The sequence below is a fragment of the Meiothermus taiwanensis WR-220 genome, from assembly GCF_003568585.1.
In the GTDB taxonomy this organism is placed as follows: Bacteria; Deinococcota; Deinococci; order Deinococcales; family Thermaceae; genus Meiothermus; species Meiothermus taiwanensis.
Map to the genome: position 1 here is coordinate 1,395,572 of NZ_CP021130.1, position 108,932 is coordinate 1,504,503.

Below are 108,932 nucleotides of genomic sequence, written 5' to 3' on the forward strand. Positions count from 1 at the left end.
ACCCAACACAAAGGTACCCACCACTTTGCCGGGAAGCAAGGTTTTGCGCTGCCCGGTAATGATGCCCTTTTCTAAGGCCTCCATCACGCCATCGGAGATCATCTCGGTGTGGATGCCCAGATCCTGGCGGCCAGTGAGGTTGGCCAGCACGGCGTCCGGTATCGCCCCAATGCCCATCTGTAGGGTACAGCCGTCGTCGATCAGATCGGCCACGTACTTGCCAATCCTGGCTTCGACCTCGCCGAAAGTGTCGCGTGGCAGCACTGGGAGGGGAAAGTCTGCCTCTACGAAGGCAGCAAACTTCGACACATGCACAAAGGTGTCGCCCAGCGTGCGAGGCATCCGTGGGTTGACCAGGGCGATAACCCGCCGGGCCTGCTCCACTGCGGCTTTGGCAGCGATTACCTCCACACCCAGGCTCACAAAACCGAATTCGTCCGGGGGGGAGACCTGTACCAGGGCGTAGTCCAGGGGTAGCACACCCCGCTTGAACAGCCAGGGCACTTGATGCAGCGAGATGGGCACATAATCGGCCCGGCCGGAGTTGACTGCCTCGCGGTCGGCGGGGCCTACAAACAGTGAGCGCCGGCGGAAATGCCCCTCCATCTCGGGGGCCAGAAAGGGGTCGGGGCCAAGCTGCAAGACGTGTACCAGCTCAACCTGTTCCAGCTCGTCCTTGCGCTGGGCCAAGGCTTCCAGCAGGGGCGTGGGGGTTGCTGCATTGCCCGAGACAAAGACCCTCGAGTGGCTTTTAATCATGCCAGCAGCGGTGTCTAGGCTAACCAGTTTACTCTGGTATATCTTCTCTACTTCGCTGCGTCCCAGGGCTTTTCCGGTACGTGAAATTCCTTCCATGGCCCCATACTAGCGTGTCCAAACGGGACAGATGCCCGAGGGGGCATAACGCCGGTATAACGCTCGAGGCCCTACCTTAACCCCACGGAGGGTGACCTTATGCGCCCCAAAGTGATAGCTCTTATTGTCCGCATATGGCAGGGCTCCGATGGTGTGCTCAAAGCTTCCGTGCGTCCTTCTCATGGGGGGCCGACCCAATATTTCTCCAGCTTAGAGGCGCTGAAACAATATCTCGAGCAGACCCAGGAACGGATTGAAATCAACACCGACCCCACAAAGGGTTTGCGCTAGGGGCTTGGTTCGGAGGGTGGGACGCCGCTCTCAATGAGTTGCTTGGCTCGAGAGTTGGGCAGAATAAAGCCCGCTGATACTACGTACTTGAGGGCGTCTTCGATGCTAACGTCCAGGGGAATGACGTCTGCAGTGGGCACGATGATAGCCATTCCAGAGGCTGGAACCGGGCTGGTGGGCACCAGTACCACTGTATAGCCCTCTGGCAACGGCGAGAGGCGCTTGCCAACCTGAGGGCTGGCAATAAAACATAAGGTATACAGACCTTTGCGGGGGTACTCGATCAGGGCTGCGCGCTGAAACTGCACCTCGGGCTGGCCCAGCAGGGTGTGTGCGATCTGCTGTACGGCGTTGTAGACCTCGCGCACCAGGGGAATGGTCTTGATGCTACGGTCGATGGCTCCCAGGATAAGCCGTCCCACATAGTTCCCAGCCAGTGCGCCCACCAGGGTCACCAGGCCGAGGGTAGCGAGAATGCCCAAAATAGGCAGAAACGGTAATAGCCAGCGGGAAGGCTCGGCCCCGATGGTTCGCAGAATGCCCTCGATAAGGCTGTTCGACCAGTTGTACACCCACCATAGGAAATATAGGGTTACCGCGATGGGTAGGGTAGAGAGCAAACCAGTTATGAAGTAGCGACGAAGTCGAGCGGCCATATCTATACCCAAGAGTGTAATGAACTCAACAGCTTTGAAAAAGTCTTTGTTCGCCAGGCTTTCACCATGCATTTACTCGGGATGCGGAGGGCCCTACGATGCTAGCGAAAGGCTTTTCTGCTCCTGCACAGCATGTGGCGGTGTTTTGAATCGGTATCGTAGCCACTTGCTACACTGTACAAGCGTGAACACACTGGCCGACTGGCTGTTTGTAGGCATATGGTTGGTGGCCTTGGTGGCGACTTTTATCCCGGTGATACCGGCTGGTTTCGTCATTGTTGGCGCGGCGTTGCTTCACGAATTGCTGGTGGGGTTTGGGGAGATCCCCCTTCCGATATGGATTGTTTTGGGTCTGCTGACCGTGCTTTCTTCGTTGGTGGACAACATTGCTGGGGCTATAGGGGCCCGGCGCTATGGCGGCAGTCGGCAGGGGATCTGGGGTGCTTTTATCGGGGGTCTTCTGGGTGTTTTCGTCCTGCCTCCGCTGGGCTTATTCCTGATGCCTTTTGTGGGGGCCTATGTGGGGGAGCTGGTGGCGGGGCGTTCGACACAGGAGGCGTTGCGGGGGGCCTGGGGGGCGGTTGTAGGACTGTTGGGGGGATTGGCGGGCAAGTTTCTAATTCATCTGCTGATGGGATTTTTGGTCATCCAGGCTATCTTCTAGTTGGGGTGTTGGCTTGATCGGCGGTAACGGTAGGATAGGGTGCGTAAACCACCCCAACCAGGCGCCAACGCGCTCTGGTTAGGGTTTTCCGAGGAAAGGATCATGCAGAGAAGACATCCTCCGAATCCGGGCTGCTTTACACAGCTCAGGCGCACAGCGCCCGGCGGCCAGGCCCACTGGGCGGTTCATACCTTTTCGCTGGTGGCCCGCGATCCCGATACCGGTGACCTGGGCATCGCTGTCGCCAGCAAGTTTTTGGCGGTGGGGTTTGTGGTGCCCTGGGCTAAAGCGGGTGTGGGCGCGCTGGCAACCCAGTCCTACGTCAACCCCTATTTTGGCCCTACGGGCCTGGCCCTGATGGAAGCTGGTGCCGGCCCCGAGGATATTCTGGCGGTGTTTGCTCGAAACGACCCTGACCTTGCCAAACGCCAGTTTGGTTATGTGCTGGCTTCGGGCGAGAGCCTGAGTTATACCGGACAGGAATGCCATGCCTGGGCCGGCAGCCGTTGGGGGCCGAATTATGCTGCTCAAGGCAACTTGCTGACAGGGCCGGAGGTGCTCGAGGCCCTGGAGCAAACCTTTTTAGCACGCAGCGACCTGGCCTTCCCCGAGCGTCTGCTGGAAGCCCTGCTCCAGGCCGACCGGGCTGGGGGGGATCGGCGGGGCCGGCAGTCGGCGGCTTTGCTGGTGGTGGGTGCAGGAAAGGGCTATGGGGGTATGGAGCGCTGGATTGATTTGCGGGTGGACGACCACCACGATCCGGTGGTGGAACTGCAGCGGCTGCTGGGTATCCACCGGCTGCTTTTTGGTGCAGGTGAACCTGGCCGGCCTCTACGTACCGAGGAGATCGCCTGGATTCAGGCCCTGCTTGGCCGCCAGGGGCTTTACACCGGTGAAGCCAGTGGGGTCTGGGACGAGGCCACCGAAAAAGCCTTTGCAACCCTCATCGGAATGGAGAACCTCGAGGAGCGCTACCGAGGTGGGCCGTTTTTGGATGAGACGGTTCTTAAGTACTTACGGGAGAAGTTCGCATGAGCCATAGGGTGCTGGGCGCGGGAGGCGTGCTGTTCAATCCCCAGGGGCAGGTCTTGCTCATTCGAGACCGGCTGGGTTACTGGTGTTTCCCCAAGGGGCACCTGGAACCAGGGGAAAGTTTGGAGCAGGCCGCCTTGCGTGAAGTTGAAGAGGAAACCGGCCTAAAAGGCACTGTAAAACACAAACTGCCCACCACGCGCTATCAAAACAACAGAGGTGTCGATAGGGAGATTCACTGGTTTCTGATGACAGGGGAGGGTAAGATTCGGCTCGAGCAGGGGTTGCACGGGGCGGGCTTCTTTGATCCGGTGGAAGCAAGGCGTTTGCTGGCCTTTCCCGAGGATGTCCGCTTGCTGGATGAGGCCCTGGTGCAGGCTCGAGCACAGGGTTTGGACGTAGACTTAGATTGAGCAAAGGAGCAAGTATGGCCGTCTACCGACTGGGCGAACACATACCCCAAATTCATCCCAGCGCCTTTATTGCCCCCAACGCGCTAATTGTGGGCCAGGCCGAAATCGGCGAGAATGCTTCGGTCTGGTTTGGTGCGGTGGTGCGCTCCGATACCGAGCGGGTGATAATAGGCGCTGGAAGCAATGTGCAGGACGGTGCCATTCTACATGCCGATCCGGGCGATCCCTGTATTCTGGGACAGAACGTTACGGTAGGCCACCGGGCGGTGGTGCACGGGGCGCTGGTAGAAGATAGGGCACTTATCGGGATTGGTGCGGTGGTGCTCAATAAAGCCCGGGTGGGGAAAGGGGCGATGGTGGGCGCTGGGGCGGTGGTGCCGCCAGGGATGGAAATTCCGGAAGGCATGCTGGCAATCGGCATTCCGGCCAAGGTGCGGGGCCCGGTGGAGCCAACCCAGAATGCCGAGCGCTACGTGGAGCTTTCACGGCATTACCTGGCCCACCTGGCGCCGATTGCGCCCATTGGCCGCTACCACATCACCCTGCGCGGCCAGGACGCCCTCAACCCCTTTAGTGATCTGCACCTGCAGCTCAAGCGAGGAGAGCCCGAGGCCCTGGCCGCCCTGCGGGCCATTGCTGAGGGTCGAAGCAAGGACGCAAAGCCAGAGGTGCTGCACGAGTTGGTTCGGGAAGGCCTGATCCGCCCGATATAACACCGGATTCAAAAAGATAGTCCGTCCATAGCAAAACCTTCAGAGGCAATCTTTTTGACTGCGGCCGGGCATCTGGTTCAAAAATCCATTTGTACGCGGAGATCGGTTACAATGTAGGAAGATTGATGAGGCGGGGTAAAAAGTCAGGTACCCCTCGAGCCCTGGTCGCACTTGGGCTGATGGGCCTGGTATGGCTGACCTCGCTGCTGTTTGGCCTGCGTGGGGTGGTGATGTTCTCCATAGAACCCACAGCCACCCAGCCGCATGAAAACGCCCATCACCACAGCGAAAAAACCCATCACCACCTCGAGCATTGCCCGCTTTGCGTTTTGCATATGCTGCTGCCCGATCTCACCCCGGCGCTGAACGGGGTTCTTGTGGCCTCTCTGGTCGCGCGGCTCTGGTCAGGGGCGCAGCATGCCAGGGATGAGTTTCTGAAGGCTGTGGCGGCTCGAGGGCCACCCCTAGCTACGCACAGCATCTTTTAGGTTTCTCGGCTAAAGAAACTTCGCTACAAGCCCCTCCCAGGGAGAGGGGCACAGGGGAGATGTACTATGCGTGCTTTTTCGTGCCTTGTTGTACTTCTGGCGTTTGTGATGGTTCCAGCTTTGGCGCATGAGCGGGTGGAGGTGGGCCCTTTCGTGTTTGCGGTGGGCCAGCTCAATGAGCCCTCGATGGCCGGAGAGATCAACGGCCTTGACCTGATTATCCGTCGCAAGGCCGATAACTCGCCGGTGGTTGGCGTGGAGAAGAACATCACCGTGGAGATTATCGGCCCCTCGGGTCAGCGCCGCGTTTACAAGTGGTCGGAAGATGCCAAGGATATTTACCGGCTGCGGCCCCAGTCCGGTGCGGATCGGGCCGGCCGCTACCAGACAAAATGGATCCTGGCGGTTCCAGGGCAGTACCAGGTGCGCATTTTTGGCGAGATCGAAGGGACGGCCTTTGACTTCACGGTTGGGGGTAGCACCTTTAACATTCGCGATAAGTCGCTGTTTGAGGTCAGATGAGAGCCTTTTGGATGCTGGCCGCGACCCTGGCTTTGGCCGGGGTCGCGCATGCGCACGCCTATCTGGTGAGCAGCTCACCCGCCGAGAATGCGCTGCTTCGCAGGCCGCCGGGTGAGGTGCGGCTAAGTTTTACCGAGGCGGTGGAGCTGCGTTTTTCACATTTTGCGGTGTATGCCCTCGAGGTGCCCAATGAGCGCTGGCGGGATGTGCGCTGGTTACAGGAACAGGCCAAAGCCCTGGCGGAAAAGGCATTGTCTGCTGGAGGGGTTAAACCAGCAGGGCGGGTGGATGCTGGGCTGAAGACCCAGGCCCGCACCGCTGAGAATGTGCTCATAGCCCTCAAACCGGATTTGGGCCCTGGGGCCTATGTGGTGCTGTGGCGGGTGCTTTCGGTGGATTCGCACACCACCCAGGGATTTTTCGTGTTTGTTGTAGAACCTTGAGGAGGAAACCTTGATGCGCTGGTATGTTGGTTTATTGCTGCTGCTGTCTCCGGTTTTCGCGCACGCTGAGTATAGAAGCTCCACCCCACCGGCCAACGCCACTCTCCGAACCATGCCCCGGTCGGTGACCATCAACTTTAGTGAGGCTGTGGAGGTGCGGCTCTCGAGCTTCAAGGTGTATCCCCTCGAGGCCCCCCCAGAGGCCCTGGGTAACTTTACACAGCTCAAGCGCCTGGCCCGTCCCCTGGTGCAGCGGGTGTTGCCTTTGCGCAACGATGCCGCCCGCCGGGTGGATGCGGGGGTCACCACCACCGCCCGCACCAGCAAGAGCGTAACCCTGGCACTCAAGCCCGGCCTGCGGCCGGGGGCCTATGTGGTGATGTGGAAAAATCTGGGGGTGGACGGCCATACCGAGACCGATTTCTTCGTGTTTGTTTACAGGCCCTCCTAGGGCTTGGGTAACCTAACTAGATATTGGGGATTGTTTGGCACCTGGGCTTGGCAACCCGCCATAAACTGGCCGCTTCCGGACTCTGAACTGCGATGCCTCACGAACACGACAACACCCTTTCGATTTTGCGGGCCATCCTCTACCTGGGGGTGTTCATGCTGCTGGGGGGTGGGGTGTTCAGCCGGTATGTGGGGCCGGAGGTGGCCAGGGCCCGGCGCTGGCGGCTGTGGTACCTGATCTCGGGTGGTTTTCTACTGGCTGTAGGGGCCACCCTTTATGGCACGTACCATGTGACCTGGATGCTGGGCGATACCTCGCTGCTGCTCAGCTACCTGCTCGAGACCTCTCAAGGCAACTGGTTGTTGTTGCGGCTGGGGCTGCTGGTGGGCCTGCTGTTTTTGTCCATGGGCTGGTTTCGCCTGGATCGCTGGCTCTATCCCCCCCTGGCGCTGGGGCTCCTTTTTACCCTCACCCTCACCTCGCATGCCGCCGGGGGTGGGCTTGTGCAGATGTTTGCCGGGCTTTTGCACCTGGCATTCGGGGCGGCCTGGGGCGGGAGCGTGCTGGCGCTGGCCGTGGCCTGGCCGGGCAGCCGCTACGAGGCCGTTCTGCGGGCCATCCAGCGCCTTTCGGCCCTGGGACTGGGTGCGGTTGTGCTCCTGTCGCTGATGGGCCTGTACCTGTCCTGGGTTCGCCTGGGGGAGGTGGCCAACCTGTGGAGCACCGCCTACGGCCAGCGCCTGCTCCTTAAGCTGGGGCTGGTGGGGCTGGTGGTGGGGCTGGCGGCGGTGAACCGGCTATGGCTTTTGCCTCGCCTGCAGGAGAAGCGGGTCAAGGGTTTGCAGACGGTAAGCCTCGAGGCTGCCCTGCTGCTGGGGGTGCTTCTGGCGAGTGGCTTTCTGGCTACCACCGAACCACCCCCCCCAGCCCGCCAGGCTGCAGCACCCCGCCTCATCAACATTGCCGAGGCCCAGGGCGACCGGCGCTACGTCGGCCAGTTGTTCAGTCAGGGTGGCCTGATTCACCTCTACCTCGACCTGCGCGATGCCCAGGGCAACCTGCTGGAGGGTGGCCCCAGCCTGCGGCTTCAGGCCCAGCAGGGGGCGCAAATTTTGCAGGAGGTGCGGGGGCCTTTTTACAGGTCGCAGTATCATCTGGCCCTCATCGCCGAGACGCCCGGCGAATGGCTGGTACGCCTCGAGCTGCCTGAAAAAACCCTCGAGTACACCCTCGATGTGGCCCCTTGAGGGCTGCTTCACACGAAAACCGCACGGGTTCTGCTAACCTCAAAGGAGGTGTCGGGTATGAAAAGAGGTTGGCTGGTGTTTTTGTGGTGTATAAGCGCCTATGTGCTCGCCGCACCGGTGGAACTGAAAGTGAACCTGCGGGTGGGCAGCCAGCCCCTGCAGTGGGGGCAGACCTACCAGACCCCCCAGGGCCAGCGCTACCGGCTTGACCTGCTCAAGTTTTACATCTCCGAGGTGGCCCTGGTGCGCCCGGATGGCCGCGAGGTGCGCGTAGACGGCCTGGCCCTGGCCGAGTTCAAACGCGATGGCCCCACCCAGGGGGTGTCTGTCATGAAACTGGACGTGCCCGCAGGGCAGTACCGGGGTCTGCGCTTCAATGTGGGCGTGCCGCGCGAGCTCAACCACCTCGACGCAGGCACCCAGCAGCTACCCCTGGGGGTGAACTCCGGCATGTACTGGGCCTGGAACCCCGGCTACATCTTCTACCGGCTCGAGGGCACCGCCTTACTCCCCGAAGGCAACCAAAAATGGGTGATCCACATGGGCACCGACACCTTTCGCATCCCGGTGCGCCTGCACGACCTGCAGACCCGGCGGGTGCAGATCAACATCCCGCCCGCTGGCGGGGCCATTTTGCTGAACCTGGATGTGGCCAGGGCTTTTGAGCCGGGGCCGGGTGGGGTTTTTTTGGACTGGCGCAAGCAGTCCCTGCGCCAGCTGCACGGCCTGAGCCCCGAGACCAGCCTGCTGATGTCGGTGGTCTACTTCAACATGCAGTCGGCCTTTTCGCTGGCCCAGTAGGTGCGTATGCGACGGCGGCCAATGGTCTGGGCGGGGCTCCTGCTGGGGGTGGGCCTGCTGGGCTGGTACTTCTGGCCCCGCTCCGTCCCCCCACCCCCTGTGGCCGGGCCGCCCCCGCACCCCACCAGCCCCCGCATTCTTTTTGCCGAGCGGAGCGTGCCCATTCCCGAGGACAACCCCCAGACCCCGGCCAAGGTGGCCCTCGGGCGGAAACTTTTCTACGATACCCGGCTTTCCAAGGACAACACCATCGCCTGTGCGAGCTGCCACAAGCCCGAGTTTGCCTTTAGCGATGGGGGTAAGGCGGTGAGCACCGGCATCTTTGGCCGCAAAGGCAGCCGCAACGCCCCCACCCTGACCAACGTGGGCTTCCGCCGCCACCTGTTCTGGGAAGGGCGTTCCCCCCGGCTCGAGCTCCAGGCGGTTGGCCCCCTTACCGCCCACGACGAGATGGGCCTCGAGCCCGAGGAACTCGCCCAGAGGCTCCAGGCCATCCCCGAGTACGCCCAGGCCTTCCGGGAGGTTTTTGGCGAGCCCCCCAGCCTGCGGGCCGTCACCTATGCCATTGCGGCCTTCGAGCGCACCCTGGTTTCCTACAATAGCCCCTTCGACCGCTACCAGGCCGGCGACGACCAGGCCCTGAGCCCGGCAGCCCTGCGCGGGATGGAGCTTTTCTTTAGCGAGAAGGGCGATTGCTTCCACTGCCACGTGGGCCCCGACTTCACCGACGACGAGCCCCGCAACACCGCCCTCTACACGGTCTACAAGGACATCGGGCTGGCCCGCGCCACCGGCAGGGACGAAGACGTGGGCAAGTTCAAAACCCCCACCCTGCGCAACGTTGCGCTGACCGCCCCCTACATGCACGACGGCTCCATCCGAACCTTGCGGGAGGTTGTCCAGCACTACAACCGCGGTGGTGAGCCCAACCTCAATGCCGATGTCCTTATCCGGCCCCTGGGCCTCACCGAACAGGAAGTAGACGACCTGGTGGCCTTCCTGGAGGCGCTCACCGATACGAGCTTTACCACCAACCCGGCCCTGCTGCCCCCTGGTGGGAAAGGGGGCACGCCATGAGGTACGCCCGGATTGGATGGCTTGTCCTGCTGCTGGGCCTGGGCTGGGCCTGGGGGCATCCTTTTGAGGGGAGTGGGGGTTATGTGCAGGGCCAGGTGGACTTTGAACCCAACGATGCCCCGCCCATTGCTGGCAAGGCCACGGTGGCCTGGATTGAGTACATCCAGGTGGGTGGCCTGCCCATCAACCCGCAGGACTGCTTCTGCACGCTGCTCTTTTATCAGGGGCGGGTGAGCGCCACCGCCCAGCCCGATGCCCAGGTGCGCCTGCAGCTCAACCCGCGCACCGGGCGCGTGGAAGGGGTGGTGACCTTTCCCAAACCCGGCCCCTATTTTCTGGTGCTTATGGGGCGGCCCCTGCCGGGCAAGCGGGTTCCGCCTTTCATCATGCATAGCATCATTCAGGTCTTGCCGCGCCCGGCAGGGCGGTAGCGTGGGCCTCTCGCGTTTTCCACAATTGCCTGCCCCACGGTGGCAGGCAATTTATCCAGTACAGCGAAATATGCCGTACTGGGTATTCGCGGGAAACGCTCTCGAGGCTCCAGTGCCAGTATCCGTCGGGGCCTCCCGCAGCCTCGACTTGGCAAAAGGGCTTCGTTGGGCGGATAATACCGGATTCAAAAAGATAGTCATCCATAGCAAAGACCTCCAGAGGCTATCTTTTTGAATCCTAGAGCACTCCCGTTGGTCGGGTTAGTTCGCCGCCTTCCGGCGCCGAACTAACCGAATCTGGTATAACTTTAGCCTCTGGCAACTGTAGACCTTCCTTCAGTCTGGACGCGGAATTTGCGGCGTAATGGAAACGACTCTAGTAACGCACAGGAGGACATGGTGAGAAGACTGGTCTGGTTGCTCTTGCTGGTGCTGCTGCTGCCTGGGGCTTGGGCCCAGCAGCTCCGTGAGCAGATCCGCAAATACACCCTGGACAACGGCCTGCGGGTGCTGATGGTGCCCGACAAGACCGCCCCGGTGATCCACTTCAACCTGATGTTCGACGTGGGCGGGGTGGACGAGGCGCCTGGCCTGGGGGGGATCGCCCACATGGTCGAGCACATGGCCTTCAAGGGCACGCCCAGCATCGGGAGCCTGGACTGGCCTAAGGAAAAAGCCGCCCTCGAGGCCATTGACAAAGCCCGTGCCGAGCTGGATCGGGCCATTGCCAACCGGGCCTCGCAGGAGGAGATCCAGCGCCTCACCGCAGCCTTCAACCAGGCCCGGGAAGAGGCCAAGAAACTGGCCCTGCCCAACGCCATTGACCAGCTCTTCACCAACAACGGCGAGCAGGGCCTGAACGCCTCGACCGGCTACGACCGCACCGACTACCGGGTCTCGCTGCCTTCCAACCGCCTCGAGCTCTACCTGCGGGTTTATGCCGATGTGCTCTTGAACGCGGTATTCCGCAGCTTCTACGAAGAAGTCGACGTGGTGCTGGAGGAGCGCCGCCAGCGCAGCGAGAACGACCCCAACGGGGCCTTGAGCGAGGCCTTTTTGCGCGCGGCCTTCCAGGTGCACCCCTACGGCCGCCCCCTGATCGGCAGCCGCGAGGAGATCCAGGGCTACCGGGTGGACAAGGCCCTGGAGTTCTGGAAGACCCATTACCACCCCAACCGGGCGGTGCTGGTGCTGGTGGGGGATGTGGAGCCGGAGCGGGACATCCAACTGGTGCGCCGCTACATGGGGGCCGTGCCCAGAGGCCCCGAGCGGCCCAACCTGAACATCCCCGCCGAGCCGCCCCAGACCGCCGAGCGCCGCACCAGCATCGAGTACAACGCCCAGCCCAGCCTGCTCATAGGCTTCCACAAGCCCACCTATCCCAACCGCGAGGCCTACGTGATGGATGTGATCGACTCCATCCTCACCGAAGGCCGCACCAGCCGCCTCTTCCGCCGATTGGTCATCCAGGAGCAGGCGGCCCTGAACGTGAGCTCGAGCTCGGCCTCGCCGGGTTTCCGCTACCCCAACCTCTTTACCATCTCGGCCCAGCCCCGCGCCCCCCGCACCACCCAGGATCTGGAGCGCCTGATCTACGAGGAGCTCGAGCGGCTCAAGAACGAGCCGGTAAGCCCCCAGGAGCTGCAAAAAGTGCGCAACCAGACCCGTGCGGCCTACCTGCGGGTGCTGCAAGGTGGGCCGGGGCTGGCCCAGACCCTGGCCTTCTACGAGCTGTTCTTTGGTGGCTACCAGCGTATCTTCGAGGAGGAGGCCATCTACAACACCATCACCGCCGAGGAAATCCAGCAGGCCGCCCGCAAATACTTCACCCCACAAAACCGCACCGTCGCCACCCTCATTAGCCGGGGAGGTAGCCGATGAAAGCGATATGGAGTTTGTTGCTGGCGCTTCTGACGCTGGGCCTGGCCCAGGGCGTACCGGCCGACTGGCCCGACCCCTTCAAGATGCAGTTCCAGCGCTTGCAGCCTCCCACCCTCCAGCCCACCCGCGTCCAGCTTTCCAACGGCCTCCAGGTTCTACTGATAGAAGACCGCAGCCTGCCCTTTGTAAATGGGCGCATCTACCTGCGGACCGGCTCGATTTACGAACCCGACGACAAAGTGGGCCTGAGCGGGATCTTCTCCGCGGTGATGCGCACCGGTGGGGCTGGGGATCGCACCCCCGACCAGATCGACGAGACCCTGGAGACCCTGGCCGCCTCGGTGAGCGTGAGCACCGACAACCTCTTTACCTCGGTGGCCTTCAACACCCTAACCGAGAACCTCGATCAGGTTTTGCAGATATGGGCCGATGTCCTGCTGCGCCCGCGCTTCGCCCAGGAGCGGGTTGACCTCGAGAAGGGCCGGGCCCTGGAGGCCATCCGCCGCCGCAACGACCAGCCCACCCAGATCGCCGTGCGGGAGTTCGTGCGCCGCATCAACGAGGGCCACCCCGCAGGGCGCATCAGCAGCGCTGCCTCGATTCAGTCCATCACCCGCGAGGACCTGCTGGCCTTCCACCAGCGCTTCTTCAAGCCCAACGGGGCGGTGCTGGCCATCACCGGCGACTTCAACACCCAGGAGATGGTGGCCAGGCTCGAGCGCACCTTGCAGGGCTGGGCGCGGGGCGAGGTCAGCCTGCCCAGCTTTGCGCCGCCCAGCCCCAAGCCCAGCATTTACTTTTTGCAGAAGGAGACCAACCAGAGCGTGATCTACATGGGCCTCCCCACGGTAACGGCCTTTGCCCCCGGCTACAGCGAGCTGGATCTGGCCAGCCGGGTGCTGGGGGATGGCTTTAACAGCCGGCTCTTCCTGGAAGTCCGCACCAAGCGCGGCCTGGCCTACGCCACCGGCGGGGCCCAGACCCAGGGGTTTGGCTGGCCGGGCTTCTTCTACGGGGCCTCCATTTCCCGCGTCGAGAAGACCGCCGAGGTGATCGAGCTGATGCTGGCCCAGTTCCGTGACCTGCGCGAGCGCCCGGTGAGCCAGGAGGAGCTCGAGCTCTTCCGCAACAACATCCTCAACGCCGAAGTCTTCCGCTTTACCTCCAAGCAGGCGGTGGCCGAGCGCATCGCCCGCACCCAGCTGCTGGGCCTGCCGCCCGACTACTACGAGCAGTACGTGCGCCAGATCCAGGCCCTCACCCCGGCCGATCTGCAGCGGGCCATGCAGCAGTATGTGCGCCCGGAGCAGTTTGTGATTGTGGTGGTGGGCGACCGGCGCCAGTTCGATAAGCCGCTCTCGAGCCTGGGCAACGTAATCGAAGTGCCGCTGGAATAGCCGCCCCTATCCAAAGATCTATTGATAGCGTATTATCAGTAAATATGGCCGCGCTGGCGGTGGAGATTGAGCGGTATTCAGTGCGCTTCGGTGAGTTCCAGGCGCTGCAAGAGGTGAGCCTCGAGGTGCCCGAAGGGGCCTTTGTAGCTATGGTGGGCCCCAACGGGGCCGGCAAGAGCACCCTGCTCAAGGCCCTGCTGGGCCTCGAGCGAGGCGCTATGCGCGACGGCCCCACCCGGGTCTCGGGTCGCATCCGGGTCTTGGGTCATCCCCCCCGCGAGGTGCCGCCCGGCTGGGTGGGCTATGTGCCGCAGGTCAAGGGCTTCGACCGTAGCTTTCCAGCCCTGGCCATCGAGGTGGTGGTCTCGGGGCTCAGGCGGCACTGGCCCTTTCGGATTGGCCGCGAGGAACGCAGGCAGGCCAGCGAGGTGCTGGAGAAGGTGGGGGCCCTGCACCTGGCCCACCGCCGGCTGGGCGCGCTCTCGGGGGGTGAGCTCCAGCGGGTCTACCTGGCCCGCAGCCTGATCCGCCGGCCCCGGCTGCTGCTTTTGGATGAGCCCGCTACGGGCGTGGATGTGGTAGGGGAGGCCGACCTGTACCGGCACCTCGAGGCCTACCAGGCCGAGCAGGGCGCCACCATCCTGATGATCACCCACGACTGGGAGGCCGCCCAGCACCACGCCTCGGCGGTGCTGGTGCTCAACCGGCGGGTGGTGGGCTATGGCCCGCCCGAAAAAGTGCTCTGCCACGAGTGCCTGAGCCAGGCCTTCGGGCACGTCGGCCACGCCCACCAGGTGGTCTTGGGGGGTCGCTAGGATGCTCGAGGCACTTCAGCTTCCCTTTATGCAACGGGCCCTGCTGGCCGGCCTCCTGGTAGGTGGGCTGGCCAGCTACCTGGGCGTCTTGGTGGTACAGCGCCGCCTCTCCTTTCTAGGGGATGGCCTGGCCCACGCTGCCTTTGCTGGGGTGGCCCTGGGCTTGCTGCTCCAGCAGGAGCCTCTTTGGGTGGCTATTCCCTTCGCGCTGGGAATTGCCTTGCTCATCACCTGGGTTCGCGAGCAGAGCAGCCTGGGCGACGATACCGCCATTGGGATTTTTTTTGCGGTCTCGGTGGCGCTGGGGGTGCTCTTTATGTCCCTGCGACAGGGCTTCGCCCCGGATGCCGTGGCCTATCTCTTTGGCTCCATCCTGACCGTCACCCCGACCGATCTGCAGGTGATGGGGCTGCTGGCCCTGTTGATGCTGCTCCTGGCCCCGCTCTGGCGCTGCTGGGCTTACGCCACCTTTGACCGCGAACTGGCCCTGGCCGATCGGCTGCCGGTACTCCGGCACGACTACCTGCTCTCAGCCCTGATAGCCCTGGTGGTGGTGGTCTCGGTCAAGGTGGTGGGTGTTGTCCTGATCGCTGCGTTTGTGGTGATTCCAGCCGCCACCGCCCGCCTAATCAGCCAGACCTTTGCTGCCATGACCGTGTCTGCCATCCTGATCGGTACGCTATCGGTTTTGCCGGGCCTGGTGGCGGCGTACACGTTGGATGTGCCCGCCGGCAGCGCCATTGTGCTTACGCAGGCCTTGCTGTTTGGGCTGGCCCTGGCCTTGCGCCGCTAGGCAAGAGTGAAAACCCACCTTTTTCTTACGGGTTTTGGGGATTTATACTAGGCTCATGTGGGTTTCGACCAAAGCGCAGTATGGGCTGCGGGCCCTGGTGGAGATTGGCCTGCGGCAGCCGCAGGCGGTGCCCCTCAAGGACGTGGCCGAAGCCCAGGGCATTAGCCTGCACTACCTCGAGCAGATCGCGGCCCAGCTTCGCCGAGCAGGGTTTATCCGCAGTGTTCGGGGGGCCCGCGGTGGTTACAGGCTGGGCCGTCCCAGCGAACACATCGATGCCCTGGAAGTGGTGGAGGCTTTGGAGGGGAGCCTGGCCCCGGTGATCTGCTTGGATGATCCCGGGCTGTGCTGGCAGACCGGGCACTGCTCTACCGAAACCCTCTGGAAAAGAGTAGACGAAGCCATGCGGGGGGTTTTGCGGAGCACCACCCTGAAAGACCTGATTGAAGAGCGGCGGCTGATTGAGTCGCGCAAACTGGTGCAGCTCGAGCCCACCATGCCCTCAGAGCCGGGAGGGGGTTAGCCCCAGACCATGATCTACCTCGACTACGCTGCCACCACCCCCCTGGATCCCGAGGTCAGGGCGGCCATGGAGGGGGTGCTGGAAGAGTACGGCAACCCCAGCTCAATTCACCAGCTCGGCCGGCGGGCCCGCAGCCTGCTCGAGGAAGGGCGCGAGCGGCTGGCCCGGGCCCTGGGCTGCAAACCCCGCGAGCTGGTTCTGACCAGTGGGGGCAGCGAGGCCGATGCCCTGGCCCTGTACGGGGTGGCCCTGGCCCGGGGTCGGGGGCACCTGGTGAGCACCGCGGTGGAGCATTCGGCGGTGCTGCAAACCCTGAAGAACCTCGAGCGCCTGGGCTTCGAGGTGACCCTGCTCTGGCCCGACCGGCAGGGCCTCATCTACCCCGAGCAGGTGGCCGAGGCCCTGCGGCCCGAGACCATCCTGGTTTCGGTAATGACCGTTAACAACGAGCTGGGCACCCTGTACCCGGTTCGCCAGATCGCTGAGGTCTGCCGGGCGCGGGGCGTGCTTTTGCACACCGATGCCGTGCAAGCCCTGGGCACCGTGCCCTGCCAGGTGGAGACCCTGGGGGCCGATCTCATTTCCCTGGCCGCACACAAGTTTTACGGCCCCAAGGGGGTGGGGGCCTTGTACGTGCGCAAAGGGGTCGAGCTATTTCCGATTATCCCGGGCAAGCAGGAGCAGGGTTACCGGGGCGGCACCGAGAACCTGCCAGCGGTGTACGGCCAGGGGCTGGCCGCAGAAAAGGCGGTGGCGCGGCTGGCCGAAGAATCCCGGCGGCTCTTGGCTTTGCGCGGGCGGCTCGAGGCCAGGCTTCTGGCCCTACCCGGCGTGGTGCTCAATGGACACCCCACCCTACGCAGCCCCAAGCACGTAAACGTAACGGTGCAGGAGGCCGATGGGGAGGGGTTGCTGCTCAACCTCGACCTGCTGGGGGTGGCAGTGTCTTCGGGCTCGGCCTGTAGCAGTGGGAGCCTCGAGCCCTCCCATGTGCTGCTGGCGATTGGGCGTAGCAAGGAAGAAGCCAAGGCCTCGGTGCGCTTCAGTCTGGGGCGCTATACCACCGAGGCCGAGGTAGACCAGGCGGCCCAGGTCTTTGCTGAGGCTGTGGGGCGCTCGAGGGTTTACATATAGCCCCCCTTGCCACCGGCCCGGGTGGCAAGGGGGCACCGAGATAAGCCCTAGCTGCCCACCTTCTGGCGTTCTTTGAGGGCGGCCTCGCGCAGCTCGCGGCGCAGCACCTTACCCACCGCGCTCTTGGGCAATTCGTTGCGGAACTCGTAGATGCGCGGAACCTTGTAGGCGGCCAGGTTCTCGCGGCAGTATTTGTCCAGCTCTTCCTGGGTGAGGTTGACACCGGGCTTGGGCACAACGAAAGCCGCCACGGTCTCGCCACGGTACTCATCGGGCAGCCCCACCACGGCGGCCTCAGCCACACCGGGGTGGGCAAACAGCACCTCTTCCACCTCGCGGGGGTAGATGTTATAGCCTCCCGCGATAATCATGTCCTTCTTGCGATCCACGATGTAGAAGTAGCCATCCTCGTCCATCCGAGCCATGTCGCCGGTCAGGAGCCAGTCGATCTTGATGGTTTTGCTGGTCTCATCGGGGCGCTGCCAGTAGCCCAGCATGATATTTGGCCCGCGAACGGCCAGCTCACCCACCTCGCCCGGGGGTAGTTCGTGCAGGTTCTCGTCCAAAATCTTGGCATCAATGCCCGGCATGGGAATGCCAATGCTGCCAATTTTGCGCTGACCGGACAGGGGGTTGCAGTGGGTGCAGGGGGCTGCTTCGGTGAGGCCGTAGCCTTCCACCAGCTTGCCACCGGTGAGGGCCTCAAACTTTTTAGCCACCTCCACCGGCAGCGCCGCCGAACCAGAGATGCAGACCTTAACCGTGCCCACCTTGCGCTTCTCGATGCCAGGAAAGTTGATGAAGCCGATGTAGAGCGTGGGGACGCCAGGGAAATGGGTAACCCCGTGCTTTTCAATGGCCTCAATGCAGGGCTTGACCTCGGGGCGTGGCAGCAGCACGATTTTGTACCCAGCGGCCAGGCCATAGTTCATAGCCACGGTCATGCCGTAGACGTGGAAAAAGGGAATGGCGCCCAGCATAACCCCTTTGCCCTCGAGGGCCTTCACCTCGTCGCCGCCCCAGGCCAGGCTCTGGTAGGTGTTGGCCACCAGGTTGCGATGGGTGAGCATGGCCCCTTTGGACAGCCCGGTGGTGCCCCCGGTGTACTGCAGGAGGGCTACGTCGTCGGGCTTGGCGGGGTAAGGCTCGGTGAGCGGGGTGGCGCTGCGCAGGGCTTTGCTAAAGTCCAGCCGCTTGGGGTGCTGTGGCAGGTTTACCCAGCGTTTCTCCCGCCGGGCTTTGAGCGGGAAAAGCAGGTTTTTGGGGAAGGGCAGGTAGTCCTGGATGCCGGTGGTAAAGACGCGTTTGACCGGTACATCGGCCTCGATTTCGGCGTACCGGGGCCAGAGCATATCCAGGATCACCAGGGTTTCGGCCCCGGCATCGGTGAGCTGATGGCGCAGCTCGCGCGGTGTGTAGAGGGGGTTGATGTTGACACACACGCCGCCGGCGACCAGCGTGCCGTAGAAGGCAATCACAAACTGGGGGCTGTTGGGCAGCATGATGGCGACCCGGTCACCCGGGCCCACACCCTGGGCCTTAAGCGCCCCGGCGAACTTCAGCACCGATTCCCACAGCTGCCGGTAGCCGATGACCTTGCCCATGAACTCGAGGGCCACATGGTCGGGGTATTTCTGGGCACTGTCGGCCAGCAGGCGCCAGAGAGGTACCTCGGGCACCTGCACATCCGCGGGGACGCCTTTGTCGTAGTGTTTTAGCCAAGGTTTGCTCATGGTCTTGCTCCTGAAAGGTACAGCTTGGTTTTTACCAAGTCTAGCAAATGCTGTACCGAGTTCAAGCTGCGCGCATAAAGTCTGTCGAGGACAAGATTTTGGCAGCTCAGGGTATTTTTGTATGGGGCCTATCCCACCCCCATCGGTTTCCTAAGCAGGCACCGGCCCCGCCCTCCTCTAGCTAACGTCATACCACGGTTGGTTCGGGCCAACCAACCCGACCGAAGGGAGTGCTAGGATGGCCTCCGGAGCTCTTTTTGTATCGGGTGTCAATCCATCGTACAGTTGACGGGTCGTGGCTGGAATGTTTGACTAAGGCGGTATGAACCTACAAGAAGCCATCGCAGAGATCACCCCCAGTCTGATTGAGATGCGCCGGGACTTCCACCGCCATCCGGAGCTTGGTTTTCAGGAGGTGCGCACCAGCGCCAGGCTGGCCGAGTTTCTGGAGGGACTGGGCCTCGAGGTCACCCGAGGGGTAGCCCAGACCGGGGTGGTGGCCCGGCTGCGGGGAGCGAAGCCGGGAAAAACTGTGCTGGTGCGGGCGGACATCGACGCTTTGCCGATACAGGAGAACTCTGGGGTGGCCTACAGCTCCCAGACCCCCGGTGTTATGCACGCCTGCGGCCACGATGGCCATGCCGCTATTGCCGCCCATGTGGCGGCGGTGCTGGCCCGCTTCAAAGATCAGATTGCCGGTGAGGTACGCTTTGCTTTCCAGCCCGCCGAAGAGATTGTATCGGGGGCGAAGCCCATGGTGGAGGCCGGGGTGCTCGAGGGGGTGGACTCGGTGGTGGGGCTTCACCTGTATAGCCTGATGCCAGCGGGTAAGGTAGGGGTGCGGCCGGGCCCTTCCATGGCGGCCGCCGATGCTTTTACCATTGAACTACGGGGCAAAGGGGCGCATGCCGCCATGCCGCACGAGGGTGTGGATACGGTTTTGATGGCGGCCCAGCTCATCGTGGCGCTGCAGAGCCTGGTCAGCCGCGAGACCGACCCCATTCAGACCGCTGTGATCACCATCGCCACGGTAACGGCAGGGGAGGGGGCCCACAACATCATCCCCGAGACGGCCACGCTCAAAGGCACCCTGCGCACCTTTGACGCAGGTTTGCGAGAAAAGCTCATGCGGCGCATTGCCGAGCTTTCGGAAGGAATTGCCGCGGCCATGGGTGGGCGGGCCACCGTAACCTGGCTGCCTGGATCACCCGCGGTGGTCAACGACCCCCAGATGGTCGAACGCTTCCGGAAAGTGGCCCGGGAGGTGGTAGGGGAGGCCTCGGTACTGGAAGTACCCCCTGTGATGGGGGGCGATGATATGTCGGAGTTCCTCAACCGCCGCCCTGGTGTGTACTTCTGGCTGGGGGCCGGCGACCCCGATCCCAGCAAGAACCGGCCCCATCACCACCCGGGTTTCTGGATCGACGACGAGCGCTCGCTGCCCTTGGGCGTTGAGCTGATCACCCGTACTGTGCTGGATTTTTTGTCCTAGCGACTGACTGCGGGGCGCTTTAAGCGCATCCCTGGTGTGAGATCTTCTACGTGAACCTGAGCAGCGCCCACAGGCTCAGCAACCCTCGAGCCGTCCAGGCCAGGGTGCGGATCCAGTTGGTACCCACCAGCAGGGCCTGGGCCTGGGCCTCGAAACCCACGGCCAGCCGCGCGTGCAGCGGCACCGATACCAGCAGGGTGGTGAGCCAGATAACCCCCAGCAGCGCCAGGCCCAGCCATGCCACCCAGCCGGGCAGGCTCGTGGGCCACTGGGCCAGCAAAAGAAGGGCCGTGCACAGCTCGAGCAGCATCAAGGGCCCGACCACCCAGGTGATGAGGCTCGAGTGGGCCGCATGATAGGCGGGAAACTCAGCCGGCCCCACCCGTGCAAAAAGGGGATAATGCACCACCTGCACCATCCAGATCAGGCCCACCAGAAACCAGGTTGCCGCCGCCTGCACCACCAGAAGCTCTTTGTACATGCCCTCGCTCACCCATAGGTAGTCTGGCCGAGGTCTGCTGAGAAAAAATGTCTCCAGGGCATGTTTTGCACCTCGCTTGGGCACAAGGCGGAGGCCGGGGTTGGAGGGGTGGTCATAGCCTGGCCTCTGGGTTTCAGGTAAGCTACCCCGGGTATGGAAGCCCTGCTCAACACCGTTGTCCCTGTGGCCTTCATCGTGCTTATGGGCTACCTGGTGGGCAAGCGCATCGACTTCGACCTGCAAACCCTGTCCAAACTCTCGATTTACGTGCTGGTGCCGGTGCTGATCTTCGATGCCATGCTCAGGGCCAGGCTCACCGGGGCCAGCGTGCTGGGCATTACGGCGGCCTTTTTTATAGCCTCGGCAGGGCTCTATGGGGTTGCACTGGCGTTGAGCCGGTGGTTGCGGTTGGATAAGGGTACAACCAAGACCCTGATTGCCTCGGCGACCTTTCCCAACTCGGGCAACATGGGCCTCTCGCTCACCTTTTTTGCCCTGGGGCAGCCCGGCCTGGATCGGGCCATCGTTTTTTTTATCGCCAGCAGCGTGCTGATGTTTGGGCTGGGCCCGGCTTTTTTGCGTGGGGGCGGTTTTTTACAGAGCCTCGGGTTCACCCTGAAACTGCCGCTCTTCTGGGCCCTGGCGGGGGGGTTGCTGGTACGGGGGCTGGGAATTCCCCTGCCGCTGGGGCTGGATGAGGGGGTGCACCTCTTGGGCCAGGCCTGTATTCCCGTGATGCTGCTGACGCTGGGCATCCAGATTGCCCGCTCCCGGCCCGAGTGGGGGAGTTTTGAGCTTCAGGCCAGCAGCTTGCGGCTTCTGGCAGCTCCTTTGCTGGCCGGGGTGGCGGGCTGGGCGCTGGGCCTCGAGCGGCTGGATGTTCAGGTTTTGGTGCTGCAGAGCGCCATGCCGATAGCGGTGAATGCCTTTTTGATGGCGGGGGAGTTCGGCGGCGACGGCCCTCGAGCAGCCCGGGCGGTTGTGGCCTCGTCGGTGCTGTCGTTTCTTACCATTCCATTGGTGCTTTTGCTGATTGGGGTGGGATAATACCGGTATCGTTTTGAAGAACGATGCTGCCGGAAAAGCCCTAAGGGGCAGGGGGCGGGGGCAGCAGGGGTGTGCCGACCTCGAGCTGCAGCAGGGGGCTATTCTGCACCAGCACCACCAGCCGGTAGTAGCCGTCGTCGAGGCGCTCGAACTGGGCCTGGTAGGTGCCGGGCTTTTCTACCCAGATGGAGCGCTCCTGAAAGAGCTGATCGCCCTTGTACCAGCGCAGCTCGAGGTAAGCGGGCTCGGCTATGCGCCGGACGGTGAGCCTGGCTACTGCGCCCCGCTCGATGGTTTCCAGGCTTCCGCTCAGGCTGAAGCGCTCCGGCAGGGTGGCCCGGCCGGGGTCGAGCGGCAGAAAGGTATAGCGGCAGGCCGGCAGCAGCAGCAGGCAGCCCACCAGCAACACACGCAGGACGTTCATAACCCGAAAGCCGCCGTTACCAGGCTCAAAAGGGCCACCGGCGCGGTCTCTGCCCGCAGGATACGCGGCCCCAATGTGACCGGGGTGAAACCCCGTTGCAGCAGGAGATCCACCTCGGACTCGCTCAGGCCCCCCTCCGGGCCGGTGAGGAGGGCCGTGGGTTTTTCTGGATTGTAATAGTCCCGCACCAGGGCCGAGACCCTGGGCTGGGCCACAAAACCCTGCTCGACCGGGGGAATCTGGCCGAGCGGCAGCAAGGGCCCCACCTCGGGAACGATGCTGCGCTCGCACTGCTTGGCGGCCTCGAGCACCACCCGGCGCAGGCGAAGGAGTTTATTCTCGCTCAGCTCCCGCACCACGCAGTGCTGGGTGAGGATGGGCACAATTTGGCCCACCCCCAGCTCGGTGGCCGCCCGCGCCACCTCGGCCAGATGATCGCCCTTGAGCAGGGCCACATACAGGGTGATGGGCTGGGGGGGCTCTTTGCGGGCCGGCCAGGTCTCTTCGACTTCCAGGCATACCCAGCCCGGCCCGGTCTGCAGCACCCGCGCGCGGCCTTCCAGCCCCTTGCCATCGAAGACCGTGAGCCGGTCGCCCTCCCGGGCCCGCAGCACGTCCAGCAGGTGGTGGGCCTCGCGCCCGGTAAGCTCGAGCTGGGGCTGAATGCTTTCAACAAAGGCACGATGGGGACGCATACTTTAGCGGGCGGCGTAGGTCAGGCAGACCCACTCACCTTCCTGTCGGCGGGCCAGCAATCCAAAGCCGCTGGCCTCGAGGGCGCTTCGCACCAGGGCTTCCCGCTCGGCCAGGATGCCGGTGAGAATCAGGGTTCCGCATATGCCGAAAAGCTCCCGGTATTTTTGCGCGAAGTAGGTGTGCAGCTCGGCGTAGAGGTTGGCCACCACCAGGTCGAAGGGGCCCTGCACAAGGGGCGTGGGGGCCGGCTGGGCTGGGGGGGCCTGGGGTGCGGTCTCGGCCAGGGGATCGTAGGCCTCGTCCAGGCTGCCCACCTGGAACTGCACCTTGACCTGGTTGCGCCGGGCGTTCTCGCGGGCCTGGGGGATCACCGCGGGGTCGATGTCGATTCCCAGCGCCTCGGCCCCCAGCAGGGCGGCCCCGATGGCCAGGATGCCCGAGCCGGTGCCCAGATCCAGCACCCGCATCCCGGGCTCGACCCGCTCGGCCAGGGTTTCCAGGGCCATGCGGGTGGTCTCGTGGTGGCCGGTGCCAAAGGCCATGCCCGGCTCGATGACAATGCGCTTTTCCGGGCCCTCCCAGGTGTGCCAGGGGGCCAGCACCACAAAGGGCCCGGCCCGCACCGGCTTCAGGTCGCGCTTGTAGGCCTCGAGCCAGTCGGTGTCGGGAAGCTCGAGCCACTCCCCCGGAAAGGGCAGCTCGAGGCGCTCGGGGAAGTAGGCCCAGACCTCACCGGGTTTTTCCTCCAGGCCCCGCGCGCCCAGCTCAAACAGCGCCGCCGAGTAGATATCGAGGGTTTCGAAGTTGCCGCGCAAGCGAAAAACGTGCATAGCCGTAGTTTATCGCTTTTTGCCGGCTACGCGCCGGGCCGCAAGCTCAGGCGCAGACCGCCGGAAATCTGTTCCCCCGGCTCCAGCACCCGCACCCCCGTGTCTTCCCAGCCCTGGCTCAGCAGGTTGAAGCCATCGGTGGCGTGGGTGACGGGCTCCAGGGCCACGCTGCCATCGGGCGCGGTGAAGACCACCAGGTGCGAGAAGATGGGGTCGGCCTCGAGGGTCATCTGCCAGCCCGAACCCGGCCAGTCCATTTGCAGCCGCCCTTTCCAGCCGGCAAAAACATGGTCTAGCCGGGTAGCCCCCAGCGGCCTTGCACGCGAGAAATCGAACTCCGGCGGGATGGCCTGGGCGGGCCGGGTGGGGAGGCAGCTCGCATCGGTCAGGTAGACGCCCTGGGCCTCGAAGGACAGCCGGGCTTCCTGCGAGAGGCCCAGATGGCGCATAAAGTAGGGGTGATGCCCGAAACCCGCCGGCATGGGCTCGGTTCCCACGTTCACCAGTGTGGTCGAGATTTCCACTCCATCACCCTGCAGCCGGTAGGCCACTTCCACCCTGAAGGGGAAGGGGAAGTTCAGGTTCTGGAGGCCGGAAGCGTCGAAAACACAGTGCAGGGTGTGCCCGTCGAGGCGCTGTGCGCTCCAGGGTCGCCCGTGTACCTCGCCGTGGATGGTCTGCTGTCCATCGGGCCAGTTGGGCCGAAGCTGGTAGGTTTTCCCGCCAAAGCGAAAGCGCCCGTCCCGGATGCGGTTGGAGTAGGGGGCCAGGACGTAGCTCGAGGTCTCGGGGGAGTGCCTCTGCGCCAGGGCGGCCGGTGCGGTGGGGCGCAGGATGGGCAGCCAGAAGCCCGCCTGGCAAAGCTCGAGGCCCACCACGCTGGCCCCCAGCTCAGGGGCGATGGTGAGGCGTAGAAGCTCGTTTTGCAGTATCTGCAGGTTCATCTTTTCCAGATTAGTGCGAGCGAAGCTGCTTGGCCAAGGCCTCCAGGTAATCAAAAAATAAGGGGCCATAATGGGCCAGCTCATCGCCCCCCGTCACCACCAGGGGATAGGCCCAGCCCCGCTCGGCCAGGAGGCGCTGGGCTTTTTCCAGGGGCCTCGAGCGGTGCGGCTTGGGCTCGTAGATGACCAGCTCCGGCCCCCGGCGCACCACCTCGGCCAGGTCGGGCGGGAAGTAGCTCTGCGCCCGGTCGGCGAAGATGTTCTGCAACCCCAGGTGCCGCAGCGCCTCGTCCACATAGCTGCCGCGGCCCACCGTGATGGGGCCGCCCAGGTCGAACTCGAGGTAAACCCGCCGCGGCGGCAGCGCCTTGTGCAGGGCCTGGTAGCGCTCGGCAAGCTGGGCACAGAGCCTGCTGGCCGCCTCGCTTACCCCCAACAGAGCCCCCAGCACCGCGATGTTCTCCAGAATGCCATACGGGCTCTGGGGCAGGGGGATGGGGAAGACGGGGAGCCCCCGCCGGTGCAGCTCAAAAAGCAGCTCCCGCTGCACCCCGGTGCTGACGAGCACCAGGTCGGGCCGCAGGCTTTCCAGTAGCTCCCAGCGCACCCGGGTGTAGCTCGAGACCACCGGCAAAGCGAGCGCAGCCGCCGGCCGGTAGCAGAAGGCGCTCCGCCCCACCACCCGCTCACCCAGGCCCAGGGCGAAGAGGGTCTCGGTGACGTTGGGGGCCAGCGATACGATGCGCCGGGGGTCATCGGGCAGCTCGAGGGGCCCCAGCCAGTCGTGGGTAAGCTTCACCCCGCCACCTCCCGGTACCAGGCCTCCACCCGCTTATACAGGGTCTCCAGGTCGGCGTCGTTCCAGATCACCCAGGTGGCCCGGCGCACCTTTTCTTCCTGGGGTAGCTGGCTTTTGTCGCGGGCCGCGAACTCGGCCTCGCTCAGGCCGCTGCGGGTCATCACACGGGCCTGGCGCAGATGGGTGGGGGCGGCCACCACCAGCACCCCGGCAAAATCGCGCTCGCGCCCCGCCTCGAAGAGCAAAGGGATATCCTGCACCACCAGGCGATGCCCAGCCTGCCGGGCCTTTTCGGTTTCTTCCTGCATCCGCCGGCGCACATAGGGATGCAGGATGGCCTCGAGCCGCCGGCGGGCCTCCGGGTCACTGAACACCAGCCGCCCCAGCACGGCCCGGTTGACCTCTCCACCCGCGCAGGCCTCGGGAAAGGCCCGGCAGATCTCCGGCCTGAGCACCTCTGCCCCTTCGCGGGCGTACTCGTCGGCGTCCAAAACCGGCACCCCCAGCTCCCGCAAACGCCGGGCCACCGTGCTCTTGCCGCTCCCTATGCTTCCGGTAAGGCCGATCAGGCGCATCAGGGCATAGCATACCGTTTGTAACGCCCCACTGTGATTTCTTCACCGGCCTTTAGCAAAAGCCCTGGCAGACTAAAGCCATGCGTCTGCATTGGAGCCTTGCTCTTGGCCTTCTTTTAGCGGCTTGCACTAGCAACGGTAGCCAGGGGGTTTCCTACACCCCGGACGATTATCAACTGGCCCTGAATGCTGTCAACCAGGCCCGCAGCCAGCCCCAGACCTGCGGCTCCAGTTCTTATCCGGCGGCCCCTGCCCTGCGCTGGAACGGCCTGCTGGGGGAGGTGGCCCGGCAGCGGGCCGAGTACATCCAGCAGACCAACGATTTTAGGCACGAGGAAGGCTCAAGCACGGAGATGGCCGCCGCGGTGCGCGCCCGGGCCAACGGCTACGAGTACCGGGAGATCCGGGAGAACCTCTACCGGGGTCCTGGCTCCGCAGCGGAAGCGGTTACGGAATGGCTCGGGAGCCCCAGTCACTGCCAGACCCTAATGGCCCCCCACCTGCGCGAGATGGGCATGGTGAAGAGGGGGGCGTACTGGGTGCTGGTGGTGGCCCAGCCCCGCTAGGTGAACCGGCCCTGCTTCCGGTGAGGTATTTAGCGACGGCGGCGCTTTTTCTTACCGGACTTCTCCGTTTTGTCGGGTGGGGTCTGCTCCTGGTCGCTGCCCCAAGAGCCAAAGTAGATCTTCTGCGCCTTGACCTTGACCGGTTTCTGGAAACCGGGCCGCTCCTCGGGCGGGCCTACCACCCGCCTTGAGCGGGCCCGGGCGTGCGGGGGCGGGCTTTTGGGTTCGGTGGCCACCACCTTGCGCGCCGGTTGGGCGGGGGCGGCGGCTTTTCCACGCTTGCCCCTGCGGCGTTTTTTTCTCTTTTGCGGCTCGACTTCGGGTTGGGTTTCTGTCTGGTAAAACTTTTCCGTCGGCACCAGGTCAATCTGCCGGGCCGAAGGGTTGGCTCCTTCTATCTTTACTTCCATCTCGTCTCCTATGCGAATGCGGCGCTTGGTGCGCAAGCCTTCTAAGGCCAGCAGTTCTTCGATGTACTGGTAGTGGTCGTCCTCGAGGGCCCCCAGCCGGATCATGCCCTCCACCCCGTTGTCCAGGCTCACAAACACCCCAAACCCGGTTACGCCCGAGACCGTGCCCCGGAAGGTCTCGCCCTGGTGCTTCTGCGCCCACAGGCACTGGTAGTACTTGGTCAACTCGCGCTCGGCGTTCTCGGCAGCCCGCTCCCGCTCCGAGGCGTGCTCGGCAATCTTGGGGAAGCGCTGGGCCCACTCCTCCTTGCGGGCCTGGGTCACCCGGCGCTTGAGAAGGGCGCGCAACACCCGGTGCACCACCAGGTCGGGGTAGCGCCGGATGGGGCTGGTAAAGTGCAGGTAGTGCTCGGCGGCCAGGCCGAAGTGGCCCAGGTTTTCCGCGGCATAGCGGGCTAAGCGCAAGGAGCGCAGCAGCAGGGTGGAGACCACCGCTTCTTCGGGGCGGCCTTCGGCCTGCTTCAGGATGCTTTGCAGGGCCTTGGGACTCGGCTCGCCGCCGGGCAGGCTGTACCCCAGCCGGCCCAGCGCGGCCACCAGCTTGTTGTAGGCCTCCTCGCTGGGGTCTTCGTGGACGCGGAAGAGGGTGGGGATCTGTCGCTCGGCCAGGTGTTTGGCGACCACCCGGTTGGCCAGCAGCATCAGCTCCTCGATCAGGCTGCGGGCCCTGGGCTCTTTTTGCGGGATCAGGTGCAGGTTGCCGTCCTCGTCTACCTCCACCTTGACCTCGGTGAAGCGGAAATCCAGCGCGCCCTGTTCCAGCCGGCGCTCCTTGAGGGTGCGGGTAAGCTCAAGCAGCAGTTTCAGGTCGTTTTGCAGCTCAGGGCTCCAGTCGGGGGTTGGGGCCTTTCCGGAGGCCGCAAAGGCCTCCACCTCGGTATAGGTCAGCCGGGCCACGCTGCGGATCACCCCCTCGGCGAAGCGGTAGTGCTTGACCCGGCCCTTGGGGGTCAGCTCCACCAGAACCGAGAGCACCAGCCGATCCTCGTGGGGCTTGAGCGAGCAGATGCCGTTGGAAAGCTGCTCGGGCAGCATGGGCAGCACCCGGCCTGGCAGGTAGACGCTGGTGGCGCGGGCGTAGGCTTCCTGGTCGAGGGGTGAGAACTCCCGCACGTAGTGCGAGACGTCGGCGATGTGAATGCCCACGCGGTAGTTGCCGTTGGGGAGCAGCTCTATGTGGATGGCGTCGTCGAAGTCCTTGGCGTCGGCCCCGTCGATGGTAAAAACCCGCAAGGCCCGGAAGTCCTCGCGGCGGGCAATTTCTTTGGCGTCCAGATGCGCTACTTTCTCGGCTTCGGCCAGGGCTTCGGGCGGGAAAACACTGCGGAGCTCGTACTTGGCGATGATGGCCTCGGTCTCGACCTCGGGGCTTTCCCCCTGGCCTAAGTAGCCCGCAAACTCCCCATAGGGCTCCTGGGGCTTGCGCCCGCTGGGGTAGGTGATGCGCACCACCAGCCGGGCCCCGCTTTCCAGGCCTTCCAGGCCCTCCGGCTTGAGCTTGAGGGCGGGCAGCCTTGGGTCGTCGGGCTTGAGCCAGGCATACCCTCGCTTGAAGTACAGCCGCCCCACCACCTGATGGTGGGCCCGCTCGAGCACCTCCACCACCACGCCCCAGGGCTTGCCGTCGCGCCCTGGTGGGCGCGGCTCGGCCCGAACCAGGTCGCCGTGCCAGGCCCCGCCCAGGTAACCCTTGGGAATGTAGAGGTCGGGCAGGTCGGGGTTGCTGGGAATCACAAAAGCAAAACCCGCCGCATGGGCTTGCAGGCGGCCCTCGAGGCCCTTTTTCCCCAGCCCCTCGGGGAGCTGGTAAAGCTTGCGCCGAGGTTCGACCACCTTCCCCTCGGCCACCAGCAGATCCAGGGCCTCTTTGGCCTCGTCTTTATCGAGCCGCAGGCTCCGCACCAGCTCGCGCAGGCTAAAGCGCTTTTTGGGGTGCTTTTTGAGGTGCTCGTAGATTCGCTGCTCTAGCATGATGTTTTCAGGACGAGGCGCTCCTCGCACCATCATAGAGCACCCGCGCCGAATAGCGCACCCAGGCTACAGCACCCCCTCGAAGGCCAGCTGGGTGGCCTGCAAAGCCCCCTCCAGGGCCTCGAGGCACTCGTCAATGTGCGCCTTCTCCACAATCAGGGGGGGCTCCAGGCGCACCACCTTGGGGTTGTTGAGGCCAAAGGCGGTCAGCACCCCCCGCGCCGCCAGCTCGGCCACCACCACCGCCCCGATGTCGGCGTCGGTGAACTCGAGGCCTACCAGCAGCCCCCGGCCCCGCACCTCCTGGATGAACTCGGGGTAGGCCTGCTGCAGCCTGGCCAGCTGCCCCATCAGGTACTGGCCCATCTCCAGGGCCCGGGCCGGTATGCCCTCCTCCAGGATGACCTCGATGGCCGCCAGCGCCGCCGCGGCGGCCAGGGGATTGCCCCCAAAGGTGGTGGAGTGAATCAGGGGCTCGGTTTTGTAGATGCCCAGGATCTCCGGGCGGCAGATGGTGGCCGAGATGGGCATCACCCCACCCCCCAGGGCCTTGGCGCTCACCAGGATATCGGGCTCCACCTCTTCCCAGTCCACCGCCCAGAGCCTGCCGGTGCGGCCCAGGCCGGTCTGCACCTCGTCGGCGATCATCAGCACGCCCTTCTCGCGGGTGATGCGCCGCACCGCCCGCAGGTACCCCTCGGGCGGTACCCGGATGCCCCCCTCGCCCTGGATGGGCTCCACGATCACCGCGGCGGTCTCGGGGCCTATGGCCGCCTCAATGGCCTGGGCATCGCCATAGGGCACCACCGTCACGCCCGGCACCAGGGGCCGGGCCGGAAGCTGGTAGTGCTCGCGCGGCGTAACCGACAGGGCCCCCAGGGTTTTGCCGTGGTAGCCCCCCTGGGTGGTGATAAAGCCGGGCTTGCCCGTGTAGAAGCGGGCAAACTTGAGCGCTGCCTCCACCCCTTCGGCGCCCGAGTTGCCAAAATAGACCATCGAAAGCTCACCGGGGGTAATCTCGGCCAGGCGGGCGGCCAGCTTTGTGGTGGGTTCGGAAACCATCACCCGCACCGACATGGGCATTTTGTCGAGCTGGGCCTTGACCGCCGCCACCACCCTGGGGTGCCGGTGGCCCAGGGATAGGGTTCCATACAGGCCCAAAAAGTCCAGGTAGCGCTTGCCTTCGGTGTCCCAGACGTACACCCCTTCGGCGTGGGACTCCACCTTGTCCAGTCCGGTAAAGCGCAGCAGCCCGGCCAGACCGGGGTTGATGTGACGCTCAAACTGTTCGAAAAGGGTCATGGTCGTGCTCAAGTTTAGCACGTTGGGGTTTCTGGCTCAGCTTTGCGGATTGACATGGGTCAACAGGGTTTTTGCCAGCGTAGGGGGAATCCGCACTGCCTTGCCCCTGGCGTCCTGGCAAAGGTGGCGGGTAAAGCCTTCGGCCAGCAGGGTTTGACCCTTCCAGACCCGGTAGCGGTACTGTAGCGTGCGCGAGGTGGCCTCGCTGAGCCAGGTTTCGACCTCGACCACATCGCCAAACCGGGCCGGGCTTCGGTAAACCAGGCCAATTTCCACCACGGCAAAAGCCAGGCCCTGGGCTTCAATCTGGGTGTAGGGGAGCCCAATCTGGTTGAGCCACTCCACCCGGGCGGCCTCGAGCCAGACCACGTAGCTGCTGTGGTGCACCACGCCCATGGCGTCGGTCTCGGCGTAGCGAACGGTAAGGGGTAGGCGTGCCTTCATACTAGCTGGCGCTTCCCAGGCGCTCTACCAGTGCTACCAGTTCCGAAGAAACCGGCTCAATCAGCTCGGCGGGGCCCTCCACCATCACCCGCACCAGCGGCTCGGTGCCGGAGGGACGCACGTTGACCCGCCCCTGGCCCGAGAGCTTTTGTTCGGCCTCCTGGATGGCCTGGTGCAGCTCCGGCTGCTGCATCACCTTTTGCTTGTCCGAGACCCGCACGTTCTTTAGAAGCTGCGGGTACATGGGCAAAGCCTCGTACCACTCGGAAAGGTCGCGCCCGGACTCGCGCATGGCCTTCAGAGTCAGGATGGCCGTAAGCATGCCGTCGCCGGTGGGGGCGTGGTCGAGGAAGAGCACGTGGCCGCTCTGCTCGCCGCCCAGGGTCAGGGCCGAGGCCTTGAGCTTCTCGTAGACGTAGCGGTCGCCCACCGCGGTGCGGTAGAAGCTAATGCCGGCCTCGCGCAGCTTGACCTCGAGGCCCATGTTGCTCATCAGGGTGCCCACCACCCCCGGCTCGCGCCGTACCAGGGCGTTCAGGTAGAGCACATAGTCGCCGTGGAACTCACGCCCCTGCCGGTCTACCAGGATGGCCCGGTCGCCGTCGCCATCAAAGGCCACCCCCAGGTCAAAGCCCATCTCCACCACCTGCTGGCGCAAAAACTCGGGGTGGGTTGAACCACACCCTTTGTTGATGTTGCGTCCATCGGGGGTGTTGAACATGACAAACACTTCGGCCCCCAGCCGCTGAAAAAGCCGGGGGGCCAGGCGGTAGGTCGCTCCATTGGCGGTGTCGAGCACCACTTTGAGCCCTTCCAGGCTGCCGCCTTTGGAGGAAAGGAAGTCCAGGTACATCCGCTCGGCCTCGCGGAAGTCGGAAACCGTGCCGATGCCATCGGTTTTGAACTCGCGCTCGAGGAGGCTTTCAATCTCGGCTTCAACCTCGTCGGGTAGCTTGTCGCCATGGGCGCTGAAGAACTTGATGCCGTTGTCCTGGTAGGGGTTGTGGCTGGCCGAGATCATCACCCCGGCGGTGGCCCCCAGGGTCTTGGTCAGGTAGGCCACCCCAGGGGTGGGCAGCACCCCCAGGTGCTCGACCCGCACGCCCTGGGACATCAGGCCCGCGGCCAGGGCGGCCTCGAGCATGTCGCAGGACTGCCGGGTGTCTTTGCCCAGCAACACCACCGGCTTTTTTTGGGCGCTTTTGAAGTAAGCCCCCGCCGCCTGTCCCAGCTTGAGCACGAATTGCGGCGTCAGGGGTGGCTCACCAGCCACGCCCCGCACCCCGTCGGTTCCAAAATACTTACGCTCCATCTTGCACAGTTTATACCTACTCCGAAAGGTATTCGCTTCCCTTGTTGAAGGCCGCTCCATCTGTCAGCGTGGAGCCATGAAAAAGCTTGTTTTTCTGGGGCTGTTGGGGGGCCTTTCGCTGGCTCAAGCCCAGGCGGGCACCTCGCCCTTTGTGGATGTGCCGCCCTGCCACTGGGCCCGGGCCGCCATCGAGGCCATCGCCCGCCCCGACCCCAACCTGCGCCCCCAGCCTTCGGCCCTGCTGGCCGAAAACGCCCTGCGCCAGGTCTTCGAGGGCCTGAGGTGCAACGACCCGGTCTGGAGCCAGCGCTTCCTCCTGAATCCCTCGGCGGCGTTTGGCCAGAGCGGGGTTCGCCTGGATGGGTTTAGCCTCGAGAACCTGCAAACCCAGCTCTCGGGCAACCAGGCCACCCTGCGCTTCCGCCTGCTGGCCGTGCTGGACGGCGCTCCGGTGCGGCGCAGCGGCGAGGCCCAGCTGGTCTTCGGCGAGCAGGGCTGGCAGGTGGTCTACGCCAGTCTGGCGGCCCTCAACCTGCCAGTATTTCCTCGCTGACCAGGCCCGCCGACCGGGCCAGCCAGGCCCGAAACTCGGCCAGGCCCCGGTGGAACATCCGGGCCCGTTTCTCGGACTTTTTGCCCCGTCCGGCTTCGGCAGGCACCAGCCCCCAGTTGGCGTTCATGGGCTGGAAGCCCTCGGGGTTGGCGCTGGCTAAGTACCGCACCAGGCCGCCCAGCATCGTTGCTTCGGGGGGAACCAGGGGGGGGTGCCCCTGGGCCAGCCGGGCCGCGTTGAGGCCGGCCAGAAAGCCGGTGGCGGCGGACTCGAGGTAACCCTCCACCCCGCACAACACCCCGCTTACCAGCAGGTTCGGGTAGGCCCGGAACTGCAAGGTCGGTTCAATTAGCCGGGGGGCGCACAGGTAGGTGTTGCGGTGCATCACCCCGTAGCGCACGATCTCGGCCTGTTCCAGGCCCGGTATGCTCTGCACCACCAGCTTCTGGTCGCCCCACTTCAATCCGGTCTGGAAGCCCACCAGGCTCCACATCTGGCCCCGCCGATCCTCGGCCCTGAGCTGCACCACGGCGTAGGGCTCCTGGCCGGTGCGGGGGTCGGGCAGGCCCACCGGCTTCATGGGGCCAAAGCGCGGGGTGTCGAAGCCGCGGCGGGCGATTTCCTCGATGGGCATGCAGCCCTCGAAGAACTCGAGCTTTTCCCACTCGTGGGGGGTGTGTTTACGGGCCTGGCTCAGCACCTCGTAAAACCGGCGGTACTCTTCCTCATTCATGGGGCAGTTCAGATAGTCGGCGCTCTGCCCGTAGCGCCCGGCCCGGTAGACCACCTCCATGTTGATGCTCTCGCCCAGCACCACCGGCGCGGCGGCATCGTAGAAGCCCAGGAATTCCTCGCCCAAAAGTGAGCGCAGGTGCTCCGCTAGGGCATCGGAGGTGAGCGGGCCGGTGGCCAGCACGGTAATGCCGTCCGGAGGAACCCTCGTTAGCTCTTCCCGCACCACCTCTATGTTGGGATGGGCCTCGAGCACCCGGGTAATCTCCTGCGAAAACCCTTCCCGCTCCACCGCCAGCGCCCCGCCCGCCGGAACCCGGTTCCGGTCGGCAGCCTGCATAATCAGCGAGCCGGCAGCCCGCAGCTCAGCCTGCAACAAGCCCTTGGCGTTGGTCTCGCCCTCGCCCCCCAGGCTATTGGAGCAGACCAGCTCGGCAAAATGGCCGGTCTGGTGGGCAGGGGTCATACGCCGGGGCCGCATCTCGTACAGCCGAACCTGTGCGCCCAGGCGGGCCGCTGTAAAAGCCGCCTCCGCACCCGACAGGCCAGCTCCAATCACATGCACCCTCATCATCCCTGTAGTGTAATCCAGGCTTCACCGCCCGTACACCATTCTGTGGCAACATACGCTCACATCAGCCTGTGCTCGTTGTCTTGCTACTTTGTGCGCAGCCCACCAAGGGAGGTAGCCATGCGTTTCAGGGAGGAGTTGGTGCTCAATATCCGGGCTCCACGCGAGGCGGTCTGGGCGGCTTTTCAGGACTTCTCGAGCTGGCCGAGCTGGGCCAAGGCCATTAAGGAGGTAAGCCGCGAGGGTTCGGCCTGGCGCTTCCGGGCGCGGGGGCAGCCGCCGGTGGATCTGGTCTGGGTGGCCGAGGCCACCGAGCGCCGCCCCCCTGAGTACCTCGAGTTCCGCAGTGTGCCGGGGGTGCCGCACAACCTGGAAATTTCAGGCTGGTTGCGCCTGAGCGAGAGCGAGGACGGGGGCACCCACCTCGAGCTCCTCTTCGAGGGCCACCCCCACTACGACAGCCCCTTGCTGGACAAGGCCGCCGAATGGTATGCCACACTTTTTGGCGAACCCAACAAGCTGCTTAAGGTAACCTTCGAACAGTTCAAGGCCCACCTCGAGAAAGCCCACCATTCCACAAACCTTTCAGCCTCAACAGCCTGACCGCCCCTGCCCATTCGAGGGCTTTTGCGGCGCTATAAAGCTCGGGCAATTTACAGCCCGCGCCACCTGGTTGCTTTGTGTGACGTGCCGTAAGATAGGCGTATGGACAGAAGAATACGGGTGCTCATTGCCAAGCCCGGCCTGGACGGTCACGATCGTGGGGCTAAGGTGGTGGCCAGGGCCTTGCGCGATGCCGGCATGGAGGTCATTTACACCGGCTTACGGCAAACCCCAGAGATGATCGTCTCAGCGGCCCTGCAAGAGGACGTGGACGCCATCGGGCTGTCGGTGCTATCGGGGGCCCATATGCACTACTTTGGTGAGGTGCGACGGCTGCTCAAGGAACAGGGCGCCGAGGATATTCTGCTTTTTGGTGGGGGCATCATCCCCGACGAGGACGTGCCCCATCTCAAAGCGATGGGCGTGGCTGCGGTGTTTGGGCCCGGTACCAGCACCCAGGACATTGTGGAGTTTTTACGTCAAGCCACCCCGCAACGCTGGGCTGCCCAGGGGTAGGCCGCTTGGGAGGGATACCATGGCAACCCCTCGAAAAACCCCCAGGGCCAGTGGCAAGAAGACCACCTCTAAAACCAAACCCCAAGCAATGCCTACCGCATGGGTCAGGGTGCCCGAGGAAAGCGAGCTGCCCGAGGACGTCCGGGTGTTGTTTGGCAAGTTTAGGGAAAAAACCGGCTTCATCCCCAACGTGGCCCGCAACTTTGCCCTCACCCCTGAACACTTCTTGCGCTGGTTTCGCTACTACGACTTCTTGATGCGCAACGAAGACCAGAGCCACCTGAGCCGCAAGGAGCGCGAGATGATCGCGGTGGTGGTCTCTTCGGCCAACGAGTGCGAGTACTGCTTAGCCTCGCACTCGGCCTATCTGCGCGAAATTACCGGCGACCCCGTTTTGCCGGATGTGCTCGCGGCCAACTACCGACGGGCGCACCTGACCCCTCGAGAGCACGCGCTGCTGGACTTTGCTTACCAGATCACCGTTGATTCGGCCTCGATGAGCTCCGCCGATGTGCAGATGTTGCGAGCCATCGGGCTTTCCGACGAGGCTATTTTCGAAGCGGCCCAGGTTGCGGCCATGTTCAACTTCACCAACCGCATCGCCAACGCCATGGGCTGGGTGCCCAACGAAATCTACTACTATCTTCATCGCGACAAAAAGTAGGCGGGTGTTATGGAAGGACTGAAGCCGTTTGGTCTATGGGCTCTGATTGCAATCCTGGTGGGCGCACTGGTCTACCTGGCCCAGTGGCAGGGCTGGATTTCCACCGCCTTTCCGTACTGGGCGCTGGGTATGGTGCTGGTTCTGGCGTTGGGCTTTGCCAATCTGCTGGCCAAGGGGCCTCGCTAGCTACGCAAAGACCTCCAGAGGCCATCTTTTTGAAGCCAGGAGCACGCCCCTCGGCCACCCTTATTTACTGGGCGCCGAGGGTTCGGAAGATTAGCTTGCAGTAATGGCTGGAGAGCGCCTCGAGGGTTAGCTTGCCACCAGGACGGTACCAATGGTATGTCCAGTTGAGCGCCGAAAGCACAAATAGGGTGGCGAGCCGGACATCCTCAACCTGAAACTGGCCCTGCTGCGCGCCTGTTTCTATGACCCTGCGGAAGTGCGCTTCATAGGCGTCCCGTCGGGCGGTGATTTTTCTTTGTAGGTCGGGGTTCAGGAACTTCCACTCGTGAAAGAAGACCGTGGCGTTGTCCAGCTCGCGCACGATCACCTCGAGGTGCCCCTGCACGAGGCGCTCGAGCTGTTCCTTGGGTGAAAGATCGGAAGGTACAGCCTCGGCGCTGCTCAGGAACTCGTCCGCGGCCCGGTTAACCAGCTCAAACAGCACCTCTTCCTTCGACTGAATGTGAGCATACAGGCTACCCCCCTGCAGGTTCACAGCCTTCGCCAGATCTCGCATTGAGGTAGCATGAAACCCCTGCCGGCTAAACAACTGACCGGCCGCATTGAGAATTTCGCTGCGACGGTTGGCCTTTCCTTCCCTGGCTTCCTCAAACGAACGGTTGTTCGCCACCTTGCTGCGAGTATAGGGTGTGTGGGGGTGACCGTCAATCCAGATTGTTCAGGGCAGGTTGTTTGAGCTGGGGTTTTGCCGATTTCTCTGGCTTGACGATACAGGAGGCGAAGCCTACAATACCTTTTGCTGCTGCGACGCGGTGAGCGTAGCTCAGCTGGTTAGAGCACCGGTCTGTGGAACCGGGGGTCGTGGGTTCAAGTCCCATCGCTCACCCCAAAGCACATGGGGAAGAAGTCTCTTCCCCCTTGCGCGGATGGTGGAATTGGTAGACACGCGAGACTTAGGATCTCGTGCCGCAAGGTGTGGGGGTTCAAGTCCCCCTCCGCGCACCAGCTGGCCCCGGCAACCCGGGGCTTTTCTTTTTGATGGTTATGGGTCGTCATACCAGGTGCGGTTAGTTTGGCACCAGCTTGATGATCTTTTTGAATCCGGTGTCAGGGTGTATCTCAAACCCGCTTGGGGTTGTAAACTATGACCTTGGCGACCCCCGCGGTCGAACTCGAGGTGTGTTGTGGCAGAAATTCTAGAACGTGATGGCTACAGGGTAAAAATCAAGGTGGAGGTTCCGGCCAGCCAGGTCGAACAGGCTTACCGCTCAGTTCTAAGCGATTATGCCAGCCGGATTAGGGTGCCAGGCTTCAGGCCTGGGAAGGCCCCGGCCAAGGTGGTTGAGGCCAAGATAGGAAAAGAAATCCTGCTGGGCGAGGTAAAAGAAGCCTTGCGTGACGAAACTTTCCCCGAGGCGGCCCGGGAGCTTTCGCTTTTGCCGGTGGGGGCGCGGGTTCTGGAGGAGCACCTGACTTTTGGGGAACCCTTCGTTTACACGGTGGAGGTGGAGAACTACCCGGAGGTAAAACTGCCCGACTGGCGCAGCTTCAGGCTCGAGGTCGCAACGCCCGAACTCACCGAGGAGGTGGTGAACCGGGCGCTGGAAGACCTGCGCAGCCGCTATGGCGAGATGGTCGCGGTCGATCGGGAGGTTCAGGCCAACGACCATGTCTTTATCGAGACTGAAGACGGGGGGCGCTTCCCGGTGGTGATGGAGAACGCCCAGCCCCACGTGCGCGAGGCCTTGCTGGGCAAGAAGGCCGGCGACGAGGTTCTGGTGCCGGTGAAGGACGGCGAGACCGTGGTGCGTGAGGTCAAAACCAAGATCCTGGAGGTCAAGGCCCTGCAGCTTCCTGAGTTGGACGACGAGTTTGCCAAAACCGTCGGTGAGGACAACCTCGAGGCCCTGACCACCAAGGTTCGCGAGAGCCTCCGAGCGCAGTTTGAGCGGGAGACCCGCAACGCCAAGGCTTCACAGCTCTTGGAGAAACTGGCCGAGGCCCTCGAGGTGGAGATACCTCCTTCCATGCAGCAGCGCGAAGAACGCAGCCTGCTCGAGAGCCTGGCTGAGGATCTGCAGCAGCAGAGGCTCGATATCAACGAGTACCTGCAGCAGCTCGAGCGAGACGGCAAGCTCGAGGAATTCAAGCAGAACCTGAGTCAGAACGCTACCAAGCGCCTGCGCCGCTCCCTGGCAGTAGAGGCCCTGGCCGAGGAGCTCAAAACCACACTGAGCCAGGAAGAGTTCGATGAATTCCTGGCCGAGCTGGCCCGCTCTTACCGCACAACACCTGCGCGGCTCCAGAACGAACTTGGTCAGGAAGCCCTGGCCCGTCTCAGAATACAGCGCCTGCACGATAAAGCCTTGCTCGAGGCGGTGCAGATCCTCGAGGGCACCCCGGCCTAAACCTCCGCCCAATCCAGATCCCCCTAGCCGGCTCAGGGTAGGGGGGCTTTCTGCTTTCAAGGCGGGCTTATCACGCTTGTTGACTGGTTTTTTGGGGGATCGCTATGTGCGCCAATGCCCTCTTAGCCCAGCCCGCCGGCATACAATAGAGCCGATATGATCGTTCCATATGTCATCGAACAAACCGCTCGCGGTGAACGCGTTTACGACATATACAGCCGCCTGCTCAAAGACCGCATTATCTTCTTGGGTACGCCCATAGATGCCCAGGTGGCTAACACAGTGGTGGCGCAGATTCTCTTCCTGGCAGCGCAAAACCCTAACCAGGAGATCCGTATGTACATCAACTCGCCCGGCGGCGATGTGGATGCTGGCCTGGCCATCTACGACACCATGCAGTTTGTGACGGCCCCCGTCTCGACCATCTGTGTGGGTCTCGCTGCTTCCATGGGGGCGGTGCTGCTGGCTGCGGGCGAGCCGGGTAAACGCTACGCCCTGCCCCACTCCAAGGTCATGATTCACCAACCCTGGGCCCGGGGCCTGGGGGGGCAGGCCACCGATATTGCGATCCAGGCTGAACAAATCCTCAAGACCCGCAAGGTGCTCAACACTATTCTGGCGCGGCACACCAACCAGCCCCTCGAAAAAGTGGAGCGCGATACAGAGAGGGATTATTACCTCACCGCCGAAGAGGCTGCAGCCTATGGACTGGTAGACCAGGTGGTTAGCCGTGAAACGCACTAAGCCCTCCTGTAGCTTTTGCGGCAAACAGCACCCTGAGGTGGCCCAGCTCATCGAATCACCCATGGGTGAGGTGTACATCTGCAACGAGTGTGTGGATCGGGCCAGCGACCTGCTCGCGGCTGAGCCCAGGCCGAGTTTTGTGGGGCCCCGCCATCTACCCAAGCCAGCCGAGATCAAAAGCTTCCTGGATCAGTATGTGATTGGTCAGGAGCTACCCAAGAAGACCCTTTCAGTTGCGGTCTATAACCACTACAAGCGCTTGCTGCATCCGGAGGCCGAGGTTCAGAAGTCCAACGTGCTGCTGATTGGCCCTACCGGAACGGGAAAAACCCTGCTGGCCGAGACCCTGGCCCGGATGCTGGATGTGCCTTTTGCTATCGCCGATGCAACCACCCTGACCGAGGCTGGCTATGTGGGCGAGGACGTAGAAAACGTGCTCCTGCGCTTGCTGCAAGCGGCGGATTTCGATGTCCAGGCGGCCGAGAAGGGCATCATCTACATTGACGAGATCGACAAAATTGCCCGTAAGTCGGAGAACCCCAGCCTAACCCGTGATGTTTCGGGTGAGGGGGTGCAGCAGGCCTTACTTAAAATCATCGAAGGCACCGTAGCCAACGTACCGCCGCAGGGGGGCCGTAAGCACCCCCACCAGGAATTTATAGCGCTGAATACCAAAAACATCTTGTTTATCCTGGGTGGGGCTTTTGATGGCCTCGAGCGCATCGTGCAGTCCCGTGTGGATCAGAACCCCATCGGCTTCACACGTCCCAAGAAAACTGAGGAAAAGCCCGAAGTGATCCCGGAAGACCTGGTGCGCTTTGGTCTGATTCCCGAGTTTGTGGGTCGGATGCCGGTGATGGTGCAGCTCGAGGCCCTGGACGAAGAAGCCCTGGTGCGCATTCTGACCGAGCCCCGCAACGCCCTTATTCGGCAGTACCAGGAGTTGCTGCGCATGGAAGGTATCGAGCTTCGCTTTACGCCGGGGGCCCTTCGTGAGATCGCCCGCCGGGCTCTAAAACGCGATACAGGGGCGCGTGGTTTGCGAGCCGTTATCGAGAAGGCGATGGTGGAGCTGATGTTTGAATTGCCCACGTCAGGCATTAAAGAGGTGGTCTTTGACCTGCCCCACCTGGATAAACCCTTGATGGCCCTCGAGGAGGCCCGTTTGCGGCAGGCCTCCTGATGCTAGATTCGGTTGGCTCGGCGCTGCAAGGCGGCAAACCAACCCAACCGGAGTTATCCGCGCAGCGGAGGGTGATACCGCCCCTTGGAAGGGAGTGCCCGGCATGACCAAGCCACGACCCTCGCCCTAAGGCGAGGGTCGTGGGGTGTTGTAGCTTGTGCTAAGGCTTGGCGGGGCTGCTGCTACCCCCCTGATCGCTGCTGGGCTGTCCGGCCAGGGCCTTGTCAAGAATTTCCCGCCAGCTATCGTAGGGGCGCTGGCCGGTGTACTTTTCCCCATTCACAATAAAGGATGGGGTTCCGGTCAAGCCCAGATCGGTTGCCAGCTTCTGATCGGCCAGAACCCCGGCCCGCTTGCTTCCCGACTTGAGGCACTGCAAAAAGGTGGCGGGTGCAATCCCAATTTGCCCCGCCAGGTCGGCAAAGTAGTTGTCAAGCGCATCCCCACTCAGGCCTGCCCACTGCATCTGAGCGCGGAAAAGCGCCTCGTGGTACTCAACGTACAGGTTGTTGTCAGCCGCGCAGGCTGCCGCCTCCCCAGCCCGGATCACGTTTTCCTGCCCACCAAAGGGAAAGTCGCGGAAGACGTAGCGGATTTTCCCAGTATCGATGTAATCCCGCTTGATAAGCGGGAATACCTCGTTGGCGTGATCGCGGCAATGGCTGCATAGATAGTTGGAAAAATCCACCACGGTTACTTTGGCCTCGGGGTTGCCGATCACAAAACGTGCGCCAGCGGCCGCGTCCGTGGGGCCGGCGGTGGGTTTAGGCCGCAAGAACACAAATAGCACGGCGGCTATGGCGATAGCCAGAACAGCCACTACGACAAAAAGAGTTCTCTGCATGGCTTAGATTCTATGCCTTGGTGATTAGAAAATACACCAACCGCAGGCTATGCCTGGGACTGCCGTGCATCGCCTTCGTCGGTCAGCCAGAAGGGGGCTGCGTCCCGCGAGACCATGGTTTCAGCCGCAATGGCTTCTTTAAGGTCTTTGGGTAGGACAAACATGGCCTCGATATAGGGTGCGTCGAGGTGTTTGAGCGGTAGCTGCCGCTCGAGGATGCGGGCCTCGAGGGTGCCCTCGCTAAGGCCGGTTACGTCCACGGCATCGGAGGCTACAATAAAGCCAAAATTGAGCATAAAGCCGGGAATGTAGTTGTGATAGCTGCGGGTATGCTTAAAAACCTGCTTGACCGTATGGTGCACAACCGGGTGCATTTTGTGATGGGTGAGCAGGATCATGCCTGCCTGCATGGCCATCAGCCCACCGGGGTTGAGGCGCTGCTTGATCAGTTCGTAGAACTCCACTGTGAAAAGCAGACGGGCTGGGTTGTCCTCGCCGATGGGGTCGTTCAGGTCAACGATGATGACATCGTAGGTATCGGGGTGGTTGGTCAGCCAGGCTCGAGCGTCCTCGGTTACGATCTGGGCTCGAGGATCGTCGAAGGCCCCCTGGTGCCACTCCGGTAGCAAGGCGCGGGCCATCTCGACCAGCTCCCCGTCGATGTCGCACATCACAGCTTTTTCCACGCTGGGATGACGTAAGACCTCACGCAGCGTGGCCCCCTCACCGCCCCCCACGATAAACACTGTGCGGGGGTTGGGATGGGCTAGCATGGCTGGATGCACCAGGGTTTCGTGGTAGATGTACTCATCTCGCTCGGTTGACTGCACGTCCTTGTCCAGCACCAGCACCTTGCCAAAAGCGCTGGTCTGGAAGATGAAATAGTCCTGGAACTTGGTGCGCCCTGCCGCCAGCACCTTGTTCATGCGGCGGTAAAGGGCCTCGTAGGGTGTGACCTGCTCAAGAAAGTACATTCCGTATTGCATAGCGATTCCTCCAGTTGGACTTCAGCCTGTCAAGGCTAGCACGCGTTAAGATGAGTCGCTGGCTTGAGCGGCCTGGGTACGGCGTTTGATCTCGTGCTCGTTGCCGCGCCAGAAGCGGAAGGCCGATTCCTCCTGGGCGCCAAATGCCCGGGCCAGCCCGCGCAGCACCGATTCGGGGTCTACGTCGTGTTTATAAAAGTAAAGATCGAGCGCGGCCGAGGCCTTGTCTTCGGGCCAGGTGTGCATCATTACCGCGGCTACAGGCGAAAGCACCGCGGCGGAAAGCCCCTGCGGGTAAAACTTGTAGACCGTGGCCTGTACGCTTCCGGGAGGTGCGCCCAGCTTGAACACCGCGTCGCGCAGGGCCAGCTCAACCAGCTTGGGGTTTTCAAGCACTTCCAGGTTGCAACCGTAAATTTCGGCAACCCAGCGGCCTCCAGAAATCGTGCTCACGGCAAAATATCCTAACATAGATACTTGCAGCGGCGAAACGATCCAGGGCCTGTCGCGGCTGGGCTACGGCACAGGGTGGGCATAGGCGCGTTTTTGCCAGCGTAGGGCCCAGACGCCGTGGGCCACCAGCACCAACAGAATTATTGCCCCCAGCGCATCCATGGGTTCAGCGCCGGAGAGCAGCCAGCCGAGGGGGCTTGGCGTGGGCAGCCCGGTGGTGCGGGTGAGCACGTAGATAGCGGCCGTAAGGCCCCCGATGGCTTGTCCTGTCCAGACAAACGGACGGGCCTGTGCTTTGGGCACCATGCCATTGTGCATGAAGCCCAGCATCAGAATGAAAAACCCAGTGGCCATAAGCAATGCGATGCCCCACAGCATAATTTGTGCATAAAAGAAGGCTTGAGGCTGCTCGAGCAGCCATTGGTTCGGGCTGATAGCGCCACAAGGCCCCCCACCCAGCGGCGTACCGGCCCATCCCAGGAGTTGCAGACCAAAGGGCGCGAACATCAAAGCAACCAGCACGCCGAGTTCCCGGTCGCGAATACCGAACATGCATTCATACTGGCGCCAGGGCCGGGGTTTGCGAAGGGAAGAATATCCCGGCTTGTATACCAGATTTGCTTATGGTTGACTGCCTTTTTGAATTCTAGAGCACCCCTTCCAAGGGGCGGTATCGCCATCTGGTATTACAACTGGTTTTGACGGTTGTACGCCAGAATGTACTCGATCGCTTCGGCAAAGCCATCTTCGCGCACGTGCCCGGTGACGTGCCTGGCGGCGGTGCGGATATCGTCTACCGCATTGCCCATGGCGATGCCAAGCCCGGCCTCGCGGATGGCCTCGAGGTCGTTGTGGCTGTCGCCGATCATGGCGATTTCGCTCAGTGACAGGCCGTAGTACTGGGCCAGCCAGCGCAGGCCAGTGGCCTTGGAGACGCCTTTGCGAATAACCCCAGCGATGACCTCGCGGGGGCTGATGTACTCGGCCAAATCGATGAAAGGCAGGCGGATCAGCTCGGGCTTGATGCTCTCCCACAGGCCTAGGTCACTGACCACGAACCACAGCCGTACCAGGGTTTCTTCAATCTCCTCGAGGCGGGCTGAGCGGGCTTCAACCCCGGTGATCTCGACGTGCGATAGCAGCTCCGGGGGCATCAACCCTTCCTCGTAGTAGCGCCCCCCCTCGGCCCCCATCAGGTCGAAGGGCAGGGCATGGGCTCGAGCCAGCCCAACCAGCTCGGGAAGATGGGGCAGCGCATGTGCCTCCAGGGGACGGCCCGCCGCATCACAGACCGAGGCCCCGTCGTTGAAAACATGTGCCCCGTTGGGCTCCAGGCGCTTGGCATACTCGAGGCCATGCCCCCCCTGGGGCCGCCCCGTGCATACCGCGAACTTAAGCCCATGGCGGCGTCCTTTTTCCACCGCCTCCCAGGCCGATGGGGGGACACCTAAGGTGCGGCCGGCATAAAAGGTTCCATCGAGGTCGAGTGCGACAAGTTTAATCATGAGCGTATTTAGATAGCACTTTCACGAACATAAGTTATCGTGAAAATAAACACAAGTTTTTACCATTGCATGATTATCGCCAGGGCCTGTTCGAGTCCGCAGGCCTCCGCTGGCCCAACCACCCGTTTTGCTGCTCGCTTAACCAGCTCCGGCGCATTCCCCATGGCAATGCCTAAACCCGCCGCCTGGATTAGCTCGAGGTCGTTTTCGCCATCGCCCACCATGGCACACCGACTCAGATCCAGGCCCAGCCGGGCTGCCACCCACTCGGCCGCTGCCCGTTTAGAGACGCCGGCAGCTGTGACCGAACTGAAACCCACCCCCGGCATGCCCGGGCTGGTGGCCTCGTGCAGCTCTACTTCTGGCATCTGAGCAATTTGTGCGCGCGCCAGCTGCCAGCTAGGGGAGTCCCGCCAGACGAACTGCACCCGCACCACCTGCTCACCCACATTGTCTAAACTGCGCATGACAGCCGGGCAGCCCAGCATGCTTTCGTGGTACACCAGATCGGGGTGCTGGCTTTCACGATAAAAGCCGCCCTCAGCGGTATACACCTCGAGCGGTAGCCCGTGGGATCGGCCCAGGGCCAGGAGCCTTTGATAGATCGACGGCGGTAGGGCAGCGGCCTGTAGCACCTCACCCTGTCCGGAGAGCACCACAGCCCCAGACTCGAAAATGTGCAGGCCCGCAGGATCCAGCCGCTTGGCATACTCAAGCGCGAATCCTCGCCCGGGACGTCCAGTGCAGATACTCAGGTGCAAGCCGGCGGCTCGAGCCCGCTGGGCGGCTTGCCAGGCGCACTCGGGTACGCCCTGGGGCCCAAAGAGGGTGCCGTCGATATCGATTAGAGCCAGTTGGATGGACGGGGCTGTGGTTTGCTGGGGTATCTTCTGGGTCATAAGTCTGCACGCCTGTAAGTGTTTTGCTGATTTCCGGATGCAAAAAGATATCCCGGTGCTTAGTTGGGGCTTCCGCCCAGCTCTACCACCCCATGCTCGGCCACCACCGCCGTACCCCCGATGAACACCCCTAGAATGTTGCCCGCAGGGCCGTAGGAAACCCGCACCTCTACCTGGCCGGGGCCGCCCATGCGGTGGCCCTGGGTAACGCTCAGGGATACCTCGCCCTCCCAGCGGGGCACCACCCCGGCGCGGGCCAGCAGGGCACCAAGGGCTGCGTTGGGCGAACCGGTCACGGGATCCTCGGGGATGCCCAGGGCCGGGGCAAAGGTGCGTGCATAAAAGCGGCGGGGGCCGTAAGGCGCGTAGGCGTGAATGGTGGCCACCTCGAGCGCGTCGGAGAGCTCGGCCAGCTGCTCCATGTCGGGCTCGAGGGCATCCACCAGCCCGGGGGCCACCAGTGGCATAAAAAGTGTCCACAAGCCGGTGAATGTGATGCCGTAGGGCAGCCCACGGTGTATATAGCGCTCGTTGGCCCCCATCACCTCGATGATCTCTTGCAGGGTTTTCCAGGGAGGGGGGTCGCGGAAGCGAGGGCTGGGGCTTTGCACCGTAGCCCGTCGATCGGCCACCTCAACCAAAAGCGACTCCCCAATGGTGCGGAAGTAAAGCTTTCGCGGATCGCTGGAGGACTCCACTTCCCTCGATAGGGCAACGGCCAGGGCCACCGCGGCATGCCCGCTGAACTCCACCTCACCATTGGCCGCGAAGAAGCGTACTTCGAAAGCACTGCCCTCCCGGTGGGTTACAAAAGCGGCCTGGGGCTGTCCCAGTTTGGCGGCCACCTGCTGCATCTCCTCGGTGGTGAGGCCCCGCGCATCCAGTACCAAGGCAACCCGGTTGCCGCCGCCCGGCACCTCGGTAAAAGCATCGGCCAGCTGGTAGGATATGCGCCGACCCTCCCTAGACATGCCTCACCCCATGCGTGTTTGCAAATATGCCCCACCGTTCGCTCATACCTTGCTCCGCACAGCCAGTCCCACTGCGGCCAGCTGGGCCTCATCCACCGGGGCGGGGGCGCCGGTGAGGGTCTCCTTGCCCTCTTTGTTTTTGGGAAAGGCGATCACCTCACGAATCGATTCCTCGCCGGCTAGATGGGCCACGAAACGATCCAGCCCCCAGGCAATTCCCCCGTGGGGCGGTGCACCGTAGGATAGCGCCTCGAGCAGGAAGCCAAACTTCTGCTGGGCTTCCTCCGGGCTGATGCCCAGCAAGGTGAACATACGCTCCTGCAGGTCGCGGCGATGAATACGAATGGAGCCACCCCCGATCTCGCTGCCGTTGAGCACGAAATCGTAGGCATAGGCCCGCACCCGACCGGGGTCGGTGTCCAGCAGGTGCAGGTCTTCTAGGTTGGGGCTGGTGAAAGGGTGGTGCATATAAGTCCAGCGGCTTGCTTCCTCATCCCATTCCAGCAGGGGGAAGTCCACCACCCACAGGAATTTAAAGCCCGGCTTAATCAGGCCAAGCCGCCGCCCAAGCTCCAGCCGCACCGCTCCCAGGCCCTCGACGGTCTTGCGCCATGGGCCGGCCACCAAGAGCAGGGTCTGCCCCTGGGTGAGGCCCAGCTGTTCGGGTAGATGGGGGGGGATGTAGCGGGCAATCCCGCCCGATAGCGCCCCGTTTTCGAACCGCGCCCAGGCCAGGCCGGCGGCGCCTTTGCTTTTTGCCGTGGTCTCGAGCTCCTCGATCTCCCGGCGGGAGAGCAGGCCCGGCACCACCAGGGCCTTGACCACCTCGGCCCCGGCGAACGCGCGAAACTCACCCCCCTTAAAGGCCTCGGTTACGTCCTGTAGCTCCAGCCCAAAGCGCAGGTCGGGCTTGTCGGAGCCATAGCGGTTCATCACCTCGGCATAGGTCAGGCGGGGGAAGGGGAGGGTGGGTTCCTGGCCCAGGGTCTCGCGCAGGATGAAAGCGGCCAGCTCCTCGTTGAGCGCGATGATATCCTCCTGGGTTACAAACGACATCTCCATGTCGAGCTGGGTGAAGTCGGGCTGGCGGTCGGCCCGCAGATCCTCGTCGCGGAAGCAGCGGGCAATCTGGAAGTAGCGGTCGTAGCCGGCCACCATCAGCATCTGCTTAAAAAGCTGGGGCGACTGGGGCAGTGCGTAAAAGTGGCCGGGTTCCAGCCTCGAGGGCACCAGAAAGTCCCGTGCGCCTTCGGGGGTCGAGCGGGTGAGGTAGGGGGTCTCCACACTGATAAACCCACGCGCGTCCAGGAAGCGATAAATTGCCGCAATCACCTTATGCCGTAGCCGCAGGTTGTGGTGCAGGCGCCTGCGCCGCAGATCCACCACCCGGTTTCTGAGCCGCACCTCTTCACCCACGTGTGGATCGTCTTCGCCGCGCCAGCCCGCATCGATGGGGAAGGGTGGGGTTTTGGCCTCGGCCAGCACCTCGATGCGTTCGGCGATGACCTCCACCGCCCCGGTGGCGAGTTTGGTGTTGACCTGATCAGCCGGGCGAAGTCGCACCGAGCCTTCCACGCGAATCACCCACTCAGCCCGTACCCGGTCGGCCTCGCTAAAACAGGAGGCCTCGGGGTTGACCACCACCTGGGCCAGTCCTTCACGGTCGCGCAGGTCTATAAAAATCAGGCCACCCAGGTTGCGCCTGCGGTTAACCCAGCCTTCCAGTACCACCTTTTGACCGGCATGATGTTCGCGTAACTCCCCACAGTAAAGCGTACGACGCATAGGCTTTAGCATACCTTTTTGTGAAAAGTTATCAAAATCGAAGTGTGGCAAATATTTTTATCACGAGCACTTTTTATCGTGAAATATATAACAAAATATCACCTGATCAGTTCAGCGCCAAATAAGTGGGCGCCAGGAGTCAGAATGCCCGTCTTTCCGAATCCGGTATCACTTTATCTCCGGGCCCTCGAACAGGCTGTGAAGCTGCAGGGGCTCGAGCGCCCTTTGCTCACCGGTTTCCAGGTGTTTCAGGGTAACCACCCCTCGAGCCCGTTCATCCTCGCCGATGAAGCCCACATAGCGGGCTCCTTTCTTGAGGGCCTCCTCGAGGGCCTTGCGCGGGCTTTTGGGGGTATAGCCGATCTCCACGTTAACTTTAGGCCGGAGCTGCTCGGCCAGGGCCAGCACCTCGATTTTAGCCGCCTCGTCCAGGGGGGCCAGGTAGAGGGTAGGGCAGGGGTCGGCTGGCAAGGCCACCCCCTCCTGCTCGAGGGCAATCGCCAACCGTTCGATGCCGATGCCAAAGCCCACGCCGGGCACCGGCGGGCCCCCCAGCATCTCCGAGAGGCCATCGTAGCGACCACCGCCCCCCAGGGCCGACTTGGCCCCAATACCGGCGTGGTGCACCTCCCAGGCGGTGCGGACGTAGTAGTCCAGGCCCCGCACCAGATTTGGATCCACCGTGTAGGCAACCCCCAGTCGATCGAGGTAGTTGCATACCTGCTGGTGAAATTTTTGCGCCGCCGGGCCCAGAAAGGCCAGCATGGGCTTGGGCTGTAGTTCGGCGATGAGGGCCTGGTCGCGTTCACTCTTGGAGTCCAGGATGCGCATGGGATTGGCTTCGACCCGAACCCTCGAGTCCTCCGATAAATCCTTGGCATAAGGGCCAAAAAGCTCCCTCAGGTACTGGTTATAGCGCAGGCGATCCTCGGGGTCGCCCACCGAGCCCAGCTTGACCTCGAGGTGCTTGAGGCCAAGGGTTTTGTAGATTCGCACCATCAGTGCAATGGCCTCGGCATCCAGCAAGGGATCCGACAAACCCAGGGCCTCGTAATCGACCTGGTGAAACTGTTTATAACGCCCCTTCTGCTGACGCTCGCCGCGAAAAATGGGCCCCCAGGTGAACAACCGAACCGGCTGCGGCCAGACCTTCATGCCGTGCTCGTTGTAGGCCCGCACGATGGATGCAGTTGGTTCAGGGCGCAGCGCCAGAAGCCGCCCCCCCCGATCCTCAAACACGAACATCTCTTTTTTGACCACGATGTCGGAGGTGAGCCCCACCCCTTTTTGAAAGACCTCGAGGTACTCGAAAATGGGGGTGTAAACCATCTGAGCCCCAGCCCCGCGCAGGACTTCCTCGGCGGTGGATACAATGTAGCGAAAAACCGGCTCGCGAAAAGGGTATTCCTTGGCCTGGGCAAAGATGTCGTTGGTTCCGGGAACGGCCTTCAACATAAGCCCCATTCTAAGCCGGGCCAGGCCGGCCTGGGCTAAAGCGCAGGTGCCCTATCCCTCGAGCCCGTCGGTGCTGGTTTTGGGCGAAGTTCCGTTTTTGTCGGCGTACATTCGTTGGTCGGCCAGCTGCAGAAGGGCTTCAGCCGTCTGGGCTTCTGCGGGGAAACTGGCATAGCCGATGTTGGCCGAAAGGCAAACCCCGCCCAGGCAGATCTTCGAGATGGCCTCGAGGATCCGGGCCCCTACCACCCCGGCCACCTCCTTGGGCGTCTGAGGCAGCAGCACTGCAAACTCATCCCCACCCCAGCGGAAGACCATATCGCCGGCCCGCTGGGTCTGGCTAAGTGCTCGAGCCACCGCCATCAGGGCCTGATCGCCCATCACATGGCCGAGGCGGTCGTTGATGGGCTTAAAGTTTTTGAGATCCACCACCAACAAAGTGAGGGGGTACTGGTAGCGGGCTGCCCGCTCACACTCTTCCTTGAGACGCCGATCGAAGGCCCGGCGGTTGTACAGGCCCGTGAGGCTGTCGGTGAGGGCGGCTTTTTCCATGGCTTCGCGGCTTTGCAGTTCGCGGATCAGCGTGGCAATCGGAGTGGAGAAGAGCTGCACGGCGTTGAGGGAGTCCTCAGCAAAGGCCTCGCTGTCGTGAAGGTTATCCAGATTCAGATAAGCCAGCACCTTTCCCTGGTGGCTTACCGGCAAGCACAAATTCACCGCACAGCCCTCTGGCAAAAGCTGTGTCTGGTAAAGGATACGGGGCTGGCCTCGCAGGGCCAGGCTTCTAGCGAGACCATACCATTCCAAAAAAGCCGCCTCGCTCCAGCGCTGTTCGCAGGCCCATACCGGGCCAATTGCCGCCTGGCAGACGTATTCATCCCCTTCGCGCATCCACAGACTGCCCGCATCGCTGCCGGGTACCAATTCCACAGCGGCCTCGAGGATGTGCTGGTGCACCTGTTGTGAGGGGTAGGACCAGGCCTCGGTGAGCAGCCGGGTGATCCGCTGGTGAAGCTCCTCGAGCAGCACTCGCTCCAGGGCCGAACTGATCAGGCGTTCCACCCCCAGGAGTATCTCTTTGCGGCTGCGCGTCCAGGCCACCGGCTTTCGACTGCCCAGCACCAGCACCACCCGACCTTTCATGGCGTCGCGGGTGTGAACCGGGTAGGCCACGACACTCTCAAAGCCCAGCGCTTGCAGCTCCGGGATGGCCTCGGGAAGGCTCGAGTAATTTTCAAAGAATTGCGCAGCCCCCGACTGGTAAGCCCGCCAGGTCAACCCGTGGTTGTAGGGGAGCTTGCGGGTCAGCGGCGTAAGCTGAGGCCTTAGCTCTCTGGGGATGCGCCAGGCCAGCCCGTGCATGGCCCCCTGGCGGTATTGGAAAACCGCTCCGGCTTCCATATCCAGCGCCGACATCAAAAAACGCAGCGCGTCGTCGGCAATCCTGTGCTTATCGCTGGCCGAGGCCAGATGGTCGGCCACCTTCAGCAAGAGACGGCGCAGCTCGAGGTTGTGCAGGTGCTCGAGCTGCCGGCTAATGGCCTGGGCCAGGCGGAAAAACAGCTCACGCTCCTGCTGCTGCCAGGCGTCTTTGCTCAGAAACTGCAAGACCGCCACGGTTTCATCGCGTATTCGCAAGGCCACGGCCAGCTCGTGGAGCTCCGGTTGTGCAACAGGCACCCACCAGCCCAATGGGGAAGCCCTCCGGCGATCCTGCGCGCTTTGGGCATTCCAATGAACCTGGCCTGGCAACTGCCAAGCCTGCTGCACCAGCGGGCTGGGGGCCTCGGGCGGCCGGGTCCCCGGATCTTCCAGCAAGGATAGCTGGCCGGTACCCGAAGGAACCCAGACCAGGAGCCGGCTACCCTGCAGTAGCTGGGCGAGCATGGCAGGGAGTTGGCGCAGGAGCTGCTCGCGGTTTCCAAAGCGGGGGACGACCTCGAGGCCCTGCAGAAAGACATCCTGCAGCTGTGCCATCTGCTGGGCCTGCTGGTGCGCTTTTCGCAGGCTACGCCCCACCTGATCAGCCAGGTAGGCCGATAACAGCAGGATAAACCCCATGACCAGGTAATCCAGCAGGGTTGTACGAAAAAAATCAGTACCGCCAGCGAACCCAGGGCCGAGGCCAGCCCCACCCTGAATCCGTAGGCGCTGGCGGCCACTGCGATAAAAAACATCATCCACGGCAGCGCATGAATGCCCTCCCGGTCTAAGGCGTACGCAGCCGCAACCGCCAGGATAGAGCTCACCAGGATGATGGGGTAGGGCAAGGTCATGGTTGGCGCACCGATCGCGCTTACTTTATCAAAGTTTTGTTTTACACACCCATTAGAGCCACACCAAAGGGGTGTTTTGTAACGCTTTTCAGTGATTAATGCACTAAAAAACCCGATTTAGAAATCTATCATGCCGCTCATGAGGATTGTCTCATTTGTTACGGTCTTTGTAACGGTCTGGAGCCTGGCCCTTCCGGTGGATGTGCCCGGTGACCACTGGGCGGCCCCGGCGGTGGAGGAAGTCGTTAAGCGCGGGTGGTTGCAGGGTTACCCCGGTGGCACCTTCCGGGGCGAGGTGGCCCTCGACCGCTACCAGCTCGCCACCACCCTGGCCAGGGTACTGGCCGACAGCCCGCTGCCCATACGAGAAGCCGAGGTGCGCTTTAAGGATGTCAAGCCCAACCACTGGGCCCTGCCCGGAATCCGTCGGATGGTAGGGGAGGGGCTGGTACAGGGTTTTCCCGACCAAACCTACCGCGGGGCGTCGGTGCTGACCCGCTACCAGCTTGCGGTGGTGCTGGATAAACTGGCCCAAAACCTGGGGGTGGTGTTCCCGGCCAAGGCCATGCGTCCAGGCGATCTGCCCAGCGGTCACTGGGCAGAGGCGGCCGTATTACGGATGACCGCCCTGGAAGTCTTACCACTGGGTTCGGACGGTCTTTTCAGAGGTAGCGAGCCGGTGAGCCGCTACCAGATGGCCCGGGCCCTGTGGCGCATCGGCCAGCTTACATCTGCAGGCAACCCTGTACAGATCAGTTCACCGCCGGCCGCTGGGACTGTCCAGCAGGCCCGGTCGGCCCCGGCAGCCGGCAACGTCGAAGCGCTCACCCGTGTGCAGGCCGTTCAACCGCCGGAGGCCGGGCAGAGCACCCCCCTGGCCGCTGTGAGCGGGGTTGCTTTGCCAGCGGAATGGGCCGAGGCGGCGCTCGAGGCCAGCTTAGTGCACCTGGGACAGGCCCGGCCATTTGGCCGCGCCTGGGCCACCTTCAAGCACCACAACCGGCAAGCCATAGGCCTCCTGCGACTCGAGGAAAAACCCGTTTTGGAGGCCTTTTACCCGCTTAACGAGGCTGTGTCGGTAGCCAGCGAGGGCTGGGCCTGGCTCGAGGGTGGACAGAAGCTTATGCACCTTGACCTGAAAAGCCAGGCTGCGCGTTACTTTGGCCCCATCGGCCAGCGCGAGGCTCGAGAAGCCCTGCCGCCTGTGTTTGCAGCCGGGGTGGAGCAAGGCCTGCTGGGCGGGGTGGCCCTGGACGAAAGCCGCAACTACCTGGCGCTGATCAACGGCCGGCCCCTGTGCCTGCCCGACTGCAGCAAAGCCGCAGGCTCGGTGGTTTTGCGCCTGGTGTTGCTGGGCCTCAACCCGGACGGCTTGTTCGCCGAGTACGCTTACTTGCTCGAGGCCCCCGGCAGCCGCGTGGTGGGCCTGGCCTGGCCCAAGCCCCGGCTGCTTCTGGTACATGAGCACGATGGAAAGACCAGTCGAATCTTTGCCGTGGATCTCAACGAGGCCGACGACCTGGCCTTTACCGAGTGGGACAGCCCGGAGGCGGGCCTGGAGTTGAGGCCGCAAGTAAAGCCGGTGGTGAAGAAGCTGGTGCTCGAGGCACCCCTGGAACATCCCAGCGGGCTGGCTATCCTGAGCCCGACCGAGGTCGCCACAGTTCAAAAAGGCCTGGTTCGGCTGCGCCTGGAAAAACCCTTGTGGTAAAAAGCGATTAGCTAGGTATGGTGAGCCGGGTGGGGTTGGGGGCCTGCATAGATTCCTCCTGCTCCGCCTGGCGCACCACAGCCTCACTACCAAGTAGGTTCACCAACTGCTCCCGGGAAACCAGCCTGCCCCCGTGCATATACACCAGTCCCCGCCGCTGGTGGGTTACCACGAAGGGCACCCCATTGTGGTAACGCACCATGGTGTTGTGTCTTCGGGCATGCCGAAGCATGCGCGAAAGCGCCCGGACGTTCCGATCTGCTTTTTGCTGTTGGGTGTGTGGATACCAGACCGAGAACAGGATGACGAACACCAGGCCCGCCATCAGCAGGGCTGCCACAAAGTTGGTTTCCATACGCTGCGCAGTATAGCCAGGGGTGTTGTGGTGGGCTGCGTTACCTTAAGGTTTGCTAAACAGGTTGACACAAAATGTCCACTTATTTCCCTAAGTGCGCATTTTGTATACTGGAGGGCATGTTGGTTCCTCTGACAAACTGGCACGACCCAGCCAAGCGGCGCCTCGAGGCCATCCGGGCCGCCCACGAGCGCAACCCGGCGGTTTTGCTCGAGCTGCTCGAGGCCTACCTCACCCTCAAAAGCCGCAAGCGGGCCACCCTGAGCCCGCGCACCCTCGAGAACTACCGGCTGGCGGTGCGCGATTACCTGGCCTGGGCCTGGTCTGAGACCCAGTCGCTGGAAATTCTCAAAGTTTCCGGGGATGACCTCGACCGCTATATCGCCCACCTACAGCTTTACGGCGGCAACCTCGAGCAGGCCCTACACCAGCGCTTGAAACCTGGATCAATAGCCACCTATCTGGCCGGCGTGCGGGCTTTTTATCGGGCGCTCGAGTGGGCCAACGCCGCCAAACTCCCACAAGTGCACTCACCCCGCGACCCCACGCCTCCGGAAGAGCGGCGCCCGGCTTTACCAGAGGATCTGTACAAACAGCTCCTAAACCATCTGTCCGGAACGGAACCCGAGCATCGCCGCGATCGCATCGCGGTGCGCCTGATGGCCGAGGCGGGCCTGCGTATTAGTGAGGTAATTAACTTGCAGGTGGACGACCTGAGCCTGGCCGAGCGCTTGCTGGTGGTGCGCGCAGGCAAAGGCGGCAAGCAGCGCACAGTTCCGCTTTCCAAATCCCTGGCCCAGGAAATTCAGGACTGGCTCAAACTGCGCCTGGCCCACGCCGCCCCCGGCGAGCCGTCGCTGTTGATTAACCTGGGGGGGCGCAAAGCCTACGGGCGCGCCATGACCGATAAATCCCTGCGCCGAATGCTCAACCAGCATTACCGCAACCTGGGCTTCCCTAAGCGTTACTACGGGGCCCACATGCTGCGCCACACCGCCGGCACCCGCATATATAAGAAAAGCCGGGATCTGCACGCCACCGCTCGCATTCTTGGACATGCCAACATCAACACCAGCGCCATCTACGCCAAGATGGATCTGGCGGGGCTGTTTGAGGTGGTGGACAGGCTGGACGACTAGAAGCAGGGGCTTGTGTTAGGCTCTGAAAGGATGATCACCCAGAGAGGACTGCTCGAGCTGTTTAAAGTTGTTACCAGGGTTATCTTCAACCTGGTGCTGGTAGCCCTGTTGGTGGGATTGCTGGTCAGCGTGGCCCGCACCCTGCTGGATCTTGGCCTGGCGGTAAGCCAACCCACGGTGCGACTGGGCCTCAAAGATCTGGTGACCAACGTTTTGTCACTGGTGATTGTGCTTGAGCTGGTGCGGGCTTTTGTGGACTACTTCGAATTCGATCGCATCCGCGCCGAGATCCTGGTAGAAGTGGCCGTGGCCTTTGTGCTGCGCGAGATGATGCTGGGTTTGTTTTCCGGCGAAATCAAGGGCCTGGATGTTTTGGTGTGGAGCCTGGGCATTCTGGCCCTGATCGGGGCCAGGGCCCTGGCCATTGCCTTCCCATACGGCAAGGGGCCAACGCGGCCTGGCTAGTTCAAGGCGTGTATACTTGCTCGAGGAACCCCGATGGACATCTTCTTCCAGCTGTTCTGGTTGTTTTTCATCCTCTCGAGCCTGAGCCCCTACTTCAACCAGCAGATGCTGCTGGCGGCTCGCGCCCGTCGCATTACCGACCTCGAGCGCAAGCGCAAGAGCCGCGTCATCACCCTGATTCACCGGCAGGAGGGGTTTTCCTTTCTGGGGATTCCGTTTGCGCGCTACATCGATATCGACGATTCGGAGCAGGTCTTGCGGGCCATCCGTATGACCGACCAAAGCGTACCCATCGACCTTATCCTGCACACGCCCGGTGGGCTGGTGCTGGCTGCCGAGCAGATTGCCGAAGCCCTGCTTAAGCATCCCGCCAAGGTGACGGTGTTTGTACCGCACTACGCCATGTCGGGCGGAACCTTAATCGCCCTGGCCGCCGACGAGATCGTGATGGATCCAAACGCGGTGCTGGGGCCGGTGGATCCTCAGCTTGGGCAGTATCCGGCTGCCTCCATTTTGCGGGTGCTGGAACAGAAGCCCATCGCCGAGATCGACGACCAGACCCTGATTATGGCCGACGTGGCGCGCAAAGCCCTTTCCCAGGTAAAACGTACGGTGGCCGGGCTGCTGCGCAAACACTTCGATGAGCAAAAAAGCCAGGAGCTGGCCGAGCTGCTTTCCCAGGGCACCTGGACGCACGACTACCCCATCAGTGTGGAAGAAGCCCGCAGCATGGGTCTTCGGGTCACAACCGAGATGCCCCTGGAAGTTTACGAGCTGATGAGCATGTACCCCCAGCCGCGCGGGGGTAAGCCCAGCGTGCAGTACGTACCCCTGCCCTATGGGCGGGAGGAGCCCAAGCATCGCTAGGCCAGGGCCTCCTCGCGCTTGATGCTATACACCCGGCTCACACCCTTCTCGCTGGTTACGCCGTACAAGGCATCGCAGGCCTCCATGGTGCGCTTCTGATGGGTCACCAGGATGAACTGGGTCTGGTGCTTGAAGTGCTGCAAGAATCGGCAGAAGCGCTGGATGTTGGCCTCGTCCAGGGGGGCATCCACTTCGTCCAGCACGGCGATGGGGAGGCCGCTGCTCCCCTCCCCCACCTCCGAGAGGGCGAACAAAAAGGCCAGGGCCCCCATGGTGCGCTCGCCCATGGAAAGCAGGTTCAGGCTGGCCGTGCGCTTGCCGGCGGGTTTGAGGACGAGCTCGAGGCCCTGTGCGGAACGCTCGAGCTCCACTTCCGCATCCAGCAAAGCCTCGGCGTACTGGGCAAACTTCTCCTTGAACACCCCATAGACCTGCTGCATCCGCTCGCGGTAAGCCGCAGACACCTGGTGTAGCTCGGCCTCGAGCCTGCGCACGGCCGCCTCGGACTCCTGCAGGGCCACCTCCAGCCTGGCGATCTCCTCGCTCAGCAAGGCGTATTCCTGTTCGGCCAGGTGATTGACCGGGCCAAGTGCTTCCAGGGCCGCCTCGGTCTCGGCCAGGGCCCGGGCCAGGCTGCGCGAGGAGCCCTCCTCTAGCGGGCCGGGGGGCAGCTCGCAAAGCTCCTGCTGCAGGGTCTCGATGGTGGCCTCGCGGCGGGCCTGGGTTAGATGGAGGGCCTCGAGGTCGGAGAGCAGGGCGTTGGTGCGGGCGATCAGGCGGGTTTCTTCCTCGGAGAGCGCGCGGGTACGGCCTCGAGCCTCGCGCAGCCGTTCTTCTAGGTGGCTCAGGCTGAGCTCGGCCCTGGCCTGTTCAAGCGCGCCTTTGCGCGACTGGAGGCCAACAAGCTGCTGCCCAAGCTCAGCCTGTTCGCCGCGCAGGCGCTGTAAGCGAGCCTCGAGCTCGGCGATCTCGTTCTGAGCCATTGCGTAACGCGCCTGCTCTTCCTGGTAGCGCTGCCAGCGGGCCTCGGCTTCGCGCTGCTGGACAAGCTGGGCACTGAGGGCCTCCCGCTCGTTGCGCAGGGCCTCGAGGCGCTGGGGGTTGGGGGGCAGCACCGGCTCGGGGGGCTGGGGTGGTTGTCCCGCTACGGGCAGCCGGGCCAGGCCTTTGCGAATGGCTTTCAACTCGGAGTCCAGCTCGGTCTGGCGGCGCTGGAGCTGGGCCAGGTTGAGACCGACCAGCTCGGCCCGCAGGGCCTCGGCCTGGGCGGCCAGGGCCCGGGCCTGGGCTTCGAGGCGTTCAGCCTCGCCCTGGGTGTCGTGAAAACGCCGGCGCAGGGCCAGCATCTGGCCGCCTTTTTGCAGGCGCCCACCGGTAATGGCACCGCTGGTCTCGAGCAGCTCGCCCTCCAGGGTGACCATGCGCGGATGATCCGGGTGCTGCCGCACCAGGGCCAGGGCTGCCTCGAGGTACTCCAGCACCAGCGTCTCCCCGAGCAGGGTGGGAAGGGCCTCAGGGCAGAGCGGGAGCCGCACCAGGTGGCGGGCCATCCCCACCACGCCAGGGGTTCCTGCCCAGGGGAGACGCTCGTGGCGCGCTCGAGGGGGCTTGAGCAGGGTACGGGGCAGAAAGGTGGCCCGCCCCCCCTGCTGCTTTAAGTACTGCACAGCGGCCTGGGCAGCCCGCTCGTCTTCACACAGCACCCACTGCATGCGCGCCCCCAGGGCCACCTCAATAGCAAGTTCCAGGCCCGCCGGTACTTCGATTAAGTCGGCCACCACACCCATCAGACCGGGAATGCCCGAGGCCCGGGCCCGCTTGGGGCCCTCGGCCAGGTCGGCACCGGAGCGCAGCAGGGCTTCCAGACGCTCCGCCTCAGCGCGAGCAGCGCGGGCCTCGCTGCGGGCCCGCCCTTCCTGCTGAACCAGCTCGTTGAGCCGGCTGCGCAGGGCGCTTTCCTGGAGCTGCACCTGGGCCAGCTCTGCCTGGAGGGCTGCCCGTTCTGCTTCAAGCCGGGTCTGATCGGCCTCCAGCGCCGCCCGCTGGGCCAGCATCTGTTCAAAACTGGCCTTTTGGGCTTCGTAAGCGGCCTGGGCTTGCAAAAAGCGCTCATAGGCTTTCTGGGCTGCGCGAATCTGGTTCTCTTCGTTCTGAATGGCGGATTGAAGCTCACTGAGTCGCTGTCGCAGGTCTTGCAAAACCTCAGGGGTAGGCGGGGCTTCGGCTGGGGCGATGGGGGCCTGCAGGCTACGCAGTCGGGCGAGCCGGGTTTCGCTCTCCCCTACCTCCCCGGCTATCCGGCGCAGCAGGCCTTCCAGCGAAGCTCTTTCCTGCTCAACCAGCTTTAGCTCACCACCCAGGGCCTCGGCCTGCCGCAAGGCCTCGCTGTGGGCATTCTGGGCAGCTTCCAGGGCCTCCAGGGCCTGTTCCTTCTCCTTTTCAAGGGTTTGCAAGCGCTGGGTGATTTCAGCCTGCTCGCGTTCCAGGGTCTGGGCTTTTTGCTGGGCGCTTTTTACTTCTTGCTCGGCCTCACGGATACGGGCGGCCAGGACACTGCGTCGCAGCAGCAGCGCACGCGCCGCCAGCAGAGCCGCTTGGCGCGAGGCCTCGGCTTGCTGAGCTTTTTCCGAGGCAGCGGCTTTGCGCTCGAAGAGCTCCTGGGCGCGGGCCTGGAGCTCGAGGGTGGCGGTCTGCAAGCGTTCATGGGCAACTTTGCTGGCTTGTGTAACCGCCCGCAGGCCGGCGGCCTCCTCCAGGTAGGCCAGCAGCACCTCAGGGCCGGCCTGCAGGATCTGCCCAACCTCGCCCTGTCCCACAATGGCGTACCCAGTTCGCGAAAGTCCGGTTCCCATCAGGGCTTGCTCGACCTGGCGCAGGGTGCTGCGGGCATTGTTAAGGCGGATTTCGCTGCTGCCGTCGCGCTCGAGGCGCCTGCTCAGGCTAACCCGTCTGCCGTTGCCGCCCAGCTCGAGCCCAACCTCGGCGAAGCCGAGCGGGGGCCTGCCATCCGAGCCGTGAAAGAGCAGGGCCTGGGCCTCATCCCCCCGCAGCTCCCTGGCTCGAGCCCCCACCACCCAGCGCAGGGCCTCGACCAGGTTGCTCTTGCCCGAGCCGTTGGGCCCCACGATGCCGTAAACACCCGGGCCAAACTCGAGGCTGGTGCGCTCACCAAACGATTTAAAACCTTGTAGAAAAAGCCGTTCAATCTTCATAGTGTGGCGCAGCCGCTACCGGCCGGCGCGCTTGAAGGGATCCAGCAGTGAGAGGTGCCCGAGGCTTTCCACCTCCCGGCCCTCCAGAAGAAACTTGACCTGCTCCACTTCCCTAAACTCCAGCAGGGTGCTGGCCATGCCGTAAATAAGGGCGGCTTCGCCAGCGGTGCCGTAGCCCAGCCGCGCATAGGCCGCCGGTAAGTCTACCAAAGCGGTACCATTGCGCAAAAACACCGTGGGAGCAGGGGTGCCGGCAGGAACTAATGGCGCGGCACCTGGAATTTGCGGCCCGCGCACCAGCTCCTGCATAACCCGCCCCAGGGTGTACTCGCCTTCGGCCACCTGGATGGTGCGCTCCTCAACCACCAGACCATCCCCGGTATCCTTGGCAAAGTACAGCCGGATGATGCGCGAGCCCTGGTTGTCCAGGTCGGAGGGTAGGTTGAGCGACCTCGAGCCACCATCGTCCTGCTGGGCCCATAAAGCCCAGCCACCCAGCAGCAGAACCAGCAGGCCCAGCAGGTTGGTTAGGGTTAAAAAGCGTCTCATGGCCGGGTGCCTCCGCTGGAAGAGGCCAGGCCCATATAGGTGCGCACTGCTCGAGCCAGCAGCTCGGCCACCTGGGCCCGCGCCTGGGATGTGCGGAGCTGCTCAACGCCCACCTCAACCAAAACCGCCGCCCCGCCGGCCATGGAGAGTACGTACATAGCCTCCTGGCTGGTGTTGGCCACAACTCCGGCTGTGGCAAAGCTCTCTGCGAGAGCCTGAGCCAGCCGGGCTGCCGAACCCGGCGCCGCCACATAGCGTTCCAGTATGGCCCGCTGGGCGGCTGGGCTGCGAACCGAGAGCTCGCGGCCTTTTTCCAGCAGCCGCAGGGTTTGAATCTCGGGGTGGCTGAATATGCTTACCTGATTGCCAGGTGCTGCGTGCAGGCTGATAAACACCTGGGCGGTTGTGGCATACTGGGCCCTTGCCAGCAGGGGCACGGCCTGATCACCGTTGCGCGTGAGCACCACCTCGGCCTGGCCCTGCAGAAGCCTTTGCAGTTGTTGAACCACCGAGAGCACCAGGTCTTTTTCCCGCAAGCCCCCCACCACCACCCCGGCATCGGCGCCGCCATGCCCGGCATCGAGCACTATACGCGGCAGCCGTGTTATTGGGCCCCGCTCCACCACGACCTGCTGCGGCAAAAACATCAGGCGGGGTGGGTCGTTGCCCTGGGGCAGGTAGATCTCAGTGCCCCAGTTTTCTTTGCTAAAACTGATGGCCGAGGCGGCGGGGGCGTCCGGCACCTCGGTCACCCCAATCATGGCCAGGCGGGGCGGGTTGTTGGCCAGGAGCCGTACCTGCACATCCCGGTCGAAACGCAGGATGTAGCGCTCGCTCGAGCCTGCCATAACCCGTTGCACCTCCAGCAACCGAGCCGGGCGTAGGGCCAGCACCGGGGCACCGTAATCGTTGCGATAGTACAGATCCAGCACCCGGGCCAGCTCGCGAACCGGCACCCACAGGCCGTCCTGGCTTCGATAAGCGTTGAGCTGCCGCACTGCATCGGCGCCCTGGCTGCTTACAGTAAAGGCCGCCACCCGACTCCCCAGGCTCAGGTAGACTTTGTCGGAGGCCTCGAGGTAGCCCAGGCCCAGGGCTTCGGCAATGAACTTAGCCGGGCCATAGGCCACCGAATCACCACCTGGGTAGATGGCCTGGCTCTCCTGCCCGCCCACCAACAAACGGCCCTCATACTGGGCCCAGGCCAGGCTGAACAATATGGTTAACACCATCCATGTGCGCTGCATCCCAAGTCCAATCGCCACAGTTTTACTCAGCCTGCATTAGAAGCGCAAGTACGGTAGCGGGTCGCCCCAACCTACCAGCTTTCGAGTTCCCGGCGCACGGCAAGCTTTTTGTCATCGGCCTTTTTCTGATAGGCTCGCTTGCCTCGAGCCAGCGCCAGCAACAATTTGGCCTTGCCCCGCTCGTTGAAATAAATCTTGAGCGGTACCAGGGTGAGGCCTTTTTGCTCAACCCGCGCCTTCAGTTTGTCGAGTTCATGCCGGTGTAGCAAGAGCTTGCGCAGGCGGCGCGGATCGTGGTTGGCATAGCCGCCCTTTTCGTATGGGGCAATGTAGAGGTTCTCGAGAAACAACTCCCCGTTTTGAAAGCGCGCAAAAGTACCGGTAAAGTCGACCTGGCCGGTTCGGATGGACTTCACCTCGGTGCCCTTTAGGGCCAGGCCGGCCTCGAAGGTCTCCAGTATCTCGTAGTCGTGGCGCGCTTTGCGGTTTTCGAGTCCGGCCATAGGGCTATTTAGTCTACCAGGTTTGCTAGCGCACTCCCTCTTCCGGGCCTGAAGCAAGGGAATCCGTCATCAGAAGCAGCATTTGTGATTATATTCACGATGTAAAGTGCTCGTGAATAATCTATGCACCTACGGTCTTGCACTCCTCAACAAACTTTTCATGCACCCTCGGATCCTCACCCAGCTCCGGATGAAAGGTGCTGGCCCATATCTTTCCGGAACGTACCAGCACCGGCGAACCCTCAAAGCTGGCCAACACTTCAACCCCCTCACCTACTGCCAGAATACGGGGGGCCCGGATAAAAAAGGCCGGGAAAGGCCGGTCGAAACCCTCAATGTGCAGGTCGGTTTCAAAGCTGTCCACCTGCCGCCCATAACCATTGCGCTGAACTGTAATATCCAAGCATCCCAGGCGGGGCTGGTCGGGGAACTGGGGTATATGTTTGGCCAGCCAGATGGCCCCCGCACAAGTACCCCATATCGCCAGACTTCCAGCCTGTACGCGGGCCCGTACCGATTCCTCGAGGCCATACTCCCTGGTCAGCATGCCAATGGTGGTGGACTCCCCACCTGGCACAATCAGGCCTGCCAGGCCTTCGAGGTGCTGGGGCAGGCGCACTTCCACCACCTCCACCCCGAGGGCCTCGAGCATCCGCCTGTGCTCACGCACGTCTCCCTGGATAGCTAAGACTCCAACTTTCACGCCCATGATATTACTCCACCCGCCGCGCGGTGCTAATGCCGGGCCGGTCTGTATTTTGTTATTTTATTCACTATATCTATCGCTCGTGAATATATTATTTGATCCAGCCCTACGCCGGAATGGTTACCAGGCTACGGGCTGCGCTGTGCTGGCTCTCTTCGGCCTCAGCCTTGAGCAAATGTTTCTCGTTTTCCTCACCCAGGGCCTTCAGCAGGCGTTCGCGCGAGACAAACTCGCCCCCCAGCATGTAGCAGAAACCCTGCTTACCCAAGACCACCACATAGCGGAGCCCTTGGTGGTTCCGCACAAAGGTATTGTGCCGCATGGCAAAACGGTGCATCTTAGCCAGGGCCAGCTGTTCGCGCTCCAGGCGACGCTGGTGCAGCATGGGTATTAGCCAGAGAGCCAGAAAAACCCACAGGGCCGTGAGGCCAAAAATAACCAGGCCAAAAGTTTCTGGGCGCATTGTGTTACAAGTATATAACTACATGTAACGGTTTTTGTAACGAAGGCGCTACTTGAACCCAGTCAAATACCCCCCACCGCCTGGTGAGGGGTAGTGATGCCCGCCTGGACACTACCAACCGCGCCTGGCCAGTTTTTCCTCTTCTGAGAGGAAGTCCAGGTTGATGCCCACCATGGGTTCCCCCAGGTCTTCAGAAACCTCAGCCAGCACCTCGGGGTTGTTGTAGTGGGTAACCGCGCGCACGATGGCCCGGGCCCGCTTGCGGGGGTCGCCGGACTTGAAAATCCCGGAGCCCACAAACACCCCGTCCATACCAAGCTGCATCATGAGGGCTGCATCGGCCGGGGTAGCCACGCCACCTGCGGCAAAGTTCACCACCGGAAGCCGGCCGTTTTCGTGCACCCAGAGCACCAGCTCGTACGGTGCGCCGTGGTTCTTGGCATAGGTCATCAGCTCTTCACGGGGCAGCGCCTGAATCTGGCGGATTGCCCCCAGAACGCTACGGGCGTGGCGCACAGCTTCCACCACATTGCCAGTACCGGCTTCGCCCTTGGTGCGGATCATGGCAGCCCCCTCACCAATGCGCCGCAGGGCTTCGCCGATATCGGTGGCCCCGCAGACAAAAGGCACCTTAAAGGCGTGTTTGTCGATGTGGAAGGACTCATCGGCCGGGGTGAGCACCTCGGACTCGTCGATGAAGTCAACCCCCAGGGCCTCGAGGATCTGGGCTTCAACCGTGTGCCCGATCCGGCATTTCGCCATCACCGGGATGGAGACCGCGCTCATGATTTCCTTGATCAGTTTGGGATCCGACATGCGCGCAACCCCACCCTGGGCGCGAATATCCGCTGGCACACGCTCGAGGGCCATCACCGCCACAGCCCCGGCCTCCTGGGCGATCTCGGCCTGCTGCGCATTGACCACATCCATAATCACGCCGCCCTTGAACATCTCAGCGAATCCGGTCTTGATTCGCAGGGTACCCTTCTCCATAACTACCTCCAACTGCGTAGAATAACCTTTTTTTATGCACAATCCCAGTGTCCGGCCACAGTCGGCGCAAGCCCCGCCGCTCTGCTAGTCGGACATCCGGGTGCTGACAAAATTGGTGTAAATCGCCCCCCGCTTATAGAAAGCGTTGTCCATGACCTTCAGGTGAAAGGGCACGGTGGTCTTAACCCCAGGCCCCTCGATGACCGTTTCGGCCAGGGCCCGCCGCATACGGGCGATCGCCTCTTCGCGGTTTTCACCGTGCACAATGAGCTTGGCTACCAAGGAGTCGTAGTGGGGTGGGATGGTGTAGCCAGCGTATAGGTGCGAGTCCACCCGCACGCCCGGGCCGCCCGGGAAGTGCAGCGTCTCGATCTTACCGATGCTCGGACGGAAGTCTTTCTCGTAATCCTCGGCATTAATGCGGCACTCGATAGCGTGGCCCTGCAGTTTAATCTCGTCCTGTTGCAAAGTGAACGGCTCCCCCGCAGCAATTTTGATCTGCCACTTGACCAGATCAAGCCCCGAGACCATCTCTGAAACACAGTGCTCCACCTGGATCCGGGTGTTCATCTCCATAAAGTAGTAGTTGCCATCCGGGTCCACGATGAACTCGAGGGTGCCCGCCCCCTGGTAGTTGACGTATTTGGCTAAGCGCACCCCGGCGGCCAGAATCTCCTGGCGTAAAGGCTCCTCCAGGCGGCTCGGGGCTTCTTCGATGAGCTTTTGGTTGCGGCGCTGAATGGAGCAGTCCCGCTCACCGACGTGCACCACATGGCCCTTGCCATCCCCCAGCACCTGCACCTCAACATGGCGGAAGAGCTCGATGTACTTCTCCAGAATCAGCGCTGGGTCGGAAAAGTAGTTCTGGGCCTCGACCTGGGCCTGGGCAAAAGCCGTTTTCATCTCCTCGGAGGAGCGCACCACCTTCTGGCCCCGGCCACCCCCTCCCGCGCTGGCCTTGAGCAGCACCGGATAGCCGATCTGCTCGGCGGCCTCGAGGGCTTCCTCCACCGAACGCAACACACCTGTGCCGGGTACGGTGGGTACATTGGACCTGGCCGCGATCTCCCGGCCACCGGCCTTGGAGCCCAGGCTGTGCATAGACTCGGGGGTCGGGCCTATGAAGACGATGCCGTGGTCGCGGCACATCTCGGCAAACTGGGGGTTTTCGGCCAGAAAACCATACCCTGGGTGGATGGCTTCGGCGCCGGAGATGATGGCCGCAGACAGGAGGTTTGGAATGTTCAGGTAGCTCTGAGCGGAGGGCGGAGGGCCGATGCAGATGGCCTCGTCCGCCAGCAAAACCGGCAAGGACTGGCTGTCGGCCTCGCTGTGGGCCACCACCACCTTGACCCCTAGCTCCCTGGCTGCCCGCAAGACCCGCAGGGCAATCTCACCTCGGTTAGCCACCATTATTTTCTTGAACATAGCACCTTCTATCCGTTGGACTGTTCAGGCCGGTTCAATCAGGAAAAGCACCTGGCCGTATTCGATGGGCTCACCATTAGAAACCAGGATTTTGCGCACCACACCGGACACTTCGCTTTCTATCTCGTTCATGAGCTTCATGGCCTCGATGATGCACAAAACCTGCCCCTTCTTGACCATATCACCTTCTTTGACAAAGGGCTCGGCCTCGGGAGAGGGAGCGCGATAGAAAGTACCGACGATGGGGGCTTTTACTTCGACGTATCTGCTGGTGTCCTCCTTGGGTGCCTCGGGCTTGGGTGTGGGTGCTGGGGTGGGGTTTTCAGCCTGGGTCTGGACAGACGGGCTCGAGGTCGGAGCCGCCTGGGGCTGGATGACCACCGGAGCAGGTGCGGCCACGTACTGCACCTCCCCACCTCGCTTGACTGTTAGTTTGTAGTCGGGGGTCTCGAGGGTCAGCTCGGCCACCTCATGTTCTTGCAAGGCTTGGAGGATCGATTTGAGTTCCTTTGCATTCATGACTGCCTCCGAAACAGCACTAACCTAAACTAGCTTCCTAAGTAGCCTATAGAAGTATAAAGCCACGGGGTTGGCTTGACCCTACCGCCGCCTCCAACAAAAAACACTTGCCGCAAGGCAAGTGTCAGCAGCGAGCCCCCAAAGTTCAGGCCCGACCCAGGTACTCCCCGCTACGGGTATCTACCCGGATGACCTCCCCGACCTCGACGAACAGCGGCACCTGCACCACGGCCCCGGTCTCGAGGGTGGCGGGCTTGGTACCACCAGAGACGGTATCGCCGCGCACCCCTGGGGGAGTGTCAATAATTTTGAGCTCCACCGAGGCGGGTAAGGTGATGTCCAGCGGACGGCCGTTGTACATAGCACCCTGCACGGTCATGCCTTCTTTGAGAAACTTGGTGGCCTCAGAAATCTCCCGCGGTACATGGAACTGCTCGTAGGTTTCCAAGTCCATGAATACCAGCTCGTCGCCTTCCGGGTAGAGGTACTGAAGATCCTTGGTCTCGACGTAGATATCCTCGAGCTTCTCACCGGAGTTGAAAGAACGCTCGACCGTGGCCCCGGTCTCGAGGTTCCTGAACTTAGCCACCACTTTAGCGCCGCCACGCCCAATTTTCTGGTGCTGGTACTCAATGCACTGCCACAGCGCCCCATCCATTTTGACTTTGGTTCCGTTGCGGAGATCCGTTACGCTAATCATCTATTCCTCCTCGTACCCAAAGCAAAAGTCTACAGGATGAAGCAGCCAAAGAAAAGGTGAGGGCGGTAGCCCGCGAAGCAGGAAACCACCCCCTTCTTTGCGGTGCAGGATTCAAGCGCAAATGGCATCAGTAGATGTCTTCGGGCTTTTTCTCCATCTTTCCGGTAAGCCAGTAGATAATGCGTTCCGAGATGTTCTCGAGATGGTCGCCCAGCCGCTCGTAGCTGCGGGCCACCCGGCCCAGCGTGAGGGCCTTGGTGATGGTGCGGGGATCCTCCATCATATAGGTCAGGAGCTCGCGCGAGACCTCTTCGTAAAGCGCATCAATCTCGTCGTCGCGGCGGAACACCTCTTTGGCCGCCTCAATGTCCCGCTCGGCGAAGGCCTTCGAGATCAGATCCAGCATGAGGGCCAGGCGGCGCCCCATATCGGGGAGGGTGATGTAGTTTTTGAGCGGCGGCTCCTTGGCCAGCACAATTACGTCCTCGGCAACATGGGCCGCATAGTCTGCGGCCCGCTCGAGGTCGGTCAGGGCCTTGATAATGGTAAAGGCGAAGCGTAGATCGGAGGCCACCAGGCTCTGCCGGGCAATCAGGGTGATGGTTCTGGATTCGATCTCCAGCTCCATGGCATCTACCTGCGCATCTTGCGAGATGATCTCCTGCGCCAGGCGCGGATTTTGATCGCCAAGCGCTTTGGCGCTTTTCTCGGTCATATCGCGCACCAGCGAGATCATGCGGATGGTCTGCTCGGTGAGCTGGTTGAGTTCCCGGTCTAAAACTTCACGCATATGGACTCCTTATACATCTAGTTTACGCAGGCACCTGGGTTGCGGAGTGGTCTGGGGTGGCCCCAGCTCCAATCGGAAAGGTCAGGCCAAAGGCGTTGCCGTCCTCGAGGGCACGTCCGTAGGCGGTACCGCCCCAGCCTGCGGCCAGCCGGCGCACCAGGGCCAGCCCAAGACCGGTGCCCCGCACGTTGGCGGCATGCATACCCCGCTGCCCCGCTATAAACAGCCGTTCAAAGTCTGCAAGGGGCTGGCCCTGGTTGCGAACCTCGAGCCATACCCCCTGGTTGTTCTGGCCGCTCTCCACAACGATTTCCGAGCCCGTGCCGTACTTGATGGCGTTGTCGAGCAGGTTGAGCAGGGCCTGGTACACCGCGTCCGGGTTGGCCCAGACGGTATGGGGTATTTGCCAGCGAATCCAGGCCGACTTTTGTGCCAGCTGGGGTGCCAAAAAACGCTCCAGGCGGCCTTGCAATTCCTCGAGGGCAAAGGTTCGGTTCTGCGAGGGGCGGCGGTTGAGGGGGAGATCCTCGACCAGCCGGCGCAGGCGGTGGGTCTCCTGATACAGCATCTGCAGGGCTTCCTGGGCCTCGGATTCGGAAAGGCCGTTTTGCAGCGCCTCCAATAGCGAAAGCATCCCGGCCACCGGGGTGCGAAACTCGTGGGCCAGTACCCGGCTGGACTCCTCGAGCGCCTCGGCCCGCTGAAGTTCCTCGGTTTTATCCCACAGCAGCAGCACACCCGGCACTGCCTTGATCCAGAGGGTGCGGTTGCGGGTCTCGAGGGTGGCCTCCCCACCCACCCGGCACAGCGCCTCGAGCTTATGGTCTCGCAAGGCCAGCAGCAATGAGCGGCCCAGCACCTTGTCGCGCTCTACCTCCAGCAGCTGAGCCGCCACCGGATTGAGATAAACCACCCTACCTTCAGCGTGGACGACCACCCCCTCACGGGCCACTTCCCAAGCCATCTGCAAGAGGGGCTCCATCACGCAGGCTCACTCCCTGAAGCGATACCCAACCCCCCGCAGGGTTTCCAAAAAGCGTGGGGCCTTGGGGTCTTCGCTCAGTTTATCGCGCAGCTGGGCGATGTGTTGATCCACCGTCCGGGCCGTACCCAGAAACTCCTGACCCCAGACCCGCTCAAGGAGTTCCTCACGGGTATAAACCCGCCCCGGGTGCCGCGCCAAAAAAGCCAGCAGTTCAAACTCCCGCCGGGTGAGCTCGAGGCTGTGACCATCTAAAAACGCCTGATGCCGCTCCAGATCGAGGCTCAAGGCCCCGCGCTCGAGGCGGCCGCTCTTGCCAACGCGGCGCAGCAAGGCCTGCACCCGTGCGATGAGCTCAGGGGTGGAGAAGGGCTTTGTCAGGTAGTCGTCAGCTCCGCAGGTCAGCCCCTTGACGCGATCCTGCTCGCCGGCCCGGGCAGTCAGCATCAGCACCGGTAGCTGCTCGTAGCGCCCATCACGGCGCAGGCGCTCCAGCAGGCGCAGACCGGGTTCATCCGGTAGCATCCAGTCCAGTATGACCAGATCGGCGGCCGGCATCTTATCCCAGGCTTCGGCAGCCGTGGCTGCTTCCAGCACCTGGTGCCCGGCCTTCGAGAGCGAAAGGCGAAGCCCCAGGCGCACAGAGGGTTCGTCCTCGACCAGCAGTAGTTTCGACATCCCTATTTAGTGTAGCCGTGATTTGGTCAGCTAAATGTCATGCGGCATTTAGAGCCTAAAGAAACCAATCAGGTGTGCGGATGGGGGCTGGAGGCCCAGGAGCCTCATCTGGCTGGCCAGCTGGCCTCGGTGAAAATGGGCGTGGCTGGTAAAGTGTAAGACAATCTCGGCCACGGTGTTGGTGGCGGTTCCGCCCGAGTAGGCATAGGTGATGCGGGCATCCGGGTCGGCGGCCTCGAGCCCGCTTTTTCGCTTTGCAGCCACCTGCTGCCAGAGTTCGTGCAAAACCTCGAGGGGGGCTGGGCTGGCTGGGGTTTGCACAACCGCGCATCCCAGCAAGCGCTCGAGCCAGGTGGCCTCGGCCCAGACCATATGGGCTGTGGTCGCTGATATGCTGGGGAACGAACCACCTACCGCTCGCTGGGCCTGTTCCGGAGAAAGCGCCAACAAGGCCGGCCACCACTGGGCCCAGAGCCAGTCGTGAGCAGCCACCACGCGCTCGAGTTCTGCCTTATCCATGGTCAGCCAGCATACAAAAAATCCCCACCCGAGGGTGGGGGTTCGAGCGCACCAGCGTTCAGCGTTTGCTGTACTGCGGAGCCCTACGGGCTTTGTGCTTGCCGTATTTCTTGCGCTCCACCTCGCGCGGGTCGCGGGACAGCAGGCCGGCTGGTTTGAGCTTGGCCCGCAGATCGCTGTTGTAGTTGACCAAGGCCCGGGCGATGCCAAGCTGGATGGCATCCACCTGGCCGGCCTTACCACCGCCGCGCACGGTAATAAAAGCATCAAAGCGGTTGGTGGCATCAACCCGGCGCAGGGGCTCGAGGGCCGTTACAGCCTTAACCAAACCACCAAAGTAATCGGCAAAAGGGATGCCGTTGATCTCAACCTTACCGCTGCCAGGGCGCAAGAACACCCGGGCCACACTGGTCTTGCGGCGGCCCGTTCCGTAGTACTGTTCCATTATTCAACCTCCATCTTTACGGGTTTCTGGGCCGCATGGGGGTGGGTGGCTCCGGCGTAAACTTTTAAGCGGCGGAACATAATATTGCCGAGGGTGCCTTTGGGAAGCATCCCTTTAACCGCGCGCTCCACCGCCTTGACCGGTTTTTCGGCCAGCATCACAGCAGCCACAGTTCGCTTCAGGCCGCCGGGATAACCGGAGTAGCGGGTATAGACCTTGGTTCGGGGCTTGGAGCCCGTCAGCACCACTTTATCCGCGTTGATCACCACCACGCAGTCGCCCATAGCCATGTTGGGGGTGAAGTCGGGTTTGTGCTTGCCACGCAGTATTGCAGCAATTTTTGAAGCCACCCGACCAATGGGCTGGCCTGCGGCATCGATGAGCACCCAGCCGGGTTCTTTGGGTTCAGGCACGTAGGTCTTGAACACTGCTGTCTCCATTTTTGCGCCAGCGCCTACCAACGCTGTCGCAGATTGTGATTTGCCTTTGTTTGGGTGGCTCGGGGCGACCAGCCCAAAAAAGGCGCCAGCGAGGAGTATAGCACAGCGTTTTGGCGCTTTGCAATCGAGGCTTGACCAAGAGGGAAGCCAGTGGAGCCTCTTTCGCGTGGCTCGGATTGCTCACAAGAGGAAGCCCGCTATCCGGCCGCTCCTACGCGCTGGGCAGCAGGGAGCGGGCCTGGTGCGCCGCCTCCACCATGTTGCGCAAAGCCGCCTGGGTCTCCGGCCAGCCCCGGGTTTTGAGGCCGCAGTCCGGGTTGACCCAGAGGTTCTCGGCGGGGATGACTGCGAGGGCCTTCTGGATGAGACGCACGATCTCCTCGACGCTCGGCACCCGCGGGGAGTGGACGTCGTAGACCCCAGGGCCGATCTCGTTGGGGTAGCGGAACTTGCCGAAGCCGGCCAGGAGCTCCATGTCCGAGCGGCTGGCCTCGATGGTGATCACATCGGCGTCCATGGCGGCGATCTGCGGCAGGATGTCGTTGAACTCGGAGTAGCACATGTGGGTGTGGATCTGGGTCTCGTCGGCTACCCCCGAGGCCGCCAGGCGGAAGGCCCGGGTGGCCCACTCCAGGTACTCTTCCTGCTGGGCTCGCCGCAGGGGCAGCCCCTCGCGCAAGGCCGGCTCGTCGATCTGGATGATCCCGATCCCGGCGCGCTCGAGATCCTGCACCTCGTCGCGGATGGCCAGGGCGATCTGGTAGGCGGTGAGGAAGCGGGGCTGGTCGTCGCGCACGAAGGACCACTGCAGCAGGGTCACCGGCCCGGTGAGCATCCCCTTGACCGGCTTTTGGGTGAGGCTCTGGGCGTAGGTGGCCCAGGAAACCGTCATCGGCCGGGGGCGGGCGACGTCCCCGTAGACAATGGGCGGCTTGACGCAGCGCGAGCCATAAGACTGCACCCAGCCGTTCTCGGTGAAGCAGAACCCCTCCAGCTGCTCGGCAAAGTACTCGACCATGTCGTTGCGCTCCGCCTCACCATGCACCAAGACATCCAGGCCCAGTTCCTCCTGGACGGCGATGGCGTGGGCAATCTCTCGCTTCATCGCCGCCTCGTACTCCTCCCAGGAAAGCTTGCCCCGCTTGTAGGCCGCCCGTGGGGCGCGGATCCCAGGGGTCTGGGGGAAGGAGCCGATGGTGGTGGTGGGCAGGAGGGGCAGGTCGAAGCGGGCCCGCTGGAGGGCCCGGCGCACCTGGAAGGGGGAGCGGCGCCGGTCGGCGTCCGGGGGAAGGTTTTTCAGGCGCTCGGCCACCGCCGGGTTGTGCACCCGGGGGCTGGTTTGCCGCGAGGCCAGGGCCCGGCGGGCCTCGGCCAGAGCGGGCTCGGCCGCGGGGTCTCCCAGAAGAGCCTGTTGCAGGGTTTTGAGTTCGCCGAGCTTCTCCTGCGCGAAGGCCAGCCAGCTGCGCAGCTCGGGGTCGAGCTGGGTCTCTTTTTCCAGGCTATAGGGTACGTGCAAAAGCGAAGCGGAGGGGGCGAGCCAGAGTTCCTTGCGGCGCGCCAGCACCGGGCGGAGCAGGGCCAGGGCGGCCTCGAGGTCGGTGCGCCAGACGTTGCGCCCGTCCACGATCCCCAGCGAAAGCACCCGTTCAGACGGCAGCCGCTCGGCCGCGGGGAGGGCCTCTTCCCGGGCCCGCACCGCGTCGATATGCAGCCCGGCCACGGGGAGCTCGCAGGCCAGCTCGAGGTTCTCCATGAGCGGGGAGAAGTAGGTGGCGAGGAGGATGGGAATACCCGCCGCGCCCAGCCGCCGGTAGGCCGGCGCGAAGGCCACCCGCCACTCAGGGGAAAGATCCAGGCCGAGGATGGGCTCATCGAGCTGAACCCAGGCCACCCCCTCATCCCTGAGCCGAGCGAGCAGGGCTTCGTACACCGGAAGAAGGCGCTCAAGAAGCTCCAGCCGGCTGAACCCCGGGGCCTTCTCCTTCCCGAGCCACAGGAAGGTCAGGGGGCCCAATAGAACCACCTTGATGGGATGCCCAAGGGCCCTGGCCTCCTCGATCTCGCGGAAAAGCCGCTCGCTTCTAAGCGCGAACTCCGTCTCGGGGAGGAACTCCGGCACCAGGTAGTGGTAGTTGGTGTCGAACCACTTGGTCATCTCCAAAGCTGGCCGGCCGGCTTGCGGATCCTCCCCATCGCGGGCCAGGCCCCGGGCCATAATAAAGTAGCGGTCGAGCTCCGGCTCATCCCCCCGGAAGCCGAAACGGGCCGGCTCGCAGCCCAGCCACTGGAGGTGGTTGGCCACGTGGTCGTAGTAGGCGAAGTCGCCGACGGTGAGAAAAGCCAGTCCGGCCTCCTTCTGCAGGGCCCAGTGCTGGGCCCTGAGCTGCCGACCCACCGCCTCGAGCTCATCCGCGCCGATCTCGCCCCGCCAGTACTTCTCCAAAGCGAACTTGAGCTCGCGCCGGGGCCCAATACGAGGAAAACCAAGGATATGGGTGAGGATCATCGTCGGCCTCCACGAGAAAAGAGGATAGCACAACCTCTGAGGAGCTCGGGCAAACTGCTTCAGGAGCTATCGGAGAAAAAGCAATGCGAGCCGAGATCGAGCTTTTCATATCCCGCCTCATTCTGAGGGGCCCAAAAGGCGTAACGTAGTGGAGAGGAGGTGTGCTTATGGCGGCCAAGCTCAGCGAGAAAGAGATCGAAAACGCTTTGAAAAACCTGCCTGGATGGCATCTCACACAGGGGCGGATCGAGAAGACTTACGACTTCGATTCCTACGCCCATGGGGTAAGTTTTGCGGTCAGGGTGGCGCTGCTGGCGGAAAAAACCAACCACCACCCCGACAGCCTGGAGATCATGTGGGGCCGGGTTAGGGTGGCTTACGTAACGCACTCCGCAGGGGGGGTGACACCGCTCGACCTCGAGGCTGCCGCACAGGTAGATACCCTGGCCTAAGGGTAGCCAGGCGGACGGTGAGCCGATACGTTTTTTTGGGCCAGAACCTAGTAGACTAGGGAATCGTGAGTATGGAACGGTCTATCGATAGTTCGAATCTGGCTTTCCTCGAGGCGCTGTACCAGGAGTACGAAAAGAACCCGGCCTCCATTCCGGCGGAGTGGGCGAGTTATTTCCAGAAGGTTCAGCTCGAGCCCACCGGCAATGGCCTAGCGGAACGACAACCGATCCACGAGGCCTCGCTCGCCGAGCTGGCCTCGTTTTTCTTGCGGGCTGTGCGTTTCCTGCGCACCTACCGTGAGCGGGGGCATCTGATTGCCCGCATCGACCCTTTGGGGCGGGAACGCCGCACACCCCCTGAGCTCGACCCCAGCTTCTTTGGACTGAGCGAGGCCGACCTCGACCGGCCCATCCCTGCAGAACTCGGGGCCCCGACGCTGCGAGCCGTGCTGGAACAGTACAAGGCCCGCTACGGGGGCACGGTGGGCATCGAGTACGGCCACCTCGACGATCCGGTGGTTCGCAACTGGATTGAGGCCCGCCTGGCCTCGGGCTTTCCAAAGCCCACCCCCGAGCAGAAAAAAAACATCCATCTACGCCTGATGCAGGCCACGCTCTTTGAGGAGTTCCTGCAGAAGAAGTACCTGGGGGCCAAAACCTTTAGCCTCGAGGGCACCGAGTCGCTGATACCCCTTCTGGATATCGCCCTCGAGAACGCAGCCCGGCAGGGGGTGGTGGAGGTGGTAATGGGCATGGCCCACCGGGGCCGCCTGAACGTACTGGCCAATGTGGTCAAAAAACCCATGCGGGACATCTTCCTGGAGTTTGAAGAGCACTTCCCCGAGGGCTACCACGGCGATGTGAAGTACCACCTGGGCTATTCCAACGATATCGAGACCCCTTACGGCAAGCTGCATTTGTCGCTCAATTTCAACCCCTCCCATCTGGAGTTTGTGGCCCCGGTGGCTATGGGCCGTACCCGTGCCAAGCAAGACCGCTTTGGGGATGTCAAGCGCGAAAAAGGGATGCTCTTGCTGGTGCACGGCGATGCCGCATTTATCGGTGAAGGCATCGTGCAGGAGACGCTCAACATCTCCGGCCTGCCGGCCTACACGGTGGGCGGGGCGCTGCATATCATCCTGAACAACCAGGTGGGCTTCACCACCGAACCCCACGAGTACACCGCCGGGCGTTACTCCACCGAGATCGCCAAGATGGTGGAATCCCCCATCTTCCACGTCAACGCCGAAGACCCCGAGGCCCTGGTGGGCGTGGTGGCCCTGGCCATGGACTTCCGCAAGGAGTTCAAGCGGGATGTCTTCATCGACCTGATTGGCTACCGCAAGCGCGGCCACAACGAAACCGACGAGCCAAGCTTCACCCAGCCCAACATGTACCGCCGCATCGCGGCCAAGAAGCCCCTGTACCTGAGCTACCAGGCCAAGCTCGAGCAGGAGGGCCTGTGCACCCCCGAAAGCTGCGAAGCCCTGGCTAAACAATATCAAGACACCCTCGAGGCCGCCTTCTCGGGGGCCCGACGGGAACCCACACCCACCCGCCCCCCTGCCGGTGGTGGGGTCTGGAAAGGCTATCTGGGCGGCCCGGAGGAGGGCGTTCCCGACCCCGAGACCGGGGTTGCCACAGAGAAGCTCGCAGCCCTGATGGAGGGGCTTACCCGCCTGCCCGAGGGTTTCCATCTACACCCCAAGCTGGTGCGGTTCGTGGAAGCCCGGCGTGAGATGGGGCTGAACAAGCGCCCGCTGGACTGGGCCGCCGCCGAGATGCTGGCCTTTGCTTCGCTGGCAGTGGAGGGGCACCGGGTGCGCATCTCCGGGCAGGATGTGGTACGGGGAACCTTTACCCAGCGCCACGGCGGTTACACCGACCATATCACGGGGGAACGGTATATTCCGGCCAACCACCTAGCCGAGGGGCAGGCCCCGGTGGAGCTGTACAACTCGGCCCTCTCAGAGGCAGGGGTGCTGGGCTTTGAGTACGGCTATAGCCTGGATATGCCCGAGGCCCTGGTGGCCTGGGAAGCCCAGTATGGCGACTTCGTCAACACCGCGCAGGTGATCATCGACCAGTTTATCGCCTCGGCCGAGGCCAAGTGGAGCCGCCTTTCGGGCATCGTAATGTTGCTCCCACATGGCATGGAGGGGGGCGGCCCCGAACACAGCAGCGCCCGCCTCGAGCGCTTCTTGCAGCTCTGCTCCAACGACAACATGCAGGTCACCTACCCCACCACCCCAGCCCAGTACTTCCATCTGCTGCGCCGCCAGGTGGTGCGGCCCTGGCGCAAACCCCTCATTGTGATGACCCCCAAGAGCCTCCTGCGCAACCCCGATGCGGTCTCCCGCCTCGAGGAGCTAGCGCAGGGCCGGTTCCAGCGCGTACTGGCTGGTACCCCCAACAGCAAAGCAAAGCGGATCCTACTCTGCTCGGGTAAGGTTTTCTATGACCTCGAGGCCGCCCGCAAAGCTGCCCAGAAAAACGACGTGGACATTGTTCGCCTCGAGCAGCTCTACCCCTTCCCAAACAAGGAGCTCGAGGCCGCCCTGGCCCCCTACCCCGAGCCAACCGAGGTGGTCTGGGTGCAGGAGGAACCCGCCAACATGGGGGCCTGGTGGTTTATCCGCGCCCGCTTTGGCGACCGCATATTTGGGCACCCGCTGCGCGTGGTGGCCCGGCCCGAGTCCAGCAGTCCGGCGGTGGGCTCCAAAAAGGTGCACGATAAAGAGCAGCAGGCGATCGTTTCGGCAGCCCTGGGGCTCTAGGAGAGCGAGATAAGGTAAAGTTACCCTGCTTGAGTGGAGACAGTATGGCCTTAGAACTAAAAATACCTGCAGTTGGCGAGTCCATCACCGAAGTTGAGATCGGCCAGTGGCTTAAGAAGGAAGGGGACACGGTTAAGGTCGACGAGCCCCTGGTGGAACTGGTTACCGATAAAGCCACCCTCGAGCTACCCGCGCCGGTGGCCGGGCGGCTGAGCAAAATCCTCATCCCCAGCGGACAGGCCAAGGTGGGCGATGTGGTGGCCCTGCTGGAAGAAGGTGCCGCCGAGGCCTCGAGCAGCGCCCCTACCCAGAGCGCACCCGCCCCCAGCCAGGCCGCAGTCACCGAAAGCAAGGTGATGCCAGCGGCCGAGCGGTTGGCGGCGCAGGCCGGTTTACAGGCCTCGAGCATCCCTGGAAGCGGCCCCGGCGGCCGGGTCTTGAAAGAAGACGTGCAGCGAGCGGTAGCCACACCGCCCCCCGCCCCACAGCCCGCGCCCAGCGCCCCACCCGTGCAAAAGGGCGAACGCCGTGAGGATGTGGTGCCCATGACCCCTCTGCGCCGCCGCATCGCCGAGCGCTTGCTGGCGGCTAAGCAGAACACCGCCATGCTCACCACCTTCAACGAGGCCGATATGAGCGCGGTGATGGAACTGCGCAAAGAGTACGGCGAGGCCTTCCAGAAAAAATACGGCTTCAAGCTGGGCTTTATGAGCTTTTTTGTGAAAGCAGTGGTGCAGGCCCTGCAGGAAATTCCCCAGCTCAACGCGGAAATCCGTGGGACGGAGATCGTTTACCACCGCTACTACGACATCGGTATTGCCGTGGGCGGGGGCGAAGGCCTGGTGGTGCCGGTGATTCGCGATGCCGATCGGCTCTCGATGGCCCAGATTGAAGCGGTAATTGCCGACTTCGGGGCCCGGGTGCGGGAAAAGAAAATCAAGCCCGAAGAGCTGATGGGTGGCACCTTTACCATCACCAACGGTGGCATCTACGGCTCGCTCAACTCCACGCCCATCCTCAATCCACCCCAGGTGGGTATTCTGGGCATGCACGCCATCGTCGAGCGTCCGGTCGCCAAAAACGGCGCGGTGGTCATCCGCCCCATGATGAACCTGGCGCTGTCTTACGATCATCGCATTGTGGATGGACGCGAGGCCGTCACCTTCCTCAAGCGCATCAAGGAACTCATCGAAAACCCGGTACGCCTAACCCTGGAAATCTAACTTTGTGAGGAAGTATGCCCAGACATCAACTGGTGGTCATCGGTGCGGGGCCCGGTGGGTATGTGGCGGCCATTAAGGCAGCCCAGCTTGGTTTGGATGTGGCCTGCGTGGAAAAGGAGCAGGCCCTGGGTGGCACCTGCCTGCGGGTGGGCTGCATACCCTCTAAAGCCCTCTTGGAAGCGAGCGAGAAAATCCACGCCGCACAACACAACCAGATCATCGGCGCCAAAATCGGCCAGGTCGAGCTGGATCTAGCAGCTCTGATGGCCCACAAGGACAAGGTGGTCAAAGCCAACACCGGGGGCGTGGAGTACCTGTTTAAGAAAAACAAAGTTACACGCTACCTGGGCCATGGCACGATTCTCACCCCCAATAAGGTGCGGGTCGAAGGCCCCGAGGGGGTGCAGGAACTCGAGACCGAGCGCATCCTGATTGCGACAGGCTCCAAGCCGGCCCCCCTCAAAGGGGTTGAGCTGGACTATGAGATTGTGGGCACCTCGGATCAGGCCATCGCCTACCCCCACGTGCCCGAGCACCTGGTGGTGATCGGGGGTGGGGTGATCGGCCTCGAGCTTGGCTCGGTCTGGAACCGCCTGGGGGCCAAGGTAACAGTGCTGGAGTATCTCCCCCACATCCTGGGGGGCATGGACGGCGAGGTGGCCCGAGCCGCCGAAAAGATCTTCAGGAAACAGGGCCTGGAGATCCGCACCGGTGTCCGGGTGACTGCGGCTTACGCCAAGGATGGTAAGGGCGTTGTGGAGTACGAAGGCGGCGAACCCTTGGTGGCCGACCGGGTTCTGCTGGCCACCGGACGAATCCCCAACACCGATGGGCTGGGCCTGGAAAACGTGGGCCTCAGCACCGACGAGCGGGGCCGGATTCCCGTCAACGCCCATTACCAGACTGCGGTGCCCAGCATCTTTGCAATCGGCGACGTGATCGCTGGCCCCATGCTGGCTCACAAAGCCGAAGAAGAAGGTTACGCGGCTGTGGAGTACATGGTGACGGGCTATGGTCACGTCGACTACAACTCCATACCCAACGTGGTCTATACCCACCCCGAAATTGCCTCGGTGGGCAAAAGCGAAGAGGAGCTCAAGGCGGCGGGTGTGCCCTATAAAAAAGGCTCCTTCCCCTTCTCGGCCAACGGCCGGGCTCGAGCCATGAATGATACCGACGGCTTCGCGAAAATTCTGGCCCACGCCGAGACCGACCGCATTCTGGGGGTGCACATCATCGGACCTCGAGCAGGCGATCTGATAGCCGAGGCGGCCGTGGCCATGGCCTTCCACGCTTCTGCAGAGGATCTGGCCCGCGCCTCCCACGCCCACCCCACCCTGGCTGAGGTGCTCAAGGAAGCTGCGCTAGCCACCTGGGATAAGCCGCTTCATATCTAGGCCCAGCCGCTCGGAGCTAAAACCGAACCACCCAGGTCACAGCCGGCAACACGCTGGGCGAGCTGCGAACCTGGGGCTGATGAAGGGTACAAGGGCCGGTATGGGGTTAACTTGCAAGCCCTCGAGCCGTGGCTCGAGGGCTTCGGCGAAGGTCGTACCAAGAGAGGTCGCTGGCCCATTCAGTGGCAGGCCCCTAGCCAAGCAGGTCTAGCAAGGCGTTTTGCAGGGCTTCTCCAAAAGCGTAGGGTTGGTCTATCCAGGGATAATGGCCCGCCCCCTCGATAAGCTCGAGCTGGCCCCCCACCAGATCGGTAATGGTCTGGGCCTCAGGGTAGCTGCTGGCATCCAGGGTGCCAACCAGCGCCGTGGTGGCCGACCGAACCTCGAGCACATAAGGGGTGTAGTCCAGCCGCCAGAGACCGTTGAGCACAAACATCCGCCCCGGCGTATCGGCCCCCACCACAGCTGAACCCTCGGCCAGCCACTCGTACTCCATACGGCTGTGCTGGCTGGGAAACAGCAGTTGGTCGAAGACTGCTTTGGGGTCTACGGAAGCAAAAGCCTCTTGCAGCAGCTGGGTGCCGTCTTCAGGCAGCGGTATCTCGGTATTTTCATCCATACCCCGCAGCACCAGCGAGGCCCGGTATAGCTGCCGGGCCAGCCAGGGGAAGTTCGTCCAGGGGTTGATGAGCACCAGTCGCTCGGTGGTATCGGGCGAGCGGCGGGCATATTCCAGGGCCGGCACCGCTCCAAAACCATGCGCCAGCAACGTCCAGGTGTTCAAACCCAGGTGATCCCGCAGGTGGAAAAGGTCGCTTACCAAAGCATCTATCGTGAAAAAGCGTGGCTCCTCGGGCAGAGCCGGGCTTCGACCGCCGCCGCGCTGGTCGAAGTAAATCACCCGGAAACCCTCGAGGTACTCCTCCAGGCCCTCCCGCAAGGTGTAGCTGCTACCCCCAGGCCCGCCGTGTAGCACCACAAGCGCCGGGGCCTCGAGCGGGCCGGTGTCCTCGAGGTAAACCTCTACCCCATCATCCACAGCAATCAGGTCAATTTCTTCACGCATAGGCTTCCTTAGGGGTGCCGCTGCCCTTCTTCCATCAACTCAAAGCTCCAGCTCCGGAAACCCTCGAGCCCCACCGCTTTGGCCTCCAGCTCGGGGTCATACGCCCAGACCTCGAGCAAGTACAGCTCCTGTTCAGCCCGGTAAAGCAGCCGATAGGGGTAGGGGTGCTGCCGGGCAAGCCGACGCAGGGGCTCAGGGTTCTTGCCTTCCACAAAAAGCACTTTCATCGAGGTTCAGTCTACCTTGGGGCAGCCCCCCGCCATAGGCGCTCTAGGAACAGCACTTCACAGGCTTCCTCGAGGCTCGTCATCAGCGAGTAGGCCTGCAGAAGAGCCTGTTCTGGCACTTCGAGGTTGCTCTTTACAAAAGCCCCGTGGCCCCGGACTATGCAGGCGGGGTGTTCTTGCAGGGCCTGGGCCACCGCCTCAGCGGCTTCCTGGGTGCCCGAGAGGGTTGTGGGGGCCACCACCGGGATGCGTTCAAAGTAGTAGCGGCCCTCGAGGTCAATCGGCTCGATGCGCTGAAGGTGGAAGGAAAGCGCAATGGCATGGCGGGGGTGCGCATGCACCACCGCGGTGGCATCGGTTTGCCCGTAGATGGCCCGGTGAATTACCCGCTCCACCGAGGCCCCCTGATCCCGCAGGGGGTCGGGTTCGAAGGTTAAAAACATCAAGTCTTCCGGGGTCAGATGGGCTTTCTGGGCACCCGAACGGGTAATCCAAAACCCATCGCGCTCACGCACCGAGTAGTTCCCCGAGGTGGCCGAGGCCAGCCCTGCCGCGAACAAATCGGCACCTATTTGCTGGAAGGTTAGATAGAGTCTGGCTCTCATAGGCAGCCGCACACACCTGGTCAGTCTAATACCAAAACCGGGTCAGCCCAAACCCGCCCCAGCAGGCCCGGCTCCCAACGATCTAAAGAAAGCACAACCTGATACCAGATTCAGCTAGTTTGCCGCCGGACTAACCCGACCGAAGGAATGTGCTTTCTAGGCCGAACCTGGCGAGGGGTGTGCGCTTATGATTCAAAAAGATGGCCTCTGGAGGTTTTCGCCCTGGATGACCATCTTTTTGAATCCGGCATGATTTTTATTGGGTTCAAAAGCAAACCCGAGGAACCAAGGCCTCGGGTTTTTGCCTGCTGCACTGGTGGCTATGGGCGGACTTGAACCGCCGACACCACGATTATGAGGTGACTTCATGCCAATACAAGGCCACACACTAACTCACAAAAAAGCTGTCCTGAAAACGATTCTCCACACTTCCACATACAATAGAACACTTCCGGTTTTGGGTCATTTTTTGGGGTCAATTTGGGTCAGGTTTTGGGTCAAGACCAAGTTTGGGGGATACTATAAGTAGTGTTTTCGCTTTGAATCACCTACAACATGTGGTATGATGTGCTCATGGGTTCGGAGGGGTATAGAGGGGTTTTCTCTACAGCTACCCTCAACATTATTCGGGCGGCTAACCTGGCCCGCTCGACTCGTACTCCTTGGGCCGTGCGCAATTTGTTTCGCGCTAGAGATCGAGGCCGCCTACAATTGCTGCTGCTGCACAGGCTGGTGGCTGCCGCTTTGCTGCGATGTGGGGCGACTGGCCCCCTGGATGAGTTGATCAACTCGCCTGATCAGTATGTAGAAGAACTTGCCTGGCTTGGCATCACCCTCGACTACGCTTTGGGTACATACCTTGACCGTGCTGAGTACCTAATTTCCGAAGCATATGATGCACAGACATTGGAGCTCGAGGCTCGAGCCCTGGCGCTGGGCGCAACCCACCCCCCGCGTGAGGATAGCTCCTCAGCATCCTCGTGCAACCCTCTCGAGTTAATACCCTCGATCCAACCTAACGCACCCTCGGCCTAGTGCTGTAGGCGACGGGTTCATCCCGTCACGGCTACAGGCTCTAGGCCGGATATTCCGGCCTCCGTGAACACGGAGGTTTTCTCATGCAGGACAGCAAAAAACTCGCCTACTCCCGCAAGGAAGTGGCAGAGCTTCTTGGTATACACCTCAACTCTGTTGACCGCTACATCAAACAAGGTGCGATCCCCGCACGTAAACTCGGCTCTCGCTGGCTGATCCCCGCTAGCGCTTTACGCGCCTGGCTCGAGGGTAAGGATGAACAGAACCCCGCCATGCAGGGCGGGGCTGAGTAGGAGGGTGGCTATGCTTCCCGAAAACATTCTACACGCCCGGCTCACCTTCCTCTCGCACTTCCCCCACAACCAGCGGGCCACCGCCACTAACTTTCTGCTCCAAGCCATCCGCGCCGGCTGCAACGAGCCTAACCAGGTGGTGGGGTATGCCCTCGAAACGGCGTGCCGCCGTTGTCATCTCGAGGCCGCCCAGACCTTTTTGTCCCTCTTCGAGAACAACCCCGAGGCCCTGTTAGCCGGGGCACGCTGGGCTTTGTGGTGGGAGAGTCTGTCTCCCGAGGAGAAGCAGCAGCTGCGGGAGGGGCGGGCTGAGGAAGCCATAGAGCGCTGGATGGAGCAAAACCCACCCACAGACAGGCAACTCGCCTATTTGAACCGCCTGGGCTACCGTGGGCCGACACCCGCTAATCGGCTCGAGGCTTCCCGCCTGATTGACGAGCTTATGAAGGGGGTGCGCCATGCCTAGCCCCCTACAAGCCGCCCTCGAGTACGCCCGGCTGGGGTATGCGGTGCTGCCCCTGCTGCCCGGTGAGAAGCGCCCACACAGCCGGTTGGCCCCTAACGGGTTGACGAATGCCACCCCCGACCCCGAGGTGTTGCGCCGCTGGTGGCAGGCTGTGCCCACCGCCGGGGTGGGTATCCTGCCCCCCGAGCAGGTGTTGGTGTTGGACTTTGACGCGCCCGAGGTGTGGGAGCAGCTGCGGGCTGAATACCCCGAGCTAGCCACAGCCCCACGGCAAAGGAGCCCTCGGGGTGGGGTGCATGTCTTCCTGAAGCTGCCTAAAAGTCTGATAGGAAGCCTCACCACCACCGCCCGGAAGATGCCGGGGTTAGACCTGCGCGGGCTGGGGAAAGCGTACCTTGCGGCTGCCCCCACCGAGCTACCAAACGGGGGCTATAGCTGGGAAGTCCCCCTGCTACCCCCGGCTGAACTGCCCCTGCCCCCCGAGGGGCTGCTAAAGCGTCTGCTGCCCGAGCCCCCACCCCCACCACCTGAGTACCAGCCCGCGAGCTTCCGGGGTGTGAAGGGCGACAAGCTGACCCGCCGCCTGGAAGGCCTTCTGCGCTGGGCTTGTGAGCGGGTAGCCAGTACCCCCGAGGGGCAACGCCATAACACCCTGCTCAGTTACGCCCGGCTGATAGGCGGCTATGTCCACCTGGGCCTCGACCCGGAGCAGGTCACCAGCGCCCTGGCTGAGGCTGCTATGCAGGCCGGGTTACCCCACTCCGAGGCCGAGGCCACCGCACGGGACGGGCTGAGGTACGGGCTGGATGCGCCGTTGGAACTGCCCGCTGATGAGCGGGGTAGGGTGAGTGCTGGGCAAAAACCCCCACCCGCTGACCCCCGCGAGTCCCACCAGCAGGTGGTGGGACTACTCGAGGGGCTGACCCCCGAGACCTGGCCCGAGCAAAGAGCCGCTTTCTTCGAGGGCTTGCAAAGTCTCGACCCGGTGAGCGTAGACCTGTTGCTCAAGAAAGCCGCAAGCAGGCTAGGGGTGGGAGCGGGAACTTTGCAGAAGGCCTTCAAAGAGCACGCCAAGGGGGGTGAGGGGGCCGAGCCCACCGCCGCCGGGGAAGCGGTGCGGCTGGCTTTGGCCTCAGGACTCTCCCTGTGGCACACCCCCGAGCGGGAGCCCTGGGGCTCTTTCGAGGTGGAGGGCATTGTCCACCACTACCCGGTACGGGGTAGGGATTTCCGCACCTGGCTGGGTGGAATCTACTACGGTCAGAAGGGCAAACCGTTGTACGCACAAGCCCTGCAGGACGCGCTGGCTGCGCTGGAGGCACAAGCCACCTACCAAGGAACCCAACACCCGGTGTTCGTCCGGCTGGCCTGGCACGAGGGGCGGATTTACTTTGACCTCTCCCGCCCCGACCGTCAGGTGGTGGAGATCGCCCCCACGGGGTGGCGGGTGATTGCTTCCGCTGACTGTCCGGTGCGCTTCCGCCGGACACCGCACCAACTTCCCCTGCCCCTGCCCGAGCCGGGCGGGAGTCTTGAACCTTTGCTGCAACTGCTCCCGCTGCGGGAAGCGCGTGACCGGGTGGTGCTGCTGGGCTGGCTGGTAGGGGTGCTAAACCCGTGGGGCGGTTACCCCATCCTTTTGCTGCAGGGTTCTAAGGGGGCGGGAAAGTCCTTTGTCGCCCGAGTTTTGAAAACCCTGGTGGATGCAGGCAAGGCCCCGCTCCGCTCAGAGCCCGATAACAAGCTCGACCTGCTGGTGACGGCGGCTGGCAATCACGTTCTCGCGCTGGACAACCTGAGCGCGGTCTCCACCAAGCTCTCCGACCTGCTCTGCACCCTCTCCACGGGGGGAGGGGCGGGCAAAAGGACGCTATACACCGATGGTGACGAGTTTGTTTTGGAAGCAGCCCGCCCCCTAATCCTGACCGGGATTGCGCTGGGGCCGCTGCGGGACGACCTGGCCGACCGCGTGCTGACCCTGAACCTCGAGCGCTTAGAGGCCACCGCCCGCCGCCCGGAGCGGGAGCTTTTTGGGCGTTTTGAACAGGTGCGGGGTGATGCGTTAGGAGCGCTGTTCAGCGCCGCAGCGGTAGCCCTGGCCCGCTGGGAGGAAGTCTCCAACAGCTTGTCCCAACTGCCACGGCTGGGGGACTGGGCGACCTGGGCCGAAGCCGCCGCGCCCGCGCTGGGGCTCCAAGAGGGGGAGATCGTGGAAGCCACCTTTGAGGTGCAGGGGAGCTTGCAGCGCGACCTTCTAGATGCCGACCCGGTGGCCCGCGCCGTTGTCGCCCTCACCACGGCTTTTGCAGCGGGAGAGAGGCGCAAGTTCACCACCTCTGAGCTGCTGGAAGCGCTCGAAAAAGCCGCCGGGGTAGAAGCCCCCCGCAAACCCGAGGGGTGGCCCAAAACCTCGGTGGGCTTAGCAAAACACCTCCCCCGGCTACAGGATGCGTTGCGGGAAGTAGGGGTGTTGCTCCAGGGGAGGCGGGACTCTCACACCAAGACCTTGACCTGGTTTTTAGAGAAGTGGGGGGGGCCATCTACCGCAACCACCGCAAACACCGCAAATAGCGTGCAGAACGACAAAAAACCTGCGGTAGATGTTGCGGTAGATGCGGTAGATGCAACCACAACCCCCCACCAACCCCCGCAGCGAAAAACAGAGTACTGGACGGCGTTTGCGGTAGATGCGGTAGATGCGGTAGATGCACCCCCCCACCTTTCTAAAGAGCAAGAGCAAGAGGAAGAAGAAGAGGGTGACTGGGAGGTGGTGCTATGACCCCCTGGCCCGCCCTCTTCTCCCGGCTGCCCCAACTGGTGGAAAAGCTCGAGGCGATAGCCCACCCCTTGCTGACTGTGGAGGTAGACGGGGAGGCGGTGGCCCGGCTGGTGCGCCCTAGCCGGGCCGAACTCGAGGCTCACGCCCGCCGGGCCGGTATGCCCACCCTTACCCCCGAGGGGTGGCTGCGCGAGGCCCTGGGACGGGTGCGGGACTACTACCCCGAACCACGGGAGCAGGTGGCCTTGTATGCAGGAAGCCAACCTGTGGCAGTGCTACGGCGTAGGGGGGTGGTGGGCCATGCCGCATAGGTACCCCCACCTACCCGCTGCCCTGCTGGGGCTGCTCGAGGTTGGCCCCTGGGAAGGAACCTCCACCGAGCTTTACATCGCCCTCGAGCCCTACCGGGTAGAACCCTGGCCCGCTAACCCGGTAGCCCTATCCCTGTGGTTGAAGCACCACGCTGAGGCGCACGGTATCCAGGTGGAAGCCCATCACACCGGGGAGCGCCGGGTGTTGCGGCTGGCACGGGTGGCTAACGGGTTGAAGGGTGCAAGCGAACCGGAACATAGCGGCACGATTCCGCCGAATACCGCCGCGTTTTGGAGCTTCCCCACCTGGGGGGCTTTACGTGAAGGCCTTCCGGAGGTGTTTGACGCCCACCCCTCTGAGATGACTTTTACCCTCGCGTACCGTTGCCCGAACTGGCAAAGCGCGAGGGTGGTCAAGCGCTTCTTTCTCGAATCTGAAGCAGCGGAGGATTCCTTACGCTACCCCCAGGTGTGCGAGGTGCGTATCTACCCCGGTGAGGTGGATATAGCCACCGTGTGGCCTATGGAGAATAGGATTGAGTATGCCGAGCTTTGACTACGAACGCGCCGCCACCATCCTGGCCGAGGCCGCATTCTCGGACGACCAGAGTGTGTGTCAGCGTCACGGAATCACGGATAGGACGCTGCGCCGCTATCGTGCGCGGCTGCTGTCCGACCCGCGTCTGTCCGCTTTCGTCCAGGAGCGGCAAGCGCGGCTTGCTGAGCAGTGGGCACACGAGCTGGCACCCGCTATCGGTGCGGCTGTTCGGTTTCTCCGGCAAGCCGCACAAAGCGCTGACCCCACCAACCCCGCCGCAATCCGCGCTGTGGCCGAGGCCCTGAAAGCGTTGGCCGAGATAGACATGACCCGCGATATGCTTCGCTCTCGAGTTGGAGGTGACACATGGGACTTTGGGAAAAACTAAGGCGACTTGAACGGATACAACAAACTGGTGAACGCAGCATCACGCTTCACCGTTCGTACGCGCTGAATAGCGAGCTACACCCGACCCCGGAGCAGCTACGGAAAGCCGAGGCGCTGTGCGAGCAGGCCCGCCGCGAACACCCACGCGCGGTGCTGATTGTTCGTTTTGGCCCCGAGGGGGAGGTCACAGTCACACCCGCAAGGAGGATGCCTACGCTTGGTGCAAAAGCGCCTCATCGTGGCTGAGGCGCTAAAGACCTAAAACACCACCCCTCTTGACCCTTGGGAGGGGGGATTTATCGGTCAAAACAAAAGCGTACTTACTTTACTAAGTGCGCTTTTTGGTAGGCAACCGTGTATAATCCCTATATGCCAAAGGGTGAGAAGCTGCATCTGGTAAGACCCCCACGTGAGGCCCTAGCCGCCCGGTGGGGGTTGCGATTGTTTGAGGACGGAGAGACTGGTGAGCGGGTTTATATCCGTGCCCTTGCCGTGGTACTCGAGCGGTTCAAAGCGCTACCCCCGGACAAGCGGGGCCGGGTGGTGGAGGCTGGGCTCGAGGCCCTGGGACTCTTGGAGGTGGAGGATGCCACGACTGACGAACAAACCCCGTAGGCGCAAGGATGGACGCTTTGAGGTGCGCCTGACCGTGCGAGAGAACGGCGTACCGGTGCAAGTCAGTGTCTACGGTCAGACCGCCGCCGAGGCCGAACGCAAGGCCCGCGACCTGAAGACCAGGGCCGAGCGGGGCCAGTTCAGCCGCGACCGGAGCACCACGGTGGGCTATGCCCGGCTGTGGCTGGAGCGCAAGGCCAAAGAGGTGCGCCCACGCACCGCTGAACTCTACCGGCTCGAACTGGGCTATGCCCTCCCCTCGCTCACCGACCCCGAGGCCCGTGACCCCCTGGGCTCGAGGCCCTTGCAGGAGGTGAAGCCCGCCCACATCCGGGAGGTGCTGGATGACCTGGGGGAGCGCTACTCCACCCGAACCGTGAAGATGGTGCGGCAACGCCTCTGGCAGGTATTCCGGGATGCTTTGGATATGGAGCTCGTCTTTCGTAACCCGGTTGACCCGGTGCGGATCAAGACCCCTCGAGGTCAGAGCCAGAAGGGCGGTAGAGCCCTTGAGGTGCACGAGATAGCCGCCTTGCTATCTGCCCTCGACCAGCACCCCGACCCCCGTACTGCCCTGTCCTTGCGGCTGATGCTGGCCTGTGGGCTGCGCCGGGGCGAGTGCTTGGGCTTGCAGTGGGGTGACCTCGACCTCGAGGCGGGAACCCTTACCGTCACGCGGGCCTGGACGGATGACGGCAAGCGTGGGGTGTTGACCCTACCCAAAACCCTCACCTCCGCCCGCACCGTGCCGATTCCTCACGCCACCCTGGAGCGGCTGAAGGCCTACCGCATCTGGTACACCGAGCGGCTGGGAGAGCCCAAGCTGGATAGCTGGTTGCTACCCGGCAACGACCCCAGTAAACCGCTCAATCCCCATGCGCCCAACTGGGCCTTGAAGCGCATCACCGAGCGGCTGGGCATCCCACCCCTCAGAGTCCATGACTTACGGCACTCTTACGGTAGCCACATGCTGGCTAACGGTGCGCCCCTCGAGCTCGTGGCTGAGCGGATGGGCCACGCCAACGCCAACATCACCCTGGGGGTGTACCGGCATGTGCTGGAGCACGAACGCAAGGGGTGGATCATTGACCCCGAAGACCTGTTAGGCCCCCGCGCCCAAGCCTGAAGTTTATTTGGGTCAAAGTGTAGGGTCAAACGGAAAACCGGAGCCTAAGCGACTCCGGTTTTTCTCGTCCTGGACTGGTGGCTATGGGCGGACTTGAACCGCCGACACCACGATTATGAGTCGTGTGCTCTAACCAGCTGAGCTACATAGCCATGGTTGCAGGGACAGGATTTGAACCTGTGACCTTCGGGTTATGAGCCCGACGAGCTACCAGACTGCTCCACCCTGCGTCGTTCGGATGGGGGTTCGTCCCCAAGCCGCAAACTCAATCTTAGGCGGGAAACCCTCTACCGTCAAGGCACTCTTCTAAAGCACCGATACCGAGGTTGCCTCGTGAATCCCGGCCTTTTTATCATTCAAAAAGCCGCCCCGGAAGCCTCGTTGCAGGGCCACTATCTCGGCCAGGGCCGCCAGCGCAATCTCTTCCGGGCTTTCCGCGCCTATATCCAGCCCAATGGGGTTGCGCAGGCGGGCCAGCTGCTCCGGGTTGGGCACGAAGCCTTGGTTTTTGAGCGCATCCAGGATTTTTTCCAGCCGGTTGCGCGGGCCCAACATACCCACATACCGCGCCGGGGACTCGAGGGCAAAGCGCAGGGCCTGGCGGTCAATGTCGAGGTGGTGGTTCATGATGATCACATGCTGGCGGGGCGTCAGGCTAATTTTCTGGGCGTATTCGTCGTGGGCGGCCTGAATGGTCTGGCAGCCCTCGAAGCCCTGCAGCAACTCAGGGCGGGCATCCACCACCGTCACCTTGAAGCCCAGCACCAGGGCCTGGTTGGCCATGGGCTTGGCGTCGTGGCCGGCGCCAAACAAGACCAGCTCGGGGATGGGGCTGCTCACGTCGAAAAACACCTCGGCCTCCTGCACGTAGCGGGTGGTGGGGCGGGAGGTGCCCCCTTGCATCTGCCGGGCGATGCGCACCACCTGTTCGTGCAGTTCGAAGGGGGTGATCTGACCCTCGAGCGCCCCATTGGGTTTGAGCCAGACCCGCCCTTCCCCACCCGCCAGCACTGTAGCCAGCACCGAAGGCTCTGAGTCTGTGGCCTCCTGCAACCAGCGGTGGAGCAGGCCCTGGGGCTCGACCGGCTCCACCCAGACCTCCACCGTGCCACCGCAGCCCGGCCACCAGGTCTTCTCTTCGTTGTAGTCGAAGATGGTGCGTTCGGCACGGCCCCGGGCCAGGATTTGCATGGCAATCTCGATCATCTCCTGCTCCAGGCAACCCCCGGAGATCATGCAGGCCGAGCCGCCGTCTTCGCGCACCAGCATCTTGGCCCCTTCACGGCGGTAGGCCGAGCCAATCACCCGCACCACCGTAGCCAGCGCGGTCTGCTTCCCCTCGGCCCAGGCGGCCTCGAGGGCGGCTAACAGCAAAGGTGCTTCGTTGGACATATACCCCTAAACTACACCCAAACACCCCCATTCACTTTGTTAGCAGCACACATTCACCCAATTTCCTGCTATCAGCAAATCACGTAACTTCTTGCTACTCTCATCTGCGAGGTTATATAGTTTAGGGTGAAAGGTTTTCAGATCGCTTGGTTTGGCGTACCTGGAGTGGTTTTTGATAGCGCTGGCCTCGAGGTGCTGCATTGCTCAAGCTTCTCTTCACCCCATGGATTTACCCCAGAACCTGGCCCCCAGGTGAAGACAAGGGCGCATGCAGGCTGGTGCCCAGCCATGCGGTCATCGGCGGTCTACCGGGCTTTCAAGGCGGTGATGAAGGCCCACCATCCCTCTAGACCCAAGGCACTCCGTTTCGAATCGACCCATTCGTTTTCCTAGGAGGAAGCATGGCAGAGAAAGTTCAGATCAAGGTCGTGGTCAACGGCGTCGAACACCACAGCGAGGTCGAGCCGAGGCTTTTGTTGGTGCATTATCTACGCGAGACCCTGGGGCTCACCGGCACGCATGTGGGCTGCGATACCAGCCAGTGCGGGGCCTGCACGGTGCACCTCGACGGCCAGGCCGTGAAGTCGTGCACGCTGTTCGCTGTACAGGCTGACGGCAGCAGCATTACCACCATCGAAGGCTTGGGGAGCGTGGACAGCCTGCACCCGGTGCAGGAAGGCTTCTGGGAGATGCACGGGTTGCAGTGCGGCTTCTGCACCCCTGGCATGATTATGGCGGCCGCCGACCTGCTCAACAGAAACCCACAGCCCAGCGAAGAGGAGATCCGCCACGCCCTCGAGGGCAACCTGTGCCGCTGCACCGGCTACCACAACATCGTGCGGGCCGTACAATACGCCGCCAACAAAATGGCCGGTAAGGTTGGCGCAGCAGCGGACGACTAAAAGAACCCGACGCAATCGGCTGGGCCTGGCTTCCCGCAACGCTCGAGCACCGGGCCCTCATTCCGAAGGGAGAAAGCAATGGCCGAAAAACTCTTTGGTAAGGCGATGAAACGGGTCGAGGATCCCCGTTTCATTACCGGTACCGGCAATTACACCGACGACATGACCCTGCCCGGCATGGTGCACGCGGCCATGGTTCGTTCGCCGTACGCCCACGCCCGGATCAAGAAAATTGATGTCTCCAAGGCTCGTTCCCACCCTGGGGTGCTGGCGGTGATTACCGGTCAGGAGATGAAGGACGCGGGTATTAACAGCATTCCCACCGGCTGGCTGCACCCCGGCATTAAAACCCCGCCCCATTACGCCATCACCTTTGATAAAGCCCGGCATGTGGGCGATATCGTGGCCGCGGTCATCGCCGAGACCCGCCAGATCGCTGAGGACGCCGCCCAACTGGTGGAGGTAGACTACGAGCCGCTGCCGGCGGTTTCGCTGGGCAGTGAGGCGCTCAAACCCGGCGCACCTGCCGTCCATGACGACGTGCCCGATAACGTCTGCTTCACCTGGAGCATTGGCGACAAGGAAGCGGTAGACAAAGCCTTCGCCAGCGCCTACAAAACCGTCAAGCTCAAGCTGCGCAACAACCGCCTGGTGCCCAACGCCATGGAGCCGCGGGCCTCGCTGGCCCAGTACCATAAGGCCAGCGACGAGTACACCCTCTGGACCACCAGCCAGAACCCCCACATCCACCGCCTGTTGATCGCGGCCTTTATTATGGGTATCCCCGAACACAAGCTGCGGGTGATTGCCCCGGATGTGGGCGGGGGCTTTGGCAGCAAGATTTACCAGTACCCCGAAGAGATAATTGTGCTGTACGCGGCCAAAAAGCTGGGCCGCCCGGTCAAGTGGACAGCCCGCCGCTCAGAGAGCTTCGTGACCGACTCTCATGGGCGTGACCACGAGACCGTGGCCGAGATGGCGGTAGACCAGAACGGCAAGATTACCGCCGTGCGGGTGGACACCATCGCCAACCTGGGGGCCTACCTGACCACTTTTGCCCCAGCGGTGCCCACCTACCTGTACGGCTGCTTGCTGGCCGGCACCTACACCACCCCCCACATCTACTGCCACGTGACCGCCCCCTTCACCCACACCACGCCGGTGGACGCTTACCGGGGTGCCGGGCGGCCCGAGGCCACGTATCTGCTCGAGCGCCTGGTGGATGTGATGGCCCACGAGCTGGGGATGGATCCGGTGGAGTTCCGCCGCAAGAACCTGATTCCCCCCGATGCCTTCCCCTACCAAACCCCAGTGGCCTTGCAGTACGACTCCGGCAACTACGAGGCCAATCTGGACAAGGCCCTGGAGCTGGTGGGCTACAAGCAACTGCGCCAGCAACAGGAAGAGTGGCGCAAGCAGGGCCGGTACATGGGGATTGGGGTGGTGACCTATATCGAGGCCTGCGGGCTGGCCCCTTCGGCCCTGGTGGGTAGCCTGGGCGCCCAGGCCGGGCAGTGGGAAAGCGCGCTGGTGCGGGTGATGCCGACCGGCAAGGTGGAGGTTTTCACCGGCACCCATAGCCACGGCCAGGGCCACGAGACGGCCTTCGCCCAGGTGGTGGCCGATGAGCTGCAAATTCCGGTGGAGGACGTGGTGCTGGTGCACGGCGACACCGGGCGGATGCCCTACGGCTGGGGCTCCTACGGCTCACGCTCGGCGCCCACCGGCCTCTCGGCCATCGTGCTGGCCACCCGGAAGATTATCGACAAGGCCAAGAAAATCGCTGCCCACCTGCTGGAAGCCGCCCCCGAGGACATCGTCCACGAGGACGGCAAGTTTATGGTCAAAGGGGTGCCCGACAAGGCCAAGACCTTCTTCGAGATCGCCCTGCAAGCCCACCTGGCCCACAACTACCCCGCCGACCTCGAGCCCGGCCTCGAGGCCACCCACTTCTACGACCCCAAAAACTTCGTCTACCCCTTTGGTACCCACGTCGCGGTGGTGGAGGTCGACCCCGAGACCGGCAAGGTCAAGCTGCTGCGCTACCTCTCGGTGGACGACTGCGGCCCGGTGATCAACCCGCTGATCGCCGAAGGGCAGGTGCACGGCGGCATCGCCCAGGGCCTGGGGCAGGCCCTCCTGGAGGAAGCCGTCTACGACCCGGAAGGCCAGATTCTCTCGGGCAACTTCCTCGAGTACACCCTACCCCGCGCCGACGACCTGGTGCAGATCGAGCACGACCACACCGTGACCCCCTGCCCGCATAACCCCCTGGGCGTCAAGGGCATCGGCGAGGCCGGCACCATCGCCTCTACCGCAGCCATCGCCAACGCCGTAATGGACGCCCTGCGGCCCTTCGGTATCGTGCACCTCGATATGCCCTACACCCCAGAAAAGGTCTGGCGGGCCATCCAGCACAGCCGCCTGGCCCAGGCTGCCGATTAGCCGCAACCCCGCGGAGGACGAGATGTACACAGCACCCTTCAGCTATAAAAAAGCCAACAACCTCTCCGAGGCGCTATCGCTGCTCCAACAAAACCCCGAGGCCAAGCTGCTGGCCGGGGGCCACAGCCTGATCCCGGCTATGAAGCTGCGCCTGGCTGCGCCGCCCATGCTGATTGATATCTCTAAAGTGGCCGAGCTGCGGGGCATCCGCCGCGACGGTGACACCCTGGTGATCGGGACCATGACCACCTACCGCGAGCTGGAAACCTCCGAGCTGCTCAAGGAACTCTGCCCGATTATTCCCCAGGCGGTGAGCTTGATCGGCGACCCTATGGTGCGCACCAAAGGCACCATCGGCGGCTCGCTGGCCCATGCCGATCCCGCCGCCGACCTGCCGGCCTCCATGCTGGCGCTGGGCGCCCAGATCAAAATCCAGGGGCCCTCCGGCAGCCGGGTGGTGGAGGCTGAGCAGTTCTTCACCGGCATGTTCAGCACCGCGCTGCAGGAGGGTGAGATTCTCACCGAGGTGCACATTCCCATCCGGCCGGGGGCCCGCATGGCCTACGCCAAGTTCCCCCACCCGGCCAGCCGCTACGCGGTGGTGGGGGTGGCCGTGGTACTGGACGGAAACAGCCTGCGGGCGGCGGTCACCGGGGCAGGCGAGCACGCCATGCGGCTCACCAAGCTCGAGCAGGCCCTTGCCGGCAAGCCGCTAACCGCCGAGAACATCGCCGCCGCCTGCCAGGGCTTGCTACCCGCCGACCACCTCAACCACGACCTGGTTGCATCGAAGGAGTACCGCGCGCACCTGGTGGATGTGATGGCTAAGCGGGCCCTGATGCAGGCCGCCGGGCTGTAGCGGCTCGCGACCAATTGTGAGGGGCTGAGGTAATTCGGCCCCTCTCCTTTATGTGAAGATAAAAGCATGTTTCCCAATTCTGTGCAGGAGACCCAGAAGGCCCTCGAGGCCCACCGCTACATCGCCGATAAGGGGCTTTCGGTGGCGGTGTTTCTGGCCCTCAAGCTGGGCCGCCCCCTGCTCTTGGAAGGCGAGCCGGGGGTCGGTAAAACCGAGATCGTCAAGGTGCTGGCCGAGGTGCTCTCCACCCGTCTAATTCGTTTGCAGTGCTACGAAGGACTGGACATCAGCAGCGCGGTGTACGAGTGGGACTACGCCCGCCAGATGATGCAGATCCGGCTCCTGGAGGCCAGCGGCGAGCGCGACCAGGAGAAGGTGCGCCACGAGGTGTTCAGCCAGGAGTTCCTGCTCAAACGGCCTTTGCTCCAGGCCCTGGAAAGCACCAACGGCAAAGCCCCGGTGCTGCTAATTGACGAGCTGGATCGGGCCGACGAGGAGTTTGAGGCCTTTTTGCTCGAGTTCCTCTCGGACTGGCAGATTACCGTGCCCGAGGTGGGCACCCTCAAAGCCCAACAGCCGCCGGTGGTGGTGATTACCTCCAACCGCACCCGCGAGATTCACGATGCCCTGAAGCGCCGTTGCATGTACTACTGGATTGACTACCCAAGCTTCGAGAAAGAATACCGCATCGTGCAGGAAAAAGTACCCGGCGTACCGGAAAAGCTGGCCCAGCAGGCGGTGGCTTTCGTTCAGGCCTTGCGCCAGCAAGATCTCTACAAAGCCCCCGGCGTGGCCGAGACCCTGGACTGGGCCTCCTCGCTCTTGGCTTTGGGCCAGACCGAGCTTTCCCTCGAGGTGATCGAGGAGACCCTGGGGGTGCTGCTCAAGTACCAGGACGATGTGGTCAAGGCTAAACAGCAGGCCCACGACCTGCTGGCCCGGGCCCAGATGTCCAGCGTGCTATGACGGTATCCACCAGCCAGCTACTCAGCCACGTGGTGGCCTTTGCCCGGAGCCTGCGGCATGCGGGCATCGTGGTTACACCGGGGCAGACCGCCACTTTTGCCAGGGCCCTGGGGGAGATTTCCATCTTCGACCCGGAGGCTTTTTTCTACGCAGCCCAGAGCACCCTGCTAACCCGGCAGGAAGACCGGGCTAAGTTTGCCGAAGCCTTTCGCCAATTCTGGCAATACCTGGGCCTGGAGCGCTTCCCGACAGAGCTGCTCCACCAGACCCCCCTCCCGCCCAAAAAAGACCCCAAGGCCCGGCCCGGCGAGGTAGGGCGCGAACCGCGTTCCTCCGAGCAAAGCAGCAAGCAACCCCAGCCCGTGGTGGATCGGGCCCTGACCTTCTCCGAGACCGAGGTGCTCAAGCAAAAGCGCTTCGACCAGATGAGTGAAGCCGAGCTCGAGGCCGCCCGCAGGCTGCTGTATGGCTTCGTATGGAACCCCCCCGAGCGGCGTACCCGCCGTCTGAAAGCCCGCGGCAAAGAGCAACTCGATCTACGCAAGAGTTTTCGTCGCGCCCTCAAACACCAGGGCGAGCTGGTGGTGCTCGAACAGCGTTCTCGCAAACACAAACCCCGCCCCATCGTGGCCCTGGCTGACGTTTCGGGCTCTATGGAGCGCTACGCGCGGATGCTGCTGCACTTTCTACACGCTTTTTCCCTCGAGCAAACCCGCCAGGGGGTGCGCCAGATCGAGAGCTTTACCTTTGGCACGCGCCTGACCCGCATCACCCGCACCCTCAAAAAACGCAGCGTGGACGCTGCTTTGAGTGAGGTGGGGCAGCAGGTCAAGGACTGGTCGGGCGGCACCCGCATCGGGGCCTGCCTGCACAGCTTCAACCAGAGCTGGGCCAAGCGGGTGCTGGGCCGGGGGGCCATCGTGCTGGTCATCTCCGACGGCTGGGACCAGGGCGACCCCGAGCTGCTGGCCTTCGAGATGGAGCGCCTGCAGAAGTCCTGCCACCGCCTGATCTGGCTCAACCCGCTTTTGGGCACCCCCGGCTACCAGCCCCTCACCCGCGGCCTGGTGGCGGCCCTGCCCTTCATTGACGACTTTTTGCCGGTACACAACCTGAACAGCCTGGAGATGCTGGTGGAGGTCTTGCAGGGGCTCGAGCGACGCCCCGGCAGCACCCGCTGAGCAGCACAATACCAATACCCCGCCTCCGACACGGCATCGCCTCAGGAAAATCTTAGGCCGGGTTTCCCCGGCCTGGATACTATTGCTTGGGTGTCGGGATATTCCGCCACACAAGCTTCTGCCAGTCCTTGCCGTCAAAGACCTCGAACTCGGTGTAGAGGATATCTTTGCCTGCTACGTTTTCCCCTGTGTTGAGATAAACCAGCACTTTGAGGGGAATGCCTGCTATGAAATCTGCATTACCACCACTTACTCTCCAGTAACCACTACGTCCTTGTATGCCCCCCTCTACAATCGTCCGCGCAGAGTCGAAGCGGATTTGCAGTCGGGCGTCCGAGCTAGAGGTAGCCTGGTATTCAAACACATAGTAGTTGCAACACTCGGAGTAAGGGCCTTTGACCAGCTCAAACGTAAACGGCCCCACCACAAAGCGCTTCCAGGGCTCAGCGGTAGGGGTTTGAGCAGCCGGGGTCGCGGCGGGCGCTTGCACCTGGGGAGCCGGGGCTTGGCCGATGGGGATGCCCCTGAACTCAACCGCGCTTAGGTAAAGCGCCGAGAGGAAGGTCTCCTCCTTCGGGACATTGGGGAATACCAGCTTCCCTGTAGCGCGGCCTCCCGCAGGTAGAGCAAACACGCTGCGGGTTGCCTCTAGCTGCCCGCCATCCACGCTCAGATACCCCGGGTAGCTGAAACCGCGGGCCGAGATCACGCGAACGCCCTGGTGCGAGATGGCAACTTGCTGGTTGGTTCGGGCGGTGCTTTGGATCTGCACCGCGCAGACCACCTTGCCCTCCTGGTCGCGGGCACAGCCCTGGATTCTCAGGGTAGCGTTGATGCTGGCTACCGTAGCCTCCACTACAGGGCCTTCGGGTTTAGCCAGGTTGACCTGTTGGGCAAAAGCCCACAAGAATAGAAAGGGCAGCAGCGCTAGACTTTTTCTCACAATCCCTCCTAGTAAAGTAGGCTGCTCAATAACCTACCCGTCTCAAGATAAAACAACACAGTTGACGTTGCAACTACTGGGTACCTGGTGTGTGATTTGCCGAATGCGCCCTCTGGCACAAAAAACGCCCGCCAAGAAAGGCGGGCGCGGGTCTAGGGATTGGTAGCAACAATCAGTAATTGCTGTACAGCAGCAGGTTGGGCGAACGCCGCCCGGCGTTGCTCACCACACCCGAAGTGGCGTTGCCCACAATGGCGTTGCGCACGGTGGCGGGGCTGGCACTGGGGTTGCTTTGCAGGTACAAAGCCGCTACCCCGGCCACATGGGGGGTGGCCATCGAGGTTCCGCTGATGGTGTTGGTCGAGGTGTCGCTGCTAATCCAGGCCGAGGTGATGGAAGAGCCGGGGGCGAAGAGGTCGAGGCAGCTACCGTAGTTGGAATAGGAGGCCCTGGCGTCGGTGGAGGTGGTGGCCCCCACGGTAATGCCTGCAGTGACGCGGGCTGGCGAGAACTGGCAGGCGTCGCGGTTGCTGTTACCTGCGGCCAGGGCAAAGGTAATCCCGGCGTTGATGGCGTTATTGACCGCGGTATCGAGGGCGCTCGAGGCCCCCCCACCCAGGCTCATGTTGGCTACCGCTGGCCTCCGGGCATTCTGCCGCACCCAGTCCACCCCGGCAATTACGCCCGAGTTGCTGCCCGAGCCGCTGCAATTAAGCACCCGCACCGCGTACAACCGCACGCTTTTGGCTACGCCGTAGACCGTGCCGCCTACCGTTCCAGCCACATGGGTGCCATGGCCGTTGCAGTCGTTGCCATTCTGGCCGTCTCCAATAGCGTCGAAAACCGCCGTGGCCCGACCGCCAAACTCGCTGTGGCTCACCCGGATACCGGTATCGATGATGTAGGCGTTCACGCCGCTGCCCGTGTTGCTGTAGGTGAAGGTACCGCTGAGGGGTAGGGTGCGCTGGTCTATGCGATCCAGGCCCCAGGTCGCACCGGTCTGGGTGGCGCTGATGCTCATGACCTGGTCGGCCTCGATGTAGGCCACCCGGGGATCCTGCCGCAGCGCGGCTAAATTCTCGGGTGATAGCCGGGCCGCAAGCCCCAGCAGAGCAGCGGTGTAAACCTGCTCAACCCTGGCGTCGGGTGCCAGCCCCAGGCTTTCCAGTTCCCGCTGAAGGGTTACACCCCCATCTAAAGCGGCTTTCAGGCTTTGCAGGGTGGGCAGCACGTTGGCATCATCCTTGTAGACCACAATGTACTGCCCCTGGATAACGTTGGGGTTATCCAGTCCTAGCACCGGGGCTAGGTTGTCGGGGGTCGCACGGTTTCCGCAGGATGCCAGTAACAACAACAGCGCGATCCAAACTAGACGGTACATCTCTACCTCCAGAGATCTAGGTTGCTTTTGGGTTTGAACCCGCGGCTAGTATATCTTTGTCATCACATCGTCATCACATCCGCAGCGTTTCATTAATTTCTGATTAAGACTTCCGGGAAAACCTCCGGCCAATCGCAGCCAGGCCGCTAAACCTGAAACACCCCGATCTGCATCGCCTCCCGCCCCGGGTTGAGGGCGCAGACCTCGAGGCTCCGGACGAGGCGACGGCGGGTCTCGTGGGGGAAGATCACCTCGTCCACCCAGAGCCGGGCCGCGGCGTAGCGCGGGTCCAGGGTCTCCTCGTAGCGGGCCTTGATGTGTTCGTAAAGCTCGAGCAGATCCTCCTCGGTGGGTTTGCGCCCTTCCCGCTCGAGCTTGGCCAGCTCGATTTCCATCAGGGTTTTGGCCGCGGCGTTGCCGCTCATCACCGCGTACTTGGCCGAGGGCCAGGCGTAGATAAAACGGGGGGCATAGGCCTTGCCGGCCATGGCATAGTTGCCCGCGCCAAAGGAACCCCCGGTAATCAGGGTAATCTTGGGCACCACCGAGTTGGAGACCGCATTCACCAGCTTGGCCCCGCGCCGGATGATGCCCTGCTGCTCCGACTCCTTGCCCACCATAAAGCCGCTCACATCCATCAAAAACAACAGGGGAATGAAGCGCTGGTTGACCTCGAGGATAAACCGGGCGGCCTTGTCGGCGGCTTCGGCGTAGATCACCCCCCCCACCTCGATCTTGCCGGGCTTTTTGATCACCAGCCGCTGGTTGGCCACGATCCCCACCGGGAAGCCGCCCAGCCGGGCATACCCGCACACCAGGGTCTGGCCGTAACCGGCCTTGTACTCGTGGAACTCCGAGCCGTCCACCAGCCGGGCGATCACCTCGTTCACGTCGTAGGGCTTGCTGCCGTCGGGTGATACCAGGCCGTACAGATCCTCGGGCGGGTGAAAGGGCTCCACCTCGCTTTTGCGCTCTGCGGCCCAGGGGGCCAGGGTCGGCTGGGCGTACAGCGCGGCCAGGGCACGTATGCGGGCAATGGCTGCTTCGTCGTCGGGTTCGTAGAAGTCCACCGTGCCGGAGACCTCGGCGTGCATACGCGCACCGCCCAGCGCCTCCGAGTCCACCTCCTGCCCGATGGCTGCCTTGACCAGGGCCGGCCCGGCCAGGTATAGCCCCGAGCCCTCGGTCATGATCAGCACGTCGGTCATGAGCGGCAGGTAGGCCCCCCCCGCCACGCAGTTGCCCATGATGGCCGAAATTTGCGGGATGCCCAGCCCGCTCATGCGGGCGTTCAAATAAAAAATGCGGCCAAAGTCGTCCTGGTCGGGGAACACCTCGTCCTGCAGGGGCAGGAACACCCCCGCCGAGTCCACCAGGTAGACCGTGGGCAGGCGGTTCTCGAGGGCGATGGTCTGGGCCCGGATCACCTTTTTGGCGGTGATGGGGAAGAAGGCCCCGGCCTTTACGGTGGCGTCGTTGGCGATGATCATCCAGTCGCGGCCGGCAATTTTGCCGATGGCGGTCACCACCCCGCCGCCCGGCGCACCCCCCCAGTCGGCGTACATCTGCCAGCCCGCATAGCCCAGGATTTCCTCAGGCTCGGTTCCAGGGTCAATCAAGCGCGCGATTCGCTCGCGGGCCGTAAGGCGTCCTTTGGCATGCTGTCGCTCCACCGCTTTGGGCCCTCCACCCTGCCGCACCTGTTCCAGCGAGGTACGAAAATCGGCAATGAGCCTCACCCAGGCATCTTTGTTTTGCTTGAAAGCGCTCGATTCACGCTCCTTGGGGCTGATGTGGCTTTGAATCATAATAGAAGTCTACCGTTTTTTTGTCGGCAGGTTGCAATTCCGTCAGGTTTGGGGATAAGGGGTCGAAAGTAAAATCTGGCCTTACGTACCGTATGATTGGGGCACCTATGCGCAAGCGACTCGTAGCCGGCAACTGGAAAATGTACAAAACCCCCTCCGAAGCCCGGAAGTGGTTCCGCGATCTAACCGTCAACCTACCCCAGACCCAGGCCGAACCGGCCCTGCTGGTACCCTTTACCCATCTACCCTATGCTGCGGAGATCCTGGAGGGCCACGGGGTGTACTGGGGCGCGCAGGATGTCTCGGCCCATAGCGAAGGGGCCTACACCGGCGAGGTTTCAGCAAAAATGCTGGCCGACCTGGCCTGTAAATACACCATCGTGGGCCACTCCGAGCGGCGCAGCTACCACGCCGAAACGGATGCGCTGGTAGCCGAAAAAGCCAGGCGTCTATTGGAGCAAGGCATCACCCCCATCCTGTGCGTGGGCGAGCCGCTGGAAATCCGCGAGGCTGGAGGCCACGTCGAGTACACCCTGCGGCAGCTCGAGGGCAGCCTGCAAGGGGTCAGCCCGGCCTCGCCCCAGCACCTGGTGATTGCCTACGAGCCGGTCTGGGCCATTGGCACCGGCAAAACCGCCACCCCCGAGGATGCCGAGGCTATGCACCGGGCCATTCGTGGTTGGTTGGAAGGCCGCTACGGTTCGGACTTTGCCTGGCAGATGCGCATCCTTTACGGCGGCTCGGTCAAGCCCGAGAATGCCGCGGCCCTCTTCGCCCAGCCCAACATTGATGGGGGACTGGTCGGGGGGGCCAGCCTGAAGCTCGAGGACTACATAAAACTGCTCACGGCCTAATGGAGGGCATATGCACGGATGGATCTTGCTGGTTTGGTTTGTTGGCCTGGTGGGTCTGGCCCAGTCTACCGATGTGGTGCAGCGCACCTACCGCTGCGCCGGGGGCATAGAGGTTCGGGCGGTCTATCAGAATAGCTTCGACCGGGTGGGGGTGGTGTTCAACAATCAGACCTACGGCCCGCTGTTCCAGGTCGAGGCCGCCTCGGGGGTCAAGTACTCCGACGGGCGGGCCTCCTGGTGGGTCAGGGGCTCCGGCGCCGCCGAGGAAGCCCTGCTGATGAGTGAGCGCAGCGGGAAGGTTCTGGCCCGGGCCTGCAAGCCCATTCGCTAGGTGCATCCACAACAGCATGCGGTAGACTTTTCATCACCCATGGCCCACCTTCACCCCCGCACCCAGCTCTCCAAGGAGAGCATCTTCGCTCAGATGAGCCGCCTGGCCGCCGAGCACGGGGCCATCAACCTGGGGCAGGGCTTTCCCTCCAACCCCCCGCCCGATTTTCTTCTAGAGGCCGCCCGGCGGGCTATCGGCAGCGTAGACCAGTACACCCCGCCTATTGGCCTGCCGCGTTTGCGCGAGGCCATTGCCGAAGACCTGGGGGTTGCGCCCGAGGATGTGATCATCACCGCCGGGGGCACCGAGGCCCTACATGCGCTGGCCGAGTCGCTGTACGGGCCGGACGACGAGGTGGTGATGCTCGAGCCCTACTTCGACGTCTACATCCCCCAGGCCCGCATCGCCGGGGCCGAGCCGGTGATGGTTCCCATGCGGCTGGGGGATGGCTGGGAGGTTGACTTGCCGGCGCTCGAGCGGGCCATTACGGTGCGCACCCAGGCCCTTCTGCTCACCAACCCCTACAACCCCACCGGTTCGGTCTTTTCCCGTGCCGAGGCCCAGCGGATTGTAGAGCTGGCCCGCCGACACGATCTCTGGATTATCAGCGACGAGGTCTACGACGAACTCTACTTTGGGGAACCCCCCATACGGTTCCGCGAGCTGGCCCCCGAGCGGGTCTTCACGGTGGGCTCGGCGGGGAAGCGCCTCGAGGCCACCGGCTGGCGCATCGGCTGGATTGTCACGCCGCCCGGCCTGGCCCCTTATGTGGCCGGTATGCGCCAGTGGAGCAGCTTCTGCTCAGCCGCACCCCTCCAGGCCGCGGTGGCCGAGGCCCTGCCCATGGCCCGCAAGGAGGGCTTTTACCAGGCGCTGCGCGAGAGCTACGGCCGGCGCAAGGACTTGCTCGAGCAGGGCCTAAGGTCGCTGGGGCTCAAAGTCTTCTCCCCTGCCGGAACCTACTTCCTCACCGCCATCCTGCCGGGGCTCGAGGCCCTGAACTTGGTGCGCGAGGCCAAAGTCGCGGCCATTCCCGGCTCAGCCTTCTACATGCAAAACCCCGCCCCCAGAGGGCTGTTCCGCTTTGCCTTTTGTAAGACGGCGGATGAAATTGAGCAGGCCATCGAGCGGCTGGGGCATTACCTGAAGCAGGTCACCCCCGAGGCCGGGGGCGCCTGAGCCATGGGTGCTGGCTGTGCTAAGGGGCCGGGCCCGCACCGGCTTTTGTATATTTTTTCACGATATCCTGTTTGTGAAATCCATCTGCTATAGGCACCTGCAGCGATGGGCTAAACTAATCACGTGGACACAATTCAGTACCTCGACGATCAAGGCCGACCCCTACGGGACTTACCCCTCAGCCCCGAAGAACTCCTCCAGGGCTACCGGGCTTTGCGCCGGGCCCGGCACTTCGACGAGCGTGTGCTGGTCTTGCAGCGCCAGGGCCGGCTGGGGGTCTACCCACCCTTTCGCGGCCAGGAAGCGGCCCAGGTGGGGGTGGCCCTCTGTCTGCGCCCCGATTACGACTGGCTGCTGCCCAGCTACCGCGAGAGCGCCGCGGCCCTCACCTTTGGCATGCCCATCAGCAAGCTGATCCTGAGCTGGCGGGCCGACCCGGCCGGCTGGGGCGCGCCGCCCAACGTCAACATGGTGCAGTTTTACATCCCCATCGCCACCCAGATCCCCCAGGCCGCCGGGGTGGCCCATGCCCAGCGGCTGATGGGCAAGGACGCCGTGGTGGCGGTATTCATCGGCGACGGCGGCACCTCCGAGGGCGACTTTCACGAAGGGCTCAACTTCGCGGCGGTCTTCAACGCCCCCTTGCTGGTCGTGGTGCAGAACAACGGCTGGGCCATCAGCGTGCCCACCCACAAGCAGATGAAGGTGCAGCGCATCGCCCAGAAAGCCCAGGGCTACGGGATACCCGGGGTTACGGTAGACGGCAACGACCTGGTCGCGGTCTGGAGCGTAGCCAGAGAGGCGGTGAACCGGGCCCGGGCCGGTGGTGGCCCCACCCTGATTGAGGCCCTGACCTACCGGGTGGCCCCGCACACCTCCTCCGACGACCCCAGCCGCTACCGCAGCGAGGAGGAAACCGAGCGCTGGCTTAAGCGCGATCCCATTCTGCGCATGAAAAACTGCCTCTTGCACCTGGGGCTGTGGAGTGAAGACCAGGAAGCCGCGCTAAGCGAGGCGCTCGAGGCGGAGTTTTTAGCCGCTGTAGAGGAAGCCGATCAGGCCCCGGAACCCAAGCCCTGGGAGATCGTGGAACAGGTTTACCAGGAGATGCAGCCCGACCAGCAAGCAGCCTGGCAGTATCTGCGGGGGGAAGCATGATTGCCGAACGTGGTACTCGAGTCCTGAACAACGTGCAGGCCATCAACGAGGCCCTGGATCTGGCTTTGGCCAAAGACGAACGGGTGGTGCTCTTTGGCGAGGACGTGGGCACCATGGGCGGGGTCTTCCGGGCCTCGGACGGGCTCGCGCAAAAGTACGGCGAAAAGCGGGTCTTCGACACACCCCTGGCCGAGAGCGGAATTGTGGGCTTTGGGATTGGCCTGGCCATGGCCGGGCTGCGCCCGGTGGCCGAGATCCAGTTTGCCGGGTTTTTGTACCCCGCCCTCGACCAGATCCTTTCCCACCTGGGCCGCATGCGCCACCGCACCCGGGGCCGCTTTACCATCCCCATGGTCATCCGCGCCCCTTACGGCGGCGGGGTCAAAACCCCCGAGCAGCACGCCGACAGCCCCGAGGCCCTGCTGGCCCACGTGCCGGGGGTCAAGGTGGTGATCCCCAGCAGCCCGGAGCGGGCCAAGGGACTGCTGCTTGCGGCCATCGAAGACCCCGACCCGGTGTTTTTCCTCGAGGCCATCAAGCTTTACCGGGGTGTAAAGGCCGAGGTGCCGGAGGGCTACTACACCCTGCCCCTGGGCCAGGCCCGGGTGGTGCGGGAGGGTGATGCCGCCAGCCTCTTCTGCTACGGCGGCATGGTGGAAGTCTGCCTGAAGGCCGCCGAGGTGGCCGCGCGGGAGGGGGTGGAGCTGGAGGTGGTGGACCTCGAGACCCTGGTGCCCCTGGACACCCCCACCATCCTCTCCTCGGTGCGGAAGACCGGGCGGGCGGTGGTGGTCTACGAGGCCATGCGCACGGGGGGTTTTGGAGCGGAGATCGCCGCCCGCATCGCCGAAGAAGCCCTCGACTACCTACAGGCCCCCATCCTGCGGGTGGCCGGTTGGGACGCCCCCTACCCCCCCTTCAGCGCGGTGGAAAACTTCTACCGCCCGGACGCCAAGCGGGTGCTGGAGGCGGTGCGCCGGGTGCTGGAACACTGACAGCGGTTTTCGGCCACCTGCGATGGCGTCGGCTTAAGCATAACTTCCCTTCCTGAGCCCTGCCGAACGGGTTTGATGCCAGTTGGTTCGGCCCTGAAACAGCCATACGGTTTTTAGCCTCCTTTTGCGAACAAGCGTTTGTTAGAATGATGGCCATGAAACTTCACAGTTACGCGGTCGGAGCCTGGCAGCAGGGCACGGACGACGGCACCCTGGTTACCGATGCGGTGTATGGCGAGCCGGTGGCTTTGGTCAGCAGCCAGGGCCTGGATTTCGGCGCGATGGTGCGCTACGCCCGCGAGGTGGGCGGCCCCAACCTGCGCAAGTACACCTTTCACGAGCGGGCCGCCATGCTGCGGGCCCTGGCGCAGTACCTGCAGGCCCGCAAGGAGCAGTTTTACGAGCTCTCCTACAAGACCGGGGCCACTCAGTACGATAGCTGGTTCGACATTGACGGGGGCTTTGGCACCTTTTTCAGCTACTCCTCGCTGGCCCGGCGCGAGCTGCCCAACGAGCGCTTCCTGGTTGAAGACGACCCCCTTGCGCTCTCCAAGCAGGGCACCTTTCTGGGGCGGCACATCCTGGTGCCCAGGGAGGGCGTGGCGGTGCACATCAACGCCTTCAACTTTCCCGTATGGGGCATGCTGGAGAAGCTGGCCCCAGGCCTTATTGCCGGGGTTCCGGCCATCGTCAAGCCGGCCACCCAGACGGCCTACCTGACCGAGGCGGTCTTCCGGGCCATGATCGAGTCGGGGATCCTGCCGGAGGGGGCCATCCAGCTCATCTGCGGCGGCATCGGCGACCTGTTTGAGCACCTGAACGAGCAGGATTGCGTGACCTTTACCGGCTCGGCCGCCACCGGGCGCAAGCTGAAGGTACACCCCAGCCTGGTCGCCAACGCCGTACCCTTCAACATGGAGGCCGACAGCCTGAACTGCGCCATCCTGGGCCAGAGCGTGGAGCCGGGCGACCTCGAGTTCGAGCTTTTCGTGCAGGAAGTGGTGCGGGAGATGACCGTCAAGGCCGGGCAGAAATGTACCGCCATCCGCCGGGTGATCGTTCCGCAAGACAAGCTAGAGGCGGTGCTGGAGGCCCTCAAGCGGGCGCTGTCAAAGGTGACGCTGGGCGACCCCCGGCGCCCCGAGGTGCGGATGGGCCCGCTGGTGGGGGCGGCGCAGCGCCGGGACGTGCAGGGTGTGCTCGAGCAGCTCAGGGCGCGGGGCTGCGAGGTGGCCTTCCAGGGTTCGCCCGAGCTTTTGGGCGGCGACTGGGAAAAGGGCGGCTTTATGCCCCCCACCCTGCTTTATAGCCCCAAGCCCTGGGAGAGCGGGGCCCACGACCTCGAGCCCTTCGGCCCGGTGGCCACCCTGATGCCCTACGGAAGCCTGGAGGAGGCCATCGCCCTGGCCCGCCGGGGCCAGGGCAGCCTGGTGGGCAGCATCGTGAGCTACAACCGGCAGGAGGCCCGCACCCTCTTCTTCGGCTGCGCCACCCACCACGGGCGCATGCTCATCCTCAACCGCGAAAACGCCCAGGAGTCCACCGGCCACGGCTCCCCCCTGCCGCTCTTGGTGCACGGCGGGCCGGGCCGGGCCGGGGCCGGCGAGGAGCTGGGCGGGGTGCGCGGGATCAAGCACTACCTCCAGCGCTGCGCGGTGCAGGCCGACCCCACCACCTTAATGGCCCTGAGCAACGAGTACGTGCGCGGGGCCGAGGTGCGCGAGGATGCGGTGCACCCCTTCCGCAAATACTTCGAGGAGCTACAGATCGGGGAGAGCCTCCTCACCCACCGCCGCACCGTGACCGAGGCCGATATCGTGAACTTCGCCAACCTCACCGGCGACTACTTCTACGCCCACGTGGACGAGATCGGGGCCAAAGACTCGATCTTTGGGAAGCGGGTGGCCCACGGCTACTTCCTGATCTCGGCGGCGGCGGGCCTGTTTGTGAGCCCGGCGCCGGGGCCGGTGCTGGCCAACTACGGCCTCGAGCGCCTGCGCTTTATCGAGCCGGTGGGCATCGGGGATACCATCCAGGCCCGCCTGACCGTCAAGTCGAAGACGCCCAAAGACCCCAGGCCGGGCGAGCGGCCCACCGGGGTGGTGACCTGGGCGGTGGAGATTACCAACCAGGAGGGCAAGACCGTGGCCCTTTACGACATCCTGACCCTGGTGGAACGCAGGCCCTCAGTTCAGAATTCCACCGCCTCGGCCTGATAGCCCTTCTCGCCCCGCACCAGCCGGGCCAGAGGCGGCCCCGGCTCGTGGGCGAAGCAAAGCAGGTAGCCGCCCTCGAGCCAGCGCGCGTAGAGCTTTTTGCGGGTCTCGAGGGTGGTCATGGGGTAAAGGTCGAAGGCCGGGATATAAAGAAGCGGGGTCTGCACCTGCAGGGCCACCAGGTCGCCGGTGTAGGCCAGCCGCTGCCCTTCCGAGTCCAGCTCCACCACCTGCATCCCCAGGGTGTGGCCGGGGGCGGGCAGCACCCGCAGGCCGGGCAGGATCTCGGCCTCCCCCTCCACCACCTCAAACCGCCCCTGTTCGGCCAGCGGCTCCACGTTTTCTATGCGGTAGCTGGCCTGGCTGCGCTCGTGGGGGTGCAAAGCGTCCTCCAGCTCCTGCTTTTGCACGATGTGGCGGGCCCTGGGGAAGGTGGGCACAAGCCGCCCCTCCGACAGCCGGGTGTTGAGCCCGGCGTGGTCGAAGTGCAGGTGGGTGTGGATCACCAGCGAGATCTCCTGCGGGGCTACCCCCAGAAGCGCCAGCTGATCGAGCAGGGGGTTGGTCTCGCCCAGGCCGTAGAGGCGGCGGAACTTCTCGCCGGGTTTGCGGTCAATGCCGGTCTCGATGAGCACCAGGCGCTCGCCCGCGCGCACCAGCAAAGGGTTCAGGCCCAGGCGGATGCGGTTTTGCTCATCCGGCGTCACCAGCCTCGACCACAGGCTCTTCGGCACGATGCCGAACATCGAGCCGCCGTCCAGCCAAATCTCGCCGTCGCTCAGGAACCAGAGGTCAAAGTTACCCAGCTTGCGGTACAGGATGGGGCGCATTGGCAACGATTATCTCAGGTTCGAAGGCCGCCAGTCTACGCCGCATGATCGCGATGGCCTCTGGGCTTTGGTCGATCAGCAAAAACCCCCGCCCGTTGCGGGCCGCCGCCTCGCCGGTGGTGCCGGAGCCGGCGAAGAAGTCCAGCACCACCTCGCCGGGGTTGGAGTGCACCCGCACGATGCGCTCCAGGAGCTTGAGGGGCTTTTGCGTGGGGTAGCCGGTCTTCTCCCTGGAGGAGGTGGGCACGATGGTCATCCACCAGACATCGGTGGGGGTTTTGCCCCTCGAGGCCTTCTCCGGCCCGGCCATCTTGGGGGCCAGGTAGGGAATGCGGTCAATGGCCTCGTAGTTGAAGGTGTAGCGCCGGGGGTGCTTGGCGTACCACAGAAGGGTGTCGTGCTTGGCCGGCCAGCGGTTTTTGGAGCGCCCGCCGTAGTCGTAGGCCCAGATGATCTCGTTGATGAAGCTCTTGCGGCCAAAGATCTGATCCAGGAGCACCTTCACGTAGTGCACCTCGCGGTAGTCCAGGTGCACGAACAGCGAGCCGCTCGAGGTGAGCAGTCGGTGGGCTTGCTCGAGGCGAGGCGCCAAAAAGGCCAGAAAGTCGTCGTAGCGGTCGGGGTAGGTGGGGGCCTCGAGGGCCTCGGTGCGGTAGCGCTTACCCCCAAAGCCGCGGCGCGAACCCTGTTCGTCGGCCACTGCGCGTATACGGCGCCGCTGCTGGGTTTTGCGGGTGTTGAAGGGCGGGTCGAGGTAGATGAGGGGAAAGGAAGCATCGGGTAAGGTGCGGATATACTCCAGACACTCCGCCTGCACAATGCGCCGCATCGGCTTGATTCTAGCCCATCTGCAGGCCCGCGCGTACCTCGCTCAAAACCTCCCCCAGCCCCCTCCCCTCCTCCAGCGCCCGGATCAAGGCGCTGGCAATCACCGCCCCATCGGCGGCCTGGGCCGCTTGCTGGGCGGTGGCCCGGTTGGAGATGCCGAAGCCAATCGCCACCGGTGCGTCGGTGAAGCGCCGGATGCGCTGCACCAGCTCGGGCAGGCCCTCCGGCAGCCGATCCCGCGCGCCGGTCACCCCGGCCACCGAGACGGTGTAGACGAAGCCGGTGCAGTGGGGGGTTACGGCCCGGATGCGGGCCTCGGTGGAGGTGGGGGCCAGCAGGAAAGTGGTCTCGAGGCCCGCCCGCTGGGCCAGCGAGACCAGCTCGGGGTCTTCGTCGGGGGGCAGGTCGGGCAGGATCAGGCCGCTGGCCCCGGCCTCCTTGAACATCTGGAAGAAGGCCTCGGGCCCTACCGCCAAAACCGGGTTGATATAGGTCATCAGAAAGAGGGGCTTGTCGGTGCGGGCCCGGATTTCCCGCACGAACCCGGCCACCTCGGCCACCCGCAGGCCCTGCCGCAGGGCCTGCTCGGAGGCCCGCTGGATCACCGGCCCGTCGCCCAGGGGGTCGGAGTAGGGCAGGCCCACCTCGAGCAGGTCGGCATAGGGCAGCACCTGCTCCACGATTTCCAGGTCGCGCCCGCGGCTGGGGTAGCCGGCCATCACGTAGGGGATCAGGGCCGAGCGCCCCTCGGCCCGGGCCCGGGCGAAGGCTTCGCGGGTGGTCATGCCCCACCCTCCATGAGCCGCATCACCTCGGCCACGTCCTTGTCCCCCCGGCCCGAGAGGTTGATGACCATCACCTGCTCGGGCTCCATCTCCGGGGCCAGCTTGGCCGCGTAGGCGATGGCGTGGGCCGACTCCAAAGCCGGGATAATGCCTTCCAGCCGGCACAAAAGCCGGAAGCCCTCGAGGGCCTCCTCATCGCTCACCCCCACGTACTCGGCCAGGCCCTGCTCGGCGTAGTAGCTGTGCTCGGGGCCCACCCCGGGGTAATCGAGGCCCGCCGAGACCGAGTGGGCCGGCAGAATCTGGCCGTCGTCGTCG

At 63.2% G+C, this 108,932-nt stretch carries 112 protein-coding genes and 4 tRNA genes (2 of these 116 running past the window's edge); 59 read left to right on the forward strand and 57 right to left on the reverse strand.

The window, feature by feature from the left end; all coding sequences use genetic code 11:
• A protein-coding gene (locus tag MTAI_RS06830) for an acetyl-CoA hydrolase/transferase family protein (protein WP_043982167.1) crosses the window boundary here: on the reverse strand, positions 1–855 show its 5' portion. It extends 525 nt beyond the left edge of the window; only the first 855 of its 1,380 coding nucleotides appear in the window; its start codon is at positions 853–855; the stop codon falls past the left edge of the window.
• Between the two features lie 99 nt (positions 856–954).
• On the opposite strand from MTAI_RS06830, the gene MTAI_RS06835 reads away from it, so the two are divergent.
• Positions 955–1,146, forward strand: coding sequence for a hypothetical protein (locus tag MTAI_RS06835; RefSeq protein ID WP_063843370.1), 192 nt, complete (start codon positions 955–957; stop codon positions 1,144–1,146).
• Here MTAI_RS06835 and MTAI_RS06840 read toward each other — a convergent pair.
• On the reverse strand, positions 1,143–1,802 hold the full coding sequence (locus MTAI_RS06840) for a DUF502 domain-containing protein (RefSeq protein ID WP_027886916.1): 660 nt from the start codon (positions 1,800–1,802) through the stop codon (positions 1,143–1,145). The genes MTAI_RS06835 and MTAI_RS06840 overlap by 4 nt on opposite strands.
• 184 nt (positions 1,803–1,986) lie before the next feature.
• Between MTAI_RS06840 and MTAI_RS06845 the strand changes: the two genes are divergently transcribed.
• The 18 genes from MTAI_RS06845 (at position 1,987) to MTAI_RS06930 (ending at position 16,627) form a co-directional block, all read left to right on the forward strand.
• Positions 1,987–2,466, forward strand: a complete 480-nt coding sequence (locus MTAI_RS06845) for a DUF456 domain-containing protein (RefSeq protein ID WP_027886915.1) — start codon at positions 1,987–1,989, stop codon at positions 2,464–2,466.
• Between the two features lie 102 nt (positions 2,467–2,568).
• Positions 2,569–3,501: a DUF1028 domain-containing protein gene (locus MTAI_RS06850; protein WP_081698353.1), complete on the forward strand. Its 933-nt coding sequence runs from the start codon at positions 2,569–2,571 to the stop codon at positions 3,499–3,501.
• Positions 3,498–3,911, forward strand: a complete 414-nt coding sequence (locus tag MTAI_RS06855; protein ID WP_027886913.1) for an NUDIX hydrolase — start codon at positions 3,498–3,500, stop codon at positions 3,909–3,911. Before MTAI_RS06850 ends, MTAI_RS06855 begins: the two co-directional genes overlap by 4 nt.
• A gap of 14 nt (positions 3,912–3,925) precedes the next feature.
• A complete protein-coding gene (locus MTAI_RS06860; protein WP_027886912.1) occupies positions 3,926–4,624 on the forward strand; it encodes a gamma carbonic anhydrase family protein in 699 nt (232 codons plus the stop codon).
• 125 nt (positions 4,625–4,749) lie between these two features.
• Complete coding sequence (locus tag MTAI_RS06865; protein WP_063843371.1) at positions 4,750–5,112, forward strand: DUF2946 family protein; 363 nt, start codon at positions 4,750–4,752, stop codon at positions 5,110–5,112.
• 66 nt (positions 5,113–5,178) lie between these two features.
• The gene (locus tag MTAI_RS06870; RefSeq protein ID WP_027886911.1) at positions 5,179–5,634 is read left to right on the forward strand and encodes a hypothetical protein; all 456 of its coding nucleotides are present in this window, start codon (positions 5,179–5,181) and stop codon (positions 5,632–5,634) included.
• Positions 5,631–6,077 (forward strand): copper resistance CopC family protein, encoded by a 447-nt coding sequence (locus tag MTAI_RS06875; RefSeq protein WP_027886910.1) that lies wholly within the window; start codon positions 5,631–5,633, stop codon positions 6,075–6,077. The genes MTAI_RS06870 and MTAI_RS06875 overlap by 4 nt, the downstream gene beginning before the upstream one ends.
• A 13-nt stretch (positions 6,078–6,090) precedes the next feature.
• A complete protein-coding gene (locus tag MTAI_RS06880) occupies positions 6,091–6,528 on the forward strand; it encodes a copper resistance CopC family protein (RefSeq protein ID WP_027886909.1) in 438 nt (145 codons plus the stop codon).
• Between the two features lie 92 nt (positions 6,529–6,620).
• Entirely contained in the window at positions 6,621–7,775 is a 1,155-nt protein-coding gene (locus MTAI_RS06885; RefSeq protein ID WP_027886908.1) for a CopD family protein, read from the forward strand.
• 57 nt (positions 7,776–7,832) lie between these two features.
• On the forward strand, positions 7,833–8,576 hold the full coding sequence (locus MTAI_RS06890) for an MbnP family protein (RefSeq protein ID WP_027886907.1): 744 nt from the start codon (positions 7,833–7,835) through the stop codon (positions 8,574–8,576).
• Positions 8,577–8,582: 6 nt separating this feature from the next.
• Positions 8,583–9,653, forward strand: coding sequence for a cytochrome-c peroxidase (locus MTAI_RS06895; RefSeq protein ID WP_027886906.1), 1,071 nt, complete (start codon positions 8,583–8,585; stop codon positions 9,651–9,653).
• Positions 9,650–10,084: a hypothetical protein gene (locus MTAI_RS06900; RefSeq protein ID WP_027886905.1), complete on the forward strand. Its 435-nt coding sequence runs from the start codon at positions 9,650–9,652 to the stop codon at positions 10,082–10,084. The genes MTAI_RS06895 and MTAI_RS06900 overlap by 4 nt, the downstream gene beginning before the upstream one ends.
• Before the next feature lie 396 nt (positions 10,085–10,480).
• Positions 10,481–11,965 (forward strand): M16 family metallopeptidase, encoded by a 1,485-nt coding sequence (locus MTAI_RS15595; protein ID WP_043982163.1) that lies wholly within the window; start codon positions 10,481–10,483, stop codon positions 11,963–11,965.
• Positions 11,962–13,362 carry a M16 family metallopeptidase gene (locus MTAI_RS06910; protein WP_027886903.1) on the forward strand — a complete coding sequence of 467 codons (1,401 nt, stop codon included), beginning with the start codon at positions 11,962–11,964 and terminating at the stop codon, positions 13,360–13,362. Before MTAI_RS15595 ends, MTAI_RS06910 begins: the two co-directional genes overlap by 4 nt.
• A gap of 44 nt (positions 13,363–13,406) precedes the next feature.
• A complete protein-coding gene (locus tag MTAI_RS06915; RefSeq protein WP_027886902.1) occupies positions 13,407–14,177 on the forward strand; it encodes a metal ABC transporter ATP-binding protein in 771 nt (256 codons plus the stop codon).
• A 1-nt stretch (position 14,178) separates the two neighbouring features.
• Positions 14,179–14,970, forward strand: a complete 792-nt coding sequence (locus tag MTAI_RS06920) for a metal ABC transporter permease (protein WP_027886901.1) — start codon at positions 14,179–14,181, stop codon at positions 14,968–14,970.
• A gap of 55 nt (positions 14,971–15,025) precedes the next feature.
• On the forward strand, positions 15,026–15,493 hold the full coding sequence (locus tag MTAI_RS06925) for an RrF2 family transcriptional regulator (RefSeq protein WP_027886900.1): 468 nt from the start codon (positions 15,026–15,028) through the stop codon (positions 15,491–15,493).
• 9 nt (positions 15,494–15,502) lie between these two features.
• A complete protein-coding gene (locus tag MTAI_RS06930; protein ID WP_027886899.1) occupies positions 15,503–16,627 on the forward strand; it encodes a cysteine desulfurase family protein in 1,125 nt (374 codons plus the stop codon).
• A 47-nt stretch (positions 16,628–16,674) separates the two neighbouring features.
• Here the strand turns inward: MTAI_RS06930 and MTAI_RS06935 are convergent, their stop codons facing one another.
• Positions 16,675–18,360, reverse strand: a complete 1,686-nt coding sequence (locus tag MTAI_RS06935) for a long-chain-fatty-acid--CoA ligase (RefSeq protein WP_027886898.1) — start codon at positions 18,358–18,360, stop codon at positions 16,675–16,677.
• A gap of 322 nt (positions 18,361–18,682) precedes the next feature.
• Here MTAI_RS06935 and MTAI_RS06940 point away from each other — a divergent pair, with 322 nt between their 5' ends.
• Positions 18,683–19,852 carry a M20 metallopeptidase family protein gene (locus MTAI_RS06940; RefSeq protein WP_027886897.1) on the forward strand — a complete coding sequence of 390 codons (1,170 nt, stop codon included), beginning with the start codon at positions 18,683–18,685 and terminating at the stop codon, positions 19,850–19,852.
• Positions 19,853–19,898: 46 nt separating this feature from the next.
• Here the strand turns inward: MTAI_RS06940 and MTAI_RS06945 are convergent, their stop codons facing one another.
• Positions 19,899–20,333 carry a hypothetical protein gene (locus MTAI_RS06945; RefSeq protein ID WP_027886896.1) on the reverse strand — a complete coding sequence of 145 codons (435 nt, stop codon included), beginning with the start codon at positions 20,331–20,333 and terminating at the stop codon, positions 19,899–19,901.
• Positions 20,334–20,486: 153 nt separating this feature from the next.
• On the opposite strand from MTAI_RS06945, the gene MTAI_RS06950 reads away from it, so the two are divergent.
• Entirely contained in the window at positions 20,487–21,380 is an 894-nt protein-coding gene (locus tag MTAI_RS06950) for an AEC family transporter (protein ID WP_027886895.1), read from the forward strand.
• A gap of 40 nt (positions 21,381–21,420) precedes the next feature.
• Here the strand turns inward: MTAI_RS06950 and MTAI_RS06955 are convergent, their stop codons facing one another.
• Genes MTAI_RS06955 through coaE form a run of 6 tightly spaced genes read right to left on the reverse strand, consistent with a single transcriptional unit; the run spans position 21,421 to position 25,648 of the window.
• Positions 21,421–21,804, reverse strand: coding sequence for a hypothetical protein (locus tag MTAI_RS06955; protein ID WP_027886894.1), 384 nt, complete (start codon positions 21,802–21,804; stop codon positions 21,421–21,423).
• Entirely contained in the window at positions 21,801–22,499 is a 699-nt protein-coding gene (locus MTAI_RS06960; protein ID WP_027886893.1) for a 16S rRNA (uracil(1498)-N(3))-methyltransferase, read from the reverse strand. Before MTAI_RS06960 ends, MTAI_RS06955 begins: the two co-directional genes overlap by 4 nt.
• A gap of 3 nt (positions 22,500–22,502) precedes the next feature.
• On the reverse strand, positions 22,503–23,330 hold the full coding sequence (locus MTAI_RS06965) for a 50S ribosomal protein L11 methyltransferase (RefSeq protein WP_027886892.1): 828 nt from the start codon (positions 23,328–23,330) through the stop codon (positions 22,503–22,505).
• Between the two features lie 26 nt (positions 23,331–23,356).
• Entirely contained in the window at positions 23,357–24,274 is a 918-nt protein-coding gene (locus tag MTAI_RS06970; RefSeq protein WP_027886891.1) for an aldose 1-epimerase, read from the reverse strand.
• A 10-nt stretch (positions 24,275–24,284) separates the two neighbouring features.
• Positions 24,285–25,073, reverse strand: coding sequence for an ABC transporter substrate-binding protein (locus MTAI_RS06975; protein ID WP_027886890.1), 789 nt, complete (start codon positions 25,071–25,073; stop codon positions 24,285–24,287).
• Positions 25,070–25,648: a dephospho-CoA kinase gene (gene coaE / locus MTAI_RS06980; RefSeq protein ID WP_027886889.1), complete on the reverse strand. Its 579-nt coding sequence runs from the start codon at positions 25,646–25,648 to the stop codon at positions 25,070–25,072. Before coaE ends, MTAI_RS06975 begins: the two co-directional genes overlap by 4 nt.
• An 80-nt stretch (positions 25,649–25,728) precedes the next feature.
• Here coaE and MTAI_RS06985 point away from each other — a divergent pair, with 80 nt between their 5' ends.
• Positions 25,729–26,214 (forward strand): CAP domain-containing protein, encoded by a 486-nt coding sequence (locus MTAI_RS06985; RefSeq protein ID WP_027886888.1) that lies wholly within the window; start codon positions 25,729–25,731, stop codon positions 26,212–26,214.
• 29 nt (positions 26,215–26,243) lie between these two features.
• Here the strand turns inward: MTAI_RS06985 and rnr are convergent, their stop codons facing one another.
• The 4 genes from rnr to glmM all read right to left on the reverse strand — a co-directional run bounded on the left by rnr (position 26,244) and on the right by glmM (position 31,713).
• A complete protein-coding gene (gene rnr / locus MTAI_RS06990; RefSeq protein ID WP_027886887.1) occupies positions 26,244–28,655 on the reverse strand; it encodes a ribonuclease R in 2,412 nt (803 codons plus the stop codon).
• 66 nt (positions 28,656–28,721) lie between these two features.
• Entirely contained in the window at positions 28,722–29,957 is a 1,236-nt protein-coding gene (locus MTAI_RS06995) for an aspartate aminotransferase family protein (protein ID WP_027886886.1), read from the reverse strand.
• 36 nt (positions 29,958–29,993) lie between these two features.
• The gene (locus MTAI_RS07000) at positions 29,994–30,401 is read right to left on the reverse strand and encodes an acyl-CoA thioesterase (RefSeq protein ID WP_027886885.1); all 408 of its coding nucleotides are present in this window, start codon (positions 30,399–30,401) and stop codon (positions 29,994–29,996) included.
• 1 nt (position 30,402) lies between these two features.
• Entirely contained in the window at positions 30,403–31,713 is a 1,311-nt protein-coding gene (gene glmM, locus MTAI_RS07005) for a phosphoglucosamine mutase (protein WP_027886884.1), read from the reverse strand.
• A gap of 76 nt (positions 31,714–31,789) precedes the next feature.
• On the opposite strand from glmM, the gene MTAI_RS07010 reads away from it, so the two are divergent.
• The gene (locus MTAI_RS07010) at positions 31,790–32,266 is read left to right on the forward strand and encodes a hypothetical protein (protein ID WP_027886883.1); all 477 of its coding nucleotides are present in this window, start codon (positions 31,790–31,792) and stop codon (positions 32,264–32,266) included.
• Here the strand turns inward: MTAI_RS07010 and trmFO are convergent.
• The gene (gene trmFO / locus MTAI_RS07015) at positions 32,241–33,572 is read right to left on the reverse strand and encodes a methylenetetrahydrofolate--tRNA-(uracil(54)-C(5))-methyltransferase (FADH(2)-oxidizing) TrmFO (protein ID WP_027886882.1); all 1,332 of its coding nucleotides are present in this window, start codon (positions 33,570–33,572) and stop codon (positions 32,241–32,243) included. The two genes, MTAI_RS07010 and trmFO, sit on opposite strands and share 26 nt — an antisense overlap.
• Before the next feature lie 117 nt (positions 33,573–33,689).
• Here trmFO and MTAI_RS07020 point away from each other — a divergent pair, with 117 nt between their 5' ends.
• From MTAI_RS07020 to MTAI_RS07035, 4 genes are all read left to right on the forward strand, one after another.
• A complete protein-coding gene (locus MTAI_RS07020; RefSeq protein WP_027886881.1) occupies positions 33,690–34,172 on the forward strand; it encodes an SRPBCC family protein in 483 nt (160 codons plus the stop codon).
• Positions 34,173–34,274: 102 nt separating this feature from the next.
• Positions 34,275–34,688, forward strand: coding sequence for a cobalamin B12-binding domain-containing protein (locus MTAI_RS07025; RefSeq protein WP_027886880.1), 414 nt, complete (start codon positions 34,275–34,277; stop codon positions 34,686–34,688).
• Between the two features lie 19 nt (positions 34,689–34,707).
• Entirely contained in the window at positions 34,708–35,352 is a 645-nt protein-coding gene (locus MTAI_RS07030) for a peroxidase-related enzyme (RefSeq protein ID WP_027886879.1), read from the forward strand.
• A gap of 9 nt (positions 35,353–35,361) precedes the next feature.
• Entirely contained in the window at positions 35,362–35,538 is a 177-nt protein-coding gene (locus tag MTAI_RS07035) for a hypothetical protein (RefSeq protein ID WP_169729919.1), read from the forward strand.
• Positions 35,539–35,602: 64 nt separating this feature from the next.
• Here MTAI_RS07035 and MTAI_RS07040 read toward each other — a convergent pair whose 3' ends face one another.
• Entirely contained in the window at positions 35,603–36,208 is a 606-nt protein-coding gene (locus MTAI_RS07040; RefSeq protein WP_036196838.1) for a TetR/AcrR family transcriptional regulator, read from the reverse strand.
• A 142-nt stretch (positions 36,209–36,350) separates the two neighbouring features.
• On the opposite strand from MTAI_RS07040, the gene MTAI_RS07045 reads away from it, so the two are divergent.
• The 5 genes from MTAI_RS07045 (at position 36,351) to clpX (ending at position 39,873) form a co-directional block, all read left to right on the forward strand.
• Positions 36,351–36,427 (forward strand) — tRNA-His (locus tag MTAI_RS07045).
• Between the two features lie 31 nt (positions 36,428–36,458).
• Positions 36,459–36,543, forward strand: a tRNA-Leu gene (locus tag MTAI_RS07050).
• A gap of 179 nt (positions 36,544–36,722) precedes the next feature.
• Positions 36,723–37,946: a trigger factor gene (gene tig, locus MTAI_RS07055; protein ID WP_027886877.1), complete on the forward strand. Its 1,224-nt coding sequence runs from the start codon at positions 36,723–36,725 to the stop codon at positions 37,944–37,946.
• Positions 37,947–38,102: 156 nt separating this feature from the next.
• The gene (locus tag MTAI_RS07060) at positions 38,103–38,690 is read left to right on the forward strand and encodes an ATP-dependent Clp protease proteolytic subunit (RefSeq protein ID WP_013013832.1); all 588 of its coding nucleotides are present in this window, start codon (positions 38,103–38,105) and stop codon (positions 38,688–38,690) included.
• Complete coding sequence (clpX, locus tag MTAI_RS07065; protein WP_187388511.1) at positions 38,677–39,873, forward strand: ATP-dependent Clp protease ATP-binding subunit ClpX; 1,197 nt, start codon at positions 38,677–38,679, stop codon at positions 39,871–39,873. Before MTAI_RS07060 ends, clpX begins: the two co-directional genes overlap by 14 nt.
• A gap of 160 nt (positions 39,874–40,033) precedes the next feature.
• Here clpX and MTAI_RS07070 read toward each other — a convergent pair whose 3' ends face one another.
• The 10 genes from MTAI_RS07070 to MTAI_RS07115 form a co-directional block, all read right to left on the reverse strand.
• Positions 40,034–40,717 carry a DsbA family protein gene (locus MTAI_RS07070; RefSeq protein WP_027886875.1) on the reverse strand — a complete coding sequence of 228 codons (684 nt, stop codon included), beginning with the start codon at positions 40,715–40,717 and terminating at the stop codon, positions 40,034–40,036.
• Positions 40,718–40,764: 47 nt separating this feature from the next.
• Entirely contained in the window at positions 40,765–41,703 is a 939-nt protein-coding gene (speE, locus tag MTAI_RS07075; RefSeq protein ID WP_027886874.1) for a polyamine aminopropyltransferase, read from the reverse strand.
• Positions 41,704–41,748: 45 nt separating this feature from the next.
• On the reverse strand, positions 41,749–42,156 hold the full coding sequence (locus tag MTAI_RS07080) for an S-adenosylmethionine decarboxylase family protein (protein ID WP_027886873.1): 408 nt from the start codon (positions 42,154–42,156) through the stop codon (positions 41,749–41,751).
• A 63-nt stretch (positions 42,157–42,219) separates the two neighbouring features.
• A complete protein-coding gene (locus MTAI_RS07085) occupies positions 42,220–42,708 on the reverse strand; it encodes a hypothetical protein (protein ID WP_027886872.1) in 489 nt (162 codons plus the stop codon).
• A 134-nt stretch (positions 42,709–42,842) separates the two neighbouring features.
• Complete coding sequence (locus tag MTAI_RS07090) at positions 42,843–43,661, reverse strand: HAD family hydrolase (protein ID WP_027886871.1); 819 nt, start codon at positions 43,659–43,661, stop codon at positions 42,843–42,845.
• 59 nt (positions 43,662–43,720) lie between these two features.
• Positions 43,721–44,560, reverse strand: a complete 840-nt coding sequence (locus tag MTAI_RS07095; RefSeq protein WP_036196835.1) for an HAD family hydrolase — start codon at positions 44,558–44,560, stop codon at positions 43,721–43,723.
• A gap of 59 nt (positions 44,561–44,619) precedes the next feature.
• Positions 44,620–45,531 carry a PhzF family phenazine biosynthesis protein gene (locus MTAI_RS07100; RefSeq protein WP_027886869.1) on the reverse strand — a complete coding sequence of 304 codons (912 nt, stop codon included), beginning with the start codon at positions 45,529–45,531 and terminating at the stop codon, positions 44,620–44,622.
• 42 nt (positions 45,532–45,573) lie between these two features.
• A complete protein-coding gene (gene aspS, locus MTAI_RS07105; protein ID WP_027886868.1) occupies positions 45,574–47,316 on the reverse strand; it encodes an aspartate--tRNA ligase in 1,743 nt (580 codons plus the stop codon).
• A 168-nt stretch (positions 47,317–47,484) separates the two neighbouring features.
• Positions 47,485–48,771: a histidine--tRNA ligase gene (gene hisS / locus MTAI_RS07110; protein WP_027886867.1), complete on the reverse strand. Its 1,287-nt coding sequence runs from the start codon at positions 48,769–48,771 to the stop codon at positions 47,485–47,487.
• Positions 48,772–48,822: 51 nt separating this feature from the next.
• On the reverse strand, positions 48,823–50,832 hold the full coding sequence (locus MTAI_RS07115) for a diguanylate cyclase domain-containing protein (protein WP_245453098.1): 2,010 nt from the start codon (positions 50,830–50,832) through the stop codon (positions 48,823–48,825).
• 354 nt (positions 50,833–51,186) lie between these two features.
• Here MTAI_RS07115 and MTAI_RS07120 point away from each other — a divergent pair, with 354 nt between their 5' ends.
• Positions 51,187–52,758, forward strand: a complete 1,572-nt coding sequence (locus MTAI_RS07120; RefSeq protein WP_223299666.1) for an S-layer homology domain-containing protein — start codon at positions 51,187–51,189, stop codon at positions 52,756–52,758.
• A gap of 7 nt (positions 52,759–52,765) precedes the next feature.
• Here the strand turns inward: MTAI_RS07120 and MTAI_RS07125 are convergent, their stop codons facing one another.
• The gene (locus tag MTAI_RS07125) at positions 52,766–53,113 is read right to left on the reverse strand and encodes a hypothetical protein (RefSeq protein ID WP_027886865.1); all 348 of its coding nucleotides are present in this window, start codon (positions 53,111–53,113) and stop codon (positions 52,766–52,768) included.
• 119 nt (positions 53,114–53,232) lie between these two features.
• Here MTAI_RS07125 and MTAI_RS07130 point away from each other — a divergent pair, with 119 nt between their 5' ends.
• The 3 genes from MTAI_RS07130 to MTAI_RS07140 are packed head-to-tail and all read left to right on the forward strand — an operon-like array spanning position 53,233 to position 55,584.
• Positions 53,233–54,252 carry a tyrosine-type recombinase/integrase gene (locus tag MTAI_RS07130; protein WP_027886864.1) on the forward strand — a complete coding sequence of 340 codons (1,020 nt, stop codon included), beginning with the start codon at positions 53,233–53,235 and terminating at the stop codon, positions 54,250–54,252.
• 30 nt (positions 54,253–54,282) lie between these two features.
• Entirely contained in the window at positions 54,283–54,717 is a 435-nt protein-coding gene (locus MTAI_RS07135; RefSeq protein WP_036196832.1) for a phosphate-starvation-inducible PsiE family protein, read from the forward strand.
• Between the two features lie 33 nt (positions 54,718–54,750).
• Entirely contained in the window at positions 54,751–55,584 is an 834-nt protein-coding gene (locus tag MTAI_RS07140; RefSeq protein ID WP_027886862.1) for an SDH family Clp fold serine proteinase, read from the forward strand.
• On the opposite strand, the gene MTAI_RS07145 is transcribed toward MTAI_RS07140, so the two are convergent.
• The 17 genes from MTAI_RS07145 to metE form a co-directional block, all read right to left on the reverse strand.
• Complete coding sequence (locus MTAI_RS07145) at positions 55,581–58,796, reverse strand: AAA family ATPase (protein WP_027886861.1); 3,216 nt, start codon at positions 58,794–58,796, stop codon at positions 55,581–55,583. The two genes, MTAI_RS07140 and MTAI_RS07145, sit on opposite strands and share 4 nt — an antisense overlap.
• A gap of 15 nt (positions 58,797–58,811) precedes the next feature.
• Positions 58,812–59,345 carry a GerMN domain-containing protein gene (locus MTAI_RS07150; RefSeq protein WP_027886860.1) on the reverse strand — a complete coding sequence of 178 codons (534 nt, stop codon included), beginning with the start codon at positions 59,343–59,345 and terminating at the stop codon, positions 58,812–58,814.
• On the reverse strand, positions 59,342–60,577 hold the full coding sequence (locus MTAI_RS07155) for an N-acetylmuramoyl-L-alanine amidase (protein WP_223299668.1): 1,236 nt from the start codon (positions 60,575–60,577) through the stop codon (positions 59,342–59,344). Before MTAI_RS07155 ends, MTAI_RS07150 begins: the two co-directional genes overlap by 4 nt.
• A gap of 86 nt (positions 60,578–60,663) precedes the next feature.
• Positions 60,664–61,095 (reverse strand): SsrA-binding protein SmpB, encoded by a 432-nt coding sequence (smpB, locus tag MTAI_RS07160; protein ID WP_027886858.1) that lies wholly within the window; start codon positions 61,093–61,095, stop codon positions 60,664–60,666.
• Between the two features lie 121 nt (positions 61,096–61,216).
• Positions 61,217–61,804 (reverse strand): pyridoxal 5'-phosphate synthase glutaminase subunit PdxT, encoded by a 588-nt coding sequence (gene pdxT / locus MTAI_RS07165; protein WP_027886857.1) that lies wholly within the window; start codon positions 61,802–61,804, stop codon positions 61,217–61,219.
• Positions 61,805–61,907: 103 nt separating this feature from the next.
• Positions 61,908–62,264 carry a hypothetical protein gene (locus MTAI_RS07170; protein WP_027886856.1) on the reverse strand — a complete coding sequence of 119 codons (357 nt, stop codon included), beginning with the start codon at positions 62,262–62,264 and terminating at the stop codon, positions 61,908–61,910.
• 111 nt (positions 62,265–62,375) lie between these two features.
• Complete coding sequence (gene pdxS / locus MTAI_RS07175; RefSeq protein ID WP_027886855.1) at positions 62,376–63,257, reverse strand: pyridoxal 5'-phosphate synthase lyase subunit PdxS; 882 nt, start codon at positions 63,255–63,257, stop codon at positions 62,376–62,378.
• An 84-nt stretch (positions 63,258–63,341) separates the two neighbouring features.
• Positions 63,342–64,685 carry an acetyl-CoA carboxylase biotin carboxylase subunit gene (gene accC, locus MTAI_RS07180; RefSeq protein ID WP_027886854.1) on the reverse strand — a complete coding sequence of 448 codons (1,344 nt, stop codon included), beginning with the start codon at positions 64,683–64,685 and terminating at the stop codon, positions 63,342–63,344.
• 24 nt (positions 64,686–64,709) lie between these two features.
• Positions 64,710–65,204 carry an acetyl-CoA carboxylase biotin carboxyl carrier protein gene (gene accB, locus MTAI_RS07185; RefSeq protein ID WP_027886853.1) on the reverse strand — a complete coding sequence of 165 codons (495 nt, stop codon included), beginning with the start codon at positions 65,202–65,204 and terminating at the stop codon, positions 64,710–64,712.
• A gap of 145 nt (positions 65,205–65,349) precedes the next feature.
• Complete coding sequence (gene efp / locus MTAI_RS07190; protein ID WP_027886852.1) at positions 65,350–65,904, reverse strand: elongation factor P; 555 nt, start codon at positions 65,902–65,904, stop codon at positions 65,350–65,352.
• A 127-nt stretch (positions 65,905–66,031) separates the two neighbouring features.
• Positions 66,032–66,694, reverse strand: coding sequence for a phosphate signaling complex protein PhoU (gene phoU / locus MTAI_RS07195; protein WP_027886851.1), 663 nt, complete (start codon positions 66,692–66,694; stop codon positions 66,032–66,034).
• 22 nt (positions 66,695–66,716) lie between these two features.
• The gene (locus MTAI_RS07200; protein ID WP_027886850.1) at positions 66,717–67,676 is read right to left on the reverse strand and encodes a sensor histidine kinase; all 960 of its coding nucleotides are present in this window, start codon (positions 67,674–67,676) and stop codon (positions 66,717–66,719) included.
• A gap of 9 nt (positions 67,677–67,685) precedes the next feature.
• Positions 67,686–68,354, reverse strand: a complete 669-nt coding sequence (locus tag MTAI_RS07205; protein ID WP_027886849.1) for a response regulator transcription factor — start codon at positions 68,352–68,354, stop codon at positions 67,686–67,688.
• A 48-nt stretch (positions 68,355–68,402) separates the two neighbouring features.
• Positions 68,403–68,873, reverse strand: coding sequence for a DinB family protein (locus MTAI_RS07210; RefSeq protein WP_027886848.1), 471 nt, complete (start codon positions 68,871–68,873; stop codon positions 68,403–68,405).
• Positions 68,874–68,931: 58 nt separating this feature from the next.
• Positions 68,932–69,318 (reverse strand): 30S ribosomal protein S9, encoded by a 387-nt coding sequence (rpsI, locus tag MTAI_RS07215; protein ID WP_027886847.1) that lies wholly within the window; start codon positions 69,316–69,318, stop codon positions 68,932–68,934.
• Positions 69,318–69,758 carry a 50S ribosomal protein L13 gene (rplM, locus tag MTAI_RS07220; RefSeq protein WP_036196831.1) on the reverse strand — a complete coding sequence of 147 codons (441 nt, stop codon included), beginning with the start codon at positions 69,756–69,758 and terminating at the stop codon, positions 69,318–69,320. Before rplM ends, rpsI begins: the two co-directional genes overlap by 1 nt.
• A gap of 211 nt (positions 69,759–69,969) precedes the next feature.
• The gene (gene metE, locus MTAI_RS07225) at positions 69,970–72,264 is read right to left on the reverse strand and encodes a 5-methyltetrahydropteroyltriglutamate--homocysteine S-methyltransferase (protein ID WP_027886845.1); all 2,295 of its coding nucleotides are present in this window, start codon (positions 72,262–72,264) and stop codon (positions 69,970–69,972) included.
• 167 nt (positions 72,265–72,431) lie between these two features.
• Here metE and MTAI_RS07230 point away from each other — a divergent pair, with 167 nt between their 5' ends.
• The 4 genes from MTAI_RS07230 to lpdA all read left to right on the forward strand — a co-directional run bounded on the left by MTAI_RS07230 (position 72,432) and on the right by lpdA (position 78,113).
• Entirely contained in the window at positions 72,432–72,716 is a 285-nt protein-coding gene (locus MTAI_RS07230; protein WP_027886844.1) for a 4a-hydroxytetrahydrobiopterin dehydratase, read from the forward strand.
• A 71-nt stretch (positions 72,717–72,787) separates the two neighbouring features.
• On the forward strand, positions 72,788–75,493 hold the full coding sequence (locus MTAI_RS07235; RefSeq protein WP_027886843.1) for a 2-oxoglutarate dehydrogenase E1 component: 2,706 nt from the start codon (positions 72,788–72,790) through the stop codon (positions 75,491–75,493).
• A 44-nt stretch (positions 75,494–75,537) separates the two neighbouring features.
• The gene (odhB, locus tag MTAI_RS07240; RefSeq protein ID WP_027886842.1) at positions 75,538–76,716 is read left to right on the forward strand and encodes a 2-oxoglutarate dehydrogenase complex dihydrolipoyllysine-residue succinyltransferase; all 1,179 of its coding nucleotides are present in this window, start codon (positions 75,538–75,540) and stop codon (positions 76,714–76,716) included.
• A gap of 14 nt (positions 76,717–76,730) precedes the next feature.
• Positions 76,731–78,113 carry a dihydrolipoyl dehydrogenase gene (lpdA, locus tag MTAI_RS07245; protein WP_027886841.1) on the forward strand — a complete coding sequence of 461 codons (1,383 nt, stop codon included), beginning with the start codon at positions 76,731–76,733 and terminating at the stop codon, positions 78,111–78,113.
• Positions 78,114–78,306: 193 nt separating this feature from the next.
• On the opposite strand, the gene MTAI_RS07250 is transcribed toward lpdA, so the two are convergent.
• Genes MTAI_RS07250 through MTAI_RS07260 form a run of 3 tightly spaced genes read right to left on the reverse strand, consistent with a single transcriptional unit; the run spans position 78,307 to position 80,011 of the window.
• Positions 78,307–79,179, reverse strand: coding sequence for an alpha/beta fold hydrolase (locus tag MTAI_RS07250; RefSeq protein ID WP_027886840.1), 873 nt, complete (start codon positions 79,177–79,179; stop codon positions 78,307–78,309).
• Between the two features lie 8 nt (positions 79,180–79,187).
• Positions 79,188–79,406 carry a hypothetical protein gene (locus MTAI_RS07255; protein ID WP_027886839.1) on the reverse strand — a complete coding sequence of 73 codons (219 nt, stop codon included), beginning with the start codon at positions 79,404–79,406 and terminating at the stop codon, positions 79,188–79,190.
• An 11-nt stretch (positions 79,407–79,417) separates the two neighbouring features.
• On the reverse strand, positions 79,418–80,011 hold the full coding sequence (locus MTAI_RS07260) for a class II aldolase/adducin family protein (protein WP_027886838.1): 594 nt from the start codon (positions 80,009–80,011) through the stop codon (positions 79,418–79,420).
• 1,118 nt (positions 80,012–81,129) lie between these two features.
• On the opposite strand from MTAI_RS07260, the gene MTAI_RS07265 reads away from it, so the two are divergent.
• The 8 genes from MTAI_RS07265 to MTAI_RS07305 all read left to right on the forward strand — a co-directional run bounded on the left by MTAI_RS07265 (position 81,130) and on the right by MTAI_RS07305 (position 87,561).
• The gene (locus MTAI_RS07265) at positions 81,130–81,339 is read left to right on the forward strand and encodes a helix-turn-helix domain-containing protein (RefSeq protein WP_036196829.1); all 210 of its coding nucleotides are present in this window, start codon (positions 81,130–81,132) and stop codon (positions 81,337–81,339) included.
• Between the two features lie 10 nt (positions 81,340–81,349).
• Positions 81,350–81,805 (forward strand): hypothetical protein, encoded by a 456-nt coding sequence (locus MTAI_RS07270; protein WP_027886836.1) that lies wholly within the window; start codon positions 81,350–81,352, stop codon positions 81,803–81,805.
• Positions 81,798–84,584: a bifunctional DNA primase/polymerase gene (locus MTAI_RS07280; protein ID WP_081698352.1), complete on the forward strand. Its 2,787-nt coding sequence runs from the start codon at positions 81,798–81,800 to the stop codon at positions 84,582–84,584. The genes MTAI_RS07270 and MTAI_RS07280 overlap by 8 nt, the downstream gene beginning before the upstream one ends.
• Positions 84,581–84,895 carry a hypothetical protein gene (locus MTAI_RS07285; protein WP_013015018.1) on the forward strand — a complete coding sequence of 105 codons (315 nt, stop codon included), beginning with the start codon at positions 84,581–84,583 and terminating at the stop codon, positions 84,893–84,895. The genes MTAI_RS07280 and MTAI_RS07285 overlap by 4 nt, the downstream gene beginning before the upstream one ends.
• Positions 84,834–85,451, forward strand: coding sequence for a hypothetical protein (locus MTAI_RS07290; protein WP_245453099.1), 618 nt, complete (start codon positions 84,834–84,836; stop codon positions 85,449–85,451). Before MTAI_RS07285 ends, MTAI_RS07290 begins: the two co-directional genes overlap by 62 nt.
• The gene (locus tag MTAI_RS07295; protein ID WP_013015020.1) at positions 85,438–85,821 is read left to right on the forward strand and encodes a hypothetical protein; all 384 of its coding nucleotides are present in this window, start codon (positions 85,438–85,440) and stop codon (positions 85,819–85,821) included. The genes MTAI_RS07290 and MTAI_RS07295 overlap by 14 nt, the downstream gene beginning before the upstream one ends.
• Before the next feature lie 368 nt (positions 85,822–86,189).
• A complete protein-coding gene (locus tag MTAI_RS07300; protein WP_027886834.1) occupies positions 86,190–86,435 on the forward strand; it encodes a hypothetical protein in 246 nt (81 codons plus the stop codon).
• Positions 86,407–87,561 (forward strand): tyrosine-type recombinase/integrase, encoded by a 1,155-nt coding sequence (locus MTAI_RS07305; RefSeq protein WP_027886833.1) that lies wholly within the window; start codon positions 86,407–86,409, stop codon positions 87,559–87,561. Before MTAI_RS07300 ends, MTAI_RS07305 begins: the two co-directional genes overlap by 29 nt.
• 75 nt (positions 87,562–87,636) lie before the next feature.
• On the opposite strand, the gene MTAI_RS07310 is transcribed toward MTAI_RS07305, so the two are convergent.
• From MTAI_RS07310 to MTAI_RS07320, 3 genes are all read right to left on the reverse strand, one after another.
• A tRNA-Met gene (locus MTAI_RS07310) sits at positions 87,637–87,713 on the reverse strand.
• A 1-nt stretch (position 87,714) separates the two neighbouring features.
• Positions 87,715–87,791, reverse strand: a tRNA-Met gene (locus MTAI_RS07315).
• 76 nt (positions 87,792–87,867) lie between these two features.
• On the reverse strand, positions 87,868–88,953 hold the full coding sequence (locus MTAI_RS07320; RefSeq protein ID WP_027886832.1) for an XdhC family protein: 1,086 nt from the start codon (positions 88,951–88,953) through the stop codon (positions 87,868–87,870).
• A gap of 401 nt (positions 88,954–89,354) precedes the next feature.
• Between MTAI_RS07320 and MTAI_RS07325 the strand changes: the two genes are divergently transcribed.
• From MTAI_RS07325 to MTAI_RS07345, 5 genes are all read left to right on the forward strand, one after another.
• Complete coding sequence (locus MTAI_RS07325) at positions 89,355–89,855, forward strand: (2Fe-2S)-binding protein (RefSeq protein ID WP_013013791.1); 501 nt, start codon at positions 89,355–89,357, stop codon at positions 89,853–89,855.
• Positions 89,856–89,933: 78 nt separating this feature from the next.
• Entirely contained in the window at positions 89,934–92,300 is a 2,367-nt protein-coding gene (locus tag MTAI_RS07330) for a xanthine dehydrogenase family protein molybdopterin-binding subunit (RefSeq protein ID WP_013013790.1), read from the forward strand.
• Positions 92,301–92,322: 22 nt separating this feature from the next.
• Positions 92,323–93,159, forward strand: coding sequence for an FAD binding domain-containing protein (locus MTAI_RS07335; RefSeq protein ID WP_013013789.1), 837 nt, complete (start codon positions 92,323–92,325; stop codon positions 93,157–93,159).
• A gap of 66 nt (positions 93,160–93,225) precedes the next feature.
• Positions 93,226–94,125, forward strand: a complete 900-nt coding sequence (locus MTAI_RS07340) for an AAA family ATPase (protein ID WP_013013788.1) — start codon at positions 93,226–93,228, stop codon at positions 94,123–94,125.
• Positions 94,122–95,306, forward strand: a complete 1,185-nt coding sequence (locus tag MTAI_RS07345) for a vWA domain-containing protein (protein WP_187388512.1) — start codon at positions 94,122–94,124, stop codon at positions 95,304–95,306. Before MTAI_RS07340 ends, MTAI_RS07345 begins: the two co-directional genes overlap by 4 nt.
• 79 nt (positions 95,307–95,385) lie before the next feature.
• Here MTAI_RS07345 and MTAI_RS07350 read toward each other — a convergent pair whose 3' ends face one another.
• From MTAI_RS07350 to MTAI_RS07360, 3 genes are all read right to left on the reverse strand, one after another.
• Positions 95,386–96,249 (reverse strand): hypothetical protein, encoded by an 864-nt coding sequence (locus tag MTAI_RS07350; protein ID WP_187388513.1) that lies wholly within the window; start codon positions 96,247–96,249, stop codon positions 95,386–95,388.
• A 172-nt stretch (positions 96,250–96,421) separates the two neighbouring features.
• The gene (locus MTAI_RS07355; protein WP_187388514.1) at positions 96,422–97,630 is read right to left on the reverse strand and encodes a S8 family peptidase; all 1,209 of its coding nucleotides are present in this window, start codon (positions 97,628–97,630) and stop codon (positions 96,422–96,424) included.
• 146 nt (positions 97,631–97,776) lie between these two features.
• Positions 97,777–99,438, reverse strand: coding sequence for an acyl-CoA carboxylase subunit beta (locus tag MTAI_RS07360; protein ID WP_187388515.1), 1,662 nt, complete (start codon positions 99,436–99,438; stop codon positions 97,777–97,779).
• A gap of 107 nt (positions 99,439–99,545) precedes the next feature.
• On the opposite strand from MTAI_RS07360, the gene tpiA reads away from it, so the two are divergent.
• The 6 genes from tpiA (at position 99,546) to paaZ (ending at position 106,171) form a co-directional block, all read left to right on the forward strand.
• Positions 99,546–100,292 carry a triose-phosphate isomerase gene (tpiA, locus tag MTAI_RS07365; protein ID WP_027886824.1) on the forward strand — a complete coding sequence of 249 codons (747 nt, stop codon included), beginning with the start codon at positions 99,546–99,548 and terminating at the stop codon, positions 100,290–100,292.
• A gap of 10 nt (positions 100,293–100,302) precedes the next feature.
• Positions 100,303–100,623, forward strand: a complete 321-nt coding sequence (locus MTAI_RS07370) for an MliC family protein (protein ID WP_027886823.1) — start codon at positions 100,303–100,305, stop codon at positions 100,621–100,623.
• Between the two features lie 39 nt (positions 100,624–100,662).
• A complete protein-coding gene (locus tag MTAI_RS07375) occupies positions 100,663–101,802 on the forward strand; it encodes a pyridoxal phosphate-dependent aminotransferase (RefSeq protein WP_027886822.1) in 1,140 nt (379 codons plus the stop codon).
• Positions 101,803–101,925: 123 nt separating this feature from the next.
• Entirely contained in the window at positions 101,926–102,960 is a 1,035-nt protein-coding gene (pdhA, locus tag MTAI_RS07380; RefSeq protein WP_027886821.1) for a pyruvate dehydrogenase (acetyl-transferring) E1 component subunit alpha, read from the forward strand.
• The gene (locus tag MTAI_RS07385; protein WP_027886820.1) at positions 102,957–103,955 is read left to right on the forward strand and encodes an alpha-ketoacid dehydrogenase subunit beta; all 999 of its coding nucleotides are present in this window, start codon (positions 102,957–102,959) and stop codon (positions 103,953–103,955) included. The genes pdhA and MTAI_RS07385 overlap by 4 nt, the downstream gene beginning before the upstream one ends.
• Positions 103,956–104,110: 155 nt before the next feature.
• Positions 104,111–106,171 carry a phenylacetic acid degradation bifunctional protein PaaZ gene (paaZ, locus tag MTAI_RS07390; RefSeq protein ID WP_027886819.1) on the forward strand — a complete coding sequence of 687 codons (2,061 nt, stop codon included), beginning with the start codon at positions 104,111–104,113 and terminating at the stop codon, positions 106,169–106,171.
• Here the strand turns inward: paaZ and MTAI_RS07395 are convergent.
• The 4 genes in view from MTAI_RS07395 to trpB are tightly spaced (at most 10 nt apart) and all read right to left on the reverse strand, a layout consistent with a single transcriptional unit that may run on beyond the window.
• Positions 106,147–107,001, reverse strand: a complete 855-nt coding sequence (locus MTAI_RS07395; RefSeq protein ID WP_027886818.1) for an MBL fold metallo-hydrolase — start codon at positions 106,999–107,001, stop codon at positions 106,147–106,149. The two genes, paaZ and MTAI_RS07395, sit on opposite strands and share 25 nt — an antisense overlap.
• Complete coding sequence (locus tag MTAI_RS07400; protein ID WP_027886817.1) at positions 106,970–107,830, reverse strand: DNA-methyltransferase; 861 nt, start codon at positions 107,828–107,830, stop codon at positions 106,970–106,972. The genes MTAI_RS07395 and MTAI_RS07400 overlap by 32 nt, the downstream gene beginning before the upstream one ends.
• 10 nt (positions 107,831–107,840) lie before the next feature.
• Positions 107,841–108,614, reverse strand: coding sequence for a tryptophan synthase subunit alpha (trpA, locus tag MTAI_RS07405; protein WP_027886816.1), 774 nt, complete (start codon positions 108,612–108,614; stop codon positions 107,841–107,843).
• A protein-coding gene (gene trpB / locus MTAI_RS07410; RefSeq protein ID WP_027886815.1) for a tryptophan synthase subunit beta crosses the window boundary here: on the reverse strand, positions 108,611–108,932 show its final stretch. The gene runs 890 nt beyond the window's last position; only the last 322 of its 1,212 coding nucleotides appear in the window; its start codon lies beyond the right edge, outside the window — the gene reads right to left on this strand; it ends in the stop codon at positions 108,611–108,613. Before trpB ends, trpA begins: the two co-directional genes overlap by 4 nt.

What these genes read in the sequence shown, in the direction of transcription:
- MTAI_RS07120 (WP_223299666.1), top strand. Translation starts at nt 51,187, where the DNA reads ATGAGGATTGTCTCATTTGTTACGGTCTTTGTAACGGTCTGGAGCCTG.
- accC (WP_027886854.1), bottom strand. Translation starts at nt 64,685, where the DNA reads ATGTTCAAGAAAATAATGGTGGCTAACCGAGGTGAGATTGCCCTGCGG.
- MTAI_RS06945 (WP_027886896.1), bottom strand. Translation starts at nt 20,333, where the DNA reads ATGTACAAAGAGCTTCTGGTGGTGCAGGCGGCGGCAACCTGGTTTCTG.
- coaE (WP_027886889.1), bottom strand. Translation starts at nt 25,648, where the DNA reads ATGCGCCTGATCGGCCTTACCGGAAGCATAGGGAGCGGCAAGAGCACG.
- MTAI_RS07235 (WP_027886843.1), top strand. Translation starts at nt 72,788, where the DNA reads ATGGAACGGTCTATCGATAGTTCGAATCTGGCTTTCCTCGAGGCGCTG.
- MTAI_RS07060 (WP_013013832.1), top strand. Translation starts at nt 38,103, where the DNA reads ATGATCGTTCCATATGTCATCGAACAAACCGCTCGCGGTGAACGCGTT.
- MTAI_RS06895 (WP_027886906.1), top strand. Translation starts at nt 8,583, where the DNA reads ATGCGACGGCGGCCAATGGTCTGGGCGGGGCTCCTGCTGGGGGTGGGC.
- MTAI_RS07385 (WP_027886820.1), top strand. Translation starts at nt 102,957, where the DNA reads ATGATTGCCGAACGTGGTACTCGAGTCCTGAACAACGTGCAGGCCATC.
- accB (WP_027886853.1), bottom strand. Translation starts at nt 65,204, where the DNA reads ATGAATGCAAAGGAACTCAAATCGATCCTCCAAGCCTTGCAAGAACAT.
- MTAI_RS06935 (WP_027886898.1), bottom strand. Translation starts at nt 18,360, where the DNA reads ATGAGCAAACCTTGGCTAAAACACTACGACAAAGGCGTCCCCGCGGAT.
- MTAI_RS06940 (WP_027886897.1), top strand. Translation starts at nt 18,683, where the DNA reads ATGAACCTACAAGAAGCCATCGCAGAGATCACCCCCAGTCTGATTGAG.
- aspS (WP_027886868.1), bottom strand. Translation starts at nt 47,316, where the DNA reads ATGCGTCGTACGCTTTACTGTGGGGAGTTACGCGAACATCATGCCGGT.
- MTAI_RS07370 (WP_027886823.1), top strand. Translation starts at nt 100,303, where the DNA reads ATGCACGGATGGATCTTGCTGGTTTGGTTTGTTGGCCTGGTGGGTCTG.
- MTAI_RS15595 (WP_043982163.1), top strand. Translation starts at nt 10,481, where the DNA reads ATGGTGAGAAGACTGGTCTGGTTGCTCTTGCTGGTGCTGCTGCTGCCT.
- MTAI_RS06955 (WP_027886894.1), bottom strand. Translation starts at nt 21,804, where the DNA reads ATGAACGTCCTGCGTGTGTTGCTGGTGGGCTGCCTGCTGCTGCTGCCG.
- MTAI_RS07395 (WP_027886818.1), bottom strand. Translation starts at nt 107,001, where the DNA reads ATGCGCCCCATCCTGTACCGCAAGCTGGGTAACTTTGACCTCTGGTTC.
- MTAI_RS07140 (WP_027886862.1), top strand. Translation starts at nt 54,751, where the DNA reads ATGGACATCTTCTTCCAGCTGTTCTGGTTGTTTTTCATCCTCTCGAGC.
- MTAI_RS06985 (WP_027886888.1), top strand. Translation starts at nt 25,729, where the DNA reads ATGCGTCTGCATTGGAGCCTTGCTCTTGGCCTTCTTTTAGCGGCTTGC.
- MTAI_RS06900 (WP_027886905.1), top strand. Translation starts at nt 9,650, where the DNA reads ATGAGGTACGCCCGGATTGGATGGCTTGTCCTGCTGCTGGGCCTGGGC.
- MTAI_RS07205 (WP_027886849.1), bottom strand. Translation starts at nt 68,354, where the DNA reads ATGTCGAAACTACTGCTGGTCGAGGACGAACCCTCTGTGCGCCTGGGG.
- MTAI_RS07070 (WP_027886875.1), bottom strand. Translation starts at nt 40,717, where the DNA reads ATGCAGAGAACTCTTTTTGTCGTAGTGGCTGTTCTGGCTATCGCCATA.
- MTAI_RS07355 (WP_187388514.1), bottom strand. Translation starts at nt 97,630, where the DNA reads ATGTACCGTCTAGTTTGGATCGCGCTGTTGTTGTTACTGGCATCCTGC.
- MTAI_RS06855 (WP_027886913.1), top strand. Translation starts at nt 3,498, where the DNA reads ATGAGCCATAGGGTGCTGGGCGCGGGAGGCGTGCTGTTCAATCCCCAG.
- MTAI_RS07210 (WP_027886848.1), bottom strand. Translation starts at nt 68,873, where the DNA reads ATGGATAAGGCAGAACTCGAGCGCGTGGTGGCTGCTCACGACTGGCTC.
- MTAI_RS06880 (WP_027886909.1), top strand. Translation starts at nt 6,091, where the DNA reads ATGCGCTGGTATGTTGGTTTATTGCTGCTGCTGTCTCCGGTTTTCGCG.
- MTAI_RS07025 (WP_027886880.1), top strand. Translation starts at nt 34,275, where the DNA reads ATGGACAGAAGAATACGGGTGCTCATTGCCAAGCCCGGCCTGGACGGT.
- rnr (WP_027886887.1), bottom strand. Translation starts at nt 28,655, where the DNA reads ATGCTAGAGCAGCGAATCTACGAGCACCTCAAAAAGCACCCCAAAAAG.
- MTAI_RS07280 (WP_081698352.1), top strand. Translation starts at nt 81,798, where the DNA reads ATGCCTAGCCCCCTACAAGCCGCCCTCGAGTACGCCCGGCTGGGGTAT.
- MTAI_RS07300 (WP_027886834.1), top strand. Translation starts at nt 86,190, where the DNA reads ATGCCAAAGGGTGAGAAGCTGCATCTGGTAAGACCCCCACGTGAGGCC.
- MTAI_RS06965 (WP_027886892.1), bottom strand. Translation starts at nt 23,330, where the DNA reads ATGCACGTTTTTCGCTTGCGCGGCAACTTCGAAACCCTCGATATCTAC.
- MTAI_RS07230 (WP_027886844.1), top strand. Translation starts at nt 72,432, where the DNA reads ATGGCGGCCAAGCTCAGCGAGAAAGAGATCGAAAACGCTTTGAAAAAC.
- MTAI_RS07260 (WP_027886838.1), bottom strand. Translation starts at nt 80,011, where the DNA reads ATGAGAGCCAGACTCTATCTAACCTTCCAGCAAATAGGTGCCGATTTG.
- MTAI_RS06915 (WP_027886902.1), top strand. Translation starts at nt 13,407, where the DNA reads ATGGCCGCGCTGGCGGTGGAGATTGAGCGGTATTCAGTGCGCTTCGGT.
- MTAI_RS07335 (WP_013013789.1), top strand. Translation starts at nt 92,323, where the DNA reads ATGTACACAGCACCCTTCAGCTATAAAAAAGCCAACAACCTCTCCGAG.
- trpA (WP_027886816.1), bottom strand. Translation starts at nt 108,614, where the DNA reads ATGACCACCCGCGAAGCCTTCGCCCGGGCCCGGGCCGAGGGGCGCTCG.
- MTAI_RS07200 (WP_027886850.1), bottom strand. Translation starts at nt 67,676, where the DNA reads ATGGAGCCCCTCTTGCAGATGGCTTGGGAAGTGGCCCGTGAGGGGGTG.
- MTAI_RS07020 (WP_027886881.1), top strand. Translation starts at nt 33,690, where the DNA reads ATGCGTTTCAGGGAGGAGTTGGTGCTCAATATCCGGGCTCCACGCGAG.
- MTAI_RS07135 (WP_036196832.1), top strand. Translation starts at nt 54,283, where the DNA reads ATGATCACCCAGAGAGGACTGCTCGAGCTGTTTAAAGTTGTTACCAGG.
- MTAI_RS07360 (WP_187388515.1), bottom strand. Translation starts at nt 99,438, where the DNA reads ATGATTCAAAGCCACATCAGCCCCAAGGAGCGTGAATCGAGCGCTTTC.
- phoU (WP_027886851.1), bottom strand. Translation starts at nt 66,694, where the DNA reads ATGCGTGAAGTTTTAGACCGGGAACTCAACCAGCTCACCGAGCAGACC.
- MTAI_RS07270 (WP_027886836.1), top strand. Translation starts at nt 81,350, where the DNA reads ATGCTTCCCGAAAACATTCTACACGCCCGGCTCACCTTCCTCTCGCAC.
- MTAI_RS06870 (WP_027886911.1), top strand. Translation starts at nt 5,179, where the DNA reads ATGCGTGCTTTTTCGTGCCTTGTTGTACTTCTGGCGTTTGTGATGGTT.
- MTAI_RS06930 (WP_027886899.1), top strand. Translation starts at nt 15,503, where the DNA reads ATGATCTACCTCGACTACGCTGCCACCACCCCCCTGGATCCCGAGGTC.
- speE (WP_027886874.1), bottom strand. Translation starts at nt 41,703, where the DNA reads ATGCAATACGGAATGTACTTTCTTGAGCAGGTCACACCCTACGAGGCC.
- MTAI_RS07035 (WP_169729919.1), top strand. Translation starts at nt 35,362, where the DNA reads ATGGAAGGACTGAAGCCGTTTGGTCTATGGGCTCTGATTGCAATCCTG.
- MTAI_RS07265 (WP_036196829.1), top strand. Translation starts at nt 81,130, where the DNA reads ATGCAGGACAGCAAAAAACTCGCCTACTCCCGCAAGGAAGTGGCAGAG.
- MTAI_RS07145 (WP_027886861.1), bottom strand. Translation starts at nt 58,796, where the DNA reads ATGAAGATTGAACGGCTTTTTCTACAAGGTTTTAAATCGTTTGGTGAG.
- MTAI_RS07170 (WP_027886856.1), bottom strand. Translation starts at nt 62,264, where the DNA reads ATGCGCCCAGAAACTTTTGGCCTGGTTATTTTTGGCCTCACGGCCCTG.
- MTAI_RS06875 (WP_027886910.1), top strand. Translation starts at nt 5,631, where the DNA reads ATGAGAGCCTTTTGGATGCTGGCCGCGACCCTGGCTTTGGCCGGGGTC.
- MTAI_RS06860 (WP_027886912.1), top strand. Translation starts at nt 3,926, where the DNA reads ATGGCCGTCTACCGACTGGGCGAACACATACCCCAAATTCATCCCAGC.
- MTAI_RS07285 (WP_013015018.1), top strand. Translation starts at nt 84,581, where the DNA reads ATGACCCCCTGGCCCGCCCTCTTCTCCCGGCTGCCCCAACTGGTGGAA.
- MTAI_RS06995 (WP_027886886.1), bottom strand. Translation starts at nt 29,957, where the DNA reads ATGACCCTTTTCGAACAGTTTGAGCGTCACATCAACCCCGGTCTGGCC.
- lpdA (WP_027886841.1), top strand. Translation starts at nt 76,731, where the DNA reads ATGCCCAGACATCAACTGGTGGTCATCGGTGCGGGGCCCGGTGGGTAT.
- MTAI_RS07295 (WP_013015020.1), top strand. Translation starts at nt 85,438, where the DNA reads ATGCCGAGCTTTGACTACGAACGCGCCGCCACCATCCTGGCCGAGGCC.
- MTAI_RS07255 (WP_027886839.1), bottom strand. Translation starts at nt 79,406, where the DNA reads ATGAAAGTGCTTTTTGTGGAAGGCAAGAACCCTGAGCCCCTGCGTCGG.
- MTAI_RS07345 (WP_187388512.1), top strand. Translation starts at nt 94,122, where the DNA reads ATGACGGTATCCACCAGCCAGCTACTCAGCCACGTGGTGGCCTTTGCC.
- MTAI_RS06960 (WP_027886893.1), bottom strand. Translation starts at nt 22,499, where the DNA reads ATGCGTCCCCATCGTGCCTTTGTTGAAAGCATTCAGCCCCAGCTCGAG.
- rplM (WP_036196831.1), bottom strand. Translation starts at nt 69,758, where the DNA reads ATGGAGACAGCAGTGTTCAAGACCTACGTGCCTGAACCCAAAGAACCC.
- trmFO (WP_027886882.1), bottom strand. Translation starts at nt 33,572, where the DNA reads ATGATGAGGGTGCATGTGATTGGAGCTGGCCTGTCGGGTGCGGAGGCG.
- tpiA (WP_027886824.1), top strand. Translation starts at nt 99,546, where the DNA reads ATGCGCAAGCGACTCGTAGCCGGCAACTGGAAAATGTACAAAACCCCC.
- smpB (WP_027886858.1), bottom strand. Translation starts at nt 61,095, where the DNA reads ATGGCCGGACTCGAAAACCGCAAAGCGCGCCACGACTACGAGATACTG.
- MTAI_RS07100 (WP_027886869.1), bottom strand. Translation starts at nt 45,531, where the DNA reads ATGTCTAGGGAGGGTCGGCGCATATCCTACCAGCTGGCCGATGCTTTT.
- MTAI_RS06840 (WP_027886916.1), bottom strand. Translation starts at nt 1,802, where the DNA reads ATGGCCGCTCGACTTCGTCGCTACTTCATAACTGGTTTGCTCTCTACC.
- MTAI_RS07090 (WP_027886871.1), bottom strand. Translation starts at nt 43,661, where the DNA reads ATGATTAAACTTGTCGCACTCGACCTCGATGGAACCTTTTATGCCGGC.
- MTAI_RS06890 (WP_027886907.1), top strand. Translation starts at nt 7,833, where the DNA reads ATGAAAAGAGGTTGGCTGGTGTTTTTGTGGTGTATAAGCGCCTATGTG.
- MTAI_RS07030 (WP_027886879.1), top strand. Translation starts at nt 34,708, where the DNA reads ATGGCAACCCCTCGAAAAACCCCCAGGGCCAGTGGCAAGAAGACCACC.
- MTAI_RS07290 (WP_245453099.1), top strand. Translation starts at nt 84,834, where the DNA reads ATGCAGGAAGCCAACCTGTGGCAGTGCTACGGCGTAGGGGGGTGGTGG.
- MTAI_RS07375 (WP_027886822.1), top strand. Translation starts at nt 100,663, where the DNA reads ATGGCCCACCTTCACCCCCGCACCCAGCTCTCCAAGGAGAGCATCTTC.
- metE (WP_027886845.1), bottom strand. Translation starts at nt 72,264, where the DNA reads ATGATCCTCACCCATATCCTTGGTTTTCCTCGTATTGGGCCCCGGCGC.
- MTAI_RS07325 (WP_013013791.1), top strand. Translation starts at nt 89,355, where the DNA reads ATGGCAGAGAAAGTTCAGATCAAGGTCGTGGTCAACGGCGTCGAACAC.
- MTAI_RS06970 (WP_027886891.1), bottom strand. Translation starts at nt 24,274, where the DNA reads ATGAACCTGCAGATACTGCAAAACGAGCTTCTACGCCTCACCATCGCC.
- MTAI_RS06885 (WP_027886908.1), top strand. Translation starts at nt 6,621, where the DNA reads ATGCCTCACGAACACGACAACACCCTTTCGATTTTGCGGGCCATCCTC.
- paaZ (WP_027886819.1), top strand. Translation starts at nt 104,111, where the DNA reads ATGAAACTTCACAGTTACGCGGTCGGAGCCTGGCAGCAGGGCACGGAC.
- MTAI_RS06835 (WP_063843370.1), top strand. Translation starts at nt 955, where the DNA reads ATGCGCCCCAAAGTGATAGCTCTTATTGTCCGCATATGGCAGGGCTCC.
- MTAI_RS07250 (WP_027886840.1), bottom strand. Translation starts at nt 79,179, where the DNA reads ATGCGTGAAGAAATTGACCTGATTGCTGTGGATGATGGGGTAGAGGTT.
- MTAI_RS06910 (WP_027886903.1), top strand. Translation starts at nt 11,962, where the DNA reads ATGAAAGCGATATGGAGTTTGTTGCTGGCGCTTCTGACGCTGGGCCTG.
- MTAI_RS07085 (WP_027886872.1), bottom strand. Translation starts at nt 42,708, where the DNA reads ATGTTCGGTATTCGCGACCGGGAACTCGGCGTGCTGGTTGCTTTGATG.
- MTAI_RS07330 (WP_013013790.1), top strand. Translation starts at nt 89,934, where the DNA reads ATGGCCGAAAAACTCTTTGGTAAGGCGATGAAACGGGTCGAGGATCCC.
- MTAI_RS07130 (WP_027886864.1), top strand. Translation starts at nt 53,233, where the DNA reads ATGTTGGTTCCTCTGACAAACTGGCACGACCCAGCCAAGCGGCGCCTC.
- MTAI_RS06865 (WP_063843371.1), top strand. Translation starts at nt 4,750, where the DNA reads ATGAGGCGGGGTAAAAAGTCAGGTACCCCTCGAGCCCTGGTCGCACTT.
- MTAI_RS07150 (WP_027886860.1), bottom strand. Translation starts at nt 59,345, where the DNA reads ATGAGACGCTTTTTAACCCTAACCAACCTGCTGGGCCTGCTGGTTCTG.
- pdxS (WP_027886855.1), bottom strand. Translation starts at nt 63,257, where the DNA reads ATGGAGAAGGGTACCCTGCGAATCAAGACCGGATTCGCTGAGATGTTC.
- MTAI_RS07115 (WP_245453098.1), bottom strand. Translation starts at nt 50,832, where the DNA reads ATGGGGTTTATCCTGCTGTTATCGGCCTACCTGGCTGATCAGGTGGGG.
- rpsI (WP_027886847.1), bottom strand. Translation starts at nt 69,318, where the DNA reads ATGGAACAGTACTACGGAACGGGCCGCCGCAAGACCAGTGTGGCCCGG.
- hisS (WP_027886867.1), bottom strand. Translation starts at nt 48,771, where the DNA reads ATGTTGAAGGCCGTTCCCGGAACCAACGACATCTTTGCCCAGGCCAAG.
- MTAI_RS07095 (WP_036196835.1), bottom strand. Translation starts at nt 44,560, where the DNA reads ATGACCCAGAAGATACCCCAGCAAACCACAGCCCCGTCCATCCAACTG.
- MTAI_RS07400 (WP_027886817.1), bottom strand. Translation starts at nt 107,830, where the DNA reads ATGCGGCGCATTGTGCAGGCGGAGTGTCTGGAGTATATCCGCACCTTA.
- MTAI_RS07340 (WP_013013788.1), top strand. Translation starts at nt 93,226, where the DNA reads ATGTTTCCCAATTCTGTGCAGGAGACCCAGAAGGCCCTCGAGGCCCAC.
- MTAI_RS07155 (WP_223299668.1), bottom strand. Translation starts at nt 60,577, where the DNA reads ATGGTGTTAACCATATTGTTCAGCCTGGCCTGGGCCCAGTATGAGGGC.
- efp (WP_027886852.1), bottom strand. Translation starts at nt 65,904, where the DNA reads ATGATTAGCGTAACGGATCTCCGCAACGGAACCAAAGTCAAAATGGAT.
- MTAI_RS07305 (WP_027886833.1), top strand. Translation starts at nt 86,407, where the DNA reads ATGCCACGACTGACGAACAAACCCCGTAGGCGCAAGGATGGACGCTTT.
- MTAI_RS06850 (WP_081698353.1), top strand. Translation starts at nt 2,569, where the DNA reads ATGCAGAGAAGACATCCTCCGAATCCGGGCTGCTTTACACAGCTCAGG.
- MTAI_RS07125 (WP_027886865.1), bottom strand. Translation starts at nt 53,113, where the DNA reads ATGGAAACCAACTTTGTGGCAGCCCTGCTGATGGCGGGCCTGGTGTTC.
- MTAI_RS06950 (WP_027886895.1), top strand. Translation starts at nt 20,487, where the DNA reads ATGGAAGCCCTGCTCAACACCGTTGTCCCTGTGGCCTTCATCGTGCTT.
- glmM (WP_027886884.1), bottom strand. Translation starts at nt 31,713, where the DNA reads ATGGAGCGTAAGTATTTTGGAACCGACGGGGTGCGGGGCGTGGCTGGT.
- MTAI_RS07320 (WP_027886832.1), bottom strand. Translation starts at nt 88,953, where the DNA reads ATGTCCAACGAAGCACCTTTGCTGTTAGCCGCCCTCGAGGCCGCCTGG.
- MTAI_RS07000 (WP_027886885.1), bottom strand. Translation starts at nt 30,401, where the DNA reads ATGAAGGCACGCCTACCCCTTACCGTTCGCTACGCCGAGACCGACGCC.
- pdxT (WP_027886857.1), bottom strand. Translation starts at nt 61,804, where the DNA reads ATGGGCGTGAAAGTTGGAGTCTTAGCTATCCAGGGAGACGTGCGTGAG.
- MTAI_RS06925 (WP_027886900.1), top strand. Translation starts at nt 15,026, where the DNA reads ATGTGGGTTTCGACCAAAGCGCAGTATGGGCTGCGGGCCCTGGTGGAG.
- odhB (WP_027886842.1), top strand. Translation starts at nt 75,538, where the DNA reads ATGGCCTTAGAACTAAAAATACCTGCAGTTGGCGAGTCCATCACCGAA.
- MTAI_RS07010 (WP_027886883.1), top strand. Translation starts at nt 31,790, where the DNA reads ATGAAAAAGCTTGTTTTTCTGGGGCTGTTGGGGGGCCTTTCGCTGGCT.
- MTAI_RS06920 (WP_027886901.1), top strand. Translation starts at nt 14,179, where the DNA reads ATGCTCGAGGCACTTCAGCTTCCCTTTATGCAACGGGCCCTGCTGGCC.